The 82,771-nt window shown below is 68.4% G+C and carries 67 protein-coding genes, 6 tRNA genes and 1 pseudogene; 38 read left to right on the forward strand and 36 right to left on the reverse strand.

What is annotated here, in order from left to right:
• Both AC1DF4_RS17515 and lipB read right to left on the reverse strand, forming a co-directional pair.
• Positions 1-398 (reverse strand): annotated as a pseudogene (locus tag AC1DF4_RS17515) (lipoyl synthase); the annotation flags it as partial.
• Entirely contained in the window at positions 395-1,063 is a 669-nt protein-coding gene (gene lipB / locus AC1DF4_RS17520) for a lipoyl(octanoyl) transferase LipB (protein WP_476914074.1), read from the reverse strand. The gene lipB and the pseudogene AC1DF4_RS17515, both read right to left, overlap by 4 nt.
• 109 nt (positions 1,064-1,172) lie before the next feature.
• Here lipB and AC1DF4_RS17525 point away from each other — a divergent pair, with 109 nt between their 5' ends.
• The gene (locus tag AC1DF4_RS17525) at positions 1,173-3,020 is read left to right on the forward strand and encodes a serine/threonine-protein kinase (RefSeq protein WP_476914075.1); all 1,848 of its coding nucleotides are present in this window, start codon (positions 1,173-1,175) and stop codon (positions 3,018-3,020) included.
• 13 nt (positions 3,021-3,033) lie between these two features.
• On the opposite strand, the gene AC1DF4_RS17530 is transcribed toward AC1DF4_RS17525, so the two are convergent.
• Complete coding sequence (locus AC1DF4_RS17530; protein ID WP_476914076.1) at positions 3,034-3,936, reverse strand: TIGR01777 family oxidoreductase; 903 nt, start codon at positions 3,934-3,936, stop codon at positions 3,034-3,036.
• Between the two features lie 74 nt (positions 3,937-4,010).
• On the opposite strand from AC1DF4_RS17530, the gene AC1DF4_RS17535 reads away from it, so the two are divergent.
• Positions 4,011-7,616 carry a S41 family peptidase gene (locus AC1DF4_RS17535; RefSeq protein ID WP_476914077.1) on the forward strand — a complete coding sequence of 1,202 codons (3,606 nt, stop codon included), beginning with the start codon at positions 4,011-4,013 and terminating at the stop codon, positions 7,614-7,616.
• 93 nt (positions 7,617-7,709) lie between these two features.
• Here AC1DF4_RS17535 and AC1DF4_RS17540 read toward each other — a convergent pair whose 3' ends face one another.
• Complete coding sequence (locus AC1DF4_RS17540) at positions 7,710-8,138, reverse strand: OsmC family protein (protein WP_476914078.1); 429 nt, start codon at positions 8,136-8,138, stop codon at positions 7,710-7,712.
• A 163-nt stretch (positions 8,139-8,301) separates the two neighbouring features.
• On the opposite strand from AC1DF4_RS17540, the gene AC1DF4_RS17545 reads away from it, so the two are divergent.
• Positions 8,302-8,676 carry a VOC family protein gene (locus tag AC1DF4_RS17545; protein WP_476914079.1) on the forward strand — a complete coding sequence of 125 codons (375 nt, stop codon included), beginning with the start codon at positions 8,302-8,304 and terminating at the stop codon, positions 8,674-8,676.
• A 70-nt stretch (positions 8,677-8,746) separates the two neighbouring features.
• Here AC1DF4_RS17545 and AC1DF4_RS17550 read toward each other — a convergent pair whose 3' ends face one another.
• From AC1DF4_RS17550 to AC1DF4_RS17565, 4 genes are all read right to left on the reverse strand, one after another.
• Positions 8,747-9,097: a hypothetical protein gene (locus AC1DF4_RS17550; protein ID WP_476914080.1), complete on the reverse strand. Its 351-nt coding sequence runs from the start codon at positions 9,095-9,097 to the stop codon at positions 8,747-8,749.
• 150 nt (positions 9,098-9,247) lie between these two features.
• Positions 9,248-11,023 carry a 2-oxoglutarate dehydrogenase, E2 component, dihydrolipoamide succinyltransferase gene (gene sucB / locus AC1DF4_RS17555; protein WP_476914081.1) on the reverse strand — a complete coding sequence of 592 codons (1,776 nt, stop codon included), beginning with the start codon at positions 11,021-11,023 and terminating at the stop codon, positions 9,248-9,250.
• A 126-nt stretch (positions 11,024-11,149) separates the two neighbouring features.
• Positions 11,150-12,535: a dihydrolipoyl dehydrogenase gene (gene lpdA, locus AC1DF4_RS17560; RefSeq protein WP_476914082.1), complete on the reverse strand. Its 1,386-nt coding sequence runs from the start codon at positions 12,533-12,535 to the stop codon at positions 11,150-11,152.
• Positions 12,536-12,786: 251 nt separating this feature from the next.
• On the reverse strand, positions 12,787-14,313 hold the full coding sequence (locus AC1DF4_RS17565) for a leucyl aminopeptidase (protein WP_476914130.1): 1,527 nt from the start codon (positions 14,311-14,313) through the stop codon (positions 12,787-12,789).
• A gap of 307 nt (positions 14,314-14,620) precedes the next feature.
• On the opposite strand from AC1DF4_RS17565, the gene AC1DF4_RS17570 reads away from it, so the two are divergent.
• The 4 genes from AC1DF4_RS17570 to AC1DF4_RS17585 all read left to right on the forward strand — a co-directional run bounded on the left by AC1DF4_RS17570 (position 14,621) and on the right by AC1DF4_RS17585 (position 20,093).
• On the forward strand, positions 14,621-15,559 hold the full coding sequence (locus AC1DF4_RS17570; RefSeq protein ID WP_476914083.1) for a proteasome assembly chaperone family protein: 939 nt from the start codon (positions 14,621-14,623) through the stop codon (positions 15,557-15,559).
• A gap of 36 nt (positions 15,560-15,595) precedes the next feature.
• Positions 15,596-16,933 carry an MFS transporter gene (locus tag AC1DF4_RS17575; RefSeq protein ID WP_476914084.1) on the forward strand — a complete coding sequence of 446 codons (1,338 nt, stop codon included), beginning with the start codon at positions 15,596-15,598 and terminating at the stop codon, positions 16,931-16,933.
• Positions 16,934-17,067: 134 nt separating this feature from the next.
• Positions 17,068-18,387 (forward strand): DUF4192 family protein, encoded by a 1,320-nt coding sequence (locus tag AC1DF4_RS17580; RefSeq protein ID WP_476914085.1) that lies wholly within the window; start codon positions 17,068-17,070, stop codon positions 18,385-18,387.
• 368 nt (positions 18,388-18,755) lie between these two features.
• Positions 18,756-20,093 (forward strand): RNA polymerase sigma factor, encoded by a 1,338-nt coding sequence (locus AC1DF4_RS17585; RefSeq protein ID WP_476914086.1) that lies wholly within the window; start codon positions 18,756-18,758, stop codon positions 20,091-20,093.
• Between the two features lie 164 nt (positions 20,094-20,257).
• Here the strand turns inward: AC1DF4_RS17585 and AC1DF4_RS17590 are convergent, their stop codons facing one another.
• Positions 20,258-20,479 (reverse strand): DUF7455 domain-containing protein, encoded by a 222-nt coding sequence (locus tag AC1DF4_RS17590; protein ID WP_082492737.1) that lies wholly within the window; start codon positions 20,477-20,479, stop codon positions 20,258-20,260.
• A 239-nt stretch (positions 20,480-20,718) separates the two neighbouring features.
• Between AC1DF4_RS17590 and AC1DF4_RS17595 the strand changes: the two genes are divergently transcribed.
• Both AC1DF4_RS17595 and AC1DF4_RS17600 read left to right on the forward strand, forming a co-directional pair.
• Entirely contained in the window at positions 20,719-22,827 is a 2,109-nt protein-coding gene (locus AC1DF4_RS17595) for a DNA gyrase/topoisomerase IV subunit B (RefSeq protein ID WP_476914087.1), read from the forward strand.
• Positions 22,828-22,992: 165 nt separating this feature from the next.
• Positions 22,993-24,513 (forward strand): M20/M25/M40 family metallo-hydrolase, encoded by a 1,521-nt coding sequence (locus tag AC1DF4_RS17600; RefSeq protein ID WP_476914088.1) that lies wholly within the window; start codon positions 22,993-22,995, stop codon positions 24,511-24,513.
• Positions 24,514-24,635: 122 nt separating this feature from the next.
• Here AC1DF4_RS17600 and AC1DF4_RS17605 read toward each other — a convergent pair whose 3' ends face one another.
• Together AC1DF4_RS17605 and AC1DF4_RS17610 are read right to left on the reverse strand one after the other, a co-directional pair.
• Positions 24,636-25,625, reverse strand: coding sequence for a M56 family metallopeptidase (locus AC1DF4_RS17605; RefSeq protein WP_476914089.1), 990 nt, complete (start codon positions 25,623-25,625; stop codon positions 24,636-24,638).
• Positions 25,626-25,631: 6 nt separating this feature from the next.
• A complete protein-coding gene (locus AC1DF4_RS17610) occupies positions 25,632-26,018 on the reverse strand; it encodes a BlaI/MecI/CopY family transcriptional regulator (RefSeq protein ID WP_024368330.1) in 387 nt (128 codons plus the stop codon).
• A gap of 355 nt (positions 26,019-26,373) precedes the next feature.
• Between AC1DF4_RS17610 and AC1DF4_RS17615 the strand changes: the two genes are divergently transcribed.
• From AC1DF4_RS17615 to AC1DF4_RS17630, 4 genes are read left to right on the forward strand one after another with little or no spacing between them, the layout of a single operon-like run.
• A complete protein-coding gene (locus AC1DF4_RS17615) occupies positions 26,374-27,969 on the forward strand; it encodes a cytochrome ubiquinol oxidase subunit I (protein WP_476914090.1) in 1,596 nt (531 codons plus the stop codon).
• Positions 27,970-28,006: 37 nt separating this feature from the next.
• Positions 28,007-29,056 carry a cytochrome d ubiquinol oxidase subunit II gene (gene cydB / locus AC1DF4_RS17620; RefSeq protein ID WP_476914091.1) on the forward strand — a complete coding sequence of 350 codons (1,050 nt, stop codon included), beginning with the start codon at positions 28,007-28,009 and terminating at the stop codon, positions 29,054-29,056.
• A gap of 6 nt (positions 29,057-29,062) precedes the next feature.
• On the forward strand, positions 29,063-32,581 hold the full coding sequence (gene cydD, locus AC1DF4_RS17625; protein ID WP_476914092.1) for a thiol reductant ABC exporter subunit CydD: 3,519 nt from the start codon (positions 29,063-29,065) through the stop codon (positions 32,579-32,581).
• A 21-nt stretch (positions 32,582-32,602) separates the two neighbouring features.
• On the forward strand, positions 32,603-33,601 hold the full coding sequence (locus AC1DF4_RS17630) for a GNAT family N-acetyltransferase (RefSeq protein ID WP_476914093.1): 999 nt from the start codon (positions 32,603-32,605) through the stop codon (positions 33,599-33,601).
• Between the two features lie 15 nt (positions 33,602-33,616).
• On the opposite strand, the gene AC1DF4_RS17635 is transcribed toward AC1DF4_RS17630, so the two are convergent.
• Both AC1DF4_RS17635 and AC1DF4_RS17640 read right to left on the reverse strand, forming a co-directional pair.
• Positions 33,617-34,135 carry a DinB family protein gene (locus AC1DF4_RS17635; protein ID WP_476914094.1) on the reverse strand — a complete coding sequence of 173 codons (519 nt, stop codon included), beginning with the start codon at positions 34,133-34,135 and terminating at the stop codon, positions 33,617-33,619.
• 215 nt (positions 34,136-34,350) lie between these two features.
• On the reverse strand, positions 34,351-36,870 hold the full coding sequence (locus tag AC1DF4_RS17640; RefSeq protein ID WP_476914095.1) for a DNA gyrase/topoisomerase IV subunit A: 2,520 nt from the start codon (positions 36,868-36,870) through the stop codon (positions 34,351-34,353).
• A 67-nt stretch (positions 36,871-36,937) separates the two neighbouring features.
• Here AC1DF4_RS17640 and AC1DF4_RS17645 point away from each other — a divergent pair, with 67 nt between their 5' ends.
• The 3 genes from AC1DF4_RS17645 (at position 36,938) to AC1DF4_RS17655 (ending at position 41,723) form a co-directional block, all read left to right on the forward strand.
• The gene (locus AC1DF4_RS17645; RefSeq protein ID WP_476914096.1) at positions 36,938-39,628 is read left to right on the forward strand and encodes a bifunctional acetate--CoA ligase family protein/GNAT family N-acetyltransferase; all 2,691 of its coding nucleotides are present in this window, start codon (positions 36,938-36,940) and stop codon (positions 39,626-39,628) included.
• A 111-nt stretch (positions 39,629-39,739) separates the two neighbouring features.
• Positions 39,740-40,483, forward strand: coding sequence for a DUF5998 family protein (locus tag AC1DF4_RS17650; protein ID WP_476914097.1), 744 nt, complete (start codon positions 39,740-39,742; stop codon positions 40,481-40,483).
• 16 nt (positions 40,484-40,499) lie between these two features.
• The gene (locus AC1DF4_RS17655) at positions 40,500-41,723 is read left to right on the forward strand and encodes an alkaline phosphatase family protein (RefSeq protein ID WP_476914098.1); all 1,224 of its coding nucleotides are present in this window, start codon (positions 40,500-40,502) and stop codon (positions 41,721-41,723) included.
• A gap of 50 nt (positions 41,724-41,773) precedes the next feature.
• Here the strand turns inward: AC1DF4_RS17655 and sepH are convergent, their stop codons facing one another.
• Positions 41,774-43,192: a septation protein SepH gene (sepH, locus tag AC1DF4_RS17660; protein ID WP_476914099.1), complete on the reverse strand. Its 1,419-nt coding sequence runs from the start codon at positions 43,190-43,192 to the stop codon at positions 41,774-41,776.
• 355 nt (positions 43,193-43,547) lie between these two features.
• On the opposite strand from sepH, the gene AC1DF4_RS17665 reads away from it, so the two are divergent.
• Positions 43,548-43,847, forward strand: a complete 300-nt coding sequence (locus AC1DF4_RS17665) for a DUF4193 domain-containing protein (RefSeq protein WP_476914100.1) — start codon at positions 43,548-43,550, stop codon at positions 43,845-43,847.
• On the opposite strand, the gene AC1DF4_RS17670 is transcribed toward AC1DF4_RS17665, so the two are convergent.
• Complete coding sequence (locus AC1DF4_RS17670; RefSeq protein WP_476914101.1) at positions 43,844-44,326, reverse strand: DUF3093 domain-containing protein; 483 nt, start codon at positions 44,324-44,326, stop codon at positions 43,844-43,846. The two genes, AC1DF4_RS17665 and AC1DF4_RS17670, sit on opposite strands and share 4 nt — an antisense overlap.
• Positions 44,327-44,446: 120 nt before the next feature.
• Between AC1DF4_RS17670 and dut the strand changes: the two genes are divergently transcribed.
• From dut to AC1DF4_RS17690, 4 genes are all read left to right on the forward strand, one after another.
• A complete protein-coding gene (gene dut, locus AC1DF4_RS17675; protein WP_476865315.1) occupies positions 44,447-44,947 on the forward strand; it encodes a dUTP diphosphatase in 501 nt (166 codons plus the stop codon).
• 180 nt (positions 44,948-45,127) lie between these two features.
• Positions 45,128-45,889, forward strand: coding sequence for a DUF3710 domain-containing protein (locus tag AC1DF4_RS17680; RefSeq protein ID WP_476914102.1), 762 nt, complete (start codon positions 45,128-45,130; stop codon positions 45,887-45,889).
• Positions 45,882-46,331 (forward strand): hypothetical protein, encoded by a 450-nt coding sequence (locus tag AC1DF4_RS17685; protein WP_476914103.1) that lies wholly within the window; start codon positions 45,882-45,884, stop codon positions 46,329-46,331. Before AC1DF4_RS17680 ends, AC1DF4_RS17685 begins: the two co-directional genes overlap by 8 nt.
• On the forward strand, positions 46,328-47,107 hold the full coding sequence (locus AC1DF4_RS17690) for a DUF3159 domain-containing protein (protein WP_476914104.1): 780 nt from the start codon (positions 46,328-46,330) through the stop codon (positions 47,105-47,107). Before AC1DF4_RS17685 ends, AC1DF4_RS17690 begins: the two co-directional genes overlap by 4 nt.
• 61 nt (positions 47,108-47,168) lie before the next feature.
• Here AC1DF4_RS17690 and AC1DF4_RS17695 read toward each other — a convergent pair whose 3' ends face one another.
• Both AC1DF4_RS17695 and AC1DF4_RS17700 read right to left on the reverse strand, forming a co-directional pair.
• Positions 47,169-47,894, reverse strand: coding sequence for a potassium channel family protein (locus tag AC1DF4_RS17695; RefSeq protein WP_476914105.1), 726 nt, complete (start codon positions 47,892-47,894; stop codon positions 47,169-47,171).
• Positions 47,895-48,566 carry a potassium channel family protein gene (locus AC1DF4_RS17700; protein WP_224049324.1) on the reverse strand — a complete coding sequence of 224 codons (672 nt, stop codon included), beginning with the start codon at positions 48,564-48,566 and terminating at the stop codon, positions 47,895-47,897. It abuts the gene before it with no gap.
• A 131-nt stretch (positions 48,567-48,697) separates the two neighbouring features.
• Between AC1DF4_RS17700 and AC1DF4_RS17705 the strand changes: the two genes are divergently transcribed.
• From AC1DF4_RS17705 to AC1DF4_RS17760, 12 genes are all read left to right on the forward strand, one after another.
• Positions 48,698-50,674, forward strand: coding sequence for an APC family permease (locus tag AC1DF4_RS17705; RefSeq protein WP_476914106.1), 1,977 nt, complete (start codon positions 48,698-48,700; stop codon positions 50,672-50,674).
• Complete coding sequence (locus AC1DF4_RS17710; RefSeq protein WP_476914107.1) at positions 50,671-52,017, forward strand: class I SAM-dependent RNA methyltransferase; 1,347 nt, start codon at positions 50,671-50,673, stop codon at positions 52,015-52,017. The genes AC1DF4_RS17705 and AC1DF4_RS17710 overlap by 4 nt, the downstream gene beginning before the upstream one ends.
• A gap of 170 nt (positions 52,018-52,187) precedes the next feature.
• On the forward strand, positions 52,188-55,001 hold the full coding sequence (locus tag AC1DF4_RS17715; protein ID WP_476914108.1) for an aconitate hydratase: 2,814 nt from the start codon (positions 52,188-52,190) through the stop codon (positions 54,999-55,001).
• Positions 55,002-55,133: 132 nt separating this feature from the next.
• Positions 55,134-57,107 (forward strand): 1-deoxy-D-xylulose-5-phosphate synthase, encoded by a 1,974-nt coding sequence (gene dxs, locus AC1DF4_RS17720; protein ID WP_476914109.1) that lies wholly within the window; start codon positions 55,134-55,136, stop codon positions 57,105-57,107.
• Complete coding sequence (locus AC1DF4_RS17725; protein ID WP_476914110.1) at positions 57,104-57,649, forward strand: DUF402 domain-containing protein; 546 nt, start codon at positions 57,104-57,106, stop codon at positions 57,647-57,649. The genes dxs and AC1DF4_RS17725 overlap by 4 nt, the downstream gene beginning before the upstream one ends.
• Positions 57,646-58,203, forward strand: a complete 558-nt coding sequence (locus AC1DF4_RS17730) for a hypothetical protein (RefSeq protein WP_476914111.1) — start codon at positions 57,646-57,648, stop codon at positions 58,201-58,203. Before AC1DF4_RS17725 ends, AC1DF4_RS17730 begins: the two co-directional genes overlap by 4 nt.
• A gap of 68 nt (positions 58,204-58,271) precedes the next feature.
• A complete protein-coding gene (locus tag AC1DF4_RS17735; RefSeq protein ID WP_056431439.1) occupies positions 58,272-58,490 on the forward strand; it encodes a helix-hairpin-helix domain-containing protein in 219 nt (72 codons plus the stop codon).
• 124 nt (positions 58,491-58,614) lie between these two features.
• Positions 58,615-59,592 carry an aldo/keto reductase gene (locus AC1DF4_RS17740; RefSeq protein ID WP_476914112.1) on the forward strand — a complete coding sequence of 326 codons (978 nt, stop codon included), beginning with the start codon at positions 58,615-58,617 and terminating at the stop codon, positions 59,590-59,592.
• A 15-nt stretch (positions 59,593-59,607) separates the two neighbouring features.
• Positions 59,608-60,696 carry a nucleoside hydrolase gene (locus tag AC1DF4_RS17745; RefSeq protein ID WP_476914113.1) on the forward strand — a complete coding sequence of 363 codons (1,089 nt, stop codon included), beginning with the start codon at positions 59,608-59,610 and terminating at the stop codon, positions 60,694-60,696.
• Between the two features lie 63 nt (positions 60,697-60,759).
• Entirely contained in the window at positions 60,760-61,632 is an 873-nt protein-coding gene (locus AC1DF4_RS17750; protein ID WP_476914114.1) for an ECF transporter S component, read from the forward strand.
• Positions 61,633-61,664: 32 nt separating this feature from the next.
• On the forward strand, positions 61,665-62,423 hold the full coding sequence (locus AC1DF4_RS17755) for an energy-coupling factor transporter transmembrane component T (RefSeq protein WP_476914115.1): 759 nt from the start codon (positions 61,665-61,667) through the stop codon (positions 62,421-62,423).
• Entirely contained in the window at positions 62,420-63,970 is a 1,551-nt protein-coding gene (locus AC1DF4_RS17760; RefSeq protein ID WP_476914116.1) for an ABC transporter ATP-binding protein, read from the forward strand. Before AC1DF4_RS17755 ends, AC1DF4_RS17760 begins: the two co-directional genes overlap by 4 nt.
• A gap of 26 nt (positions 63,971-63,996) precedes the next feature.
• On the opposite strand, the gene AC1DF4_RS17765 is transcribed toward AC1DF4_RS17760, so the two are convergent.
• From AC1DF4_RS17765 to AC1DF4_RS17805, 9 genes are all read right to left on the reverse strand, one after another.
• Complete coding sequence (locus AC1DF4_RS17765) at positions 63,997-66,159, reverse strand: 3-hydroxyacyl-CoA dehydrogenase NAD-binding domain-containing protein (RefSeq protein ID WP_476914117.1); 2,163 nt, start codon at positions 66,157-66,159, stop codon at positions 63,997-63,999.
• Positions 66,156-67,379, reverse strand: a complete 1,224-nt coding sequence (locus AC1DF4_RS17770; protein WP_476914131.1) for a thiolase family protein — start codon at positions 67,377-67,379, stop codon at positions 66,156-66,158. The genes AC1DF4_RS17765 and AC1DF4_RS17770 overlap by 4 nt, the downstream gene beginning before the upstream one ends.
• A gap of 252 nt (positions 67,380-67,631) precedes the next feature.
• Positions 67,632-69,017: an HRDC domain-containing protein gene (locus AC1DF4_RS17775; RefSeq protein ID WP_476914118.1), complete on the reverse strand. Its 1,386-nt coding sequence runs from the start codon at positions 69,015-69,017 to the stop codon at positions 67,632-67,634.
• An 86-nt stretch (positions 69,018-69,103) separates the two neighbouring features.
• On the reverse strand, positions 69,104-69,748 hold the full coding sequence (locus tag AC1DF4_RS17780; protein ID WP_441406944.1) for a DUF3000 domain-containing protein: 645 nt from the start codon (positions 69,746-69,748) through the stop codon (positions 69,104-69,106).
• Between the two features lie 102 nt (positions 69,749-69,850).
• Positions 69,851-70,939, reverse strand: coding sequence for a threonine aldolase family protein (locus AC1DF4_RS17785; RefSeq protein ID WP_476914132.1), 1,089 nt, complete (start codon positions 70,937-70,939; stop codon positions 69,851-69,853).
• 77 nt (positions 70,940-71,016) lie between these two features.
• On the reverse strand, positions 71,017-71,793 hold the full coding sequence (locus tag AC1DF4_RS17790) for an SDR family oxidoreductase (RefSeq protein ID WP_476914119.1): 777 nt from the start codon (positions 71,791-71,793) through the stop codon (positions 71,017-71,019).
• On the reverse strand, positions 71,790-73,199 hold the full coding sequence (locus AC1DF4_RS17795; protein WP_476914120.1) for a DUF6421 family protein: 1,410 nt from the start codon (positions 73,197-73,199) through the stop codon (positions 71,790-71,792). The genes AC1DF4_RS17790 and AC1DF4_RS17795 overlap by 4 nt, the downstream gene beginning before the upstream one ends.
• Before the next feature lie 252 nt (positions 73,200-73,451).
• Positions 73,452-73,952 carry a peptide-methionine (R)-S-oxide reductase MsrB gene (gene msrB, locus AC1DF4_RS17800; RefSeq protein WP_476914121.1) on the reverse strand — a complete coding sequence of 167 codons (501 nt, stop codon included), beginning with the start codon at positions 73,950-73,952 and terminating at the stop codon, positions 73,452-73,454.
• A 14-nt stretch (positions 73,953-73,966) separates the two neighbouring features.
• Positions 73,967-74,455, reverse strand: a complete 489-nt coding sequence (locus AC1DF4_RS17805) for a hypothetical protein (RefSeq protein ID WP_441406934.1) — start codon at positions 74,453-74,455, stop codon at positions 73,967-73,969.
• 186 nt (positions 74,456-74,641) lie between these two features.
• On the opposite strand from AC1DF4_RS17805, the gene AC1DF4_RS17810 reads away from it, so the two are divergent.
• Positions 74,642-75,967 carry an alpha/beta hydrolase family protein gene (locus AC1DF4_RS17810; RefSeq protein WP_476914122.1) on the forward strand — a complete coding sequence of 442 codons (1,326 nt, stop codon included), beginning with the start codon at positions 74,642-74,644 and terminating at the stop codon, positions 75,965-75,967.
• 86 nt (positions 75,968-76,053) lie between these two features.
• Here the strand turns inward: AC1DF4_RS17810 and ybaK are convergent, their stop codons facing one another.
• From ybaK to AC1DF4_RS17825, 3 genes are read right to left on the reverse strand one after another with little or no spacing between them, the layout of a single operon-like run.
• Positions 76,054-76,551 carry a Cys-tRNA(Pro) deacylase gene (gene ybaK / locus AC1DF4_RS17815; RefSeq protein ID WP_476914123.1) on the reverse strand — a complete coding sequence of 166 codons (498 nt, stop codon included), beginning with the start codon at positions 76,549-76,551 and terminating at the stop codon, positions 76,054-76,056.
• Positions 76,552-76,590: 39 nt separating this feature from the next.
• Positions 76,591-77,049: a SufE family protein gene (locus AC1DF4_RS17820; protein WP_476914124.1), complete on the reverse strand. Its 459-nt coding sequence runs from the start codon at positions 77,047-77,049 to the stop codon at positions 76,591-76,593.
• A 59-nt stretch (positions 77,050-77,108) separates the two neighbouring features.
• Positions 77,109-78,026, reverse strand: coding sequence for a sulfurtransferase (locus AC1DF4_RS17825; protein WP_476914125.1), 918 nt, complete (start codon positions 78,024-78,026; stop codon positions 77,109-77,111).
• 240 nt (positions 78,027-78,266) lie between these two features.
• Here AC1DF4_RS17825 and zapE point away from each other — a divergent pair, with 240 nt between their 5' ends.
• On the forward strand, positions 78,267-79,304 hold the full coding sequence (gene zapE / locus AC1DF4_RS17830; protein WP_476914126.1) for a cell division protein ZapE: 1,038 nt from the start codon (positions 78,267-78,269) through the stop codon (positions 79,302-79,304).
• Between the two features lie 178 nt (positions 79,305-79,482).
• Here the strand turns inward: zapE and AC1DF4_RS17835 are convergent, their stop codons facing one another.
• From AC1DF4_RS17835 to AC1DF4_RS17860, 6 genes are all read right to left on the reverse strand, one after another.
• Positions 79,483-79,752 carry an antitoxin gene (locus AC1DF4_RS17835; RefSeq protein ID WP_476914127.1) on the reverse strand — a complete coding sequence of 90 codons (270 nt, stop codon included), beginning with the start codon at positions 79,750-79,752 and terminating at the stop codon, positions 79,483-79,485.
• A gap of 189 nt (positions 79,753-79,941) precedes the next feature.
• Positions 79,942-80,016 (reverse strand) — tRNA-Val (locus AC1DF4_RS17840).
• A gap of 38 nt (positions 80,017-80,054) precedes the next feature.
• Positions 80,055-80,127 (reverse strand) — tRNA-Gly (locus tag AC1DF4_RS17845).
• Between the two features lie 55 nt (positions 80,128-80,182).
• Positions 80,183-80,257 (reverse strand) — tRNA-Val (locus AC1DF4_RS17850).
• A 39-nt stretch (positions 80,258-80,296) separates the two neighbouring features.
• Positions 80,297-80,367, reverse strand: a tRNA-Cys gene (locus AC1DF4_RS17855).
• Between the two features lie 45 nt (positions 80,368-80,412).
• Positions 80,413-80,485, reverse strand: a tRNA-Gly gene (locus AC1DF4_RS17860).
• A 328-nt stretch (positions 80,486-80,813) separates the two neighbouring features.
• Between AC1DF4_RS17860 and AC1DF4_RS17865 the strand changes: the two genes are divergently transcribed.
• From AC1DF4_RS17865 to AC1DF4_RS17875, 3 genes are all read left to right on the forward strand, one after another.
• Positions 80,814-80,885, forward strand: a tRNA-Val gene (locus tag AC1DF4_RS17865).
• A gap of 106 nt (positions 80,886-80,991) precedes the next feature.
• The gene (locus AC1DF4_RS17870; RefSeq protein WP_476914128.1) at positions 80,992-81,840 is read left to right on the forward strand and encodes a cytochrome; all 849 of its coding nucleotides are present in this window, start codon (positions 80,992-80,994) and stop codon (positions 81,838-81,840) included.
• 236 nt (positions 81,841-82,076) lie between these two features.
• Entirely contained in the window at positions 82,077-82,283 is a 207-nt protein-coding gene (locus AC1DF4_RS17875) for a hypothetical protein (protein WP_476914129.1), read from the forward strand.
• Positions 82,284-82,528: 245 nt separating this feature from the next.
• On the opposite strand, the gene AC1DF4_RS17880 is transcribed toward AC1DF4_RS17875, so the two are convergent.
• Positions 82,529-82,771, reverse strand: a 243-nt coding sequence (locus tag AC1DF4_RS17880) for an HNH endonuclease (RefSeq protein ID WP_476913631.1), incomplete at its 5' end; no start/stop codon positions are given.

The raw sequence follows: 82,771 nt of genomic DNA on the forward strand, positions 1-82,771 counted from the left end.
ACGCCCTCGTCGGCGAGGTCATCGCGGGCCACGCCGGTGACGGTGGCGTAGCGCAGCTGCATGGCCAGGACGGAGCGGGCCACCTTGGTGGGTTCGAAGACGTCCACGGGCGAGGGCTTGCCGGTGTCGATCTGGCAGAAGTCGCAGCGGCGGGTGCATTCGGAGCCGCCGATCAGGAAGGTGGCCTCCTTGTCTTCCCAGCATTCGAAGATGTTGGGGCAGCCGGCCTCTTCACACACGGTGTGGAGGCCTTCCTTCTTGACGAGGTTTTTGAGTTGCACGAACTCCGGACCCATCTGGACCTTGGCCTTGATCCAATCCGGCTTGCGTTCCACCGGGGTGGCCGCATTGCGCTGCTCGATGCGCAGCATTTTCCGGCCTTCTGGTGCCAGGGTCACAGTAGAGCTCCTTCATGGGTTGCAACTAGCGCTTCTTCATTGTTGCGCAGTTCTTCGATGATCCGTGAAACGAGGTCGGCGGGAGTGACGTCCCGGCCCGTCTCCTGGGAAATGGTGGTGACGCCGGCGTCGGTAATGCCGCAGGCGATGATCTGGGCGTAGGGCGCAAGGTCGTTGTTGCAGTTGATGGCGAAGCCGTGCATCGTGACGCCCTCGTGGACGCGGATGCCGATCGCGGCGATCTTGCGTGCCGGGCCCTTTGCGTCCTGGTCGATCCAGACGCCGGCGCGGCCCTTGATCCGGACTGCCTCAATGCCGTAGTCGGCCAGGACGGCGATGATCACGGCTTCGAGCCGCTCCACGTAGTCGCGGATCCCGGCTTTGTTCTTGAGTTTGATGATGGGGTAGCCAATGAGCTGTCCGGGACCGTGCCAGGTGAGCTTGCCGCCGCGGTCCACCGGGACCACGGGAGTGCCGTCAAAGGGGCGTTCGTGGTCTTCTGTGCGTTTGCCTGCCGTGTAGACGGCGGCGTGTTCGAGCAGCAGGACCGTGCTGGGGGCAGTACCGGCGAGAACGCTCTCGTGGAGTTCGCGCTGGATGTCCCAGCCGCGGGTATATTCGACGAATTCCGGGGCGAGACCCAGCTGGGAGAACTCAAGAGTCATGGCATCCAGCTTAGACCCCGGTCGTCCCAGCAGCCGATTCTGTGGTGAAGCTCTCACCGCCCTGTGGATAACTTCTGCGGGAAATCCGCGGATCCGCTATTCCTTGGACATGGAGGATTACGCACGGACCAGCGGTGCGTCGCCCGAGGTGCCCGGGTTCGACGTCGGCCGCTGTTTGGGGCGCGGCGGCAACGCCACCGTGTGGCTGGTGACCGAACGGCAGACAGGCAGCGTGTACGCCCTGAAGTGCTTCCCCGCCGGCGATGGCCTCGAGCGGGGCGACGCGGAGGAGGCGATCCGGCGCGAGGTGAGAATCCTGTCCGTCCTTGACCATGAGCATCTGGTGCGGGCGCACTCGGTGGTGCGCCTGCTGGGCGGCCAGGTGAGCCGTTCGGGCGATGACGACGGCGACCGGGGCGAGACGGTCGGGCTGATCATGGACTACGCGGCGGGCGGTTCAGTGGAGCAGCTCGTGGCCGGCCGGGGGGAGCTGGGCCCGGGGGAGACGGTGACGGTCCTGACTCCGATTGCCCACGCCCTCGCGTACCTGCATGGCCTGGGATTCACGCACGGCGACGTCTCCCCCGGCAATGTGCTGTTCACCGCGCACGGTAAGCCACTGCTGGCGGACCTGGGCGTGGCGCGCATGGTGGCTGACGCCACAGCCGTGGCCGACGTCGGGACCGACGGCTTCCGCGACCCCGCGCCGGTGGACGCCGTCCGGGCCGGACTGCAACCGGAGCGTGACGTGTATTCGCTCGCGGCGCTGGGCTGGTACTGCCTGACCGGACGGGCTCCCGAGCCGGGCGCGCAGCGGCCGCCGCTACCGCTGCTGGTTCCCGGAGTTCCGGCGGAGCTGGCCGCAGCGCTGGAATCCGGGCTTCATGAGGACCGCAGGCTGCGGCCCTCTGCTGCCGAGCTGGCTGTTGCCGTTCATCGCAGCGCCGTGGCCGCGCCGGTGGACCTCTCGGTCTCCGTCCACCCCACGGTCATCCCACAACTGCTGACGCGGCGCTCCCTCCCCGCCACGGCGCGGGAACGGCGGGTCGAACAGTTCCTGGCCTTTCGGCGACGCTTCCACAAGCCCCGCGCGGCCTGGCCGCCTCCGCCGGGAGGGCAGTCCGGCACGGCGCGACCCTCCCGGAACGCCGGCGCGCGCCACTCGGCCCGCTCGGGCGCTGCCCCCGCCGCCGCCCGCCCAGGCGCAGCCCGCTCAGGTGTCAACCGCTCGGATGATGTCCGCTCAGGCGCAGTCCGCCCGGATGGTGTCCGCTTAGGTGCCGCCCGCACTGGCACCGGCCGCCGGTATCCATCGGGCCGCCGCGGATTCCGGGCCGCAGCTGTGGGCCTGGCCGTCCTGGCTGTCCTCGTTGCAGGGTGGGGACTCGCGGGATCCCCGGCACCCCCGGCATTCCCGGGTTTCGCCGCGATGGACGCTGAGGCTGCGAAGGAGCCCGCACCGGCCGTCCCGGACCCCGCGCCGGAGCCTGCGCCGTCAGCCATGGATCCGGCCGCCGTTCCGCCAGAGGTGCGGGCGCAGCTTGACTCACAGAACCCCGAGGAAGCGGTCCGCGGGCTGGCGTGGCTTCGCTCTTTGGCGTTCAGCACGGGGGACTTCCGGCTGCTGGATCAGGTCAACGTCCCGGCGTCGTCTGCGGCCGTGGCGGACGGACGCATCAGCACCGGCCTCAAGGAGTCGGGCCGGGTGCTGGCAGGATTCACCACGGTCGTGACCCAGGTGGCGGCCACCGAGGACAGCGGCGGACCGCTCGCCGTCGTGGCCGTCGCCGTCAGCACGTCCGCCTATCAGGAACGGGACGCCACCGGGGTGGTGGTGGCCGAGGCTGCTGCCGCGCCGGAACAGCGGCTGCGGCTGGTGTTGTCCCCGGTCGAGGGCCGCTGGCGGATCCAGGACATTCTTCCCGCGAATGCCGGCACCCCCGACGCCGGCGGCTAACGGCCGGGGATGCTCAGGACTTCGTACCGCGTTCCGCCACCCAGGCGGCGGCCTGCGCGAGGGACGGGTGCTGCCATTCGAAGCCGGCCCCGCTGAGGACTGCCGGCTCCATCCGCTGGCTGGCGAGCAGCAGCTCGTCGGCGAGCTGGCCCATCACCAAGCGCAGCACCGGCGCCGGGACGCGGAGCGCCGCCGGTCGGTGCAGGGCGCCGGCCAGTTGCGCGATCAGGGAGTTCACGTCCGCGCTCTCCGGGGCGCAGACGTTAACCGGCCCGGACAGCGGACTTTCAAGCAGGAACGCGAAGGCGCCGGCGACATCGGGCAGCGTGATCCACGGCCAGTACTGCCGGCCGTTGCCCAGCGGTCCGCCGACGCCCAGGCGCAGCAGCGGCATCAAGCGTCCCAAGGCGCCGCCCGAACGGCTCAGCACGACGCCGGTGCGGGGCGTGACCACCCGGACGCCGGCGGGAGCCTCGTGCGCGGCTGCCTCCCAGTCGGCGCAGATCCGGGCGAGGACGCCGCTGCCGGCGGGTGAGTTCTCGCGGAGCAGAGCGGGACCGGCACTGCCGTAGTAGCCCGACGCGGACTGGCTCAGGAAGACCGCGGGCGGGGCATCCAGGCGGGCCATTGCCGCCGTCAGTGTCCGCGTCGCGTCCAGCCGGGAGCTGCGCAGTTCGTTGATCCGTGCCCGGGTCCACGGCCGGTCGCCAATGCCGGCGCCCGAAAGGTTGATGACGGCGTCCGCTCCCTTCAGGGCGGTGTCGTCGATGCGGCCCTCGCCGGGATTCCACTGGAACTCGCCGGGTGCGGCGGGAGGCCGCCTGACCAGGGCGCCGACGTCGTGCCCGGCGCTGCGCAGGGTGCTGGAAATGGCGGTTCCGATCAGCCCTGAGGCTCCGGCAACAATGATTCGCATGATCCATCTCACCATGCCCGGCACGGCCGGGACACCTCCCGGGCGGGAGGGCCGGTCTTGACTATGATCGGACGATGACTTCTTCGCGCTACTTCCGTTTCCCGCATCTGCACGGCGATCTGGTCACCTTCGTGGCCGAGGACGACGTCTGGATTGCGCCCCTCGGCGGGGGCCGCGCCTGGCGCGTGTCCTCGCTGCAGCTGCCCGCCCGGAACCCCCGTTTCACGCCGGACGGTAAGAAGCTGGTGTGGACCGTCGTTCAGGGAACGGCCCCGGAAGTTGTCACCGCGGACGTCGACGGCGGCGGCTACCGCCAGTTGAGCTACTTCGGCCACGCGTCCACGAAGGTCAAGGGCTTCACGCCCGACGGCGATGTCCTGGTCACGAGCGCCTTCCGCCAGGCCGACAGCCGCCTCACCCATGCCTACAGCCTTCCCGTCACGGGCGGCTGGGCCACTGAACTCCCGCTGGGCCCGGTGGAGTCCGTTGCCTTCGGACCCGTGGTCGGCGACGAACGCCCCGTTGTCCTGGCCAGCGTGCTCTCCCGCGAACCCGCATGGTGGAAGCGTTACCGGGGCGGCACCGCCGGCAAGCTCTGGATCGACGGCGACGGAAACGGCGAATTCGAACGCCTCGCCGCAGAACTGGACGGCAACCTGACCGACCCGATGTGGGTCGACGGACGGATCGCCTTCCTCTCCGACCACGAGGGCTACGGCAACGTCTACTCCGTGCTGCCCAACGGCTCTGACCTGCGCCGCCACACGGACCACGAGGACTTCTACGTCCGCCACGCCGCAACCGACGGCAGGCGCATCATCTTCGAATCGGCCGGCGAACTGTGGCTGCTGCCGGACCTCGGCTCGGACGCCGTCAAACTCGAGATTTCGCTGGGATCGGCTTCCCAGGCCCGACGCGCGGCGCCGCTGAAGACCTCACGGCACCTGGGTGACGTGGTTCCGGACCGCACGGGCGGATCCAGCGCCGTGGAATCCCACGGCACGCTGCACTGGCTGCGGCACAAGGACGGGCCCTCCCGCGTACTGGAAGCCACCCCCGGCGTCCGGGCGCGCCTGCCCCGCCCCTTTGGCGAGGGACGGATCGCCTATGTCGCCGATCACGACGGCGTCGAGGCCCTGTACCTGCGGGCGATTGCCGGCAACCCCGATTTCGGGAATGCAGGCTTCGGCACGAAGTCCGGCAGCCAGCCGGCAGCTCCGGCAGCTCCGGCAGCTCCGGCAGAGCAGGCCTCCGCGTCTGCGCAGGATTCCGACGCCGGCACGCCCCTGCCCCGGCCCGTTTCGGCTGCAGCCCTTACCCGGCCCGACGCCGTGGCAGCCGTCCCGCCGGCAGCGGCGGAAGGCCCGGACGGCCGCCCCGCCAACACGGCCGATGCCGCCAGCACAGCCAATACAGCCGGCCCGGTGGAAGGCAACGCAGGTTCGCAGCAGCGGCAGTCACGCCAGTCCACCAGGATCGATTTCCCCAAGCCCACCCGGGCCAGCGCGATCGAGGCCAGCCCGGACGGGAACTGGCTCGCCGTCGGCACGGCCTTCGGCGACATCTACCTCGCCGACACGCGCACCGGCAGCCTGTCCCTCGTGAGCAGCATCGGCGAGGGCAGCATCGAAGGCTTCAGCTGGTCCCCGGACTCCGCCTGGCTGGGCTGGTCCGAGCCGGTCACGTCCTTCGGCTCCCGCAGCCGGCTGCGTATCACCGCGGTGGACGACGCCGGCCACACAGCGGGCGGGAAGCACACCATCGTCGAGGTCACCGACGGACGCTTCCGCGACGAATCGCCGTCGTTCACCCCCGACGGCAAGTACCTCGCGTTCCTCTCCAACCGCAGTTTCGACCCGGTCTACGACGGGCACTCCTTCGACCTGTCCTTCCCCAGCCCGATCAAGCCCTACCTCGTGGCCCTCGCCGCGGACACCCCCTCGCCCTTTGGCCCGAGTGTTGACCTGCAGGAAGCCCTGCAGGACCGGCAGGAGGCCCGGCGGGAAGACGGAGCCGGGACGCCGGCCGAGAAGTCCGGCGCGGAGCACGTTCCGGCGGTCCGGGTCGACGCCGAGGGCCTGGCCCACCGCGTCATCAGCGTGCCGGTTCCGCAGGGCAACTACTCCGCCCTCACCGCCACCGCCGGGGCCCTGCTCTGGCTCGACAGCGAACTCTCCGGCGCCACCGGCGAGGGCCGCGCCAGCCTCGAAGACAAGAACGCGGCACCCTGCCTGGTCCGTTTCGACCTGGCCCGGCGCAAGACCACCACGATCGTGGACGCGCTGGACAGCTACCGGCTCTCCGGCGACGGCGAAAAGGTTGTGGCCCTGCAGGACAAACAGATCCGCGTCTCACCCGCCAGCGCCAAGGCGGACGAGGAGTCCGGGCAGCAGGTCTTGGTGGACCTCAGCCGCATCCGCGTGCAGCTTGATCCGCTCAGCGTCTGGGGCCAGGCCTTCGACGAAGCCTGGCGGCTCCAGCGCGACTTCTTCTGGACCGAAGACATGGCCGGGCAGGACTGGGACTCCGTGCACGCCCGCTACCGTCCCATCGTGGACCGGCTCGGCTCGCACGATGACCTCGTGGACCTGCTGTGGGAGCTCCACGGTGAACTGGGCACCTCCCACGCCTACGTCCGTCCCGCCGCCGTCACCGAGAACGGCAGCAACGGCCAGGGCCGCCTCGGCGCTGACCTCGTCTTCACCGGGGAGGGCTGGGAGATCACCCGGATCCTCGCGGGGGAGTCCTCCGACCCGCTCGCCACCTCGCCGCTGACCCGGCCCGGTGCTGACGCAAAGCCCGGCGACGTGCTGCTGGCGATCGACGGCGTCGAACTCACCGAAGCGCGCACCCCGGCCATGCAACTGATCGGCGCCGCAGGACGCGCGGTGGAACTCACCCTCCGCAACGGTGCCGGGCACGGAGACCAGGCCGGGAAGCAGCGCCGCGTCGCCGTGGTCCCGGTCAAGGACGAGGAGCGGCTGCGGTACCAGGAATGGGTGGCCGCCAACCGCCGGACTGTCCGGCAGGCCTCGCGGGGGACCTTCGGCTACCTTCACGTTCCGGACATGATGGCGAACGGCTGGGCCCAGCTCCACCGCGACCTCGACACCGAGACGGCCCTCGACGGGCTGATCGTCGACGTCCGCCGCAATCGGGGAGGACACACCTCCCAGCTTGTCGCCGAACTCATCGGCCGCAAGGTCACCGGCTGGAGCATGCCGCGCGGGGAGAGGCCGCGGACCTACCCGCACCACGCGCCGCGCGGTCCCGTCATCATCCTGACCGACGAATTCGCCGGTTCCGACGGCGACATCATCACCCAGGTCTCCAAGCTGCGGGGGATCGGCCCGGTCATCGGCACCCGGACCTGGGGCGGCGTCGTCGGCATCGACAACCGCTTCGCCCTGGCCGACGGGACCGGCGTGACCCAGCCCCGTTACGCCACGTGGTTCTCCGGCGGAGTGGGCTGGGGGGTCGAGAACTTCGGCGTCGCGCCCGACATCGAAGTGACCTTCCCGCCGCACGCCTACGCCGCCGGCACCGACCCGCAGCTGGAGTACGGCATCGGCGCACTCAAGGAAATGATCCAGGAGCTCCCCACCGACCGGCCGCCGCTGCGCGAGGGCTACCGCCTCGTCCGGCCTGCCCCGCTGCCGGCCCGCCGGGCCGGCAACTAGGAAGCGGCGCCCGACAAGCGCAGACAGCCAACGGCGAAGGCCCCCGTTCCCTCAGTGAGGGAACGGGGGCCTTCGCCGTTGGAGCGAGAGGTGCTAGGAGACCAGCGTGGCGTCCAGGGTGATCTTGATGCCGGTGAGGGCGGCCGAGACGGGGCAGCCCACCTTGGCTTCCTCGGCCAGGCGCTGGAATTCGTCGTCGGAGATGCCGGGGATCCGGGCGCTGACGGTCAGGTGGCTGTCCGTGATGCCGGTGCCGGGGACGAACGTGACATCGGCCTTGGTGTTGATTTCCTCAGGCGTGTGGCCGGCCTGGGCGATGGCGAGGCTGAAGGCCATCGAGAAACAGGCCGAGTGCGCCGCCGCGATGAGCTCTTCGGGGCTGGTCTTCCCCTCGGAGGCCTCGGCACGCGCCTTCCAGGTGACGTCGAAGTTGCCCAGGCCGGAGCTGTCCAGGGTGGTATTGCCGGCGCCCGTCATCAGGTCGCCGTTCCATACAGTGTGTGCGGTGCGTGTTGCTGCCATGTCCACTCCTCATCATTTGCGAATCCGCGATCCGGCGATGCGCAGGATCGTGCCGTGTCCCATCCTAGGGATTCAGCCGGGCCGGCGCACGGGGGTTCCGCTGTCAGTGGATTGTGACCCGTCTGCAGCCCCGCCGATTAAGTGCCATCGGTACAGTGTCGGCATGGAAATCACTGAACCCGGCGCGCCGCCCGCGGCGCGCATCGCCACGATCATGGTCAATGCCTTGGATGCTGAGCGGCTGGCAGAGTTCTGGGCGGCGCTGCTGGGCACCGCGGTGTCCTCGCGCTTCGATCAGTTCGTCTGGCTCCAGCCCGCAGGCCCCGGAGCGCCGCAGCTGGCATTCCAGCAGGTCGACCGGCCCACGGAGGGCAGGCGCCGCCTGCACCTGGACATCCACGGGCCCGATCCCACGGCGCTGCGCGCTTTCGCCGAGTCGCTCGGTGCCGGCTTCGTGGAAGGCAATGACATCGGCGATTTCCACTGGGACGTCATGCAGGATCCCGAAGGCAACGAGTTCTGCATCGCCGGCGACTGACGAACCGGCTTAACGACGGCGGCGACGCCCCCACGCGGGGTGCGTCGCCGTCGTCGTATATTCCGGGGGACTACTGCCAGAGAGTGGCGATGGCGACGTTCAGCAGTGCCAGGCCGCCAACCGCGTGGGCGAGGCCCTTGCTGACCGGCTCGTCCTTCTTGTACTTGCGGCTGCCGATGAACGCGAGCACGGCCACGACGGCGGCGATCGCGAACTTGATGCCGAGCTTCATGTAGTTGGCGTCCATGTCGAGGGCCGGGATGAGACCCATCATGACGATGCCGGTGATGAGCTGCAGGGCAGCGCCGTCGAACTGGCGGGGGTGGACGGTGGGCTTTTTCATCTGGACGATCCAGATGCCCACGATCATGGCGGCGCCGATGATGTGCAGGAAGACCATGATGTTATAGACGATGTTCATGGCATCAGTGTAGCCAGAGCCTTCTACGCACTGTAGTAGGACCCGCCGTCCCGGGACGGAACAGCAAAAACGGCGACGGCGGCACGGGCACTCCGGTGGTTTCCCACCGGCGCCCGCACCGCCGTCGCCGTCGGTGTGCTTTTTTGGACCTTACAGCCCGAGGTCGGCTTCGAAGGCGCCTTCCTCAAGGCGTGCCTTCAGCGTCTGCAGGAAGCGTCCCGCGTCGGCACCGTCCACCAGGCGGTGGTCGTACGTCAGGGAGAGGTACATCATCGAACGGATGGCCAGCGAGTCATCGCCGTTCTCATCAGCGACCACCACGGCCCGCTTGACGATCGCGCCGGTGCCCAGGATGGCCACCTGCGGCTGGTTGATGATCGGGGTGTCGAACAGGGCGCCCACGGAACCGATGTTGGTGATGCTGAAGGTTCCGCCGGAGAGTTCGTCCGGGCCGATCTTGCCGTCGCGGGTGCGGCCGGCGACGTCGGCGATCTTGCCGGCCAGGCCGGCCAGGTTCAGGTTGCCGGCGTCGTTGATGACCGGAACCAGCAGGCCCTTGTCCGTGTCCACCGCAATCGCCAGGTGCTCGGCGTTGTGGTAGGTGATTTCCTGCTTGTCCTCGTCGTAGGAGGCGTTCACCTTGGGGTGCTGCTTCAGGGCCTCGGCCACAGCCTTGGCGATGAACGGCAGGAAGGTCAGCTTGGAGCCGTTCTGTGCCTGGAAGGAGTTCTTGGCCTTGGCGCGCAGCTTGGCGACCTTGGTCATGTCCACTTCGTGCACCTGGGTCAGCTGGGTGGAGATGTCCAGCGATTCGCGCATGCGGCGGGCAATGACCTGGCGGATCCGCGGAGCCTTCTGAACGGTGCCGCGCAGCGAGGACTGGTCCGCGGACGGGCGCGCGGCAGGGGCTGCGGCCGGTGCAGCGGCGGCGGGAGCCGGGGCTGCCTTGGCTTCTGCTGCTGCGAGTACGTCCTGCTTGCGGATACGGCCGCCGACGCCGGTGCCGCTCAGCGAGGCGATGTCCACGCCCTGCTGGTTGGCGAGCTTGCGGACCAGCGGAGTGACGTAGCCGGACTCGGCGGGGGCAGCAGGAGCGGCGGCAGCGGCCGGAGCCGCTTCCTTGGCCGGTGCGGCGGGGGCTTCCTGCTTCGGAGCCTCCTCCTTCGGAGCTTCAGCCGGAGCAGCTTCCTGCTTGGGGGCCTCTTCCTTGGGAGCTTCCGCTTCCTTCGGGGCTGCTGCTTCTTTCGGAGCTTCCGACGACGGTGCCGCGGCAGGGGCGGCGGCGCCGGAACCGATCACAGCGAGGACGGAGCCGACCTCGGCCGTTTCATCCTCGGCGACGCGGATTTCCTGCAGGGTGCCGGCGACCGGTGACGGGATCTCGGTGTCGACCTTGTCGGTGGAGACCTCGAGCAGCGGCTCGTCGACCTCGACGGTGTCGCCGATGCTCTTGAGCCAGCGGGTGACGGTGCCTTCGGTGACGCTCTCGCCCAGGGCGGGGAGCGTGACTTCGTGGCCCTCGCCGGCGGGAGCGGCCTCGGCAGCGGGTGCCGGAGCGGCGGCTTCGGCAGCCGGTGCTTCGGCTTCCGGAGCCGGAGCCTCAGCAGCGGAGGGGGACTCGGCGGGCGCCTCTTCGGCGGGTGCCTCTTCGGCGGCCGGGGCGGCAGCCTCGCCGGAACCGGAGCCGGAGCCGTCGCCGATGCGCACGAGCGGTGCGCCGACTTCAGCGGTCTCGTCTTCGGCGACGAGGATTTCCTCGATCACGCCGGCGATCGGAGAGGGGATCTCGGTGTCTACTTTGTCGGTGGAAACCTCGAGCAGCGGCTCGTCCACTTCTACCCGGTCACCTACCTGCTTGAGCCAGCGGGTGACGGTTCCTTCGGTGACACTCTCACCGAGGGCGGGCAAGTTAACGGATTCAGACATGTCGTCCCCGTTCTCCTTATTGATCTTTAGTGCGGATGATTGCTGCCTTGGTTGAGCTTAGTGCACCCGGCATTTCGGGCCGGGTGCACTAAGCGCAATGTTCTTGCGGTGGTGCGGGCGGAACTGCTAGCCGTGAAGGGGCTTGCCGGCCAGGGCCAGGTGCGCCTCGCCCAGGGACTCGTTCTGGGTCGGGTGGGCGTGGACCAGCTGGGCCACGTCCTCCGGGTAGGCTTCCCAGTTCACGATCAGCTGGGCTTCGCCGATCTGCTCGCCCATGCGGGCGCCGATCATGTGGACGCCGATGACGGGGCCGTCCTTCTGGCGGACCAGCTTGACCAGGCCGGACGTGCCCAGGATGGAGCTCTTGCCGTTGCCGGCGAGGTTGTATTCCTGGGTCTGGATCTGGTCGTCGCCGAACTTTTCCTTGGCAGCCTTCTCCGTGTAGCCAACCGTGGCGATTTCGGGCTCGGCGTAGGTGACCTTGGGGATGTTGACGTCTTCGACGATGACGGGCTTGAGGCCGGCGATTTCTTCGGCGACGAAGATGCCCTGCTGGTAGCCGCGGTGCGCGAGCTGGACGCCGGGGACGATGTCGCCGACGGCGTAGACGTTGCCGACGCCGGTGTGCAGGCGCTCGTTCGTGATGACGAAGCCGCGGTCAATGGTCAGGCCGGCCTCTTCGTAGCCGAGGTTGGCCGTGACCGGGCCGCGTCCGACGGCGACGAGCAGAAGGTCGGCTTCGTAGGTCTTGCCGTCCACGAGGGTGACCTTCACGCCGTCGGCGTTCTGCTCGACGCCCTGGAAGAACGTGCCGGTGGAGAACTTGATGCCGCGCTTCTTGAAAGCTCGCTCAAAGGCCTTGACGATCGTGGCGTCCTCGTTCGGGACCAGCGACGGCAGGCCCTCGATGACGGTCACGTCGACGCCGAAGGACTTCCAGACGGAGGCGAACTCGACGCCGATCACGCCGCCGCCGAGGATGATGGCGCTCTTGGGGATGAAGTCCATGGTGAGGGCTTCGTCGGAGGTGATGACCTTGCCCCCGATTTCCAGGCCGGGCAGGGTGCGGGAGTAGGAGCCGGTCGCGAGGACGATGTTCTTGCCCTTGTACGCGGTGCCGTTCACAACGATGGTGTCGGTGCCCTGGAGCTTGCCTTCGCCCTCGATGACGGTGATGCCCTTTTTGCCCTTGATGAGGCCCTGCAGGCCCTTGAACTTGCCGGCGATGATGCCGTCTTTGTAGGCGTTGACAGCGGTGATGTCGATGCTGTCGAGGGTGACGTTGACGCCGTACTTCGCCGAGTCACGGGCGTGGTCGGCCAGTTCCGCGGAGTGCAGCAGGGCCTTGGTGGGGATACAGCCGTTGTGCAGGCAGGTGCCGCCGAGTTTGCCCTTTTCGATCAGGCCGACGGTGAGGCCGAGCTGAACGGCACGCAGGGCAGTTGCGTAGCCGCCGCTGCCGCCGCCGAGTACCAGGATGTCGAATTCTTGCGCAGTTGCCTGATCGGCCACTAAAACGCTCCCTCGCGTGAACGATGACACGAGAGTACGCATCATCTGGTCTTAGAACTTCCCTGCCGTGATTATGCCAGCAGGCCAGTTCCCTTTCGTTTGGAACTACCGGAGTTCACCTTAGCGAACCACTAATACATGCTCCACCTTGCCGTGGCGTTTGTGGAGCGCTTGTGTCCAGTGTCACGCGGGTTTGTGGCCGGGGGATCAGCCCCGGCCACAAGCCCGCGTGGACGACTGGATGTCCGCGGTCAGGCGGATTTGGCGATGATGTCCTCGGCATATGCCACGAGCGTGCGCACCGTGCAGCCTGTGCCCTGCTTGTGGTTGTAGCCGTAGGGGCTGCCGTTGTTGAACGACGGGCCGGCGATGTCGACGTGGGCCCAGGGGATCTGCTCGCCGTCCTTGCCCTTGCCGACGAATTCGCGCAGGAAGACCGCTGCCGTCATCATGCCGCCGTGGCGTTCGCCGATGTTGGCGATGTCCGCGACCTGTGAGTCGAGGCTGGGGCGCAGCTCCTCGGGGAGCGGCATCGGCCAGACCAGCTCGCCGGCGCGGTCGGCGGCGGCCTTGAGGGGCCCGGTGACGGAGTCCGAACCCATGAGGCCGGCGGTGCGGTCGCCCAGGGCGATGAGCTGCGCGCCGGTCAGGGTGGCGACGTCGATAATGGCGTCCGGGAATTCCTGGCTCGCGGCGACGATGCCGTCGGCCATGACCAGCCGGCCTTCGGCGTCGGTGTTCAGGACCTCGACGGTCTTGCCGCCGAAGATGGTCATGACATCGGCGGGGCGCTGGGCCGCGCCGGACGGCATGTTCTCGGCGATGCACAGCCAGGCGGTCGCCTTGACGGGCAGGCCCATGCCTGCGAGGGCCAGCACCGTGTTGAGGACGACGGCGGCGCCCGCCATGTCGGACTTCATGTCGCCCATGCCCAGGTGCGGCTTCAGCGAGATGCCGCCGGTGTCGAAGGTGATGCCCTTGCCCACGAGGGCGATCTTGGCGGCGGCCCTGGCGGGGGAGTATTCGACCTTGACGAGGCGCGGCTGCCGGGTGGAGCCCTTGCCGACGCCGAGGATGCCGCCGAAGCCTTCCTTCTCCAGGCGCTTCTCGTCCCAGACGGTCACCTTCACGGGCAGGCCCTTGGACAGTTCCTTGGCCGCTTCCGCGAAGGATTCGGGGTAAAGGTGGCTCGGCGGCTGGTTCACCAGCGTGCGGGTGGCATTCACGGCCTTGCCGATGAGCGCGGCGCGGTCCAGGACCTCCTTGAGGCCCTTGTCGGCGGCGAGGTCGGTGACGATCACGACGTTCTTTACCGGGTCCTTGAGGCCGTCCTTGGAGGAGCGGTACTCGGTGAACGAGTAGGCGCCCATCGCGGCGCCTTCGGCGACGGCGGCGACATCGCCGAGTGACGACGTCGGGAGGGCCAGTGCGACGGTGCTGACGCCGGCCAGCTGGCGGACGGCCGAGCCGGCGGCGCGGCGGAGGGCTTCTTCGGTGAGCGGCTGCGTGGCGGATACCTTGCCGACGCCGGCGAGCACCAGAACATTGGCCCCGGATTCTGCCAGGCCGGGGAGGCGGTGGGCCTGGTCGGCTGCGCCGGTGACGCCAAGAACACTCAGTGATTCCGCCAGGGCCTCGGCGGCCTTGGCCGTCAGGGGGTTGCTGAGCAGGACGGGGCCGTCCGTGCCCTGCCCGACGCCGATGACGAGGGCGTCGCTGGGGGACTTCTTGAGATCCCCTGCGATTGCACTGAGTTTCACTTCGGTATTCTTGACCACGAGGAAAGTCCTCAATTCTCTGAGTATTTTCGGCAGGAACTGCATGTTCGGCGCCCTGCCATGGAACGGAAGCCACTGTCGGTTTGAGACGGGACCATTCGGGACAAAAACATGGTGTCTTCAATCCGTCATGGGGCCAGCTCCGATCGTAGTCTCTCCCCGGCGCGGGTGTTCAATTGAATGAGAGCTGGAGCACATCCGGATCAGGAATGCTCCCGCAGTCCGGCGTGTTGTACCCGATAGCAGCGCCGCCGCCCCGCAGGGTCTTCCCGGCCGCTCCCACCGACTACGACGAAAGGAACATGCCGTGATTGAACGGATTTCCGGCTCCTTGCTGGACCCCGAAGCGCTTTACCTGCGTGATGACGTGCTGTTCCACAGCCCCGAACTGCGCGGGCTGAACCTCGTTATGGGATTCACCGGGTTCGCCGACGCAGGACACGTCGTCAAGCAGATCACCGCCGAACTGCTGGACACCCCGGACGTCGGGAGGGTGGCGGAGTTCGACGCCGACCAGCTCATCGACTACCGCACCCGACGCCCGCAGATCAGCTTCGTCGAGGACCACCTGCAGGACTACCAGGCGCCGCGCCTGGCACTGTACCGGCTGGTCGACGGGCTCGGCAGCCCGTTCCTGCTCCTGGCCGGCTTCGAACCGGACCTGCAGTGGGAGCGGTTCGCCCGCGCGGTCGTCGGAATCATCGAGGAGCTGGACGTCAACCTCGTCACCTGGATCCATTCGATCCCGATGCCCGTGCCGCACACCCGCCCCGTCGGCGTGACGGTGCACGGCAACCGGCCGGACCTCATCGAGGGCATTTCGGTCTGGAAGCCCACCGTCGAGGTGCCCGCCGCCGTCGGCCACCTCCTGGAGCTGCGGCTCACGGAAGCCGGGCGCAATGTTGCCGGCTATGTCATGCATGTCCCGCATTACCTTGCCGAAGCTGAATACCCGACCGCCGCCGTCGCCGGTCTTGAATACCTTGGCGCGGCCACCTCGCTGATGCTGCCCACCGACCGGCTCCGCGAAGCGGGCCGGGAGGTCGGACGCCAGATCGCCGAGCAGATTGACGCCTCGGAGGATGTGCAGCAGGTGGTTTCACGGCTCGAAACCCGCTACGACGAGAACGCCGAAGGGACCGTCCGGCGTTCCCTGCTCGCCGACGAGAACGACCAGCTGCCCAATGCAGATGCCCTCGGCGCCGCCGTCGAGGCCTATCTGGCCCGTAAAGAACCCGGCGAATAAATACTATTTTTTCCACCTGCTGGGCATAATGGGGGAGTGACTTCACCGCGTGCCTGGCTGATCTGGATCATCGGGGTCTTCGCGTACCTCGTGGCGGTGAGCCAGCGCACGTCCTTCGGCGTGGTGGGACTGGAGGCCACGGAACGCTTCCAGGCCGGCGCGGCCGAAATCTCGTTCTTCACCGTGCTGCAGCTCCTCGTCTACGCTGCCTTGCAGATTCCGGTCGGTATCCTTGTGGACCGTTTCGGTTCCCGGGCCATGATTGCCGGCGGCGCCGTGCTGATGGGCCTGGGGCAGCTCCAGCTGGCGTTTGCCGAGAACATCCCCGGCGGCGTGCTGGGCCGGGTGCTGGTGGGCGCAGGGGACGCGATGACCTTTATCTGCGTGATCCGGCTGCTCCCGATCTGGTTCGCCCCCGCCCGTGTCCCTCTCCTCACCCAGCTGACCGGAATGTCCGGCCAGCTCGGCCAGCTCTTTTCCGTGGTGCCGTTCGCCATGATCCTGCATCTGGCCGGCTGGACCCCCGCCTTCCTGACGCTGGCGGCCATGTCAGCCCTTGCCCTCGTGCTGGTGCTGGTCCTGCTCCAGGACCTGCCGCCGGGGCACCCCGCGCGGGAACCGTCCAGCGGGCTGCGCGCCACCGGGATCTCGCTGTCCCATGCCTGGCGCCAGCCCGGCACCCGGCTGGGACTGTGGAGCCACTTCACTGTCCAGTTCAGCGGCACCGTGTTCGCGATGACCTGGGGCTACCCGTTCCTGATCTCCGCGCAGGGACTGGACACCCCCACGGTCTCGGCGCTCATGACGCTGTACGTGGCCACGGGCATCGCAGCCGGGCCGCTGATGGGCACCTTCGTCGCGCGGCACCCCCTGCGGCGGTCCACCATGGTGCTGATGATCTCTGCTGCCACCGCCGCGGCGTGGGCGGCCGTGCTCGTCCTTCCGGGGCGTTCCCCCTTATGGCTGCTGGCCGGGCTAGTGGTGGTGCTCGCCGTCGGCGGCCCCGGTTCCATGATCGGCTTCGACTTTGCCCGCACTTTTAACCCGGCGCACCGGATCGGCACCGCCACCGGGATCGTGAACGTGGGCGGCTTCATCGCCTCCCTCATCGCCATTTACCTGATCGGACTGGTCCTGGATGTCCTGTACGCCACCGGGTTCTCCCGGGGCGAGCTGTACGGGCTCGATCCGTTCCGGATCGCTCTGAGCGTGCAGTTCCTGCTGCTGGGAGGCGGGGCAGCGGCCATCCTGGTCATCCGGCGGAAGGTGCGGCGGCAGATGGCAGCCCAGGGCGTCGTGGTTCCGCCGCTGCTCGCTGCCCTCGCCGAACAGCGCCGGCTCAGCGCGGAGCGGCGCCGAACGCCAGATCGCTGACGCCCTGTTTTTGGGCGCCTGATCGGCGGAAAGTGTCTTGCCTCAGACGGTTGCGACGGACGGTTCCCCCGGGGTTGTCCACATAGGACACCCCGCCCCTGACCCGGGCCTGCTGGTTCGGCGAAGCTGGCTTCATGACAGCTCAAGATCATCTGAGAATCACCGGCCCGGAGGACATCCTCGGGTTCATACCGCATTCCCTCGGCTATTGGCCGGCCAGCAGCCTCGTGGCCATGACCATGCAGGGCAAACGGCTCGGAGCCACGCTCCGGGTGGATCTTCCCAACCCTGAAAGCCCCGAGGGCACGGGGTCTGCCGGGCCGGCCGCCTTTGCCCGTTCTGTGGCGTCCTATCTGGAGGCCGACGACGCGGCGGACGGGTCGCTGCTCGCCTTCTTCACCGACACCGACACCGGCACCGACGCCCGCCAGGACAGTGCACCCTGGGCGGTACTCCTGGCGGAGCTGGAACATACGCTGGCCGACGCCGGTATGCCGGTCCGGGATGCCTGGCTCGTCGGCGCGGAGTACTGGCGCAATGCCTATTGCCTCGACCCGTCATGCTGTGCTCCGCCGGGCCGGCCCGTGGACGAGATCAGGAACAGCCGGCTGAACGCCGAGATGGTGTTCCGTGGCAGTACTGTCGGCGCGGCACCAGGCGCCGAGCTCCAAACGTCACCGGCGGTTGCGGATCCCGCAGTGCTGGAGGCCCAGCGGGACTGGGCGCAGCTGTTCTCCTCCCGCGCGCGGGACCAGGCGCAGTTCGGCCAGGTCCTCGACGTCTGGTCCCGGGTCCTGGACGCCGCCTCCCCGCTGCCCCAACTGCCGGCGGCGCTCACTGGTTACCTGCGGGCGTCCCTGTGCATACTGCCCTGGCGCGACGCCGTCTTGGTGATGGCGGCGGCCGGGCCGGAGACCGCCCAGCGCGGCGCCGAGGAGTTCGGCGTGTTCGACTCCGCTGCACCGGGCTCCGGGGCGCCCGGCGCCGGGCGGGGTGGTCCGCTGCCTGAATCCGTCCCGGGGGCGCGGGCGCCTGTTCCGTTGCCGCCGCTGGACGGATTCCCACCACGGGAGCCGCGCCGCCGTGGAGCCGGCCGCGGGAGCGCTTTTGTGAAGGAACCGCCGCCGGATGTGGCCGGTTACGGGGAGGTACTGCTGGGGCTGGCGCCTCCGCTGCCGGACTGGACCAGGATGGCCAGCCTGGAGCGGATTCTTGACCAGCTCGGCACGGCCGGCGGCGAGGCCGGCGCCGCAGCACTGACCGGGCGGGGCTGGATCGAATGGTGCCGGGGCAAGGGGTCCTTCGCCCACGCGTTGTTCAGCCGCGCGGACGCGGAACACCCGGGCTATCGCCTGGCTGCACTGCTGGACGAGCTTGCAAGCCGCGGGACGCTCTGTGGCTGGGCAGGCAGGAGGGAGGCAGCCTGGCAGCGGTTCGAGCCGGACGTAGCCTGACGCGAAGCCATAGCGGGGCGGGGCGGGGAGGAGGCGGTGTGGGGTGACATGAGGTGAGGCGGGCGCGGCCCCTGCCGCGGTCGGGCCGCGGCGCCGGCCGCAGGATATTGCAGCTCCGTGGCCGCGATGGGCGACGAGCGGTGTCGATTCCGAAAATCGTGAGACAATGGTTGCCGAGACCCGGTTGGGTCCGTGTATTAAGTGCTCGTAGTCGACCTTGGAAACAGGGAACATTACGGTCGCCCCAGGAGTTCTACTTAGTGGCTCTGCTGGTCGTGATTGCACCTGATGGAAAACACGGACTTGACAGGGTCATAGTGGTGTTGCCCGTATGGTGATTCCACAGACCGCCGCTAGAAAGGTTTTCTGTGACCCCGTCTTCCGCGAAGAAGGAACCCGCCGACCAGGCCGAATTGTCCCCTGAGGAGAAGAAGGCGGCGACGAGCGCCAAGCGCGCTGCCACGCGCGCAGCCAACAAGGCTGTCAAAGACGCAGCCTTGGCCGATGGTGACGGCACCGCATCGGCAGTCGCCAAGCCTGAACCCAAGAAGCGCGGGCCCAAGCCAGGCGCTAAAGCCGCGGCACAGGCCGCAGGCAAAGCCGCGAACGGTGACGACGACGCCGACGACGATGTCGAGGTTGACCTCGACGATGCCGTCGTCGAAGCCGTTGAGATCGGTGAAGACGGCGAGGAGATCCCGGGCAAGGCCGCCACAGCCGCCACCGGCTCCGGATTTGTCTACTCCGATGCCGACGACGACGACGCCCCCGTGCAGCAGGTCATGTCCGCCGGTGCCACCGCGGACCCCGTCAAGGACTACCTGAAGCAGATCGGCAAGGTCGCCCTGCTGAACGCCGAGCAGGAAGTCGACCTCGCCCTGCGCATCGAGGCCGGACTCTTTGCCGAGGAAAAGATCGCGGCAGACGACGGCTCCATGGACCCCAAGCTCAAGCGTGAGCTCGAATTCGTCATCCACGACGGCAAGCGTGCCAAGAACCACCTGCTGGAGGCCAACCTCCGCCTCGTGGTCTCGCTGGCCAAGCGCTACACCGGCCGCGGCATGCTCTTCCTGGACCTGATCCAGGAAGGCAACCTGGGCCTGATCCGTGCTGTCGAGAAGTTCGACTACACCAAGGGCTTCAAGTTCTCCACGTACGCCACCTGGTGGATCCGCCAGGCGATCACCCGCGCCATGGCCGACCAGGCCCGCACCATCCGCATCCCGGTGCACATGGTGGAAGTCATCAACAAGCTCGCCCGCGTGCAGCGCCAGATGCTGCAGGACCTGGGGCGCGAACCCACCCCGGAAGAGCTGGCCCTCGAACTGGACATGACGCCCGAAAAGGTCGTCGAGGTCCAGAAGTACGGCCGCGAGCCGATCTCCCTGCACACCCCGCTGGGTGAAGACGGCGACTCGGAATTCGGTGACCTCATTGAGGACTCCGAGGCCGTGGTCCCGGCCGACGCCGTGAGCTTCACGCTGCTGCAGGAGCAGCTGCACTCGGTGCTGGACACCCTCTCCGAGCGCGAGGCCGGCGTGGTCGCGATGCGCTTCGGCCTGACCGACGGACAGCCGAAGACTTTAGACGAAATCGGCAAGGTCTACGGCGTCACGCGTGAGCGGATCCGCCAGATCGAATCCAAGACCATGTCCAAGCTGCGGCACCCGTCGCGGTCCCAGGTCCTCCGGGACTACCTGGACTAGGCAGGAACCAAGCAACGCGGGGTCACGTCCCGCCCATCCTCTTGGGAGGATTGGGCCGGAAGTGACCCCGCGTTGTTCGTTAAGAGCGGGTCAAAACCGTTTAGGTCCGGGTTAAACGGAAAGGTCCCCTCCGAATAACTCGGAGGGGACCCTTCTCAGATGGTCTAGTCGACCGGAACCGGCGGCTTCTCGTGAAGACGAGCCGTCTCGTCGTGCCAGTCGGAGCTGAGCGGCCTGAGCGTCGGTTCTACGGCGCGCGCGTGGTGGCCGCAGAAAAGAAGCTCACCCCCGGAGGCGCCGAGAACAACCCGGACATACGCCTGTGCTCCGCAACGATCGCACCGGTCAACGGTGGTCAGTGTGCGGTCCGCAACTGCTGTTGTCATGTTCGGCCTCCTTGGTAGATCGGTATACCTATATAACCAGCATTCGCAGCGAAACCATGGCTGGGATGGCCCACTTTCGCTGTACGCGTATCACGTCTCGGTAACGGGTTCCCGCGCGCGGGGCCGCCGGGGGAGTGGCAGCACGCCGGACGGCGGCACTCCGACTACCCTAGGAAGAGCGCCAAACAGCTTTGCCCGTCCTATGGCGACGGTCCCGTTCCTGAAGGAGTTTCCGCCCCGTGGCACCTAGTTCTGATTACACCGCCCGGCATCTCTCCGTGCTGGAAGGCCTCGAAGCCGTCCGCAAGCGCCCGGGCATGTACATCGGTTCCACCGACTCCCGCGGTCTTATGCACTGCCTCTGGGAAATCATCGACAACTCCGTGGACGAGGCCCTGGCCGGTTTCGGCCACGACATCAAGATCATCCTCCACGCGGACAACTCCGTGGAGATCCACGACGACGGCCGCGGCGTCCCGGTGGACATCGAACCAAAAACCGGGCTGAGCGGCGTCGAGGTCGTCTTCACCAAACTCCACGCCGGCGGCAAGTTCGGCGGCGGCTCCTACACCGCCTCGGGCGGCCTGCACGGCGTCGGCGCCTCGGTCGTGAACGCGCTGTCGGCCCGTCTCGACGTTGACGTCGACCGCGGCGGCAAGACCTACCGGATGTGTTTCCGCCGGGGCGAGCCCGGCCGCTTCAAGGACAGCGGCACCAGGCCGGACCCGGCCGCCGTGTTCGAGCCGTTCATCGACGGTTCCGTCCTCGACGTCGTGGGCAAGGCCAAGCGCGGCGTCACCGGCACCCGGATCCGCTACTGGGCGGACCGGCAGATCTTCACCCCGGATGCGAAGTTCTCCTACGACGAACTCGCCGCCCGCGCCCGGCAGACCTCCTTCCTGGTCCCCGGCCTGAAACTCACCGTCCGGGACGAGCGCAGGCTCCCCGGCACCCCGGGCGAGTCCGGCCCGCACGAGGAAGTGTTCCACCACGACGGCGGCATCTCCGAGTTCGTCGAGTTCCTCGCCGCCGACCCCGCAGTCACGGACATCTGGCGGCTCCACGGGGCCGGCAAGTTCAAGGAAACCGTGCCGGTCCTGGATGAGAAGGGCCACAGCCACCTCAAGGAGGTCGAGCGGGACTGCGAGGTCGACGTCGCGCTCCGCTGGGGCATCGGCTACGACAGCACCGTACGCACCTTCGTCAACATCATTTCTACGCCCAAGGGCGGAACCCACCAGTCCGGCTTCGAGCAGGCGCTCCTGAAGACGTTCCGCAAAGCGGTCGAAACCAATGCCCGCAAGCTCAAGGCCGGCAACGACAAAATCGAAAAGGACGACATTTTCGCGGGGCTCACCGCCGTCCTCACTGTCAGGCTTGCCGAGCCGCAGTTCGAGGGCCAGACCAAGGAAATCCTGGGCACCTCCGCCGTGCGGGCCATCGTGGCCAAGGTGGTGGAACAGGAGATCAACGCCAAGCTGACCTCGTCCAACCGCAACGACAAAGCCCAGTCGGCGCTGCTGCTGGAAAAAGTTGTCAGCGAGATGAAGTCGCGCATCTCCGCCCGCGTCCACAAGGAAACCCAGCGCCGCAAGAACGCCCTCGAGACGTCCTCCATGCCCACCAAGCTCGCGGACTGCCGCACGGACGACGTCGCGCGCTCCGAACTGTTCATCGTGGAAGGCGACTCCGCGCTGGGCACCGCTAAGCTCGCGCGCTCCTCCGATTTCCAGGCGCTGCTGCCCATCCGCGGCAAGATCCTCAATGTCCAGAAGGCCTCGGTGGGCGACATGCTCTCCAACGCCGAATGCGCGGCCCTCATCCAGGTGGTCGGCGCGGGTTCCGGCCGGAGCTTCGACATCAGCGCCGCCCGGTACGGCAAGGTCATCCTCATGACCGACGCCGACGTCGACGGCGCCCACATCCGCACGCTCCTGCTGACGCTGTTCTTCCGCTACATGCGGCCCATGATCGAGGAGGGCCGCGTCTTCGCTGCCGTCCCGCCGCTGCACCGGGTGGAGGTCATCAACGCCGGCCAGAAGGCCAACGAGATGATCTACACCTACTCGGAGGCCGAACTGCACGTCCTGCTGGCCAGGCTTGCCAAGGAAGGCAAGCGGTACAAGGAACCGATCCAGCGCTACAAGGGCCTGGGCGAGATGGACGCGGAGCAGCTGGCCGAGACCACCATGGACCCCCGGCACCGCACCCTGCGCAAGGTCGGCATCGACAACGCCAAGCAGGCCGAGGAGACCTTTGACCTGCTGATGGGCTCCGACGTCGCGCCCCGCAAGGACTTCATCATCGCCGGGGCCGCGAGCCTGGACCGGGAGCGCATCGACGCGTAACACCCCGCGGGCAGGGGAACAGCGGGCGTATTGTCAGGGTCTGTTCGGACTCTCGCCAGTGCCGAAATACCCTCTAACCGGTTATGCCTCCTTCCGATAGTGTCGTCTCACGGCTCCGGGCAATGACGCCCGGGGCTAGATTCCGCAGCAATCCAGGAGACCCCTATGAGGCAAACTCGGAATATCCAGCGTGCGGCCATCGCCGCCACGATCGGGCTGGCGGTCAGCTTCGCGCCGCCGGCCCTTGCAGCAACCGGAACCAACTCGGGCGCCCTGCGCTCCGCGGTGACGGCCCCGAACATCAAGGCACATCTCCAGGCCCTCCAGGACATCGCGACTGCCAACGGCGGCAACCGCGCGGCTGACAGCCCCGGCTATGCGGCCTCGCTGGACTACATCGAGGAAGCGCTGGAGGACGCCGGCTACAATCCGGTCCGCCAGCCGTTCAGCTATGACCGCTACGAATTCACCTCGGCGTCGCTGGAACGCGTCTCACCGAATCCGACGAGCTATGTGTACGGCGAGGGCTTCCTCGACATGACCTACTCGGGTGCCGGCGACGTGACCGCCCACCTGATCCCCGTCGACCTGAACCTTGCCGGCGACCATGCCTCGACCAGCGGCTGCGAAGCGGGTGATTTTGACGCTTCCGTGCTGGGCAACATCGCCCTTATCCAGCGCGGCACGTGCACGTTCCGGGTCAAGGCGGACAATGCCGCCGCCGCCGGGGCCTCCGGCGTCATCATCTTCAACCAGGGCAACGTGGTCCCGGGAGACGACCGACTCGGCCTGTTCGGCGGCACCCTGGACCTGCCGCAGGCCGGCATCCCCGTGGTCAGCACCAGCTACGCCACCGGAGCCGAACTCGCCGGGCTCGGCAGTGTGACGATGCACCTCGCGGTCGATGCCGGCGTGAACCGGATCGACTCCTTCAACATCCTGGCGGATACCGGCGGGCGTGCCGACCGGACAGTCGTGGTTGGGGCGCACCTGGACTCCGTGGCCGAAGGTCCGGGCATCAACGACAACGGCTCCGGATCGGCCGCGATCCTGGAGACCGCAATCCAGCTGAAAGAGTTAAACATCAAGCCGACGAACAGGGTCCGCTTCGCCTTCTGGGGAGGGGAGGAGGACGGGCTCATCGGGTCCGAGTACTACGTCTCCCAGCTGACACCCCGGCAGGTCAAGGACCATGCCGTCAACCTCAACTTCGACATGGTCGGCTCGCCGAACTTCGTCCGTTACGTCTACGACGGCGACGGCTCGGCGTTCGGCGAAAAGGGCCCCAACGGCTCAGCGCTGGTGGAGAAGGTCTTCCTGGACTACTTCAAGTCCCAGAACCTGCCCGTTGCGCCGACGGCTTTTGACGGACGGTCCGACTACTTCGGATTCATCAACAACGGCATCCCGGCCGGCGGCCTGTTCACCGGCGCGGAGGACCTCAAGACGCCAGAAGAGGCGGCGATCTTCGGCGGCACAGCGGGTGCCCCGCTGGACGCGTGCTACCACGCGGCCTGCGACACCATCGCCAACATCAACGATGGAGTGCTTGAGGAAATGGCCGACGCGATCGCCCACTCCACCCTGACGTTCGCCATGACCACCTCGGCGGTCAACGGCACGGCCAAGGGCAACGGGACCGGCAACGCGGACCTCGAATACAAGGCCAACAAGCTGCTCAAGTAGCAGCCGGGCCACAGCGGAGCAATGGGTGCCGGGCCGCACCGCCCCCGGGCGGGGGCGGCCCGGCCTCTGTGCAGTCAGCACACGACGGCCGCCTTTGGCGGCAGCCACCGTGGAGGTAGGACTCAGCCGAGCAGGCCGGGGACGATCAGCAGGGCCGTCGGGACCGCCAGCAGCAGCAGGCAGGCCGCCACTACCGCGGCGCGGACGGGTTCCGGGAGGGGAGGCTGCGGGGAGAGCAGGCGGCTGACGCGGGACGCCGTCGTCCGGGCCGAACCGGAGCCGCCGGTGGCACCGGGCTGGCCGGGCTCGACGTCGGGCAGTTCCGGTCCGCCGAAGGCCATCCGGGCGTCCGGGGCTCCAGGCGAGCCGCTGGCCACAATCGCGATCGCCTTGATCAGGGTGGCCTTGCTCTCGGTCTTTAGCGCGACATCGTCGGCGAGCATCTCGATCAGCGAGCTGACGGCTTCCTGGGCCAGCCGCGTGGTGGGCAGCCAGGGAAGGGCCTGCCGCCAGGCTGCAAAGGCCCAGAGCAGCAGATGGTGGCGTTGGTCCAGATGGGCGTTTTCATGGTTCAGGACAGCGCGGAGCTCTGCGGGTTCCAGTGCCGACATGAGCCCGTCGGAGAGCACTGTGACCGAACGCGCGCCTCCCGGCAGGCAGTACGCGACCGGGGAGTCGACGTTGATCACCATGGTCCGGGGCCCGTCCGCGGAGGGGGAGGCCAGCAGCGCCAGCAGTTCTCGGTGCCGCCGCCGCTGGCGCTGGATCTTGTAGTAGGTCAGCAGCAGGGTGAACACCAGATGGGCCGTCAGCAGCGCCGCGGCCGAGAGGGCAAAGATATGCCAGAAGCCCAGTTCCGTCGTAGGCGCATTGTGAAACACCATCCCGGCCAGGGCCTCCAGGCCGGCCAGCAGGTTGTCGCCAACCGGTTCCAGGCCGTAGACCAGCATGGCGCCGATCATGGACAGCCCGCCGGCCAGGGCGATCGCCTGCCAGAGCAGCATGGCCGTGAACGGCGAACGCGACGGCCACTGGGCGCGGGAAAGCAAGATAGGCACCGGCCAGGCCAGCACTATCGCCAGGACCGCCAGAAACCATGAGGTCCAGAACATCGGGTGCTAGCTGAGTCCCAGCAGCTTGCGCAGCGTTTCTGCCTCGGTATCGGTGACGGAACCAATAAAGCGTGCCAGCACGGCCTCCCGGTCCGGCGCGGATCCCAGGACCTCGTGCATCAATTCAGCGGTGTGGTCCTCACGGCTGGAGACTGCCTGGTAGCGGTGCGGGCGGGTGCCGCGTTCGCGCTCCACCAGGCCCTTGCGCTCGAGGCGCGAGAGCACGGTCAGGACCGTCGTGACAGCCAGGTCCTTGCCCTCATGCCCTGCGGTGCCGTTTTCCGCACGGGTGCTCTGCGCCAGCAGATCCCGCAGCGTGTTCGCCGTTGCAGCCTCATGGCCTGCCCAGAGCAGGTCCATCACTGCCCGTTCCAGTTCACCGAGACTTGCCATTCCGTACGTCCTTCTTGAGTGCCGCTTCGGCCAATCGACTCTGCCGGGCGGTAAGTGGATACTTCAGTCCTAAATTTACCGTGTTTTGCGGATAGTTTCTACATGAAGTAGAACTGCGCGTTTCCGGGCGTGTCGCGCCCGCCTGGCGGACCGTTCCGGACGGCCCGGAAGGCGGGGCTGTCGCCGGCGGCGGTGCCGCCGGCGGGTGGGCGTCGGCTTCCTAAGCCTTCATTGCGGGCCGTGGCGCACCATGGGACTCTGGGGTGCAGGGAAACGATCAAAGTGTTCTACACTCTGTAGAAGAAGCTTTCTACGTGACGTAGAAGTTGCTCGCCTAGCAAAGTTAGGGACTGCCTTGGACGCCTTGGAAATCGCACGCTGGCAATTCGGAATCACCACCGTCTACCACTTCATGATGGTGCCGCTCACCATTGGCCTGGGCCTGGTCGTCGCCGTGATCCAGACGATGTGGCACCGCACCGGCAAGCCGGAGTACCTCCGGATGACCAAGTTCTGGGGCAAGCTCTTCCTGATCAACTTCATCATGGGCGTCGCCACCGGCATTGTGCAGGAGTTCCAGTTCGGCATGGCATGGAGCGAGTACAGCCGCTTCGTGGGCGACGTGTTCGGGGCTCCGCTGGCCATGGAAGCCCTGCTGGCGTTCTTCGTGGAATCGACGTTTCTTGGCCTCTGGATCTTCGGCTGGAAGCAGCTCAAACCCGCCGTCCACCTTGCCTGCCTTTGGATCGCCGTGATCGGCTCGGTCTTCTCCGCCTACTTCATCATCGTGGCGAACAGCTGGATGCAGCACCCGGTCGGCGTCGAGATGATCGACGGCCGTCCCGTGATGACCGACGCCTGGGCGGTCTTCACCAACAACACCGCCCTCGTCGCCGTCCCGCACACCATCTTCGGCGCCCTCGCCGTCGCCGGCGCCTTCCTGCTGGGCATCGCCTGGTACCACCTGTGGCGCCGCCGCCATGACGGGATCGACACCATCGGGGCGGACGGCAAGGTGGTTCCCGGCGAGTCCGCAATCCCCGGCCGGGACCGCACCGACCACGCCGTCTGGATCCGCTCCCTGCGGATCGGCGCTGTTGTCGCCATGATCTCCTTCGCCGGGACCGCCTTCACCGGCGACCTGCAAGGCAAGCTCATGTTCGAGCAGCAGCCCATGAAGATGGCGGCCGCGGAAGCGGCCTGCCACGACGGCACCGGCTTCTCCATCCTGAGCATCGGCAACCTTGGCACCAAGAACTGCGATGATATCGTCGCCGTGATCGAGGTCCCCGGCATCCTTTCCTTCCTTGCCAAGGGGGACTTCACCACCGAGGTCCAGGGCGTGAACAGCCTGCTGGACCAGTACAAGGCCGACTACGGCACCCACTTGCCGGACAACCCCATCTACGGGGAACGGGCCGGCCAGGAGATCCAGTACGTCCCGGTCATGGAGGTCACCTACTGGGGCTTCCGGATGATGATCGGCTTCGGGATCCTCGCGGCAGCCGCCGCGCCGGTCGCGCTCTGGCTCACCCGCAAGGGGACCGTCCCCGCCTCCCGTGGCCTCATGCGGCTGGCCGTGTTCGGAATCCTGGCGCCGTTCGGGGCCAACGCGGCCGGCTGGATCTTCACCGAGATGGGCCGGCAGCCGTTCGTCGTCGCCCCCAACCCGGACCCCAGCGGAATCGACCAGGTGTTTATGTTCACCGCCGCGGCCGTCTCACCCGGGGTGTCGGCCGGCGAGCTCATGACCTCCCTGGTGGTGCTCACCGCCGTGTACGCGGTGCTGCTGGTGGTCGAGGTCAAACTGCTGGTCAAGTACATCCGGGGCGGGGTGGCGGCCGCCATGCCGGAACTCGCGCACGTCCCCGTCGACGAGAACGAGGACGCCACCCCTAAGGACGGTGGCCCCGGCAAACCCGGGGACGACGTCCTGGCCTTCGCCTACTAAGCCTTCGCTCCCACAAGAAACGCAGAGGATACTCAGCATGGAACTGCTTCCCACCATCTGGTTCATCGCCATCGCGGTGCTGTGGACGGGCTATCTCTTTCTCGAGGGCTTCGACCTCGGCGTCGGAATGCTGATGAAGGGCTTCGCCCGGAACAACACCGAACGCCGCGTGCTGCTCAACACGATCGGTCCGGTCTGGGACGGCAACGAGGTCTGGCTCCTGACCGCAGGCGGCGCCACCTTCGCGGCCTTCCCGCTCTGGTACGCCTCCCTGTTCTCCGCGCTCTACCTGCCGCTGCTGCTGGTCTTGGTGGCCCTCATCTTCCGCGCCGTGGCCTTCGAGTACCGGGGCAAGGTGGACAACCCGCGGTGGCGTGCCCGCTGGGACTGGGCCATCTCCCTGGGCTCCCTCGTGGCGGCCTTCGGTATTGGAGCCGCCCTGGGCCTCACCACCACCGGACTTCCGCTGAACGCCAACGGCGACCGCGAAGGCGGGCCCTTCGCCTGGTTCAGCGCCTACGCGGTGCTCGGTGGCCTCGCCGTCGTCGGATTCTCGCTGCTGCACGGCCTCGCCTTCCTGGCGCTGAAGACCGACGGCGACGTCCGGCACCGCGCACGCCAGTGGTTCGTCCGGCTCCTGCCCGTCCTCCTGCTGCCGATGGCGGGCTGGGCGGTCAGCCTGCAGCTGCTCAGCGGCGAGGTGTGGACCGGGCTGGCGGTCGTCGCCGCCGTCGTGGCCGCCGTCCTGGCCTGGAACTTTGCCCGCACGGGTGCCGAAGGCCGGGCGTTCCTGTCCCTGGGCACGTTCCTGCTGCTGGGCAGCGCCTCGATCTTCGGTGCTGCGTTCCCAGTTGTGTTGCCGTCCACGCTGAATCCGGACTTCAACCTGACCATTTCCAATGCCTCGTCCTCGGACTACACCCTGGGGCTGATGACTATCGTTGCCTGCATCGGGCTGCCGCTGGTCCTCGCGTACCAGGCCTGGACGTATTGGGTGTTCCGGCGCCGGGTGAGCGACGCGCACATTCCCGAGGCCCACAGTTTCCTCCCCGCCATCGCCGCCAGGGCGCTGGCACCGAAGGACTAGCAACTCATGAGACCGCAGTTCCCCTCAGGCCCCGCCAACCGCGCCGCCCTCTACCTGCTGGGCCTGCTTGCTGCCCTGAAGGCGCTGTCCCACGTCCTGATGGGGCAGGCCGTAGCCTCCATGCTTGCGGGGCTGATGGCAGGCGATCCCGGCTGGGGGGCCCAGCTGTACTGGGGGGTTGCCGGAGTGGTGCTGCGGTCCCTGACTGTCTGGGCCCAGGCCGTGGCTTCGCGCCGCGCCGCGCTGGGCGTGAAGGAGGAACTGCGCTCGCAACTGCTCGAGCGTACGCTGCGCAACGGCACACGGGCGGCCGGCCCCTCCGACGGCGGGCTCGCCATTCTCGCCACCCGGGGACTGGACGCCCTCGACAACTACTACACCCAGTTCCTGCCCGCCCTGGTGAACTGCGCGGCGATCCCGCTGCTGCTGGGCGCCCGCATCCTGTACGCCGACTGGATCAGCGCCGCCGTGATCGTGCTGACCGTGCCGCTGGTGCCGCTGTTTATGGTCCTGATCGGCCGCTACACCGAAGACCGCGTCCGGGAAGCCCAATCGGCCTTGGCCCGGCTGTCCAGCCACATGCTGGAGCTCGCCAAGGGCCTGCCCGTCCTCGTGGGCCTGGGCCGCGCCACGGCCCAGCGCAAGGCCCTCGAGGATCTCTCCGAGGAATACCGCCACCGGACCATGGGCACCCTGCGGACCGCTTTCCTCTCCGCCCTCGCGCTGGAACTTATCGCCACCATCTCCGTCGCAGTCGTTGCCGTCTTCATCGGTGTCCGCCTCGTGCACGGCGACATGGCCCTCGAGGCGGGGCTGCTGGCCCTGATCCTCGCCCCCGACTGCTACCTCCCGCTCCGGGAACTGGGCACCGCGCACCACGCCAGCGATGAAGGCCGTGCCGCGCTCGCCGAAACCACCGCCGTCCTGGAAGCGCCCGAGCCCTCTCCGCTGCGGCCCGCTGCCGCCTCCGCCTCCTCCTCCGTCGCCGGATCCGGTGTTCCCGCAGGCCCGCCCGCCCTCAGCGTGGCCGGACTGACGGTCCGCTACGGCGGCAGGGCGGACACCGCCGTCGGGCCTCTGAGCTTCACCGCCGCCGCGGGCCGGATCACCGCCCTCGACGGCCCCAGCGGTGCCGGCAAGAGCACAGTCCTGGGCGTGCTGGCGGGCATCATCGGAACCGGCGGCGCCGCTGACCGGCCTGATCTGCAAACAACGGTCACCGGACGGCTCGAAGGATTTACGACGGCGGACATCGCCTGGGTGCCGCAGCATCCCGTGATGGTCGCCCCGACCGTGCTGGAGGAGGTCCGGTTGTATCTGGGAGCTGCGGCGGCCGGCGCCACCTCCTGCCCTGGCGACGCCACGGTCCTGCGCTGCCTGGCGGCGTGCGCCGCGGACCACCTCGCCGCGAAGCATCCCGCCGAACTCAGCCCGGGGGAGCTGCGCCGCGTCGCACTGGCGCGCGGCCTCGCCCGGATCGAGGCGGGAGCCACCTTGTTGCTGCTCGATGAACCCACCGCCCACCTGGACCGGGAATCGGCCACCGCGGTCAGCGGCGCCATCACCGCGCTCCGCGGAAAGGTCACCGTGCTGCTGGTGGCCCACGACCGGCAGACCCGGGAACTCGCCGACGACCTCGTGGCAGTGGCACCCGGCGCCACGATCGAGTCTGCGGCTGCCGCTGTCACTGCCGGCGTGCCCGGCGTCGAAGCCCCGCACTTTGAGGTCCGCCGGGCCGACGTCGGACCGGCCGAACCCGGTCAGCCCGGATTCCGGCCGGCCGGGAACACCGGCATGCCGCGCGACGGGGCCGCCGGAAGCACCGAGCGTTCTTCTACGGCGGCCCAGCTCCGCCGGCTGCTCGCCCCGGTCGGGGCCAAGTTCGCGGCGGCCGGCGTCGTCGGCACACTGGCGGCCCTCTTCGCCGTCGCCCTCGCCGGGCTCTCCGGATGGCTGATCATCCGCGCCAGCGAGCAGCCGCCCATCCTGTACCTGCTCACCGCGATCGTCGGGGTGCGGTTCTTCGGCATCGGCCGGGCATGCCTGCGCTACCTGGAACGGCTCCTGCTGCACGACGCCGTCTTCGCCGCCTTGACCCGGCTCCGTGGCAGGCTCTGGGAATCGCTGAGCCGCCGCGCCCTCTCGCTGCGCCGGCTGCTGCAGGGCGGCAACGTCCTGGGCACCGTGGTGGACGACGTCGACACGGTCCGGGAACTGCTGCCCCGCGTGGTGCTGCCCCCGCTGACCGCCGTCGCCGTCGGCGCCGCCGCCGTCACCGGCATCGCCCTGCTGCTGCCTGCCGCGCTTCCCGCCGTTGTCGCGGCCGCCCTGGTGAGCCTCGCGGCAGCCCCTGCCCTGGCGCTGGCCGCGGACCGGATGTCCGCCCGGAACGAGCAGCGGCTGCGCTCCGGCGTCCTCCGCCAGGTCGCGGCGGCCCTCGACGCCCGCGCCGAACTGCACGCCAACAGCGTCGGGGCGCCGGTGCTCGCCGCCATCACGCGGGCGGACCGCTCGGCAACCGCAGCCTCCCAGCGCTCGGCGTGGGCCGAAGGGCTGGGCCAGGGGCTGACCGTACTGGCCTGCGGGACCGCCGCCATGGCCAGCGCGGTGCTGGCAGCCCCCTTGGCCCTCAGCGGTGCGGTCGAAGCGTCGACGGTCGCCGTCGTGGTGCTGCTCCAGCTCGCGCTTGTGGAACCCTACGCGGCCATCACGACGGCGGTTCGCCAGTACCCGGCGCTGCGTGCCGTGCTCCGGCGGGTCGGCGAAGCCGGTGTCCTCGACGGCGCCGACGCACGCGCAGGTGCCGAGCCGTCCAGAGGGCTGGTCCCCGTGGCCGGCAGGCCCGGCGGCCACGCCGGGATCGAGCTCCGGGACCTTGCGGCCGCGTGGCCGGGCGGACCGCCGGTCTTCACCGGCGTCACCGCCACCGCCGAGCCCGGCCGCTGGCTCGCCGTCACCGGGGCCTCGGGGTCCGGCAAATCCACGCTGCTCGCCGTCGTCCTGGGCTTCCTCCCGGCCGCGGGCGGTGGCATCCTGCTCAGCGGGCGCGCGGCCTGGTGCCCGCAGGAGGCGCACCTCTTCGACTCGACGATCCGCGGCAACCTGCTGCTGGGCCTCCCGGAAGGCCAGCGCGGGGGAGAAGCGGAGCAGCAATTGCAGGATGCCCTGGCCGCGGTGGGCCTCGCGCCGCTGATCGGGCGGCTGGAGCACGGCCTGGACACCCGGATCGGACCGGGAGGGGCCTTCCTCAGCGGAGGCGAACGGCAGCGCCTTGCCGTGGCCCGCACGCTCCTGACCGGTGCGGACGTGATCCTGCTGGACGAACCCACCGCCCACCTGGATGCGGAGTCCGGCCGGGCGATGCTGGCCGAACTGCGGAGCGGGCTGCGGGACCGCACTGTGGTCCTCGTGACGCATAACCCGGACGACATCTCCCCGGATGACAGCCGCCTCGACCTGGACCGCGCGCCCGCCCCGGCCACCGAGCCAACAGCGGAGTCAACGCCTTTGCTGGCGCGGGGGTAGGCCGGACGTTAGCCTGTTGCCATGAACGCACACCCCGACGCAGAGCCCCAAGCCAGCCTGGACCCACGCCTGCACTGGCGTGCCGCCGGGACCGCGGACCTGGACGATTGGGCGGAGCTGATTGCCCGGACGGCCGCCGTCGAACAGCCCGTCTGGTTCGAGCGCCGCGCCGATCTGGAACAGGTCCTCGATTCGAAGAAGAACCCGGCCGACGCGAACACCATCCTCGGCTTCGACCCGGACGGCGTGACCCGGGCCTACGGCCGGATCACCAAGAACCCGGACGGCGAGAAGGCCATCGGGTACGGCTGCGTCGATCCCGCCTGGCAAGGCAAGGGGATCGGCACCGGGCTGCTGGGCTGGATGGAGGCGAGGACCCGCCAGCGTTTCGCCGAGGACGCCGTGCCGGATTCCACGCCGAGGCTGCGGCTCCATATCGAACAGCAGCATGCACACCAGGCCGCCCTGTTCGAGGACGCCGGCTACCGGATTGTCCGCTACTACAACGAAATGCACCGGCCCCTCAACGACGGCCTTCCCGACGCCGTGCTGGACGAGGGACTGGACCTCGTAGGCTTCGGCCCCGAGCTGCACGAGCCCGTCCGGTTGGCGCATAACGACGCCTTCCGGGACCACTGGGGCAGCGAGCCCCGCGATGAGGAAGGCTGGGGCTTCGTGGTGAACGATCCGCTGGCCCGGCCGGATCTGAGCGCCGTCGCCGTGGAGCGGTCCACCGGGAAAGTGGCCGGCTACCAGCTCGCCAGTCATGACGAGGCCGGGGCCGTGGCGCGCGGCTACAAGGAGGGCTACACGGACCTGCTGGGCGTGCGGCGCGAGTTCCGCGGCCGCGGGGTGGCGCAGGCCCTGCTCGCCGATGCGATGCGCCGCTTCGCCGCGGCGGGCATGGACAAGGCCTCGCTCGACGTCGACTCGGAAAACCCCACCGGGGCACTCGCCCTCTACGCCAAGATGGGCTACGTCGCCGTCAACACCAGCACGGCGTGGGACAAGGAACTGTAGCTACCCGTCCACACGCTACCCATCCACATCGTGGAGGTGATGGACCACGTCGTGCAGGAAGTACTGCGAGAACGTCAGGACGGTGAACTCCGACCCGTTGCTGCGGGTGCCTTTGCGCCCCCACTGATCTTCCGGGACGCGGCCGAAGGAAGCGGCGATCTGTTCGCCCTCTGCGGTGAGTTCGGTGCTGACCTCGGCCGGGTCGGCGTTGGCATAATCGTTCTCGACCGCAGAGAGGTCCTGGTCCCAATCCGCGAACCGGGCGTCATCCTCGGTCAGCATCAGGTCGAGCCGGTGGTCGAACAGGGCGAAGACGTCGCGCACGTGGCAGGCGTATTCGAGGACGGACCAGGTGTTCTCGTCGGGCCGTTCCGCCACGTCGGGGCGCCGCAGGGCCGCACGCCAGCGCGGGAGCATACTCTCCACGATTCCCGGCGCCGTCGCGGGCGTCGCCGCCGAGGCATCGAATCCGCACTCCGGGCAGGGCCGCTGCAGGACCCAGGTCCAATCCTTGATATCAGGGATGATAGGCATGCGAGCAGTCTAGGGGTATTCCGCCAGAGCCGAGGCGCACGGCCCTTCATGTCCGGCCCGCATCAGGGGTGCCGGGGTACGTGGCTGAGCCCCGTGCCGGCCATTCACCACGAATGGCCGCATTGGCAGGCCTTATAGCGGCCACTCGTGCTGAATGAGTGCGGCGGGCGTGACGAGCGCCCCCGGACACCCGCAGCCCCAAAACCCCAGCGGGCCTAGGCTTCCGCCCCGGGCTCCGGCTGCCAGGACATGCTCGGGCCAATCGCGTCGACGGCCTGGGAGAGCGGAATACCGGACCCGTCGCGACGGACGTGTTCGCCGGGAAGGGAGCGGGCCACCCCGGCCAGGGAGGATGCCTTGGCGGGGCCGTGGCCTGCCCACGCGAGGAGCAGGGTGTCCTCGCCCTTGAGGAAACGGTGTGCCCGGACCCCGGCGGTGGCGCGGCCCTTGGCCGGGTATTCGGAGAGGGCGGTCACCTTGGCGGCCCCCGGGGCGGTCCCGGGCAGTGCGCCGTCCGTACCGGCGATGGTGACGACGACGGCGTCGCTGTCGGCCGGGCTGGCGGTGCCGAAGAACATCACCCGGTCCCCGGCGGCCAGCTTGATGCCGGCCATGCCGCCGGCGGTCCGGCCCTGCGGACGGACCGCGGAGGCGGGGAAGCGCAGGAGCTGCGACTGCCGCGTCACAAAGACGAGGTCGACGTCGTCGGAAACTGCGGGGGCCACGCCCACCACGGTGTCCTTGTCCTTGAGCGCGATGACTTCCCAGTCCTCGCGGTTCAGCGGGTAGTCGGGCTGGACCCGCTTGACCACGCCCTGCGCGGTACCGACCGCCAGCACCTCATCCAGCGGCGCGAACGCCACGAGGGATTCGCCCTTGAGCAGCGTGATGAAGTCCTTGGCCGGCACCCCGCCGGCCAGGTTCGGCGTGCCGGAGGTCGGCGGCAGCACGGGCATGTCCATCACCTGGAGCCGGAGCATGCGCCCCTGTGAGGTGACGGCGGCAATCTCGCCGCGCGCGGACGTCTTGACCACGGAGGTGAACACGTCGTGCCGGGTCCGCGGGCCGGACTCGGCGAGGCTGTCCTGGTTGGCGGTGCGTGCGATCTGGCCGGACGCGGTCAGGATCGCCCAGCAGGGATCGTCCGCGATCTCGAGCGCCAGGGGTGCGGCCTTGCCCTTGGCTCCCGGCGCGGCGGCCAGGGCGGCGACGGTGGGGGAGACGGCCTCGGATTCGAGCAGGACGGTGCGGCGCGGGGTGCCGTATTTCTCGGCGATCTCGGCCAGCTCGGCGGAGACGAGGGCGCGGAGCCGCTCGCTGGAGCCGAGGATGGCTTCCAGCTCGGCGATCTCGCGGCGCAGCTCGTCCTGCTCCTTCTCGAGTTCGATCCGGGAGTACTTGGTCAGCTGCCGGAGCCGGAGCTCCAGGATGTAGTTGGCCTGGATCTCGGAGAGGTCGTAAATGGACATCAGCCGGGTCCGGGCCGCGGCCGCCTCGTCCGAGGAACGGATGATCTGGATGACCTCGTCGATGTCCACGATCGCGATCAGGAGGCCTTCCACCAGGTGCAGGCGGTCCTTCTTCTTGCCGAGGCGGAAGGCTGTGCGGCGGCGGACGACGTTGATGCGGTGCTCAACGTAGACGGAGAGCAGCTGCAGCAGCCCGAGGGTCTGCGGCTGCCCGTCCACGAGGGTGACGTTGTTGATGCCGAAGGAATCCTCCATCGGCGAGTAGCGGTACAGCTGCTGGAGCACGGCGTTGGGGTTGAAACCGTTCTTCAGCTCGATCACCAGGCGGAGGCCGTGCTTGCGGTCCGTGAGGTCCACGATGTCGCTGATGCCGGTGAGTTTCTTGCCGTTGACGGCGTCCTTGATCTTCTCGATCACCTTCTCCGGGCCCACCATGTACGGCAGTTCCGTGACCACCAGACCGGTGCGGCGGGCCGAGAGCTGCTCGACCTCCACCTTGGCCCGGGTCTTGAACGAGCCGCGGCCCGTGGCGTAGGCGTCGCGGATGCCGTCCAGGCCCACGATCCGGCCGCCCGTCGGCAGGTCCGGGCCGGGGACGAACTTCATGATGTCCTCGAGCGTGGCGTCCGGGTGATCGATCAGGTGCCGGGCGGCGGCGATCACTTCCACCAGGTTGTGCGGGGCCATGTTCGTGGCCATGCCGACGGCGATGCCGGTGGCGCCGTTGACCAGCAGGTTCGGGAACGCGGCCGGCAGCACGTCCGGCTGGGTCAGCTGGTTGTCGTAGTTGGGGACGAAGTCGACGACGTCCTCGTCGAGGTGGTCCGTCAGGGTCAGCGCCGCGGCCGCGAGGCGTGCCTCGGTGTAGCGCGGGGCCGCCGGGCCGTCGTCGAGCGAGCCGAAGTTGCCGTGGCCGTCGATGAGGGGCAGGCGCAGCGAGAAGTCCTGCGCCATGCGCACCATGGCGTCATAGATCGCCGTGTCACCGTGCGGGTGCAGTTTGCCCATGACCTCGCCCACAACGCGGGCGCTCTTGACGTGGCCGCGGTCGGGGCGGAGGCCCATCTCGCTCATCATGTACAGGATGCGCCGCTGCACCGGTTTCAGGCCGTCGCGGGCGTCCGGGAGCGCCCGCGAGTAGATCACCGAATAGGCGTACTCGAGGAACGATCCTTCCATCTCCGACGTGACGTCGATATCGACGATATTCTCTACGAAATCCGGGCTGGCTTCCCCTGCCGGGGACGTGGTTTGGCGGCGTGCCATGAGGCTGGTGGGTCCTTCTGAGGGGTGCTGAACGTGTGCTGCAAAAGTTTATGACTAGGCTAAGCCTATGGTGGATCAGCCCGCGGACGGCGTATATCCGGAATATTGGGAAGCCGATGTTGTCCTGCGCGACGGCGGGACGGCCCATCTGCGCCCGATCCACCCCGCCGACGCCGACGCCGTCCAGGCCTTCCACGGGGGGCAGTCGCAGAAGTCCATCTACATGCGGTTCTTCGCGTTCAAGTCCAAACTCTCCGCCAAGGAACTCAAACGGTTCACCGAGGTGGACTACAAGGACCGCGTGGCCCTCGTGATCACCATCGGCGGAGAAATCATGGGCATCGGCCGGTACGACCGGCTCGATGACCCCGAAGAAGCCGAAGTCGCGTTCAACATCGCCGACGCGCACCAGGGCCGGGGCATCGGGTCCATCCTGCTCGAACACCTCGCGGCCGCCGCCCGGGAAAACGGGATCCGCAAGTTCAGCGCCGAGGTGCTCCCGGAAAACCGCAAGATGCTGATGGTGTTCTCCGACGCCGGATACGACGTCAAACGCCACTTCGACGACGGTGTGGTCAGCCTCGAATTCAACATCGACCCCACCGACAAGTCCCGCGCCGTGATGGAGTCCCGCGAACACCGCGCGGAGGCCCGCAGCATCCAGGAACTGCTCGCCCCGTCCTCCGTGGCCGTGATCGGGGCCAGCCGCAAATGGGGCACCGTGGGCTACCAGCTGCTGGAGCACATCATTGAGGGCCGCTTCACCGGGCCCGTCTACGCGATCAACCCCGAGGCGTTCGAGCTCGCCGGCATGCTCTCCTTCGCCCGGCTTTCCGAGGTGCCGGGCCCCGTCAATCTCGCCATCATCGCCGTCCCGTACGCCGAGGTCCCGAAAGTCGTGGAGGAATGCGGCGCCGCGGGGGTCAAAGGGATCGTGGTGGCCACGGCCGGCTACGCGGACGACGGCGAACGCGGCCTCGCCCGGCAGCGTGAACTCGTCCGGCAGGCCCGCGCCAACGGCATGCGCGTGATCGGCCCCGCGTCGCTGGGCATCATGAACACCAACCCTGCCGTGTCCCTCAACGCCTCGATGGCGCCCTCGCTGGGCCGACGCGGCGGCCTGGGCCTGTTCAGCCAGTCGGCAGCGATCGGCGTCTCCCTCTATGCGGCCTCCAGCCGGCGCCGGGTCGGGATCTCCACGTTCCTGTCCGCCGGCAACCGCGCCGACGTCTCCGGCAACGACATGATGCAGTTCTGGGAGGACGACGCCGACACGACCGCCGTCGGGCTGTACCTGGAATCGATCGGCAATCCGCGCAAGTTTTCCCGGCTGGCCCGGCGCCTGGCCCGGACCAAGCCGGTCATCGTGGCCAAGTCCGACGCGATGGGCCTCGGGCTGCCTCCCGGCCACGCCGTCCGGACTACGCAGGCCCCGCCGGACGCCTTGGACGCGATGATGCGCCAGGCCGGCGTGATCCGCGTCGAGACCATCGAACAGCTTATGGACGTCGCCCAGATCGTCTCCAGCCAGCCCCTGCCGAAGGGCCCGGGAGTCGCCGTGTTCAGCAACTCCCGCGCGCTCGGCAAGGTCGTCGCGGACAGTGCGACGGCGCAGGGTCTCGGGGTGGAGCGGATAGTCACCGACGTCGACCTCGACGCCGGGATGTCCGTGGCGCTGCCGGCGCTGCGGCACAGCCTGCAGGAAGTCCTCACCGCCGACTCCGTCCACGCGGTGGTGGTGGCGCTGCTGCCGGCCCACGGCCTCACCGTGGAAAAGATCGCAGGAGTGCTTGCCGAATGTTCGGTGGCGGCCGGCAAACCCGTCGTGGCGGCATTCAGCGGGCTGCTGGACCCGTCCATCTATGTGGAGGGAATGGTGGGGGACCAGGCGGGATCAACGGTGGTTCCTTGCTACTCCAACCCCGGGGCGGCAGTGGCCGCGTTAGGATCCGTGGTCCGCTACGCCCAGTGGCTGGGCCGAGACCAGGGCCTGTTCGTGGAACCCGAGGGCTGCGATCCGGACGGCACGCACGATGAGCTGGAACGGCTGCTGGACAAAGTGGGCGGCGAGCATCTGGTCCGGCTGGACCCAGAGACGGCTGCGGGCCTGCTGGCCCGCTACGGCATCAGGGTGGTCCCGTCCGTCGGCTTTGAAACGGCCGATGAGGCCGTCGCCGCCGCGGACCGGCTCGGCTGGCCCGTGGCGTTGAAGACCACCGACCCCGCGCTGCGGCACCGGCTGGACCTGGGCGGGGTGCGCCTGGACATCCAGGACGCGGACTCGCTGCGGCGGAATGTGCTGGAAATGCGCAAGTCGCTGGAACGCTACGGCTCCCCGTCGCTGGAAGTGCAGACCATGGCGCCGGTGGGACAGGCCTGCACCTTCCGCGCCATCGAGGACCCGTTGCTGGGCCCGGTGGTGTCGTTCGGCCTGGCCGGTGACGCCGTCAACCTGCTCGACGACTGGGCCCACCGGGTGCCGCCGCTCTCCGGCTCCGACCTGCATGACTTCATCCGGGCGCCCCGGGCCTCGCGGAAACTCTTCGGCTACCAGGGCCTGCCGGCCGTGGATGCCAGGGCGCTGGAGGACCTCGCCGCCAGGCTGACCAGGCTCAAGGACAACCATCCGGAAATTGCCCTCGTCGACTTCAACCCCGTGCTCGCCGGGCCGGAGGGGGCAGCCATCCTGTCCGCCGACGTCCGGATCGCGAACGCCGCCCAGCGCACCGACAGTGCCCGCCGCGCCATGCGCAGCTGACAGCCTTGGGACAGCCCTAGGCACGCGGCGGCGAAGCGCCGGGGAGCGGCGGGGCGCCGCCTGGCCGGCGAGGGTTAGCATGTCCCCAGCCGATCTGTGAAAATGGAGACCATGAGCTTTCAGTCTCCGACACCCAGGCCCCAGGCGACCATCTCCGGACGCCCGGGCGCGCACCACCACGGCCTGCATGACCACAGTGCGCAGGGTCAAAGCCTGGAAGGGGCGCTCCAGCAGGCCGGTTTCTACCCCCGGCTGGTGGCCGACGTCGTCGCCGACGCCCTTGACGGGCGCGACTGCGTGGCGCACCTCGTGCACCTCGAGACGCACTTCGACCGCGCCGAGGTCCGCCGCCACATCACCGTACTGGTCCTGACCGAAGACATGCTGGTGATCACCCACGTGGACGACCAGCAGCTCGACGAGGCGGGGGAGCAGACGGTGGCGCAGGTCTCCACTGAATCCGTGCCCGTGACGCAGATCGGCTCCGTGGTGCTCAGCTACGTGTACGCCCAGCCGCAGGACTACAAACCGTCGGATCCGGTCCGCGAGCTGACCCTGTCCATCGCGTGGTCCGGCGGCCAGCGCCTCGACATGGGCCCGGCCAGCTGCGGTGACCCGCAGTGCGAGGCCGACCATGGCTACAGCGGCACCATCGCCCAGGAGGACATCGTGCTCCGGATCAGCGCCGAAGCCGACGGCCTGCAGGCGGTCCAGGACGCCAAGCTGTTCGCCCGTGCCTTGCGCGCCGTGAACACGGGATCCTCCGCCCCGGTGCCCCACACCGGCCCCGGGCTCCCGCCCCGCCCGCGGATGGGTGTCTTCGGGAGCCGCGTCAGCCGCGGCCACCAGCGCTGAGATGGCGCCGGTCCGCGTGCCTGAACCGTTGTCCTCCGCCCCGGCCCCAGTCCGGACCACAGCCGGGAGCCTTCCCGCAGCCCCGGCCTTCGGTGACCGGTCCGTCGCCGAGGTGCTTACGAGCGCCGCGGCCAGCCTGGGTGTTCCCGGCTTCGAGAACCGCCTGAACCTGCCCGCCTCCCAGCGGGTCTGCGTCGTCCTCGCCGACGGTCTGGGCCGCAGCCTGCTGAAGCAGAAGTCGGCGCACACACCGTTCCTTCGCTCCGTCATGCAGTCCGGCCAAGGGCAGGTGCCCGTCTCCCTGGACTCCGCCTTCCCCTCCACCACCGCAGCCTCACTGGCCAGCTTCGGCACCGGACTCGCAGCCGGGCAGCATGGCATGGTGGGTTACGACGTGCTGGACCCGGACCAGGACCGGGTGGTCAACATGCTCGGCGGCTGGGACGCCGGCGTCGATCCCCAGGTGTGGCAGCCGTTCCCCACCGTATTCGAACGTGCCGCGGAACACGTCGACGTCGTCACGGTCAGCCTCCCGCAGTTCAGCGACTCCGCCATGACCCGGGCCGCGCTCCGCGGTGGCCGGCATGTCACCGCCCTCACCTCCCACGCCAGGACCGCGGCCGCCGCGGAGGCGATGGCCGGTGCCGGCAGTTCCCTGATGTACTTCTACGTCAACGAACTGGACAAGGCCGGGCACCGCCACGGCTGCCAGTCCCCGCAGTGGGAGCACCAGCTCGAGGAACTCGACGCCACGGTGAAGCGGCTCAGCGCCACCCTGCCGGCGGGCACCACCATCCTGCTCACGGCGGACCACGGCATGCTCGACGTGCCGGAATCCCAGCGGATCGACTATTCCGCCGACCCTGACCTCGTTGCAGGGGTCCGCCACACGGCCGGCGAGCCGCGGATGGTCCACCTCTACTTGGAGGGGGCGGAGGGCGACGCCGGCCGCTCCCGCCTGATCGATGCCTGGCGTGCCCGCTTCGGCGAGCGGATCTGGGCTTTCACCCGCGAGGAAGCCATCAACGCGGGGCTCTTCGGTGAAGTCCGGGCCGAGGCCGCCCCGCGGATCGGCGACGTGATGATCGCTGCCCGGGACCCGCTGGCGTTCTACGACACCCGGCGCGTCCGGCCCACAGCCCTCGACGTGGTGGGCCAGCACGGTTCGCTGACGAAAGCCGAACGCGAAGTCCCGCTGCTCTGTTTCCAGGCGGACGGAAAAAGGGCCCCCCGCGCCTGACCGCGCATTTGCACTGCCAACCCCGGGGCCCTGGTTGTCCGGGGACTCAGCTAGTCGCCGCGGGCTCCGAAAACGATTTCGTCCCAGCTCGGAATGCTGGAGCGCTTCGGCTTCGCCGGCTGGCGTTCCGGTTGCTCCGCATCGCGGTCTTCCCGGGCCGGGGCCGGGGATTCACGCTGCTGGCGCCGCGAGGTTCCGCCGCCCAGCAGCTCGTCCAGCCCCGGGCTGGAGGTGGGTCCCTGCTGGCCCACGGGCCGCAGCTGTGACGCCGCGATGGTGATTTCCCGGGTTTCGGTACTGACGCCGTCATGGAGCTTCAGGGTATCGTCCGGCGCGTCCTCATGTCGCGGAGCCAGGGTGAGGCGGGACATGATCGAGGGCCGGCCGTCGCGCCGTCGCTCCCACGGATCAGAGACCGGACGGGGTTCCGTCCCGGCTGCCTGCACGTGCTCCGGCTCCGGCGCAGCGGCCCCGGATTCGGCTCCGGGGGAATCGCCGCTGTCCGTTCCGCCGCTGTCCTGATTGTCGTTGTCGTGCTCATCGCTGTCTGGGCCGGCCGGGACTTCCGCAAGGATCTCGGAGGGCCGCGGGTGGGCTGCGGGGACACCGTTGGTCAGCAGCTTGGCGAGGGCATCGTCTGCGTCTTCGTCCACTCCGAGGCGCTGACCGCGGCGGGAGCGCAGCATGTCCAGCAGCCCGTCGGATTCCTGTTCCTGGTGCAACTGGAGCTGCTGGACCACCTGGAGCTGGGCGGTTGCGGTGCGCGCGGCAGCCTCCGCGTCAGTTTCAAAATCAAAGGGGCGGTCCGAGACGGCGGTGAGCCGGCGGGCCGGTACGGGACCGTCGAGGGGCTCCAGTTCGCTGAGCTGCTGCGCCCACCGGTTCGCGTTCTGCAGGGATTTCCGGGCCGGGCTGAACGTCCACATGGCCGGCGGTTCCTCGCCGATACCGGCGGGGCCGCCGGGCTTGGGTTCGAAGCGGGCCACCACGTTCCAGCTGCCATCGGGACGCCGCCAGGAGTCCCACTCGACGGTGGAAGCTTCAATGCCGTGCGCGCTGAGCCGGTGGGCCACCATGTCGCCGAGCGACGCCGGGTGGTCACCGAACACCGAACGGTACACGTCGTGGCCGGGGGCGGGGGCGGCGACTTCCACTTTGCGGGCCTGCTGGGCAACGTACTCGCGCTCGGCGAGTACCGGACCCTCGTAGCGCTGGACCTTCGCGAGCGGAATGCCGGAGAGTTCCGCCACCTCTGTCGCCGTCGATCCGCTGCGGATCCGCGCCTGGATATCGCGCGGAGACATGGCAATAGGGGTAGCCGCCGCGACGGACGCGGCTTTGGCCGTCGTCCGGCTGGCTGCCACCCGAAGTGCTTCATCGATTGGCAGCTGGAACATCTCGCCGCCGGTGCCGCTCAACAGGAGATGCTCCCCGTCGTCGTGGACGCCTACAAGCCGTAGATCCTGCATACAAATCCTCCACCCTGGCATTACTAACAATCGAAACTCTGCCACCGATGCGGGCCAATTCGGGTGAGGACGGAGGGCGCGCCGTGATTTTCCGCGAATTTACGCCAGTTTTGGGCCCATTGGCAGTTCCCCGGGTCTTCCGGTCCAGGATGCGGCGGCGGGGGCCGGCCGTCACAGACCAGAGGACTCTGGCTTTCACTGGAGGCTTAAGCAAAAATGACCCGACATCGGGCACAAAAACCGCGTGGCCGGCGTTGACACCGGAGAACCGCTTCCGGGGTCCAGGGCTACAGCCCGGAAGGACCACCGGGCACGGCGACCCAACCGAACGACTGCGGAGTGTGAGCGACAAATAATGGCGACAGACTACGATGCGCCACGCAAGACTGAGGAGGACCTCAGCGAGGACTCCCTTGAGGCGCTGAAAGCGCGCCGCACGGAAAAGCCGTCCGCAGTGGTCGATGAAGACGAATCGGACCTTGCCGAGGGCTACGAACTCCCCGGCGCGGACCTGTCAGGGGAGGAGCTGCTGGTTCTTGTCCTGCCGGCCCAGGCCGACGAATTCACCTGTGCGTCCTGCTTCCTGGTCCGGCACCGTTCGCAGATTGCCCGCGAGAAGGACGGCCTGAAGTACTGCAAGGACTGCGAAGGCTAGGAGTTCAGCGCGGCGATCAGCCGGTCCGGGTGGCGGGTGGACGTCAGCCAGTAGGGGGTGCGGTCTGAGGGGTCGGTGATCTCGATGCGGACCACCGGATCGATCCACCCGCGGATGCAGAGGAAGGCCAGGCCGTTGAGGCGGGTGCCGCGTTCGGCCGTCGCCTCCGCGGCCCGGAAGGCGGACGCGGTACCGACGAAGCGGCGTTCGATGGTGGCCCGGCCGACGCGCAGGGTGGAGCCGGTGACGGTGATGGCGGGGGTCGAGAGGACCAGCAGCACCGCGATGATGACGAACAGGACCACCGCCGCGGTGAGCCCGGCGGCCAGGCTGATGGGGGCGAACACCAGGATCCCGGCGCCCGACAGTCCCGCCGCCACCAGCCAGATCCAGACGTTCGGCCAGAGCTTCTCGTTGTACAGAACGGCGTCGCTGGGGGTGCTGTTGGGGGCAGGCACGGCTGCACTGGATTCGGGCATAGGCCCAGCTTTCCACTTTTTCCGGGCTATTTCACCTTGGCCCCTGTTGCAGCCGTGGCCGTCCCTTCCCACCGGCCGCGGCTAGGCTGATGTTCCCCGCTGGCGTTAGAGTGAGGGACTGTGACTGAAGAAACGACTGCCGTAGAGGCAGTGGCAGAATATGGGACCCCCACGCTGACGGTTCAACTGAAAATGCTCGACGACGGCCTGGAGCCGCCGTCGTATGCGCACCCTGGCGACGCCGGAGCGGACCTGCGCGCCCGCGAGGACGTGGTGCTGGAACCGGGGGAGCGCAGGCTGGTCCCCACGGGTGTTTCCATTGCCCTCCCCGATGGTTTTGTGGCCCTGATCCACCCCCGCTCCGGGCTCGCCACGAAGCACGGCCTGACCGTGGTGAACGCCCCCGGAACCGTCGACGCCGGCTACCGCGGAGAAATCGCGGTGACGCTGCTCAATACCGACCGCCGGCAGGCGATCGAACTCAAGCGCGGCGATAGAATTGCACAAATGGTTATTCAGCGCGTGGAGTACGCCCGGTTCCTGCCCGTCCAGGAGCTCAGCGACTCGGTTCGCGGCGGCGGAGGCTTCGGATCCACCGGCGGCTTCGGCGCGCCGGTCTGACCGGCAGCCGGCAAAACCCGCAGTATTTACGCAGGGACTTTTGAGCAGGACTTATTTGCAGGACGTATCAGCCGGCCGGAGTTTCTGCAGGGGCACAGAATGAAACAGCAGCAGACGGCGGGCGCCACGCGGACGCGGGGCGGCGCGGCGGCACAGGATCACAACTAAGGAGACAACCCCATGGTTTTTGGGCGTGGCAGGAAAGCCAAGCAGGAACAGCTGACCGACCCCGGGGAAACCCAGGAGGCAGTTCCTGACGCTTCCGCCGAGGACTCCGCCGCACCCGGCGCTGTTGCTCCCGGCTCCGCCGGGTTCACTTCCGCTGTCCCCGGCCGCGGGGCCACGGGTCCCTTCGACGTCTCGGAGATCGAGGACCAGGACGGCTATGTGGACCTCGGTGCACTCCTGATTGCCCCCGCGGAAGGCCTCCAGCTCCGGCTCGAGGTCGAAGAGGCCACGCAGCGCGTTGTGGCCGTCACCATGGACCTGAACGGCTCAAGCCTCCAGCTCCAGGCTTTCGCGGCGCCCCGCTCCGAGGGCCTTTGGGACGAAATCCGCGAGCAGATCGGCCAGTCGGTTGGCAGCCAGGGCGGCCAGATCGAGGAAATCCCGGGCGGCTTCGGCATCGAGCTGCTCGCCAAGCTGCCGGCCGGCGGCGCCGACGAAAGCCACGGCTACCGCGTGGCCCGCTTCATCGGCGTCGATGGTCCGCGCTGGTTCCTCCGCGGAGTGTTCGGCGGCGAGGCTGCCGTGGACCGCGACGCGGCCGCCGGGCTTGAGAGCCTGTTCCGGCAGATCGTGGTGGTCCGCGGTGAAAACCCGATGCCGCCGCGCGACCTGCTGCAGCTCCGCCTGCCGAAGGACAACGCCGCGCCAGCACCGCAGTCGGCTCCGGACCTCGAGCGGCCCGAACGTGGACCGGAGATTACCCAGATTGGCTGATGCCCCCCGCCCGGATCCGGCCTCTTCCGTCTCCGTGAGGGGGTTGCCGGACCGCGGCCGAGTGGTGTGCCACGGCTACATCGAGTCGGTCACCTACGCGCCGGCAAGCCAGGTGGCTGCCTTCACCGCGGTCGTCGTCGACCACGACGCGCCCATCATCAAGGCACCCGGCGCCAAGATAACCCGTGCCGCGGCGGTTCCCGCGGGGTCCGCAGCCGGCGCTGCCGCACCCGCCGCGCCGCCGGCCGCTGCGGGTGCCCGGCGGCACCGGCCCTTCGGCCCCAAGGACCGGCTCCGGGTGGTCTGGCTGGGACGCCGCCGCATCCCCGGCGTCGAGGCCGGCACGGAACTCCGCCTCCAGGGCATGGTCACCGTGCGCGACGGCCTGCCCACCATGTTCAACCCCCGCTACGAAATACTCTCCCGCCAGGAGGAGCAATGACTTTGCCCGAGAAACCTGAGACAGCAGCCGGGCAGGGATCGGCCGGGAAGGATACGGCTGACCAGCCAACGGCTGACCAGCCCGCGTCAGACCAGCCGACAGCAGACCAGCCGACAGTGGCGCAGCTCGCCGAAGGCTACGCGGCCAAGGCCGGCCTGCACCGTTCCAGCAACGGCAACATCGACGTACTCAAAAGCGCCGGCGGGATCCAGGGCATTGCGGAGAGCATCCTCCCCGGCCTGGTGTTCCTGGTCGCGTTCACGATCACGCGTGAGCTGCCGCTGGCCCTGATCCTTGCGCTGGCCGTTGCTGCTGTTTTCACGGTCACGCGGCTGGTCCAGCGCAAACCGCTGACGCAGGCGCTGGCGGGGATCGCCGGCGTCGGGCTCTCCGCGTGGCTTGCCAACAGCACGGGCAAGGCGGAGGACTTCTATGTCCTCGGGTTCTTCACGAACGCCGGCTACATCGTGGGCATGGCCATCTCGATTGCCGTCCGCTGGCCTTTTGCCGGGCTGATTTTCGGGTTCATCCGGAACGAGGGCCTGGACTGGCGGAAGAACCCTGCCAGGGTCAAGGCCTACCAGATCGGCACCTGGGTGATTATCGCGGTGCTGGCCCTGCGGCTGGTGGTCCAGGTTCCGCTGTACTTCATGGGCGACGCCGGTTTCGCCGCCCTCGCTACCACCCGGCTCCTCATGGGCGCACCGCTTTACATCCTGGGCATCTGGGTCGCCTGGCTGCTGACCCGCCCCGCACCGGCCGACAAAACCAGTTGAGCTGGCAGTTGGAGTGGTTATCCGGGCGGAATAACCACTCCAACTGACAGCGCAAATTCAACTAGCCGTCGAAGCCGTCGTCCGCCGCGGCGGGGAGCTGTTCGTCAGCGTGCTCATCATCGCCGGTCGACTCGGGCGAGAGCAGGGCACGCAGCTCGTCCTCGGCCGCGATCGTGGTCACGAAGAACAGCTCGTCGCCGCCGTCGATCACATCGTCACGGCTCGGGGTGATGGGCGCCTGGTCCCGCAGGATCGCCACGAGGGTCGAATCCTCCGGCCAGTCGATGCTGCCCACCGTCAGGCCGATCACGTGCGAATCGTGGGGGACCGTGAACTCGACCAGGGATGACACCCCGGTCTGCAGGGTCAGGAGGCGCACCAGGTCGCCGATCTCCACCGCCTCCTCGACGAGGGCGGTCATGAGCTGCGGGGTGTTGACCGCGACGTCGACGCCCCAGGAATCGTCGAACATCCAGTCGTTCTTGGGGTTGTTGACCCGGCCCACCGTCCGCCCGACGCCGAATTCGGTCTTCGCGAGCAGCGAGACCACCAGGTTCACCTTGTCATCGCCGGTCGCGGAGACCACGACGTCGGCGTCCTCCAGTTTCGCGTCCTGCAGGGTGCTCAGCTCGCAGGCATCGCCGACCAGCCAGTGCGCGCCGCGCAGGCCGCTGCGCCCGATCACCTCGGGCTTCAGGTCGATCAGCAGGATCTCGTGTTTGTGGGCCAGCAGTTCGCGCGCGATCGAGGAACCGACGCTTCCCGCCCCGACAATGACGACTTTCACTTAGGACTCCTTGGCGGGGGACTTGGCAAGAATGTGCGCGACTTCGGTGCTGCGGTCCACGCCGAGCATCGCATGGACGGTGTCGCCGTCCTGGTACAGGGTGCCGGCCACCGGCAGCATGCCCTCGCCGAAGCGGGTCAAATAGGCTACGCGGATTCCGGCGGCTTTTTCGATCGAGGTCACCGGGTGCCCGATCCACTCCGGGTCCAGGTCCACCTCGGCCAACACAAGCCGGCCCGAGGGATCCCGGAAGTCGCCGGCGAGGTGCTGTTCGGGCAGGATCCGCCGAAGGACCTGGTCGGCGCTCCAGCGCACGGCGGCCACCGTGGGGATGCCCAGGCGCTGGTAGATCTCGGCACGGCCCGGATCGTAGATCCTGGCCACAACGTGGGGGACGTGGAAGGTTTCGCGGGCCACGCGCGTGGCAAGGATATTGGAATTGTCACCGCTGGAGACAGCTGCGAACGCATAGGCGTCCGCGACGCCGGCCTGCTTCAGGGTCTCCCGGTCGAAGCCGACGCCGGTGACCTTGCGGCCCGTGAAACCCGCCCGGAGCCGCCGGAATGCGCGGTCGTCCTGGTCGATGATGGCCACGGAATGGCCCGCGTCCTCGAGGGTGTGCGCGAGGGTTGCCCCCACCCGGCCACAACCCATGATCACGAAGTGCGCCAACCGTGCCTCCTATAGTTCCTTTGACTGCTGCTGCGTAAAACAATACCGGCCACCGCCGCGCGCCGAGCCCGCCGCCGGGCGGGGATGGCCGCCGTCATGACATCGCGTGCGAATGGGACTAGCTTTGTGTGGTGCCGACAATTTTCAATGCCGTGAAGCGGGTGCTGGTAGGCAGGCCCTTCCGGAACGACAGCCTGGCCCACACCCTGTTGCCCAAGCGGATCGCCCTGCCCATTTTCGCCTCCGACGCGCTGTCCTCCGTTGCGTATGCGCCGGACGAAATTCTCCTGACGCTGGCGCTGGCCGGCGTCAGTGCCGTGGCGTTCTCGCCGTGGGTCGGCCTGGCCGTCATGGTGGTGCTGCTGACGGTTGTCGCCTCCTACCGCCAAAACGTCCACGCCTACCCCTCCGGCGGCGGCGACTATGAGATCGCGAACGAGAACCTGGGCAAGTACGCCGGGCTCACCGTGGCTTCCGCGCTGCTGGTCGACTACGTGCTGACCGTCGCCGTGTCGATGTCCTCCGCCGCCACCTATCTGACCACCGCGGTGCCCGCGCTGCACGGCCAGCAGGCTGCCATCGCGACCATCGGCGTGGTGATCCTGGCCCTCGTGAACCTGCGCGGCATCAAGGAGGCCGGCAGCGTCTTCGCTGTCCCGACCTACATCTTTATGGCGTCCATCCTGGGCATGACGGCCGTCGGCGTCTTCCAGGCCGTCACCGGCCAGCTGGGCGAGGCGCCCTCGGCGGCGTTCACGATCGTTCCCGCGGAAGGCTTCGACGAAGGCCTCGTCGGCCTTGCCGGTGCGTTCCTGCTGCTTCGTGCGTTCTCCTCCGGCGCCGCTGCGTTGACCGGCATTGAGGCCATCAGCAACGGTGTGCCGAACTTCAAGAAGCCCAAAAGCAAGAACGCCGCGACGACGCTGTTGCTGCTCGGTGTGATCGCCGCTTCCATGCTGGCCGGCATCATCTACCTCGCCAATGCCACTAAGGTGCACATCGTGCTGGACCCGGCCACCGAGTTCCTGCTGAACGGCCAGCCGCTGCCGGAGGGCTACATCCAGAGTCCGGCGATTAGCCAGATCGCCCAGACGATCTTCGGCGGCGGGTCTATCTTCTTTTTCATCGTGGTTGCCGCCACCGGGGTAATCCTCGTGTTCGCGTCCAACACGGCGTTCAACGGGTTCCCGGTGCTGGGATCGATCCTGGCCCAGGACGGCTATCTGCCACGCCAGCTGCGCACCCGTGGGGACCGGCTGGCCTTCAGCAACGGTGTCCTGGCGCTGGCCGCCGGAGCCCTGGTGCTGATCATCGCGTTCAACGCCGACGTCACCAAGCTCATCCAGCTCTACATCGTGGGCGTCTTCATCTCCTTCACGACGAGCCAGCTCGGCATGATCCGGCATTGGGGCCGGGAGCTGAAACTCGCCAAGGACCCGGCGGTGAAGCGGCGGATGGTCAAGTCCCGCACCATCAACACCATTGGCTTCGGGATGACCGCACTGGTGCTGGTGATCGTCCTTATCACCAAGTTCCAGCAGGGCGCGTGGATTGCGCTGCTGGCCATGTTCGTGCTGTTCCTGATCATGTGGAGCATCCGGGCGCATTACGACAACGTGGCCAAGGAACTCGCCGTGGACGAGGACACCTCGCCGCGGGCCCTGCCCACCCGCGTGCACGCCGTGCTGCTGGTCTCGCACGTCCGCAAACCGGTGCTCCGGGCGCTGGCCTACGCACGCGCGTCCCGGCCCTCCCGGCTGGACGCCATCACCGTGGACATCAGCCCCGAAGAGACCGAACAAACGGTCGCGGACTGGGAGAAGCTGGAAATCCCGGTACCGTTGACCGTGCTGGCCAGTCCGTTCCGCGAAACGGTGACGCCCATCATGGAATACATCAAGAACATGCGCCGCGATTCGCCCCGCGACCTGATTGTCGTCTACATCCCCGAGTACGTCGTCGGCAAGTGGTGGGAGCAACTGGTCCACAACCAGACCGCGCTGCGCATCAAGACCCGGCTGCACTTCGAGCCGGGCGTGATGGTGGCCAGTGTGCCGTGGCAGCTGAAATCATCCGAAGAAGCCAAGAGACTGCAGGACATCCAATGAGCTCCGAGACCCAGACGCAATCCTCCACCGAACTGACCGTCGACGTCGGCCCGGTCGCCCACGGCGGCCACTGCGTGGCCCGGCACGAAGGGCGGGTGGTCTTCGTCCGCCACGGCATCCCCGGCGAAAAGGTCCGGGTCCGCCTCACGGAGTCCGGCCCGGACGCCAAGTTCTGGCGCGGCGACGTCGTGGAAGTCCTGGAACCCTCCCCGGACCGGGTGGAACACTTCTGGGACCTTGCAGACTCCGCCCGCTCCTGGTCCCACCGCCACCCTCCCGTGGGCGGCGCCGAACTCGGCCACATCTCCCTGGAGCGCCAGCGCAGCCTCAAGGCTGAGGTGCTCGCCGAACAGCTGCGCCGCCTGGCCGGCGTCGAACGTCCCATCACCGTGGAAGCCGTGGGGGAGCCCGGCACGCCCGCGGCGGCCGGCCTCGCCTGGCGGACCCGCGCAGGGTTCGCGGTGACGCCGGCCGGGAAGCTCGGCATGCACGCGCACCGTTCCGACACGGTCCTCCCCGTCGGGGAGATGCCCCTGGCGGCGGCTGCCATCAACGCGCTCCGGCTCTGGGACATCGACCTGCAGGGCATCGAACGCATTGAGGTGGCCGCCCCGGCCAACGGCTCCCGCCCGCTGGTGCTCCTGGTCCCGGCCGCGGGAACCCGCGCGAAGAGGCTTAGCGCGGTCCTCGCCCAGCTGCCCGAGGACGTCTCGGTGGCCAGCTTCGATCCGGTCAAGGGCGAGGTCCTGCGGCTGCGTGGACGCACCTATGTGCAGGAGACCGCCGCAGGGCACGACTACCGCGTCACGGGCGACGGATTCTGGCAGATCCACCGGGACGCACCGGACACCCTCGCGGGCGCGGTCACCGGCTTCCTGCACGACGGCGGCTTCCTGGACGCCGGCGCCGCTGTGGCCGACCTGTACGCGGGGGCGGGGCTGTTCACGGCACCGCTCGCGGACGCCGTGGGTGTCACCGGGTCCGTCCTGTCCGTCGAAGGGTCGCCCGGCACCAGCCGGGACGCGCGCAAGAACCTCCATGACGCCTCCCAAGTCGAGATCGTCCAGGGCCGGGTGGAACGGGTCCTGCGTGAGAAAGCCCGCACGTTCGACGCCGTCCTGCTGGACCCTCCCCGGGCCGGCGCGGGCAAGGCCGTCGTGAACCAGCTGGTTGAAGCCGGGCCCCGTGCCGTCGCCTATGTGTCCTGCGATCCGGCGTCCTTTGCCCGCGATGTGGGCTACTTCCAGCAGTCCGGCTGGGAACTGAACGGGCTGCGCGCCTTTGACCTGTACCCGCACACCCACCACATGGAGACTGTGGCGCTGCTGACTCCCAGGGCCTGAGGCCACTAGGATGGGCGGAGTAGTCCGACGTCGCGCTCCGTAATCACGGCTGACCTCCTGCACCCTGTACTGATCCTTGTCCAACAAGGCCAGGCACTAGTTAGGGCGACCTAACTAGCAAGGGGTCTGCGGCGCGACAAAGATGAAACTGTTGCGAGAGGAGTCCTGCGATGAGCATTGTGGACAGCTTCGGTTCAAAAGGCAAACTTAATGTAGCCGGTACCGAATACGAAATTTTCCGGTTGAACTCCGTTGAAGGTGCAGAAAACCTTCCGTTCAGCCTCAAGGTATTGCTTGAAAACCTGTTGAGGACCGAGGACGGCGCCAATATTACGGCCGATCACGTCCGAGCACTGGCCGGCTGGGACCCCAGCGCCGAGCCCGACACTGAAATCCAGTTCACGCCGGCGCGCGTGATCATGCAGGACTTCACTGGCGTGCCCTGCGTTGTGGACCTTGCCACCATGCGTGAAGCAGTCAAGGAACTCGGCGGTGACCCCAAGCGGGTCAACCCCCTGGCACCTGCCGAGATGGTGATCGACCACTCCGTGCAGATCGACGCCTTCGGCAACTCCGGCGCACTGGAGCGCAACATGGAGATCGAGTACCAGCGCAACGGCGAACGGTACCAGTTCCTGCGTTGGGGCCAGACCGCGTTCGACGACTTCAAGGTCGTCCCGCCGGGAACCGGCATCGTGCACCAGGTCAACATCGAGTACCTGGCCCGCACCGTCATGACCCGCGAGGTTGATGGAGCGCTCCGCGCCTACCCGGACACCTGCGTCGGCACCGACTCCCACACCACCATGGTCAACGGCCTGGGCGTGCTGGGCTGGGGCGTGGGCGGCATCGAAGCCGAGGCAGCCATGCTCGGCCAGCCCGTCTCCATGCTGATCCCGCGCGTCGTGGGCTTCAAGCTGACCGGGTCCATCCCGGCGGGCGCCACCGCCACCGACGTCGTCCTGACCATCACCGAACAGCTGCGCAAGCACGGTGTGGTCGGCAAGTTCGTGGAGTTCTACGGTGAAGGCGTCGCGGCCGTGCCGCTGGCCAACCGCGCCACCATCGGCAACATGAGCCCGGAGTTCGGCTCCACGGCCGCCATGTTCCCGATCGACGACGTCACCCTCGACTACCTGCGCCTCACCGGCCGGTCGGACGAGAACGTCGCCCTCGTGGAGTCCTACGCGAAGGAACAGGGCCTCTGGCACGACCCCTCCCGCGAGATCAAGTTCTCCGAGTACCTCGAGCTGGACCTGTCGACGGTTGTTCCGTCGATCTCCGGACCGAAGCGCCCGCAGGACCGCATTATCCTCACGGAGTCCAAGGACCAGTTCCGCCAGGACCTGCGCAACTACGTGAAGGAAGAGCTGGTCGGCGGCAGCGTCGACGAGGCAATCGATGAGAGCTTCCCGGCGTCGGACTCGCCGTCCTTCACGGGCTCCGCAAGCCACCTCACGGACGAGGCCCCGCACGCACACGGCCCGGCGGCCGACGGCCGCCAGTCCAACCCGGTCAGCGTCAAGACCGCGGACGGCCGCGAGTTCGAGCTGGACCACGGCGCAGTGTCGATCGCCTCGATCACGTCCTGCACCAACACGTCCAACCCGTCCGTGATGCTGGCCGCCGCACTGCTGGCCCGCAACGCCGTTGACAAGGGCCTCACCTCCAAGCCGTGGGTCAAGACCTCCGTGGCTCCCGGTTCCAAGGTTGTCACCGACTACTACAACAAGTCGGGCCTGACCCCGTACCTGGAGAAGCTCGGCTTCTACATCGTCGGTTACGGCTGCGCGACCTGCATCGGCAACTCCGGCCCGCTCGACGCCGAAATCTCCGAGGCCATCCAGGCCAACGACCTTTCCGTCACCGCCGTGCTGTCCGGTAACCGCAACTTCGAAGGCCGGATCAACCCGGACGTGAAGATGAACTACCTGGCTTCCCCGCCGCTGGTCATCGCGTACGCCCTGGCCGGAACCATGGACTTCGACTTCGACGCCGACGCGCTGGGCCAAGACGAGGCCGGCAACGACGTCTTCCTGAAGGACATCTGGCCGAACCCGGTCGAGGTCCAGCAGGTCATCGATTCCTCGATCGACAAGGACATGTTCGCCCGCGGCTACGAGGGCGTCTTCGACGGCGACGACCGCTGGAAGGCACTCGACACCCCCGCCGGCGACACCTTCGCCTGGGATCCGAAGTCCACGTACGTCCGGAAGCCCCCGTACTTCGACGGCATGAAGGCGCAGCCGGAGCCCGTCAAGGACATCACCGGCGCACGCGTGCTGCTGAAGCTTGGCGACTCCGTCACCACGGACCACATCTCGCCGGCAGGTTCCTTCAAGTCCGACACTCCGGCCGGGCAGTACCTGCTGGCCAACGGTGTGGAGCGCAAGGACTTCAACTCCTACGGCTCACGCCGTGGCAACCACGAGGTCATGATCCGCGGAACGTTCGCGAACATCCGGATCAAGAACCAGATCCTGGACGGCGTTGAGGGTGGTTTCACCCGCGACTTCACCCAGGCCGACGGCCCGCAGGCCTATGTCTACGACGCCGCGCAGAACTACCAGGCTGCCGGCATCCCGCTGGTTGTCCTGGCCGGCAAGGAGTACGGCTCCGGCTCATCCCGTGACTGGGCAGCCAAGGGCACCGCGCTCCTGGGCGTCAAGGCTGTCGTGGCCGAAAGCTACGAGCGTATCCACCGCTCCAACCTGATCGGCATGGGCGTCCTGCCCTTGCAGTACCCGGCCGGCCAGAACGCTGCCAGCCTCGGGCTGACCGGCACGGAGACCTTCGCGGTTGAGGGCGTCACCGCCCTGAACGAGGGCACCACGCCCAAGACGCTCAAGGTCACTGCCACTGCGGTTGACGGAACGGTCACGTCCTTCGATGCGGTCCTGCGCATCGACACCCCGGGCGAGGCTGACTACTACCGCAACGGCGGCATCCTGCAGTACGTGCTGCGCCAAATCTCCGCCAACTAGCGGAGACCCCAGCAGTCAAACGAGAAAGCCCCGGCCCGTCACGGACGGACCGGGGCTTTCCCGTTCCGGCACCACGGCCACTCCGGAGGCGTTAGAGTTAGAAGGCATGTCTACCACCCGAAGGAGGGGCCGTTGGGAATCTTGGAGACCATCCGGAATCCGCAGGACCTGAGCAAGTTGTCAGAGGCGCAGCTGGATCAGCTGGCAGCCGAGGTCAGGGAATTCCTGATCGGCAACGTCTCCCAGACAGGCGGGCACCTGGGCCCAAACCTCGGCGTCGTCGAACTCACCATCGCAGTCCACCGGATCTTCGATTCCCCCCGCGACAGCATCGTCTTCGACACCGGCCACCAGTCGTACGTGCACAAGCTCCTCACCGGCCGCCAGGACTTCAGCACCCTGCGCCAGCAGGGCGGCCTGTCCGGCTACCCGGACCGCGCCGAATCCGAGCACGACATCGTCGAAAGCTCGCATGCCTCCTCCTCGCTCTCCTGGGCGGACGGGATCTCCCGTGCCCGGCAGCTGACCGGCGACGGCGACCGGTACGTGATCGCAGTCGTGGGCGACGGCGCCCTCACCGGCGGCATGGCCTGGGAGGCCATCAACAACATCGCCGCGGACAAGAAGCGCCGCGTCGTGATCGTTGTGAACGACAACGGGCGCTCCTACGCCCCGACCGTGGGCGGTTTCGCGGATTACCTCGCTTCGCTGCGCCCCACCATCGATTCCTTCCGCGCGGCTCCCGGCTACGAAGGCACCCTGGACTTGTGGCGGCGGAAGCTGCAGAACGGCGGACCCGCCGGCCAGTTCACCTACCGCAGCCTGCACGCCATGAAGAAGGGCGTCAAGGACTGGTGGGCCCCGCAGGGCATGTTCGAGGATCTCGGCATGAAGTACATCGGACCCGTGGACGGCCATGACCTCCAGGCCATGGAGAACGCCCTGTCCACCGCCAAGACCTACGCCGGGCCCGTCATTGTGCACGCCATGACGGAAAAGGGCCACGGCTACGCACCCGCCCGCGCCCACGAAGCCGACCAGTTCCACGCGGTTGGAATTATCGACCCGGAGACCGGCGAACCCACTGAGGCCGGCGGCGCCAAGTCGTGGACGTCCGTCTTCGCCGACGAGATCGCCGACATCGCAGATGAGCGCCAGGACATCGTCGGCATCACCGGCGCCATGCTCATCCCCGTCGGGCTGCACAAGTTCGCCGCGCGGCACCCGGAACGCGTGTTCGACGTCGGCATCGCCGAACAGCACGCCCTCACCTCGGCCGCCGGCATGGCGTTCGGCGGGCTGCACCCCGTCGTCGCGGTTTACGCGACCTTCCTGAACCGCGCCTTCGACCAGCTCCTGATGGACGTCGCCCTGCACAAGGCCGGCGTCACCATCGTCCTGGACCGGGCCGGCGTTACCGGGCCCGACGGCGCCAGCCACCATGGCATGTGGGACATGGCCATGGTCCAGATCGTGCCCGGCCTGCACCTCGCCGCGCCCCGCGACGCCAGCCGGCTCCGCGAGGAACTGCGCGAAGCAGTCGCCATCGAGGACGCCCCCAGCGTGGTCCGCTACTCCAAGGGCACTGTCGGTGCCGAGGTGGAAGCCATCGAGCGGCTCAGCGACGGCGTGGACGTGCTGGCACGCCGCCCGGCCGGCTCCAGCGACAACGACGTGCTGATCGTCAGCGTCGGTGCGATGTCCGAACTCGCGCTGGACGTCTCGAACCGGCTCGGCGCGCAGGGCATCAGCTCCACCGTCGTGGATCCGCGCTGGGTCCTCCCGGTCCCCAAATCCGTCGTCGCCCTCGCCTCGCACCACCGCCTCGTCATCTGCATCGAGGACGGGGTCCGCGCCGGCGGCGTCGGGTCCCGGATCCGGCAGGAAATGCGGGCCGCCGGAGTGGACACCGCGCTTAACGAGGTGGGCCTCCCGGTGGAGTTCCTGGACCACGGCTCCCGCAGCCAGGTGCTCGAGCGGGTCGGCCTGACCGCGCAGCAGATCACGCATGACGTCGTGGCACAGGTTCTGGGTACCAAGGTGCCGTTCGCCCGGCCCCTCCCGGGCCAGGAACACCCCAGCACCGGCAGCCTGCCGATTCTGTGAGGATCCCCGACAGCCTGGCGCCGGGCGACCTGGTGGTCGCCCGGAACCGGAAATGGAACGGCAAGGCGCACTGGGTGGTGCCCGGGACGTATCTCGGCGAGGACGCCCACGGCTGGTGGATCTTCCAGGGAACCAATGAGTTCTGCTCCCGCCCGGGAGCGGCGTTCTACGCCGAATCCGACGCCGTGCTGCTGGTCCCGCGCTCGGGCGAGTACGTGGCCACCTTCTACGACGAAGCCCACCCCGCGGGCGTCCAGATCTACGTGGACCTGGCGACGGACCATGGCTGGACGCCGATCCGGCCGGGCGTCACCGAGTTCCACCTGATCGACATGGACCTGGATGTGATCCGGACCGTGGACCGCGGCGTGTACGTGGACGATGAGGACGAGTTTGCCGAGCACCGGATCGAGATGGACTACCCCGCGGACGTGGTGGACCGGATCACCGCTGCGTCGGATCAGTTGTACCAGGCCGTCAAGGCACAACAGCCACCGTTCGACGGCACAGACCGCGAATGGTTCAGGAAAGGACGGGCATGAGCGGAATTATCCGGGTCTACAAGCGTGACGAAGAGGGCACCCTGCAGTTCAGGGAAGCCTGGATTGACGAGGAGTTCAACGAATTCGTCATGAACCACGGCGTCGTGGGGCACCAGAGCACAACGGAAGAGACCGACGCCGCCGACGCCGAGGCCGCGGAGCGGCTCATGGACGCCTTCGCCGGGCAGTGCGCCGAGGACGGGTACGCCGAAATTCCGGACGAGGAACAGTTCTGGGTGGTGGCCCAGTACGCCCTGAAAACCAAGGACGGGACCACCCGCGACCGGTACCTCGAGGAAAAAGCCAAGGACGCCCTGATCAGCCACCTGGCCTGGCGGGGTCTCGGGATCGTGGACCGCTCCGAATTCGCCGATGCCAAGCTCAACATCTTCATCCTCACCCCGGACGTCAACAAGACGGTCAACGCGATCAAGGTCTGCATCCGTGGCGAAGACCTTGACTTCACCAAGCTGAGCATCGGGGCCGCGGCCTTCGGCGAGACGTCCTTCAAGCTCAAGCACTCACCGAAGCCGGCCAACAGCTTCACGCTTTAGGTAACACCTGCAAGGAGCCGGGCACGGCTCACATCAGTTTTGGGGGCAACCGACTGAAAGGCAACGCCATGACGCGCAAATCCTCTCAACCAGGCAGCACCCCGCTCCCGGCGGGCCTGGCGGCACCGGCACGCAAGTCGCTCGCGCATGCGGGGGTCGAAACCCTTGAGCACCTTGTGCAGCTTGGCCGGCGCCGGCTTGCCGGGATGCACGGGATCTGCCCGCGGACCCTTGCCCAGCTAGAGGATGCCCTGGACGAACGCGGACTGGAACTGCCCGCGGGGTGACCCGCGTGGGCTGGCTGTCGGCCAAACACCGGCGGCCGGCCAAACGCCCGGCCTAACTCCGGCCGCCGGCACCGTCCTGCCCGCCTGCCCGGGAGCCGCTGGCGGCCGTTATAGGCTGAACCCCATGACTGAATACCGCCGTGTAGGAAACTCCGGACTGTCCGTCTCCGTCGTCGGCCTTGGCTGCAACAACCTGGGCCGGGCGAATACGGCCACCGAGTCGCAGGAGGGGACCGACGCCGTCGTGCATGCCGCCCTGGACGCCGGCATTACGTTCTTCGACGTCGCGGACACGTACGGCAAGGAACCCGGCCTCAGCGAGACGATGCTGGGAAAGGCCCTCAGGGGCCGCCGCGACGACGCCGTGATCGGCACCAAGTTCGGCATGGACATGCGCGGGGCCAACGGCAACGACTTCGGTGCCCGCGGCTCCCGCCGGTACATCATCAAGGCCGCGGAGGCCTCGCTGCGCCGGCTGGGAACGGACTGGATCGACCTCTACCAGTTCCATACCCCGGACCCGCTGACCCCGATCGAGGAGACCCTCGACGCCCTCGACGAGCTCGTCACCAGTGGCAAGGTCCGCTACATCGGCCACTCCAACCGCGCCGGCTGGCAGATCGCCGAGGCCGAATTCGTGGCTCGCGCCCGCGGGGGAGCACGGTTCATCTCCAGCCAGAACCACTACAACCTGCTGGACCGCCGCGCCGAACTCGAGGTCACGCCGGCCGCCGAAGCCTACGGCCTGGGCGTCCTGCCGTACTTCCCGCTCGCCAACGGACTGCTGACCGGCAAATACGCCAAGGACACGGCACCCGCGGGTTCGCGCCTCAGCCACACCCGCACCAACCTGGTCCACGACGCCGACTGGGACCAGCTGGGCGCGTTCAGCGGCTTCGCGGCCGAACGCGGCCTGAACGAGATCCAGGTGGCGTTCTCCTGGCTCGCGGCCCAGCCGTCCGTCAGCAGCGTCATCGCCGGCGCCACCCGGCCGGAACAGGTCCGGCAAAACGCCGCCGCCGTGGCTTGGATCCCCAGCGCCGCGGAACGTGCCGAGCTGGGCGACCTCTTCCCGCGCACACCGAAGGTCGCACTGTTCTAGATGTGCCCGTCCACAATGGCTTCCAACCCGGGGGCCCTGCCCGACGTGCCTGCAGCGCGCCACACCATCCTGATGGACGTCGACACCGGGATCGACGACGCCCTGGCCCTCGTCTACCTGCTGTCCCGGCCCGAGGTGCACCTGCAGGCCATCACCTGCACGGCCGGCAACGTCGGCGCCCGCCAGGTCGCGCTCAACAACCTGGCGCTCCTGGAACTGTGCGGCCGGCCCGGCGTCGAGGTGGCCATCGGCGCCGAGGTGCCCCTGGAAATCCCGCTGGTCACCACCGAGGAGACCCACGGGCCGCAGGGGATCGGCCACGCGGAGCTGCCCGCGCCCGCGCAGCAGATCTCGCAGCGGCACGCCGTCGACGTCTGGGTGGACGAAGTGCGGGCGCACCCGGGGGAGATCACCGGGCTCATCACCGGGCCGCTGACCAACTTCGCTCTCGCCCTTCGCCGCGAACCGGAGCTGCCGCTGCTGCTCAAGGGCCTCGTCGTCATGGGCGGGAGCTACTACTACCAGGGCAACACCACGCCGACGGCGGAATGGAACACCTCGGTGGATCCGCACGCGGCCAAGGAGGTCTTCGCCGCCTACCGCGGCCTGCCGGAGGACAAGCTGCCGCTGGTGTGCGCGCTGGAAACGACGGAGCGGATCGAGATGCTGCCCGAACACCTCCGGCGCCTCGGGGAGGCCGCCGGGGCCGGCCCGGAACTGGTCCTGCCGGAGCAGCCGGAGGGCCTCCGCAGCACCTCCGCGAGCCCGCTCGTGGCCTGCCTGTCCGACGCGATCAGGTTCTACATGGAGTTCCACCGGCTCTACGACCAGGGCTACGTCGCGCACATGCATGACGCCTTCGCGGCGTGCGCCGCCGTCGGGCGCACCCCGTTCACGGCCCGCCTGGCCACGGTCGACGTCGAAACCGTCTCGCCGCTGCTGACCGGCACCACGGTGGCGGACTTCCGCGGCCTCTGGGGACTGCCGCCCAACGCCCGGATCGTCTCCTCCAACGACCCGGAGCAGTGCTTCGCGGAGCTGATTTCCTCGGTCGGCGCGCTGGCCCGGGGGAGCATGTCCGCCGGTACCCCCGCCACTGGTTAGGATGGTAGCTGCGCCGAGGTGACATGAGGCGGATGTTGCAGCTCCCACTAAAGGACCATCCCCATGTCACAGCAGTCCCTGACCCTCCCTGCCACCGGACCGGGCTCCGGCTCCGCCGCCGGCCCCGCCGCCGGCAGAACTACCGCTCAGCGCAACCGCCGCCTGCTGGAACTCGCCGGTGCCGCCGCGATCGCGGCCACCTACCTGTTCCTGGTCCTCACCCAGCCCGCGGACATTGCCAGCGGCCCGGCCAGCTTCGCGGCGCTCGTGGCCCTCGGCGGATTCCTGCTCGGCGCCGTCCTGCTGATCGCCGCGGCGCTTCCGGTCCTCCCCACGTCCACACTGGTCCTGATGCCCGTGGCCCTGGTCCTGAACGTTGTCCTGGGCCAGCTCATGGGCACCACCGGGCTGCCGTTCTACCTCGACGCCATCGGCACCGTCCTGATCGCGGTCCTCGCCGGCCCGGCGGCGGGTGCCGCCACAGGCGCCCTGAGCACCATCGTGTGGTCCTTCTTCAACCCGACAGTGCTGCCCTTCGCCGCCGGCGCGGCGCTGATCGGCTTCCTCGCCGGCCTGGCCGCCCGCGGCGGACTGTTCCGCCGCTTCTACCTCGCACCCGTCGCCGGCTTCGTCACCGGCATTCTCGCCGGCGTCGTGTCCGCTCCGATCGCAGCCTTCGTCTTTGGCGGCACCTCCGGCCTCGGCACCGGAGCGGTGGTCAGCGCCTTCCGCGCCATGGGCGACACCCTGCTCGCTGCCATCACCAAGCAGGCACTGATCTCGGACCCCATGGACAAGGCCATCGTCTTCGCCATCGCAGCCCTGCTGGTCTACGCGCTGCCGCGCCGCACCACCTTCCAGTTCGCCTTCGTCCGCCGCTTCCGGGTGCTCGCCGGCAAGAATCCGGCCCAGCCGGAGAACCAGCCGGAAACCTGAGCCCGAGCCGCCGGCAGCCGAGGCCCCGCAGCATGACCTCCACCCTCCACCCGCTGACCGCGCTGACGGCGGCCGGCTCCGCAGCGGTCATCACGACGGCGGCAGGCTGCTGGCCGCTGTCCCTCGCGGTCGCCCTCGCGGCGGCAGTGCTGGCCGGGCGTGCCGGCGTCGGCCGCCGTGTGCTCGCCGCGGGGGCGGCGGTCCTGCTGCCCCTGGGCTTGTCGCTGCTGATGCTGCACGGGCTCTTCTTCCCGGAGGGCCGCACCGTCCTGGCGGCCTGGGGCCCCGCCCGGGTCACGCAGGAAGGACTGGCCTTCGCCCTGGAGGCGGGCACCCGTACGGGCGCCTGCGTACTGGTCCTGCTGCTCTTCTCCTTCACCGTCAGCACCCCCGATCTCGTCGCCGCGCTGGCAGCGAAGGGGCTGCCGCCGCAGTTCGGCTTCGTGCTGGCCTCCGCGCTGACGCTCCTGCCGGCCATGGCCGGAAGGCTGGAGGCGATCCGGGCGGCGCAGGAGGCCCGCGGCTTGGTGGTGGGCGGCGGCCTGGTGTCCCGGCTCGCGGCGGTGCGGGTGCAGACGGTCCCGCTGGTGCTGGGCCTCATCGAGGACTCCGGAAGCCGGGCCCAGGCGCTCGAGGCCCGCGGATTCGGCCGCCAAGGTCCCCGAACCGCCTACCGGGAGCTCACGGACCCGCCCGTCCAGCGCCGTTTCCGGGCTGTCCTGCTGCTGCTGGCCGCGGCCGCCGTGGCACTCCGGCTGGCCGCCTCCTGGCCGGGGGCGGGACTGCTATGACAACCACTGGCTCCACCGCCGCGCTCGGGACTGACGCCGTGCTGGCCGCCCGGATCGGCACGTTCATCTTTCACGGCGAGTCCGCCGCTGCGCTGCACGACATCGCCTTCAGCGTCCGTCCCGGCACGCTGACGGCCGTCCTCGGCGGATCCGGCAGCGGAAAGACCACGTTCGGCAAACTGCTGGCCGGCTGGCTGCGGCCCGGACACTCCGGAACGCTCACCGGATCCCTCGCCCAGGCCAGCGAGGTGCTGGAGTTCAGCGGCGGCCACGACGACCCCCGGATCAATCCCTCCGCCTGGTCGGACCGGGTGGGCTACGTCCCGCAGGAGGCGGCCGGCATGCTCACCACGATCCGCTCCACGGTGGCCGAGGAACTCGCCTTTGGCCTCGAGAACCGGGGCGCCGCGCGGCCGGACATGCTCCGCCAGGTGGCCCGCGCCGCGGAGCTGACCGGCCTGGCCGCCCTCCTGGACCGGGACCCCGCCACCCTGTCCGGCGGGGAACTGCGCCGCCTGGCCATCGCCTGCGCAGTCATCCAGGACCCCCGCGTGCTGGTGCTTGACGAGCCGCTGGCCTCCCTGGACGCTGCCGGCGTCATCCTGGTCCGGGACCTGATCGGCAGGCTCACGGGTGCCGGTACCGCCGTCGTGGTGCTGGGCCAGGCAGCCGACGGGCTGGCCCGCTCGGCCTCGCACTGGCTCGTCCTCGACGGCGGCACGGCCACCGCCAGCGGCCCGCCCCGGGAGTTGATCCGGTCCGCGGAACTCGCCCGGACGGGTACGGTGATCCACACGGTCACCCATTCGGCGGTGGTCCCGGCAGTGGGCACCCGTGCCTGGGCTGCCGTCCAGGACGCCGGGCCGGCTCCGGTGCCGCCCGCGCCGGTGCTGGAGCTGGACGGCGTCGGTTTCAGCTTCCCGCGGGCAGGCGGACCTGTGGGGGAGCCGCTGCTGCGGGACCTGGACCTCACCGTGCGGCCGGGCGAAATTGTGGCCGTCACCGGGCGGAACGGGGCCGGCAAGTCTACGCTGTTGCGCCACTTCAACGGCCTGCTGCGCCCGGCAGCGGGGGACGTGCGGGTCTCGGGAACCAGCATTTCCGGTCTTCCGGCCGGCCGGGTGGCCGGTTCGGTGGGACTGCTCTTCCAGCAGCCCCGTGACCAGCTGTTCGAACGGACGGTGCTCCGGGAGGTCAGCTTCGGGCTGCGGAGGCTCGTGGGCAAGGACGCCAGCGCCAGGGCCTACGAGGCGCTGGAGGCCGTGGGGCTGTCCGGGGATGCGGGAGTGCACCCGGCGGAGCTGCCGGCCTCGAAGCAGCGGTTGCTTGCCCTTGCCACGGTGCTGGCCCGGCAGCCATCCGTGCTTGCCCTCGATGAGCCGACGGTGGGGCTGGACCGGCACGGACTGGAATACCTGCACCGGGCCATCGAGGACTCCGCGGCCCGGGGCGCGGCCGTCGTGATGGTCACCCACGATGCCGCCTACGCCCGGGCCGCGGCGCACCGCGTCTTAAAGCTCAGCGGCGGCGGGCTCCAGGAGTCCTGAAGCCCGCCGCCGCTGCAGTACGTTGCCTAGGCAGGTTCGGACGCCACCCCGGGGGCCAGGAACTTCCTGCCGGTGGCCCGCTCCGAGGCACCCACCCGGTCAAGGTACGGGGTGATGCCGCCGAGGAACATCGGCCAGCCGGCACCGAGGATCATGCAGAGGTCGATGTCCTCCGGGCCCGCCACCACGCCTTCGGCGAGCATCAGGCCGATTTCCTCCGCCAGGGCGTCCTGGGTGCGGCGCAGCACCTCGTCTGCCGTGGAGGGTGAATCGCCGAAGGACATCAAGGCCAGGGTTTCGGCCGGGATGACCGGCTTGCCGGCCTTGACCGAGGCCGGATCCCAGAGGGACCTGATGCCGTTGTCGATCAGCGCCTGCAGGTTCCGGGAGACCGTAAAGCGGTCCCCGAAGGCGGCATGCAGGGATTCCTGGACGTGCTGGGCAACCGGCAGCCCCACCATGGCGCCGAGCGTGAACGGCGTCATCGGCAGGCCCATGGGGCGCAGCGCGTTGTCCGCCACCTCGGCGGGCGTGCCCTCGTCGAAGGCCGCGGTGACCTCGCCCATCAGGCGGAGCAGGAGCCGGTTCACCACAAACGCGGCGGCGTCCTTGACCAGCACGGCGGATTTCTTCAGGCCCTTCGCCAGTTCGAAAGCAGTCGCCAGCACGGCATCGTCGGTCTTCGGCGCACGAACGATCTCCAGCAGGGGCATCACGGCCACCGGGTTGAAGAAGTGGAAGCCGACCAGGCGCTCGGGGTTCTGCAGGTCCTCGGCCATGGCCGTGACGGACAGTGAGGAGGTGTTGGTTGCCAGGATGCACTCCGGCGAGACGATCGCCTCGACCTCCTTGAACACCTGCTTCTTGACGTTGAGTTCTTCGAACACGGCCTCGATCACGAAGTCGGCGTCCGCGAAGACCTCCTTGGAGACCGAGCCGCTGACCAGGGCCTTGGTCCGGTTGGCCGCGTCCGCGCTGATCCGCTTCCTGGCCAGCAGTTTGTCCACCTCGGCGTGCACGTAGTCCACGCCCTTGTCCACGCGGGCCTGGTCAATGTCCGTCATCACCACCGGCACTTTGAGCTGGCGTGCGAACAGCAGCGCGAGCTGGCTGGCCATCAGGCCGGCGCCGACGACGCCGATCTTCGTGACAGGGCGCGCCAGCTTGCGGTCCGGGGCGCCGGCGGGGCGCTTGGAGCGGCGCTGCACGAGGTCCAGGAACGCATACACCGTGGAGCGGAACTCGTCGGTCTGCATGAGGTCCGCGAGGGTCTGGCACTCGAGTTCCGCCGACTCCGCCTGCGTTATGGTCCGGTTGGCTTCCAGTACGTCCAGCACCTTGGCCGGAGCGGGGGAGGCGTTCGAGGTCTTCGCTTCCACGAACGCCCGTCCGGCGGCGACAGCGCCGGCCCAGCGTTCGGCAACGTCCGGTGCGGAGGCATCGACGGCGTTGGCCCGTGCGGGTGTCTCGGCACCGGCGATCACCCGGGCGGCCCAGGCGACGGACTGCTCGACGAAGTCGGCCGGTTCGAAGATGGCGTCCGCCACACCCAGTTCGTAGGCCTGCGGGCCAGTCAGGGTGCGGTTGTTGCTGAGCGGGTTCTCGATCATGACCTTGACGGCGTTCTCGGGCCCGATCAGGCGGGGCAGGATGTAGACGCCGCCCCAGCCCGGGATCAGCCCGATGAAGGCCTCCGGCAGGGCCAGCGCCCCGGCGCCGGTGGACACGGTGCGGTACGTGGACTGCAGCGCGATCTCCAGCCCGCCGCCCAGGGCGAGGCCGTTGATGAAGGCGAAGCTCGGGACGCCGAGGTTCGCGAGCGTGCCGTAGACGTCGTGGCCGAGCTGCGCCATCCACAGGCCCTGCTCCCGGCCGCTGACCGACTTGACCGTGGACAGGTCCGCGCCGGCAACCAGGAAGTACGGCTTGCCCGTCACGCCCACGCCCACGATCTCGCCGCGCGCGGCACGCTCTTTGAGGCCCTCCAGAACGGTGCCGAGTTCGATCAGGGTGTTGGGACCCAGCGTGGTGGGCTTGGTGTGGTCCAGCCCGTTGTCCAGCGTGACCAGGGCGAAGGTGCCGGGGCTCGTGCCGTTGACGGCCGGCAGCTGGATGTCCTGGACGTAGGAGTGGGTCACCGTCTCGTTCGGGAACAGGGCGGCAAGCTTGTGGAAATCGGCGGCGCTCATGCTGCGGCTCCAGTCTCGGTGTTGTAGTCGGTGCCGTAGTCGGCGTGGTGCGGGTTTTCCCAAATGACGGTGGCCCCCATGCCGAGGCCGATGCACATGGTGGTCATGCCGAAGCGGACGCTGGGGTCCTCCTCGAACTGGCGTGCCAGCTGATTCATCAGCCGCACGCCGGAGGAGGCCAGTGGGTGTCCGACGGCGATCGCCCCGCCGTAGCGGTTCACGCGGGGGTCGTCGTCGGCGATGCCGAAGTGGTCCAGAAAGCTGAGGACCTGGACCGCGAAGGCCTCGTTGATCTCGAACAAGCCGATGTCAGTGATGCCCAGCCCGGCGTTCTTCAGGGCCTTTTCGGTGGCCGGGACCGGGCCGATGCCCATAACCTCGGGTTCGACGCCGGCGAAGGCGTAGCTGACCAGGCGCATCTTGACCGGCAGGCCGAGCTCCTCGGCGGCGTCGGCGGAGGCCAGCAGGGCCGCGGTGGCGCCGTCGTTGAGGCCGGCGGCGTTGCCGGCAGTGACGCGGCCGTGGGCACGGAACGGGGTCTTGAGCGAGGCGAGGTCGGCCACCGAGGTGCCCGGCCGCGGCGGCTCGTCCATGGTGTTCACGGTCCAGCCCTGGCCCGGCTTCATCGTCGCGACGGGCACCAGGTCCGGCTGGATCTGGTCCTTGGCGTAAGCGGCGGCCAGCTTGTCCTGCGAGGCAACGGCGTAGGCGTCCGTGCGGTCCTTGGTGATGGCGGGGAAACGGTCATGCAGGTTCTCGGCGGTGTTGCCCATGTTCAGGGCGGCAGGGTCCACGATCCGTTCGGACATAAAACGCGGGTTGGGGTCGGCACCGGCGCCCATCGGGTGGTTGCCCATGTGCTCGACGCCGCCGGCGATCACAACGTCGTACGCGCCGAAGCCGATGCCGCTCGCCGTCGTCGTCACAGCGGTCATGGCGCCGGCACACATCCGGTCGATCGCGAAGCCCGGCACGGTCCGCGGCAGCCCGGCCAGCAGGGCGGCCGTGCGGCCGATGGTCAGGCCCTGGTCGCCGGTCTGGGTCGTTGCGGCGATGGCCACCTCGTCGATCCGCTCGGCCGGCAGGGACGGGTTGCGGCGCATCAGCTCGCGGATGCACTTGACCACGAGGTCATCGGCGCGCGTTCCCGCGTAAATGCCCTTCTCGCCGGCGCGGCCGAAGGGGGTGCGGACGCCGTCGACGAAGACGACGTCGCGGATGGAACGGTTTCTGCCGACGACCGGCTTTGCGCTGCTGGGTCCGCTGCTGTTTCTTCCGCTGCTCGGGCTTTGGCTCACGTGGTACTCCTCATCGAGACATGGGTGCCGGTTCCGTGCACTGGGCGCAACGCCAAGGGCAGCACGGATCCGGGCGACATCAGACAACATGTTACTCGTGAGTAACATAGCTGGCAAGGAGTCCGGAATGTGCCGTTGATCGACTTCCCGCGAGTTGGGCGGGGCGAGTCTGGACTACAGCTGAGGTGCCGTGTCCGTGGAGGTTGCGGCGGCAGCTGTGGCCGGCACGGATTTTGCTTCCCTGGGCGGGAGTGGCTGCGGATCCTGGAAGGCCGCGGCGATCAACGGTGCGACGAGTTCAATCTGCCACTGGCGCGCCCCAAGGTTCGCCAGTTCCTCGGCAATGCCTTCCTCGCTGGACTCGGCCGGCGGACGCCAGGAGACGCGGCGGAGGTAATCCGGCGTCAGCAGGTTCTCCACGGGCATGTTCAGCTCCTCGGCCTTGGCCTGCAGCAGCGGCCGCGCCGTGGCGAGCCTCGCGGCGGCCTCCGGGTCCCGGTCGGCCCATACGCGCGGGGGTGGGGGAGCGTTGGTGGGCAGGTGCAGGGGCGGGAGTTCCTCCAGGGCCCTGGCGGTGCTGATGCAGCGCAGCCACCGCGGCGCCTCGCGCTGGGCTGCGCGGCCGTGGAAGCCCTTGGTGCCCAGCAGTTGCGGCACAGTGGTGGGCATAGCCTTGGCGGCGGCGACGAGGGCGGAATCCGGGATGAGCCGGCCGGGAGCGACGTCGCGCTTCTGCGCCAGCGAGTCGCGTTCCAGCCACAGTTCCCGGACCGCGGCCAGCTGGCGCCGGTCGCGGATCTGGTGCAGTCCGGAGGTCTTGCGCCACGGGTCCACGCGCGGCGGCGCCTGGCCGGCCTCAAGGATGGCGGCGAATTCCTGTTCGGCGTAGTCAAGCTTGCCGTCGGCGACGAGCAGCTCTATGAGTTCCTCGCGCAGTTCGGTGAGGACCTCGACGTCGAGGGCGGCGTAGCGCAGCCACGGCTCCGGCAGCGGCCGGGTGGACCAGTCGGCGGCGGAGTGTTCCTTCGCGAGGCCAAAGCCTAGGAGCTGTTCGATCACCGCGGCGAGGCCCACGCGGGGGAGCCCGGCGAGGCGGGCGGCGAGCTCGGTGTCAAAGAGTTTGTCCGGCCACATGCCGAGTTCGGACAGGCAGGGCAGGTCCTGGCTGGCCGCGTGCAGGATCCATTCGACGCCGCGCAGGGCGTCGTTGATGATGCCCAGGTCCCCGAAGGGTTCCGGATCGATCAGCCAGGTGCCGGATCCTTCACGGCGGATCTGGACCAGGAAGGCGCGCTGGCCGTAGCGGAAACCGGAGGCGCGTTCGGCGTCGACGCCCGCGGGGCCGTGGCCTGCGGCGAGGGCCGCGGCGCAGCGTTCCAGGCCGGACTGGGTTTCAATGACGAGCGGCACGCCGTCGCGGGGGGCATCGAGGTCGATCACCTCGGGGACCAGGCTGTCGAAGCCGTCCACCGCGATGTGGGCTGTGGTGTCAGCGGCCTCTGCTGTAGTCGGTACTGTGGTGGCGGCCGCGGTGGTGGTTTCCGGAATTTGAGGCGTCATGATGACTTCAGTTTAGCGACAACACGGTGTTGCGGGCCGCGCATTCGCCAAATCCGGGCGGATTGTCCCGGTTCCCGCCCCGCATTTCAGGCCTGTCCGCGGCGCCAGCGCGCCAGGGGCGTGACGCCTTCGGGCAGCGGCGGGAGGCCCGCGAAGGTGCAGACCATGTCGGACCACGCCTCGAGGTGGGAGGTGATGTCCGGGGTGGCCGGCGTCCAGGATGCCCGGAGTTCAATGTCGATCGAGTCGGGCCGGTCCGAGAGGGTTCCGAAGCTTTCGGACAGCACCCGCGTGGCGGTCCCGCCGGCCGAGCGGTAGGGCGCGGCGTGGTTCTGCAGGGCTTCGACGAGCCAGGTCCAGGCGACGGAGCCGAGCATTTCGTCGTTGCCCATTTCGGGTTCCAGCTGGGCGCGGATGTAGGTGACCACCCGGAATTCGCCCTCCCAGACGGCGGAGCCGTCGGGGTCGTGCAGCAGGATGAAGCGGCCGGTGGCAAGCTCGACGTCGTCGCTTCCGGACGCGCGGGCCAGGGCCGCGGCGGCCGGGCCGTGGACGGCCCCGGAGGGTTCACCGGGGGCGACAACTTCCGCCCCGAGCGCGACGGCGAACGGTGCCAGCCGCGCGGGCGCCGGGATTTCCTCGAGGCGCAGTTCGCTGCGGGTTCGTGCCTGCCGAAGGGTTCCCAAGGCAAAGAGAAAATCTGCCGGAACCTGGTCGAGTGCGTTCACAATGGAAGGTTATGCAAGGGGCGCCCTCCAGCCCGGCAGGCTCGCCGCCGCCGCCCGGTCCGGCTTGCACCGGGCCGGGAGACGGCGGCGGGCGCGCCGCCCGGATCAGCCGGCCGCGAGCTCGCGCTTGATGGCAGCGATGAAGGAATCAACGTCGTCCTCGGTGGTGTCGAAGGAACACATCCAGCGGACCTCGCGGGCCGCCTCGTTCCAGTCGTAGAAACGGAAGGACGTGCGCAGCCGGTCGGCCACGCCGGCCGGGAGGATGGCGAACACGCCGTTGGACTCGGTCTTCTGGCTCAGTTCAACGCCGGGGATGGACTCGACGCCGGCCCGCAGCCGGGACGCCATCGCGTTGGCGTGCGATGCCGAGCGCAGCCAGAGGTCGCCCTCGAGCAGGGCGATGAACTGGGCGGACATAAACCGCATCTTGGAGGCCAGCTGCATGTTCATCTTGCGCAGGTAGATCAGCCCCTGGGCTGCTGCCGGGTTCAGGGCGATCACGACCTCCCCGAAGAGCAGGCCGTTCTTGGTGCCGCCGAAGGAGAGGATGTCCACGCCGGCGTCGCGGGTGAAGGCCCGCAGCGGCACGCCCAGGTGGGCGGCGGCGTTGGCCAGCCGGGCGCCGTCCATGTGCAGCTTCATGCCCTTGGCATGGACATGCTCCGCGATGGCCCGGACTTCCTCCGGCGTGTAGCAGGTGCCGAGTTCGGTGGTCTGGGTGATGGACACAGCCAGCGGCTGGGCGCGGTGCTCGTCGCCCCAGCCCCAGGCTTCCTTGTCGATCAGCTCGGGGGTGAGCTTGCCGTCCGCCGTGGGGACCTGGAGCAGCTTGATGCCGCCGATCCGCTCCGGCGCGCCGTTCTCGTCCATGTTGATGTGGGCGGTTGAAGCGCAGACCACGGCGCCCCAGCGCGGCAGCAGGGACTGCAGCGAGAGCACATTGGCGCCGGTGCCGTTGAAGACCGGGAAGCATTCGATCCCTTCGCCGAAGTGCTCCTCCATCAGCTGCTGCAGCCGGGCGGTGTAGTCATCCTCGCCGTAGGAGACCTGGTGGCCCTCGTTGGCCGCGGCCAGGGCCGCCAGCACTTCGGGGTGGACACCCGAGTAGTTGTCCGAGGCAAAGCCGCGGACGGAGGGGTCATGGAGCCGCGCCGCAGTGCTGGCAGGGGCAGTTTCAACTGTGCTTGTCATCGATTTGCTCACGCTTTCAGTCTAAGGAGGTCCGGGCCTAACGGCTAAGTCCAGGGCCGGGGGCTCAGGGTTTCGGATCAGCGTTTGATTTCTGGGCCCAGCAGCAGCCGCCGGCCGTTCAGCTCGGCCGCGGGGGAGGTGAAGAGCCCGACGGCGGCAGCGGCCAGGTCTTCGACGTCGGTGAAGCCCGGGAAGGTGCGTTCCGGGGACTTTGCCCGCATGGCTGCGTCCACCAGGGCCTTCACTACGAAGATCACGGCGGCGCTGCGCTGTTCCACGGCGACGGTGTCAGTGCCGGGCTCCTGCTTGCGTCCCGACTGCCCGCGGTGGAATCCGTCGGCGACGGCCAGGGTCCAGGCCTCGGCGGCGGCCTTGGCGGCCACATAGCTGGCGCCGCCCGCCGTCGGCCGGCTCACGGCGGTAGAGGACACCATGGCGAAGCGCCCGGCGTCGGAGGCCGCGAGGTCGTCATAGAAGACCCGCGTGACGTTCCGCAGCGTGGTGATCGCGCCGCGTTCCAGGAACTCCCAGTCCTCGTCGCTCTGGTCCGTGATGCCTTTGGCGCCGCGCCAGCCGCCGACGAGGTGGATGACGCCGTCGACGGCCCCGCCCGTTTCGGCCAGTCGGGCCTGCACGGTGGCGTGCAGTTTGCGGACGTCCGCGAGATCGGCGAGGTCGCAGACGAGCGGCGTGACGCCGCTGCCGGCCTCAGCGGCGGCCGCCTCGATCCGGGGCCGGTCCGAGCCCACGGTGAAGACAGTGTGCCCCGCGTTGCGCAGGGCACGGGCGGCGGCGACCCCCGAAGGGCCGCTGCCGCCCGTGACCACCACGTTCAGGGTGCGTCCGGTGCTCATCCGGCGTTCATTGCGGCGTTTGTGGCGGTGCCCGCCGTGCCCGTGTCAGACGTGCCCGTGATGCCGGCCGTGGATTCGATGACGGGGCGCATCTTCTTCTCGAGTGCCTCATAGAACATGGAGAGCGGGAACTCGTCGTCAAGCACCTGGTCGGTGAGGCCGCGCGGCGGCCCGGCCAGCGGCAGTGCGTCCGGACCCTTGGCCCAGACGGAGGCCGGGTTGGGTGTGACGGTTCCGGAGATCAGCTCGTAGGCGGCGAGCCAGTGGGCCATCTTCGGGCGGTCGATGGAGCGCCAGTACAGCTCCTCGATCTTGGCGCCGAGTTCAACCACGACGTCGGCGGCTTCATCCCAGTCGATGCTGAGCTTGCTGTCGGTCCAGTGCAGGACGTGGTGCTGGTGCATCCAGGCGAAGAGCAGCTGGCCGCCGAGACCGTCGTAGTTGCGGACCCGGCTGCCGGTGATGGCAAAGCGGAAGATCCGGTCGAAAATCACGGCGTACTGGACCAGCTTGGCGTGCCGGCGGGCCTCAGGGTCGGCGTCCTCATCCTTTTCGATCTTCACGGATTCGCGGAAGGCGGTGAGGTCGCAGCGCAGTTCCTCGAGGGAGTAGAGGAAGTACGGCATGCGCTGCTTGATCATGAACGGGTCGAAGGGCAGGTCTCCGCGCATGTGGGTGCGGTCGTGGATGAGGTCCCACATCACGAATGTTTCCTGCGTCAGTTCCTGGTCCTCCAGGAGCGCGGCCGCGTCCTCGGGAAGCTGCAGGGAGGTGATGCCCGCGGCGGCGCGCAGGACGCGGCGGAAGCGGGCGGCCTCGCGGTCGGCGAAGATGGCGCCCCACGTGAAGGTCGGGGTCTCGCGGACGGCGACGGTCTCCGGGAACAGCACCGCGGAGTTGGTGTTGTAGCCGGGGGTGAAGTCCAGAAAGCGGATCGGGACGAAAAGCTTGTTGGAGTATTCGCCCTCTTCCAGGCCTCCGACAAACTCGGGCCAGATGACCTCGATCAGCACGGCCTCGACCAGGCGGCTGCTGCTGCCGTTTTGGGTGTACATCGGGAACACGACAAGGTGCTGCAGTCCGTTGACCCGGTGCTGCTGCGGCTGGAAGGCCTGCAGGGAGTCGAGGAAGTCCGGCACGCCGAAGCCGCCGTCGGCCCAGCGCCCGAAGTCGGTGACGAGCAGGGAGAGGTAGTCGGCGTCGTGCGGGAAGGCCGGCGCCATGGCCTCGATGGCCGCCGAGATGCTGCGGACATATCCGCCGGCCGCCTCATGGTCGGCGGCGTCCGGGACGGAGCCGTCCTGGACCTGGAGCGCCTGCAGGGCGGTGGCGGCAGCCTTGAGCTGGAGCCACTCCGGGGAGGTGGCCGAGATCGGGGCAGTGGTGGTGATAGCGGTGGTCGTCATCGCAGCAGGCGCCTTTCTATTGACTGGGAGCGTCGCTCTTCAGTGTCTAGATCGAGCGTAGCAAGAAGTCAGGATCCCTAATGCAAAATCAACCCGAGCATAAGAAAGTCTGGGGCAAGTGGCCCGCGCAGGCCGGGCCAGCTCCAGTGTCGGCGAGGCTACGCTTTTCCGGCTGGACTCAAAGGCCCCGGCGGCAGCCGCTGATCCGGTGCCGGCCGGGGACCCGTTGCGTTGTCCACCCGCACGCCCGGGCTACTGGCCGGCGTCGTCCGCGGGGACCAGCTTCAGGGAGACGGAGTTGATGCAATAGCGCTGGTCGGTCGGGGTTCCGTAGCCTTCGCCCTCGAACACATGGCCAAGGTGGGAGTCGCACGTGGCGCAGCGGACTTCGACCCGTTCCATGCCCAGGGTGCGGTCGTGGATGTACCGGACCGTGCCCTCCGCGAGCGGGGCCCAGAAGGAGGGCCAGCCGCAGTGCGAATCGAATTTCTCCTGGCTGGTGAACAGCTCCGTGCCGCAGGCGCGGCACTGATAGACGCCGGTGGTGTGGGTGTCCCAGTACTCACCGGTGTAGGGGCGCTCGGTTCCGGCCTGGCGGAGCACGCGATACTCGTCCGGCGTCAGCTCCTGGCGCCACTGCGCCTCGGACTTTTCAACCGACGGATTGTCGCCCGGTCCGGTGGCACTTTCGGGCGTGGTCCCGTCGGGGGCGGCGACGGGCGAGACTTTGGGCCTGTTGCTAAAGATGCTCATAGCCTGAATAACGCTCAGGAGTCCCCGATAAATCCCGATCCCGCGTACAGATGCAGGACCGGAAGGCCCAGCTTGTCCTGGGCCTTGGTGGCCCAGTCGGTGTGGAAGGTGTCCGCGACGGCGTGCGGGCGGGTGATCACGACGGCCTGTCCGGCGCCGAGCTCCCGTACCCTGGCGACCATTCCGTCGACGGCCTTGCCCTCGACGATTTCGCCGGTCACGCCGCTGCCGAGCCCGGCCAGGGCCGCGAGCGAGGCGGCCAGGGTCTCGGCCGCTTCGGCGCGTTCCCCTGCGGGGTCGGAGTGTGCCGTCAGTTCACGGAAGGCCTTGGAGATTTCCAGCAAGGACAGGTTCTCCAGGAAATCCACCAGGAGGTGCCGCTCGGTGCTGGCCGGAACCAAGACCACCACGGGCGCATCACCGCCGGCAATCAGGGTTTCGATGTTGACACGGTCGTCCGCGCCGAGGGGCTCTTCTGTCAAAATGACGATTGGATCACTCATGCCCCCAGCCTAGTCGCGCGCCGGTGCGCCCGCACAGATGAGGGCGCGGAGAACCCGTGCGGACCGCTTGAACGCTCCGAACAGCAGTTCCGGAGCATGCGTTGCCAACGCGCTCGACCTGCCCGTCGGTGGTGCGTGGCGCCCCCAAATGCCACTCCCGGCGAGGAGTTCGGTAAGAATGGTGCCATGGCTTCCTCCCTACGCCTCCTGCCGGACCCGCAGCGGATCTCCACCGCCCGTGGGAAGGCCGCCCGCGCCGTCGCGAACTCCGCCGCCGACGTTTCCGTCCCCGGCAGTGCCAAGTGGGCATTGGGGGGCATCATCGGCGGCAGCGCCGCGGCCGGCCTGCTGGCCGCCGGTTCCTCCGCCCTTGCCCTCTATTTCGCCCGCCGCGTGATCACGCCCTCCCGGGTCCGGGAGGAGGACCAGGAAGTGCTCGCGGTGATCCGGGGCGATCATGGGCTGCAGATTATCCTCGCGGCTACGCCCGACGCCACGGTCGAGGGTGTCTACGGATTCTTCTTCGGCGGCGGTCGGGGGCACGCCCGGATCGGCCGGATCGTGTCCTATTCACCCGCCGAGCGCACGGTTCAGCGCGAAGTCGAAGCCGTCTACAGCGGCGACCTCAGCGCTGCGCGCCGCGGCTACTGGAGCGGAGCCGCGTACCCGGACCCGGCCAGCATCGGCCTGCCGTCGGAAGACGTGGACATCGACGTCGACGGCGGCACCGCTCCGGCATGGCTCGTCCGGGCCCCGCAGGAGTCGGGCGTCTGGGCCATCATGGTGCACGGCCGCGGCGCGAGCCGGCAGGAGTGCCTGCGGGCGGTCCGGACCGCCCGGGAACTGGGCATGTCCAGCCTGGTGATCACGTACCGCAACGACGGCCTGGCGCCCTCGGCGCAGGACGGGCGGTACGGCTTGGGCTCCACCGAGTGGCGCGACGTCGATTCGGCCATCGAGTTTGCGTTGGCGCATGGTGCGCGTGAAGTGGTGCTTTTCGGCTGGTCCATGGGAGGGGCCATCTGCCTCCAGACCGCCGACTTGTCCCGCTACCACACCCTGATCCGGGCCATGGTGCTGGACGCCCCCGTCATCAACTGGGTCAACGTGCTGGCACACCACGCCGAACTCAACCGGATCCCCTCAGCGGTGGGCAGGTACGGGCAGCTGATGATGAGCCACAAGCTGGGCCGCCGGCTGACGGGACTCGCGGCGCCGGTGGACCTGAAGGCGATGGACTGGGTTTCCCGCGCCGTGGAGCTGCGGACTCCAACGCTGATCATCCACAGTGTCGACGACGAATACGTACCCTACGGCCCGTCCGCGGTCCTGGCCGAGAAGAACCCGGAGATGGTCACCTTCGAGTCCTTCGACCGTGCCCGCCACACTAAGGAGTGGAATGTGGATCCGGAGCGCTGGGAGCGCCTGGTCACAGCCTGGCTCGGACAGCAGCTCGCGCCCCGCCCGAATCCCGGCCAGCCGACTCCCGAGGCGCCTGCCCCGCCGAGTTGACACTTCACGGCAGTGTTCCGCGGGAACACTGCCGTTTGCTGCCCACTCGATTCGTCCTGTGCACTCCCGGCGCCGCGGGAACCCGGTTAGCTCCGGCCGGTGCGGATCCGTGCCGTCTGCGCCCCGGTGAGGCGGATCAGTGCGGCCGGGCTCAGCTCGATGTCCAGGCCACGCCGCCCGCCCGAAACCAGGATCGTGTCCAGGCCCACGGCGCTGGCATCAACCACAGTGGGGGAGGGCTGCCGCTGGCCCAGCGGCGAGATGCCGCCCAGCACATAGCCCGTGCGTCGCTCGGCCGCTGCCGGGTCCGCCATCGCCGCTTTCTTGCCGCCCAGTGCGGCCGCCATGGCCTTCAGGTCCAGGTTTCCGCTCACGGGCACGACGCCGACGGCGAGCCGGCCGTCGACGTCGACCATCAACGTCTTGAAGACGCGGGCCGGGTCGACGCCGAGCACGTCAGCCGCTTCCAGCCCGTAGCTGGCAGCAGCAGGGTCATGGCTGTAGGGGTGGGCGACGAAAGGAACCCCGGCGGCCGCGAGGGCTGCGGTGGCCGGGGTTCCCTGTGACGCCTGCTTGCGTGCCATTCTGTTCGGATATCCGGGTGCCGGAGTAACCGGGACCGGTCAGGACTGCTGCGGGAGGGCAGCAACCTTGCGCTTGATCCTGCCCAGCATCGCCGTCATCCCGCGCATCCGCAACGGAGTGATGGCCCGGGTGAGGCCCAGCAGCTCCGGCATGTCGTCGGGGACCGCCAGGATCTCCGCCGGGCTCAACCCGTCGAGGCCCTCGTGCAGCACACCCGCGAAGCCGCGCGTGGTGGGAGCCTCGGGCGGCGCCTTGAAGAAGAGTCTGACGCTTCCGGCCGCGCCGGCGTCGGACTTTTCCGTCTCAATCGTCAGGAACAACGGCGACTGGCACTCGACCACCTGCTCCATCAGCTCCGGGTGGTCCTTGAGCCTATCCGGGAGTTCCGGGAGGTCGCGGGAGAACTCGAGCAGCAACTGGAGCCGTTCGGGCTCGGTAACGGCCTGAAAGTCGTCAACAATTTCCGCCAGGGCGGTGGGGAGGGCAGAAGTTTTCATCACTTCCAGCTTACGCACGCGCGGCGAATGTGTCCTTGTCGGCGGTGTCACACCCCGGGCTACCTGGCGGCCGGCACCGTGCCGCGTTCGGTGCCCTTGGCGATCGGGACGCGGACGGCGTTGCCCCATTCGGTCCAGGAACCGTCGTAGTTGCGGACCGTGTCGAAGCCCAGCAGGTACTTGAGCGCGAACCAGGTGTGGCTGGACCGCTCGCCGATGCGGCAGTACGCCACGACGTCGTCGCCTTCCTTCAGCCCGGCTTCGCCGAGGTACAGGGCCTCGAGTTCGGGGCGGGTCCGGTAGGTGCCGTCCTCGGCCGCCGCGCGGGCCCACGGGATGGAGGCCGCGGTGGGGATGTGGCCGCCGCGGAGGGCGCCTTCCTCGGGGTAGGCGGGCATGTGCGTGCGCTGTCCTGTGTACTCCTCGGCGGAACGGACGTCGATCAGCGGCTTGCCGAAGTGCGCCAGGACGTCTTCCTTGAAGGCGCGGATCGGGGCGTCGTTGCGTTCGACGACGGGGTACTCACCGGGCGTGGCGGCGGGCTTGTCCGTGGTGACGGCGCGGCCTTCGGCGATCCACTTGTCCCGGCCGCCGTCGAGCAGCCGGACGTCCTCGTGGCCGAAGAGCTCGAAAACCCACAGGGCGTAGGCGGCCCACCAGTTGGACTTGTCGCCGTAGATGACCACGGTGCTGTCACGGGAGATTCCCTTGGCAGCGGCGAGGGCGGCGAACGCTGCCCCGTCCACGTAGTCGCGCGTGACCTCGTCGTTCAGGTCGGTGTGCCAATCGATTTTCACCGCGCCGGGGATGTGGCCGGTCTCGTAGAGCAGCACGTCCTCGTCGGATTCCACCACCACGAGCTTGCCGTCCTGGAGTGCGCCGGACTCGATCGCGGCAGCCAGCCATTCGGTGGACACGAGCCGCTCGGGGTGGGCGTAGGCGGCGAACTTTTCGTTCTGCTCAACGGGGTAGGGCATGTAATGGCCTTTCACTGAAACGGTCAGGAGGCCGGGCCGTGGAAGATCGAACGCGGCGCCGGGCCTACTCCAACACTAGCCACGGCCCGCCGGGATTGCTCCACCGCGTTCACACTCGGAAATATGGCCTTCGTCACGTGGCGTCCGCCCGCCCACGCCGCCCGCCCATGCCTCCCGTCGGGGAGACCGCGCATTGCCGGTATTCTTTCTGGGGACAAGAGACCAGCAGAACGGACCACCTTGGTACAGATCGAACAGCTCGCCGCCCGCACCCCGGCAGTTTCAGTGGATGAACTCCTCAACGGGTTTTATCCGTCGCCGCGCTTCGGTGAGGTTTCGTTTTCCAGCTACCGGCCGGATCCGTCCCAGCCCAGCCAGGCCAACGCGGTCAGGGCGCTGGAGGGATTCGCGGCAAACGTCGGAGCGCGCGACGGCGACGGACTCTTCAAGCGCCTCTTCGGCAAGAAGGACACCTCGCGGGCCGGGATCTACCTCGACGGCGGCTTCGGCGTCGGCAAGACCCACCTGCTCGCCTCGCTGTGGCATGCCGCCCCAGGGCCCAAGGCCTTTGGCACCTTCGTCGAATACACCAACCTCGTTGGCGCCCTGTCCTTCCGCAAGACGGTCGAGGCGCTGAGCCACTACAAGCTGGTCTGCATCGACGAATTCGAGCTCGACGATCCGGGCGACACCGTGCTGATGTCCCGGCTCATGCGCGAACTGGCCGACGCCGGCGTCAAGCTCGCGGCCACCTCCAACACCCTGCCGGGCTCCCTGGGCGACGGCCGCTTCGCCGCCGTCGACTTCGCCCGGGAAATCCAGGTGCTGGCGGACCAGTTCGACGTCGTCCGCATCGACGGCGAGGACTTCCGCCACCGCGGACTGCCGGCCGCGCCGCAGCCGCTGCCGAACGAGCAGCTGACGCACCACATGCAGAACGAGTTCCATGGCAAGACGGTGGCGCGGGATGAGTTCAGCACGCTGATCGACCACCTGGCCGGCGTCCACCCTAGCCGCTACCGCCAGTTGCTCGACGGGATCGAGGGCGTGGTCTGGAAGAACGTCCACACCATCCACGAGCAGTCCGTCGCGCTGCGCTTCGTGGTGCTCGCAGACCGGCTGTACGACAAGGACGTGCCGATCCTGGCCAGCGGCGTGCCGTTCGACCAGCTCTTCACCGAGGAAATGATGACCGGCGGGTACATGAAGAAGTACTTCCGCGCCGTCTCAAGGCTTACCGCCCTGGCCCGCGAAGGCCAGAACCACGAACCCTCCTAGCGTTTTCCGAGCGCCGCGGGGTCACTGACGGCCCATCCTGATGGGCGGTAGGTGACCCCGCGTTGCTGCGTTAGGGGCCGTTACGCGAGGTGCGGTGTGGCCGGGGGCTTTGCCGTTAAACGCCGGAGGTGCCGGCGCCGCCTCTCGGCGGGACCGACACCTCGCTGACGTATCTGGGTCAGAGGCCTGGCTGGCGGGGTTCCCCGGCAACGGGGGGCTGGCCGGCTACGGGAGGCTGTTCGGCGACGGGGGCCTCGTTGGGCCGGTCGTTCGCCTTGTCCACGAAGTCGGAAGCGCCGCGCTGCACAGCATCGATCTTGTCGGCGTGCTTTCCGCCGGTCTTGGAGTCGACGAAGTCGCCCGCCTTTTCGATGCCGTCCTTGATGGCTTCTTCGTTGCCACCAATTACTTGCTGAGCCTTGCCCTTTAGATCGTCAAGTAATCCCACGGGCACCTCCCTTCGGTCGCGGAGCCAGATCGCTCCTTGCGTTTTCTACCCTAGCGGGAGGTGGCGGGGGTGCCAAGGGTGTCCGCCCACAGGGTAAAAGAAAGCGCTGCGGCAGAACAGGGGAGAAGGACCCGGGCGGCCCAGGCGGGCCGCACACAAAAAAGAGCAGCTCCGAGGGAGCTGCTCTTGTGGTGGGCGATACTGGGATCGAACCAGTGACCTCTTCCGTGTCAGGGAAGCGCGCTACCGCTGCGCCAATCGCCCGCAACCGGAAGGATCCGGAGTGGAGTTGTAATGAAGAGAGCGGACGACGAGATTCGAACTCGCGACATCCACCTTGGCAAGGTGGTGCTCTACCAGCTGAGCTACGTCCGCATTTAGTCCATGCCGGCTGGGCCGGTGGTACTGCATCAAGCAAGTTGCCTTGCTCTGGTGGGCGATACTGGGATCGAACCAGTGACCTCTTCCGTGTCAGGGAAGCGCGCTACCGCTGCGCCAATCGCCCCTTGCATCCGACCTAGACCGGAAACCAGGGTTTTCACCGAGGTGGGTACGGGATTCGAACCCGTGTATACGGCTTTGCAGGCCGCTGCCTCGCCTCTCGGCCAACCCACCGTGTAGATAGGATTCCGAAGAACCTTATTTTGACAGTGTCCTGCGAGCGGACGACGAGATTCGAACTCGCGACATCCACCTTGGCAAGGTGGTGCTCTACCAGCTGAGCTACGTCCGCATTATTGTCTGCAATTCCCCGCCGCAATCGGCATTTCCTCGCGTTCCAACGAGTAAGAACTCTATAGGAGGTTCAGGGAACTTACAAATCGAGACGACGACGGCGGGTGCCGGCGCCGCCGCATCCTTGAGTTCTAGGGGTTCTTGCTAATTACAGCGCTGTAATTCGCTGGCCCTTCAAGGGCCCCGCCACGGCTTCTTCGGTGGGCTGCGGGAGTTCCTGGGTGCGTTCGTAGAGTGTCCGCATAGGACGCATTCGGGAACACTGGAGCATCGAGGCGCCCCGATTTCTAAATTCCGCCGGGGTGGGCTAGCATTCAATGGCATTGGGGCGATTGGCGCAGTGGTAGCGCGCTTCGTTCACACCGAAGAGGTCACTGGTTCGAACCCAGTATCGCCCACCCAAGAAATGGTCCGTTCCGCTCACCGAGCGGGGCGGACCATTGTTGTTAGTGCAGCCGGCCCGCTGTTTTCGCCACTGTCAGAGCCCCGTGAAAGAGTCTTGCCATGACCGCCCCACTTCTTGCCCACGCCACGGACTACGGCCGGATGTATGCCCGCTCCACCTCGGAGCAGTTCTCCGTCCCGTCAATCACCACCGTGATCGGCCAGCAGCCGCACGGCCTGGACGGCTGGTTTGGGTACATGGGTGCCAACAGCCTCGCCCAGGATCCAACACTGCCCGGCATCCTGGGCAGCCCGGCGAAGGTGCGCCAGGCGGTGAGCCGCGCGGCGAAGGCGGCGGAGACCTACCGGGACGACGCGGCGAAGCGCGGGGACCGGGTGCACAACTACTGCGAGCAGGTTGCCCTGCGTGCCCTGGGCCGTCCGCACCAGATGAAGGAAACCCGCGAAGCCCTCGCCGCGAACGGTGAAGAAGCCTTCGCAGCCCGTTTCGACGAATGGTGGGATCTCTTCCAGGTGGAGCCGATCGCCCCGGAAATCACCGTCTGGAACAAGACCGTTGGCTACGCCGGCACCCTGGACCTCGTTGCCAAAATCAACGGCCGGACCTGCCTCATCGATTACAAGACCAAGGGGACCAGCCGCGACGGCACCGTCAAACCGCTGGATGACAAAGTCGTTATGCAACTCGTGGCCGGCATGAAGGCTGAGGAAAGTCTCGTGGACCCGGTTGCAGGGGAGTGGGAGGCCTGGCAGCACGGCGAATCCCCGATCCTGCTGGCGGTTGCTGTCGGCCAGACGGAAGTCCGCCCCCTGCGCGCCAACCCCGACGTCCTGAAGCATCACTGGTGGAAGTTCTGCGCCCTGCGCCGTGTCTGGGAGATGTCGGCCGACACCACAGCCGCCGGAACGGCGCTGCTCCCGCTCGCCCCGCCGCCCATCGCCCGGTAGGCCGAACGCGACCAACGCGCCGCGCTGCGTCCGGCGGGGCAGTCACGACGGCGGCCCATAGCTGTGCCGCTTCTGGCGGAGTCACACAGACTCACCGTCATCTTTGTCCCCGCAACTCGGTGGCCACGATCCACTCCTCGCGTGCTGAGCGGCACTAGTTTGCGATAGCCCGCCTGGGCTATTGCGTGCCCCTGCGTCGCCTGCCACGGCAGGTGGACGGCGGTGAGGCACGCTGCGTGGTGCTGGTGCTGGTGCTGGTGCTGGTGCTGGTGCTGGTGCTGGTGCTGGTGCTGGTGCTGGTGCTGGTGCTGGTGCTCGTGCTGGCGCTGACCCGGCTCATACCCCGTCTGTGCCTGTGCGTCTGCCCCTGTCCGTTCCCGAGCCGGCCGTCTGCCATCGCAGCTGGACGGCCGCGACGACGCTACGCTGTGTCGCGCCGATAGAGCCCACGCCCTGCCTTGTCCGGCGTTGCCGCGCGTGCCCGTGTACGTGCCAAACGTCTGCCCGTTCCCGTGACGACGTCTCGCCGTCGCCCGCCTGCCCGCCTGCCTGCCCTGGGGCATTTGAGTCCCGCGCCCTCGAAAACCGCGGCCGAGCCAGTTTGAGTTGAGGATTCCTCTGAGGTCCCGGCGCCCTTCGAATGCCTGGAGGCGAGCCGATCTGGCTTGGCCTGACCCCACGGCCGGAGTCAGGCGGCGTGGCTGAGGTCTGTGGGGTGGAAGTAGTAGTTGCGCCGGGGTTTTTGGCGTGGGTCGATGTGTGGGGGCGGGATGAACCAGGGAATGCCGGTGCGGAGTTGGATGGTCCATTGTTCTTTGTGGATCAGGTGGTGGTGGTGTGAGCAGAGCAGGGTTCCGTTGTCGGTGCCGGTGGTTCCGCCGCGGGACCAGTAGGTGATGTGGTGGGCTTCGCACCAGGGCGCGGGGATCGT

This window comes from Arthrobacter sp. 05N429, from assembly GCF_056397045.1.

Excerpts from the sequence above, each read along its gene's own strand:
- lipB (WP_476914074.1), bottom strand. The coding sequence starts at position 1,063 with ATGACTCTTGAGTTCTCCCAGCTGGGTCTCGCCCCGGAATTCGTCGAA.
- AC1DF4_RS17525 (WP_476914075.1), top strand. The coding sequence starts at position 1,173 with ATGGAGGATTACGCACGGACCAGCGGTGCGTCGCCCGAGGTGCCCGGG.
- AC1DF4_RS17530 (WP_476914076.1), bottom strand. The coding sequence starts at position 3,936 with ATGCGAATCATTGTTGCCGGAGCCTCAGGGCTGATCGGAACCGCCATT.
- AC1DF4_RS17535 (WP_476914077.1), top strand. The coding sequence starts at position 4,011 with ATGACTTCTTCGCGCTACTTCCGTTTCCCGCATCTGCACGGCGATCTG.
- AC1DF4_RS17540 (WP_476914078.1), bottom strand. The coding sequence starts at position 8,138 with ATGGCAGCAACACGCACCGCACACACTGTATGGAACGGCGACCTGATG.
- AC1DF4_RS17545 (WP_476914079.1), top strand. The coding sequence starts at position 8,302 with ATGGAAATCACTGAACCCGGCGCGCCGCCCGCGGCGCGCATCGCCACG.
- AC1DF4_RS17550 (WP_476914080.1), bottom strand. The coding sequence starts at position 9,097 with ATGAACATCGTCTATAACATCATGGTCTTCCTGCACATCATCGGCGCC.
- sucB (WP_476914081.1), bottom strand. The coding sequence starts at position 11,023 with ATGTCTGAATCCGTTAACTTGCCCGCCCTCGGTGAGAGTGTCACCGAA.
- AC1DF4_RS17580 (WP_476914085.1), top strand. The coding sequence starts at position 17,068 with ATGACAGCTCAAGATCATCTGAGAATCACCGGCCCGGAGGACATCCTC.
- AC1DF4_RS17590 (WP_082492737.1), bottom strand. The coding sequence starts at position 20,479 with ATGACAACAGCAGTTGCGGACCGCACACTGACCACCGTTGACCGGTGC.
- AC1DF4_RS17600 (WP_476914088.1), top strand. The coding sequence starts at position 22,993 with ATGAGGCAAACTCGGAATATCCAGCGTGCGGCCATCGCCGCCACGATC.
- AC1DF4_RS17605 (WP_476914089.1), bottom strand. The coding sequence starts at position 25,625 with ATGTTCTGGACCTCATGGTTTCTGGCGGTCCTGGCGATAGTGCTGGCC.
- AC1DF4_RS17610 (WP_024368330.1), bottom strand. The coding sequence starts at position 26,018 with ATGGCAAGTCTCGGTGAACTGGAACGGGCAGTGATGGACCTGCTCTGG.
- cydB (WP_476914091.1), top strand. The coding sequence starts at position 28,007 with ATGGAACTGCTTCCCACCATCTGGTTCATCGCCATCGCGGTGCTGTGG.
- cydD (WP_476914092.1), top strand. The coding sequence starts at position 29,063 with ATGAGACCGCAGTTCCCCTCAGGCCCCGCCAACCGCGCCGCCCTCTAC.
- AC1DF4_RS17630 (WP_476914093.1), top strand. The coding sequence starts at position 32,603 with ATGAACGCACACCCCGACGCAGAGCCCCAAGCCAGCCTGGACCCACGC.
- AC1DF4_RS17635 (WP_476914094.1), bottom strand. The coding sequence starts at position 34,135 with ATGCCTATCATCCCTGATATCAAGGATTGGACCTGGGTCCTGCAGCGG.
- AC1DF4_RS17640 (WP_476914095.1), bottom strand. The coding sequence starts at position 36,870 with ATGGCACGCCGCCAAACCACGTCCCCGGCAGGGGAAGCCAGCCCGGAT.
- AC1DF4_RS17645 (WP_476914096.1), top strand. The coding sequence starts at position 36,938 with ATGGTGGATCAGCCCGCGGACGGCGTATATCCGGAATATTGGGAAGCC.
- AC1DF4_RS17650 (WP_476914097.1), top strand. The coding sequence starts at position 39,740 with ATGAGCTTTCAGTCTCCGACACCCAGGCCCCAGGCGACCATCTCCGGA.
- sepH (WP_476914099.1), bottom strand. The coding sequence starts at position 43,192 with ATGCAGGATCTACGGCTTGTAGGCGTCCACGACGACGGGGAGCATCTC.
- AC1DF4_RS17665 (WP_476914100.1), top strand. The coding sequence starts at position 43,548 with ATGGCGACAGACTACGATGCGCCACGCAAGACTGAGGAGGACCTCAGC.
- AC1DF4_RS17670 (WP_476914101.1), bottom strand. The coding sequence starts at position 44,326 with ATGCCCGAATCCAGTGCAGCCGTGCCTGCCCCCAACAGCACCCCCAGC.
- AC1DF4_RS17680 (WP_476914102.1), top strand. The coding sequence starts at position 45,128 with ATGGTTTTTGGGCGTGGCAGGAAAGCCAAGCAGGAACAGCTGACCGAC.
- AC1DF4_RS17690 (WP_476914104.1), top strand. The coding sequence starts at position 46,328 with ATGACTTTGCCCGAGAAACCTGAGACAGCAGCCGGGCAGGGATCGGCC.
- AC1DF4_RS17710 (WP_476914107.1), top strand. The coding sequence starts at position 50,671 with ATGAGCTCCGAGACCCAGACGCAATCCTCCACCGAACTGACCGTCGAC.
- AC1DF4_RS17715 (WP_476914108.1), top strand. The coding sequence starts at position 52,188 with ATGAGCATTGTGGACAGCTTCGGTTCAAAAGGCAAACTTAATGTAGCC.
- AC1DF4_RS17730 (WP_476914111.1), top strand. The coding sequence starts at position 57,646 with ATGAGCGGAATTATCCGGGTCTACAAGCGTGACGAAGAGGGCACCCTG.
- AC1DF4_RS17735 (WP_056431439.1), top strand. The coding sequence starts at position 58,272 with ATGACGCGCAAATCCTCTCAACCAGGCAGCACCCCGCTCCCGGCGGGC.
- AC1DF4_RS17740 (WP_476914112.1), top strand. The coding sequence starts at position 58,615 with ATGACTGAATACCGCCGTGTAGGAAACTCCGGACTGTCCGTCTCCGTC.
- AC1DF4_RS17745 (WP_476914113.1), top strand. The coding sequence starts at position 59,608 with ATGGCTTCCAACCCGGGGGCCCTGCCCGACGTGCCTGCAGCGCGCCAC.
- AC1DF4_RS17750 (WP_476914114.1), top strand. The coding sequence starts at position 60,760 with ATGTCACAGCAGTCCCTGACCCTCCCTGCCACCGGACCGGGCTCCGGC.
- AC1DF4_RS17755 (WP_476914115.1), top strand. The coding sequence starts at position 61,665 with ATGACCTCCACCCTCCACCCGCTGACCGCGCTGACGGCGGCCGGCTCC.
- AC1DF4_RS17760 (WP_476914116.1), top strand. The coding sequence starts at position 62,420 with ATGACAACCACTGGCTCCACCGCCGCGCTCGGGACTGACGCCGTGCTG.
- AC1DF4_RS17765 (WP_476914117.1), bottom strand. The coding sequence starts at position 66,159 with ATGAGCGCCGCCGATTTCCACAAGCTTGCCGCCCTGTTCCCGAACGAG.
- AC1DF4_RS17775 (WP_476914118.1), bottom strand. The coding sequence starts at position 69,017 with ATGACGCCTCAAATTCCGGAAACCACCACCGCGGCCGCCACCACAGTA.
- AC1DF4_RS17785 (WP_476914132.1), bottom strand. The coding sequence starts at position 70,939 with ATGACAAGCACAGTTGAAACTGCCCCTGCCAGCACTGCGGCGCGGCTC.
- AC1DF4_RS17790 (WP_476914119.1), bottom strand. The coding sequence starts at position 71,793 with ATGAGCACCGGACGCACCCTGAACGTGGTGGTCACGGGCGGCAGCGGC.
- AC1DF4_RS17795 (WP_476914120.1), bottom strand. The coding sequence starts at position 73,199 with ATGACGACCACCGCTATCACCACCACTGCCCCGATCTCGGCCACCTCC.
- msrB (WP_476914121.1), bottom strand. The coding sequence starts at position 73,952 with ATGAGCATCTTTAGCAACAGGCCCAAAGTCTCGCCCGTCGCCGCCCCC.
- AC1DF4_RS17805 (WP_441406934.1), bottom strand. The coding sequence starts at position 74,455 with ATGAGTGATCCAATCGTCATTTTGACAGAAGAGCCCCTCGGCGCGGAC.
- AC1DF4_RS17810 (WP_476914122.1), top strand. The coding sequence starts at position 74,642 with ATGGCTTCCTCCCTACGCCTCCTGCCGGACCCGCAGCGGATCTCCACC.
- ybaK (WP_476914123.1), bottom strand. The coding sequence starts at position 76,551 with ATGGCACGCAAGCAGGCGTCACAGGGAACCCCGGCCACCGCAGCCCTC.
- AC1DF4_RS17820 (WP_476914124.1), bottom strand. The coding sequence starts at position 77,049 with ATGAAAACTTCTGCCCTCCCCACCGCCCTGGCGGAAATTGTTGACGAC.
- AC1DF4_RS17825 (WP_476914125.1), bottom strand. The coding sequence starts at position 78,026 with ATGCCCTACCCCGTTGAGCAGAACGAAAAGTTCGCCGCCTACGCCCAC.
- AC1DF4_RS17870 (WP_476914128.1), top strand. The coding sequence starts at position 80,992 with ATGACCGCCCCACTTCTTGCCCACGCCACGGACTACGGCCGGATGTAT.